The following is a 98,563-nucleotide window of genomic DNA, read 5'->3' as shown; positions in this document are numbered from 1 at the left end:
GTCAACATGCGCCTGGAAATCTCCGAACTGCACCAGACCCTTGCCACCACCATGATCTACGTCACCCATGACCAGGTTGAGGCCATGACCATGGCCGACAAGATCGTGGTGCTGCAGGCCGGTATCATCGAGCAGGTCGGCTCGCCCCTGGAGCTCTACCACACCCCGCGCAACCGGTTCGTCGCCGGCTTCATCGGATCGCCGAAGATGAACTTCATGATGGGCGCCTTTTCCTCAGAATATGACGCGGCCACCATCGGCATCCGACCGGAACACCTCACTGTCTCCCACACCGAGGGCAAGTGGACAGGAACCGTCGGCGTCTCCGAACACCTGGGATCAGACACCTTCCTTTATGTCGATGTCGAAGGGCTCAGCGAACCGGTCACCGTCAGATCCCCCGGCGACATCGCATTCCGGCACGGAGACACAATCCATCTCACGCCGGAAGCTGACAAAATACACCGCTTCGACAACCAGGGCCTGAGGATCGCATAATGCGGCTTGAAGGAAAATCGGCTCTCATAACGGGATCTGCGCGCGGCATCGGCAAGACCTTCGCCGAACGCTATGTACAAGAGGGTGCGACCGTTGCCATCGCCGACATTGACCTTGAAAGGGCAGAGGCGACCGCAGCTGAAATTGGCCCCTCGGCGTATGCCCTGGATCTCGATGTGACGAGCCAGAACTCGATCGATGCAGCCGTCGCAGCAGTCGAAAGCAGGACCGGTGGCATCGATATCCTGATCAACAACGCCGCCCTTTTCGACCTTGCCCCGATCGTTGAAATTACCCGGGACAGCTTCCAGCGTCTCTTCGACATCAACGTCGCCGGCTCTCTTTTCATGCTGCAGGCCGCGGCAAAATCCATGATCAGGCGCGGCAGCGGCGGCAAGATCATCAACATGGCAAGCCAGGCAGGGCGCAGGGGCGAAGCTCTGGTCGGTGTCTATTGTGCAACCAAGGCCGCCATTATCAGCCTGACCCAATCCGCGGGCCTCGACCTCATTCGGCACGGTATCAATGTCAATGCCATCGCACCGGGCGTCGTGGACGGCGAACACTGGGATGGGGTCGACGCACTCTTTGCCCGCTACGAGGGGCTTCAACCGGGTGAGAAGAAGGCTGCAGTTGGAAAAGCGGTGCCTTACGGACGCATGGGGACCGCGGAAGATCTCACCGGAATGGCCGTCTTCCTCGCGTCCGCTGATGCCGACTACGTCGTGGCCCAGACCTACAATGTCGACGGCGGTAACTGGATGAGCTGACCAATGCCACAAAAACTGGATATGACTGCGCTCTCTTCCCTCCCCGCTTCAATCGCGAGGCCGGCCTTTGACCGGGCAAAGCTGTCGCCCGGCATCCTTCACATCGGTGTCGGAAACTTTCATCGCGCACACCAGGCTGTTTACCTGAACAGACTGTTTGAAGCTGGCGAGGGGTATGATTGGGCGATCGTGGGCGCTGGCCTGATGCCCTACGACGAGGCCATGCGCGAACGCCTGAGCGAGCAGGACTGGCTCACCACGGTCGTTGAACTCGACCCGGATGGCCTGAATGCGCATATCTGCGGTTCAATGATCGACTTTGTCGAGATCGACCCGGGGATCTTGGTTAAGCGTCTGTGCCAGCCGGATATCAGGATCGTGTCGCTGACAATCACGGAAGGCGGTTACTTCGTCGACCCGAATTCCGGTGGTTTTGACGTATCGAATCCGGAGATCCTGGCGGATCTTGAAAACCCTGACTCTCCCAAAACAGTCTTCGGTGTGCTTGTTTCTGCACTTGTTAGAAGGAGGGCGCTCGGCTTGATGCCATTCACCGTCATGTCTTGTGACAATCTTCCTGAAAACGGCCACATCGCCAAACAGGCGGTTGTCGGCTACGCACGCGCTATGTCCGACGAGGCTGCCGACTGGATCGTTGCCAATGTTGCCTTTCCGAACGGCATGGTGGATTGCATTACACCGGCAACGGGTGATCGCGAACGCGCGCTTGTCGAAGAAACCTTCGGACTGGAAGACGCTGCCCCGGTTGTCTGCGAACCTTTCCGGCAATGGGTGCTTGAAGACAAGTTTCCCGCAGGCCGTCCCGCACTTGAAAAGGTCGGTGTTGAGTTCGTCGCCGACGTTGCCCCCTACGAACTAATGAAACTGCGCATCCTGAATGGCGGCCATGCCGCGATCGCCTATCCCGGAGCGTTGCTGGGCCACCATTTCGCACATGATGCCATGGCCGATCCGCTGATCCGCAATTACCTGGCAAAACTTGAAACCGAAGAGATTCTTCCAACCGTACCGGAAATCCCGGATGTCAGTTTCGAAGCTTATCTGGATACGGTTCTGAAGCGTTTCTCCAACGGAGCGGTCGGCGATACGATTTCACGCCTTTGTCTCGACGGGTCGAACCGCCAGCCAAAATTCATCCTGCCAACCATCCAGGATCGTCTCGATCGCGGCCTGCCGATCACCGGCCTTGCCCTGGAGACCGCGCTTTGGTGCCGTTTCTGTTTTGGCGAAGACGAAGACGGGCGCAAACTCGCACTGGAGGATGAGAAGGCCGAGGTCCTGAAAGCCTGGGCGGACAGCGTCTTTGCCCAAAAAGGAGATATGCACATTCCCGACCTGTTCGGCCCGCTCAGTTCCGATCCGGTTTTTGTCAGGGAATTCAGAACGGCGGCGCAAATGCTGCAAAAGTCTGGTGTAGCCAAGACTTTGGCAGTCTATGTCGGCGGCGTAGATGACGCCTCTGCAAGAGCCTCCAAAGGTTAGCGATTGTTGGAAACTCTGAAGGAAGGTCACGCACCCGTCTGCTCATCGCCTGAATTTGAAAATCCGTGTAGTTGAGATCGGTCCGGAACCGATTACCTGTGAAGCACCGGAGGCAATACGGCTTTGCGCCTTTCCGCCTCCCTTGTGACAGGATGACAGGTGCAGGGTGCTGACATGATCAAGTTGAGCCGTCGGGAAATGCTGGTAGGAAGCGCTGCTCTTGCGGCCTCAGCGACGCCCGCGTTTTCACAGGAAGTCGATTTCCGCAGTCTCGGTCTTGCCGAACCGGCCTTCAAGGTCAATGCCGAACTCAACATTCCGGACCTGGCCGGCAAGGTTCATCAACTGCAGGATTACCAGGGCAAGACGGTGGTCGTTTCCTTTTGGGCGACCTGGTGTCCACCTTGCCGCAAGGAAATGCCGACACTGGCCCGGCTCGGACGCGAACTTGGCACCGACGACTACGCGGTTCTTGCTGTCAATGTCGGCGACCGGCAGGACAAGATCCAGGCCTTCCTGGACGAAATCGAGCACGAAGGCATGTCGATTCTCCTCGACAACGACAAGGAGATGCCGGCCAAGTGGTTCCTGCACGGCCTGCCGGTGACATACATCGTCGACACCAATGGCAAGGTTGCCCTGGGTGCAATCGGCGAACGCGTCTGGGACGCGCCGGAAATGATCGCCGGCATCAGGTCGGTCGGCGGAACTTCCTGACGTTGGCTGAGACTTGCCGCGCAGGCGGTCCGTATCAGATCTCCGTGCGCATCCTGTAGCCGGGCGCGAAGATCAGACGGACGTGCGTGATTGGCAAATCGCCTGCCCAGGTGATGCGTTCCATTGCAAAGAGCGCCGTTCCGGTCGCTGCATCCAGTTTCCCTGACAGCTTGTCGTCGGCGTTGACTGCAAAGAAGGAAAGGTCGCCATGGCTGTAGGGCGCGTTGTGCACCAGCCATTCATTGGCACTGACCTCCTTGAATGACAGGTCTCGCGCAGCCGGCGCTGCTTCGAGATTGATATAACGCTCTTCAAATGCGTAGGGGCGCTCATTGGAAAAATGAAGCGTCTTCAGAAAGAGTACGTCTTCGCCGAGCGACACCTGAAAGGCGCCATGCAACATCGCCGGCAATGGCCGCAGGTCGCGTTCCAATACCGAATGCCGGTATGAGCCGCCAATCGACTCCACCTCTTCCCGGATGATCGGAATGGTGAGCGTCGCACGTTGGGGCGGGTTGACCGCAACCCGCGTCCCGGCCTTGCGCTTGCGGACGACAAGGCCGCTGTCGGCCAGATCCCGCAGCGCCCGGTTGACGGTTGTCCGCGCGCAGCCGAACTCTTCCGCCAGGTCCGCTTCGTGCGGAATCTGCTCTCCTGGCTGCCAGATCCGGTCATGGATCCGGCGCAGCAGCACTTCGCGGATACCCGTCCAGGAATTTGTGTCCGTCAGCGTCACGTGGTCCCCTTACAGTCTGGCGCGCAGCGATTTCATGGCAGCCCGGTAGCGTGCCCGGATTGCATCGCCTTTTACATGTTTTCCGTGCACGACAACATGCCGTCCGGCGGACCAGACGTCCCTCACCATCCGGTCATCGCCGGCAAAGATGTAGCTGTCCAGGATCTCGTCACCTTCCCGCCCCTCCAGATCGATGGCGGTTTCGTCGAGCGCAAGCAGATCGGCAAAGCAGCCTGCCGCTAACGCTCCGGACGACCGGCCCGCGGCTTGCGCGCCGCCGGCAACCGCACCCTCAAACAGAACCCGGCCCGTTGATTTCTCAGTCGTGGCAACACTTGCCCGGCTCCTGTCCCGAAGTCGCTGCGAATATTCCAGCGTTCTGAGCTCCTCCGACAGCGAAATACGAATGTTCGAATCCGAACCGACGCCGAACCGCCCGCCATGGTCGAGAAAACGCACACCGTCGAAGATCCCGTCACCGAGGCTTGATTCGGTGATCGGACACAGGCCGGCAACAGCGCCGGTTCGGGCCAGCCCGATTGTTTCTTCTGCGGTCATCTGCGTCGCGTGGATCAGGCACCAATTCTTGCCAACCGCCTGATTGTCGAGCAGCCACTCCACAGGCCGTAAGCCCTGTGCCGCCTGAACCTCCTCGACTTCCGCAACCTGTTCCGCCAGGTGCAGGTGCAGTGGTTTTTCGCCTGCCAGGGATACCGCCATTGAAAGCCCGTCCTCGTCGACGGCTCGAAGAGAATGCGGCGCCACCCCAAGAACCGCATCGTCCGGCAGGGCGTTTATCGCTTTCGCCGCCAACTCGTGCAGTTGTGCAAAGCGATCGAAATCATTGCCGAAGCGGATCTGTCCCGGTGCAAGCGGGCGCTTGTCGCATCCGCCGAACTGATAGAACACCGGAAGATGGGTCAATCCGATACCGGTCTCAAACGCTGCAGCAATGATCCGTTCCGACAGCTCGGCGAGGTTCCGGTATGGCGTTCCTTCTGGTTGGTGATGAAGGTAGTGGAATTCACCGACGGCCGCGTAACCGGCCTCCAGCATTTCCATTTGCACGAATGCGGCAATTGCTTCGACATCTTCCGGGCTCAGCGCATCCAGGAAGCGGAACATGATCTGGCGCCAGGTCCAGAAACTGTCACGCGCCTCGCTCCCCCGCTTTTCGCTCATACCTGCCATTGCGCGCTGAAACGCATGGCTGTGCAGGTTCACCGGAGCGGGCAAGAGAATGCCGACGCGGTTTCCGCTCGGTGTGCAATCGCGGTCGACGCTGGAAATTCGGCCATCTTCGGCAATAGTTACGGCGACGTTTTTAGCCCAGCCAGCGGGCAGAAGCGCCTGCTCTGCAAAAATCGTTGCTCCGGCGACCATCGACATGCCGTTTCCTTCATTGACACGTTAATATGTGCATGCATATTATCTTATAACGCAATCTAATCAAGCCGGAGATGGTCCTTGTCCCAGCACATTCTGACCAATGCCGACCTGGCAACCTTTGCCGGCGAACATGTGCCTTACGGCTTGGTTGAGGATGGCGCGCTGGCACTGGACGGCGACCGAATCGCGTGGGTCGGCAAGGGCGAAGATCTGCCGGCGCATTTCGCGAACTGGACCCGTGAAGACCTTGGCGGCCGCCTTGTGACGCCTGCGCTGATCGACTGTCATACCCATGTTGTTTTCGGTGGTGACCGGGCCCGAGAATTCGAGATGCGGCTTGAAGGCGCAACCTATGAAGAGGTCGCAAGGGCCGGTGGCGGCATCGTCTCTACAGTGAGGGCGACCCGCGCAGCCAGTGAAGAGGAACTCCTTGCTGCAGCGCTTTCCCGGGTTGACGCCCTGATCGCGGAAGGCGTCTCCACACTTGAAATCAAGTCAGGTTACGGTCTCGATCTGGAAACCGAGTTGCGCATGCTGCGCACCGCGCGAAAAATCGGGGACGTCCGTCCCGTTCAGGTCTGCACCAGTTTCCTCGGTGCGCATGCCGTCCCCCCGGAATATAAAGATCGCCCGGACGCTTATCTTCAAGACATCTGCTTGCCTGCACTGGAAGCGGCTCATGCGGAAGGCCTTGTCGATGCTGTCGATGGATTTTGCGAAGGAATTGCCTTTTCGCCCGAACAGATTGCACGTGTTTTCGACAAGGCAAATCAGCTGGGTCTTCCAGTGAAGCTTCATGCCGAGCAGCTGTCCAATCTTGGTGGCACGGCGCTGGCCGCTTCGTATGGCGCCTTGTCAGCCGACCATCTTGAATATCTGGACGAGACCGGTGTGAAAGCACTTGCGGAAAGCAGCAGCGTCGCTGTCCTGCTGCCCGGTGCGTTTTACACGCTGCGCGAGACACAACTCCCACCCGTCGATCTTCTGCGCCGGCATCGGGTCCCGATAGCTCTTGCCACTGATTGCAATCCCGGTTCCTCCCCCCTTGCCTCGCTGCTTCTCACTATGAACATGGGTTGCACGCTGTTCCGCATGACGCCCGAAGAAGCCCTGGCCGGCGTCACCAGGGAAGCTGCCAGAGCGCTGGGATTGGAAGACCGGGGTACGCTCGAGGAAGGAATGCGTGCGGACCTTGCCGTCTGGAACGTCAGGCACCCCGCCGAGCTCAGCTACCGAATCGGGTTCAATTCCCTGGAAAAACGCATTTTCGGAGGCTGCCAATGAGCGCCCTCACCCTGCAACCCGGTTCCGTTACCCTCGCTGACCTGGAACGTATCTACCGGGACGAACTCCCGGTCCGTATCGACAGGGCTTCAGAGACCGCGATTCGTCAGGCTTCCGAGCGTGTGGCAACTGCAGCGCGCGGTGCCGAAGCCGTTTACGGCGTGAACACCGGCTTTGGCAAACTCGCCAGCGTCAAGATCGCCGCCGAAGACACGGAGACACTCCAGCGCAACCTGATCCTGTCTCACTGCTGCGGTGTCGGCGAAGCTCTCGACCGCACAACGACGCGGCTGATGATGGTTCTGAAACTGTTATCTCTAGGTCGCGGCGCCTCCGGTGTTCGTTTCGACGTTCTCCAACTCATCGAGGACTGTCTTGAGCGTGGCGTTACGCCGGTCATCCCTTCGCAAGGTTCGGTCGGGGCCTCCGGTGATCTGGCCCCTCTTGCGCACATGACGGCCGTTCTGATCGGCGAAGGCGAAGCCGTCTTGAATGGCGAGCGGATGCCCGGTGGTACGGCCCTCTCAAAGGCAGGTCTTCACCCGGTCGTGCTAGGTCCGAAGGAAGGTCTCGGCCTCATCAACGGCACCCAGTTCTCAACCGCCTGCGCCCTTGTCGGCCTCTTCGATGCCTGGCGGCTGGCCGAAGCAACGCTTGTCACGGCAAGCCTGTCCACCGATGCCATCATGGGCTCGACGGCACCGCTTCTCGCAGGCATTCACGAACTGCGCGGTCACCGCGGCCAGATCGAGGTCGCACGGACCATGCGGGAAATTATGACCGGGTCCGAGATCAGGGAAAGTCACCGGGAGGGCGACACACGCGTTCAGGACCCCTACTGCATCAGGTGTCAGCCGCAAGTGGCCGGTGCCTGTGTCGACCTGATGCGCATGGCCGCAACCACTCTTGAAATCGAAGCAAATGCCGCGACCGACAATCCTCTCGTCCTGATTGATGCCGACAGGATCGTGTCGGGCGGCAACTTTCATGCAGAACCCGTTGCTTTTGCCGCCGACCAGATTGCACTCGCGGTGGCAGAACTTGGCGCGATCTCGCAGCGCCGGATCGCCCTGATGGTCGACCCGACCCTTTCTTTCGATCTGCCGCCGTTCCTCGCCAAGGATCCGGGACTGAATTCCGGCATGATGATCGCAGAGGTCACGACCGCCGCCCTGATGAGCGAGAACAAGCACCTCGCCAATCCCTGCTCGACCGACTCCACGCCGACCAGTGCCAACCAGGAGGATCATGTTTCCATGGCGGCCCATGGCGCACGGCGCCTCGGCCGCATGAACGCCAATCTTTCCCACATTCTGGGCGTGGAACTTCTGTGCGCGGTCGAGGGCATCGAACACAGGGCGCCGCTGACGACAAGTCCGGCCCTTCAGTCCGTTATCGACAGACTGCGTGCTGACGTCCCTGCCCTTGAGGAAGATCGTTATCTGGCGCCCGACCTGGACAAGGCGGCAGAACTCGTCCGCTCCAGGATTCTGGTGTCGGTTCTCTCCGGCGATCACATGATCAAGCTGGGAGCGGCGTATGCAGCCGGTTGACGTCATCAGGGGCAACGGCCCTGTCGTTCTCGGTGTGCCGCATTCGGGCACGTTTGTTCCTGATTCGATCTGGAGCAGCCTCAATGCGCGCGGGCAAAAACGCGCCGATACCGACTGGCATGTCGACAGGCTTTACACCGGCCTTCTGCCCGGTGCGACCATGGTCCGCGCAAACTTCCATCGCTACGTCATCGATGCGAACCGTGATCCGGAAGGCGTAAGCCTCTATCCCGGCCAGAACACCACCACCTTGTGCCCAACGACTGACTTCGACGGCAGGCCGATTTATCAGGACGGCGGCGAACCGGACAGCGCCGAAATCGAAGCAAGGCGTCTTGCCTGGCATGCACCCTATCATGCCGCTTTGGAGGCGGAATTGATGAGGGTCAGGGCAGAACACGGTGTCGCGATTCTGTATGACTGCCATTCAATCCGTTCAGTGGTTCCCTTCCTCTTTGACGGTGTCTTGCCGGATTTCAACACCGGTACGAACAATGGCGCCACCTGCGCCCCGGACGTGGAAGCAGCCGTTTTCGACCGGACGAAAAGAGCCAATGGCTATACCGCCGTTCTCAACGGCCGTTTCAAGGGTGGCTGGACAACGCGTCACTATGGCCGCCCTGGCGCGGGTTTTCATGCCGTTCAGATGGAACTCGCACAGCAGACACATCTCGCGAGCGAGGACCTGCCGTTCGACTACGACGAAGAAAAGGCGGAGCGCCTTCGCGTGCATCTAAGAGACATCCTGATCGCACTAGAGGCCCTTGCTCCGGCACTTGCCGAACAAAATCAGACTTTTGAGGGAGCGCATCATGACTGACCGCCGCCACAACGCCCGCGACGTCTATCCGCCAACCGGTACGGAGCTGAACGCAAAGTCGTGGCTGACCGAGGCACCGCTGCGCATGATGATGAACAATCTCCATCCGGACGTCGCGGAAAACCCGCATGAGCTTGTGGTTTATGGCGGGATCGGCCGGGCAGCTCGCACCTGGGACGATTTCGATCGCATCGTTTCCAGCCTCAAGCAGCTCGAGGAAGACGAAACTCTGCTCGTGCAATCCGGCAAACCGGTCGGGGTCTTCAGGACCCACAAGGATGCCCCGCGCGTTCTGATCGCCAATTCGAACCTCGTCCCGAACTGGGCGAATTGGGATCATTTCCACGAACTCGACAAGAAGGGCCTCGCCATGTACGGCCAGATGACGGCCGGGTCGTGGATCTATATCGGCACGCAGGGCATCGTCCAGGGCACCTATGAAACCTTCATGGAAGCCGGGCGCCAGCACTATGGTGGCGACCTGAAAGGCCGCTGGATCCTCACAGGTGGCCTTGGCGGCATGGGCGGTGCACAGCCGCTCGCCGCGGTCATGGCAGGTGCTTGTTGTCTCGCCGTTGAATGCGATGAGAAAAGCGCGGACTTCCGCTTGCGCACGCGCTATGTCGACGAAAAAACCGATTCCCTCGACGAAGCATTGGCTCTGATCGATCGCTGGACGAAGGCGGGAGAGGCAAAGTCCGTCGCCCTGATCGGCAATGCAGCGGATGTGTTTCCGGAAATCGTCCGGCGCGGTATCAAGCCCGACATCGTTACCGACCAGACGTCCGCACATGACCCGGTAAACGGCTATCTTCCGCAAGGCTGGACAGTGGCAGAGTGGCGGGCAAAGGCGGAAACCGATCCGAAAGAGGTTGAAAAGGCCGCCCGGGCGTCAATGAAAGTTCACGTCGCAGCGATGGTTGATTTCTGGAACCAGGGCGTGCCCACGCTGGACTACGGCAACAATATCCGCCAGGTGGCGCTTGAAGAAGGATTGGAAAACGCATTCGCGTTCCCAGGTTTCGTTCCGGCCTATATCCGTCCGCTGTTCTGCCGCGGGATCGGCCCCTTCCGCTGGTGTGCTCTCTCCGGAGACCCTGAGGACATCTACAGGACCGATGCCAAGGTGAAGGAACTGATCCCGGACGATACGCATCTTCACAACTGGCTCGACATGGCGCGGGAGCGCATTTCCTTCCAGGGCCTGCCGGCAAGGATCTGCTGGGTTGGTCTGGGACAACGTCACCGGCTCGGGCTCGCCTTCAATGAAATGGTCCGCAACGGGGAACTGAAGGCACCGATCGTGATCGGGCGCGATCATCTTGATTCCGGTTCCGTGGCCTCGCCTAATCGGGAAACCGAGGCCATGAAGGACGGATCGGACGCTGTGTCCGACTGGCCACTCTTGAACGCACTTCTAAATACCGCCTCTGGCGCAACCTGGGTGTCCCTGCACCATGGCGGCGGAGTCGGTATGGGCTTTTCGCAGCATTCCGGCATGGTCATTTGCTGCGACGGCACGGACGACGCCGAAAGGCGGATCGGGCGCGTGCTTTGGAACGACCCGGCAACCGGCGTGATGCGTCACGCGGATGCCGGATACGAGATCGCGCTGGACTGCGCGAAGGAACAGGGGCTCAACCTGCCGGGAGTACTGGGACGGCAATGACAACGGCAGGACACTCCGACCACCATTTGAAACGAGGGGAAGATCGATGAAAAGACGTGATTTTCTAAAGGCCGGTGCAGCTGGAACAGCCGCAGCGGCAGCAACGGCACTGGCAACACCGGCCATCGCCCAGGATATCCGCCAATGGCGCATGGTGACCGCCTGGCCAAAGAACCTTCCGGGGCCAGGCGTCGCAGCACAGATGCTGGCCGACCGCATCACGGCGCTCTCGGGCGGACGCATCGAGGTCCAGCTTTTCGCCGCCGGCGAGATCGTTCCAGGCAATGGTGTCTTCGACGCCGTCGGCCAGGGCACGGCTGAGCTTTACCACGCTGTACCGGCCTATTGGGGCTCGAAGTCCAAGGGCATCCTGCTGTTCGGATCCCAGCCCTTCGGCCTGACCGCGCCGGAACAGGCAGGCTGGTTGATCCATGGCGGCGGCCAGGCGCTCTACGATGAGATCTATGCCCGCTTTAACCTGAAACCGTTCCTGTGTGGCAATTCCGGTCCGCAATGGGCCGGCTGGTTCCGCACCGAGATCAACAGCGTCGATGACCTTAAGGGCCTGAAATTCCGGTCGACGGGTCTGGCCTCCGAAATGTGCTCCAAGCTCGGCATGGCAGTTCAGGCCATGAGCGGTCCGGCAATGTTCCAGGCGCTCCAGTCAGGCGCGCTCGACGCCGGTGAGTTCATCGGCCCCTGGACCGACAGCGCCCTCGGCTATTACCAGATCGCCAAGAACTACTACTGGCCTGGCGTCGGCGAGCCGTCTTCCGCCGAAGAATGCGCGGTCAATCTGGAGGCCTATAACGACTTGCCGGACGACTTGAAAGCGGCCGTCTCGCAGGCCTGCGCCAGCCTCTATAACGACGTCCTGACCGAGTACAACACAAAGCACGCCCAGGCCCTGACCCAGCTCGTCGATGAGCATGACGTCATGGTGCGCAAGCTACCCGATGAAGTTATCGTTGCCATGGGCAATGCAGCGGGTGAAGTCATCGCGGACCTTCGTGCCAGCGATGATGAACTGGTCAAGCGCATAACGGAAAGCTTCCTCGCCTACCGCACCTTGATGCATGAATACATGCCCTACGCGGACAACGGCCAGATGAATGCTCGCCTGCTCGATTACAAGTATCAGTGAGCTGTTGGTTTTCCGGCTAAGTTTTAGTGGTTGGAGAGACACATAGACGGTTCTTGTCAGAATTGATTGTCATCCCGGCTGGAGCGAAGCGCAAGGCCGGGATCCAGTGAACTCTTGTCTGACTGTCTTTTTCAGTCACCGGCCACACGGAATACTGGGTCCCGGTCTTGCTGCTTGCGCGGCAAACCGGGACGACAAATCCGAGAAACTATTCCGAGTCCCGACTTGGAGGCGCTGGTATTGTACCGTAATTTCAACGGCATGCTCTCAATAGTACATTCGGAACCGGACAACAGTGGGCTTGAACATGGGAACCATTCGGTTTCCCCACCGACCTCGAATCGCGGCAAGGTCAAGATATGGATTGCAGGGGCAGGTCCTGCAAGGACGAAACCAAACGGTCCGGCATCAGGGGCAGGATAAACCGCAATGGAACGACTCGCGGGCGTGCTGGAGCGCGTCAATTTCCTCATCGGCAACGTGCTGTGCTGGGCAGCGCTTGCCATGCTGCTCCTGCAATTCGTAATCGTGCTCCTGCGCTATGTGTTCGGTTACAGCTACATCTTCCTAGATGAAGGCGTTCTTTATTTCCACGCCTCCCTGTTCATGCTCGGCGCGGGCTACACGTTTTTGGTCAACGCCCATGTCCGCGTCGACATTTTCTACGCCAAATGTACCGAGAGAACGCAGGCATGGATCGATCTCTTCGGCCACCTGTTTTTGCTGACACCCGCACTTCTCGTGTTGCTCTGGTTTTCCTGGCCCTATGTGCGCGGCAGCTGGGCAATCCTGGAAGGGCCGATTTCCGTTGGAGGAATTCCGGCATCCTATCTGCTCAAAACCCTCATTCCCGCCTATTGTGTGCTTCTGCTGATACAGGGTGTTGCCGCCTTCCTCCGTGACATTCAGAAGCTGAGGGAGACCGGCGCATGAGCCTGCCGCTCGACCTCATCATGTTCGGTGCCCTGATCGCCTTCATCCTGCTTGGCTACCCGGTCGCCTTCACGATAGCCGGTGTTGCCACCGGATTTGCGCTTCTCGGCTGGATGCTGGGGGATTTCAATATCCAGCTCATGGGCGCAATGGGCCAGCGCTTCTTCGGCGTCCTCATCAATCCGGTTCTGACCGCCATACCACTTTTTGTTCTGATGGGCGTCATCCTGGAAAAGAGCCGGATTGCCGAAGAACTGCTTGAGACAATGGGGCGCCTCTTCGGACGCATGAACGGCGGTCTCGGTGTTTCGGTCGTGCTTGTGGGCGCGCTGCTGGCAGCTTCCACCGGGATTGTCGGCGCAACGGTGGTTGCAATGGGCCTGATCGCCCTGCCGACGATGCTGCGCAATGGCTACGATCCGAAGCTGGCTTCCGGCATGGTTTGCACCGCTGGAACGCTCGGCCAGATCATCCCGCCCTCGACGCTTCTGATCATTCTGGCCGATGTCATGTCCAACGCCTTTCAGCAGGCGCAGTATGCCCAGGGCAAGTTCACCATCGAGACCATCTCGGTCGGCCAGACATTCGCTGCCGCAATGGTGCCAGGCTTGCTGCTGGTGGCGGTCTATTGCGTTTACATTCTCGCCCGCGCCCGGTTGTTCCCGAGTGATGCCCCGGCGATGCATGAGGACGTCGACCATCCGTCGACAAAGGAAATAGCCGCCGCCATCGTCCCGCCTATTTTGCTGATCATAGCCGTTCTCGGATCGATCCTCGGCGGCATCGCGTCTCCCAACGAAGCCGCCTCTGTCGGTGCGATCGGCGCCATTCTGCTGGCCGGACGCCGCCTCGGCGTTTCCACAAGGCTGATTGTGCTGGCAACGCTCGCGCTGCTCGTTCTGGCCGTTGCCGCAACCGCGCTTCCTGTGCGCCTGCAGCGCTCCGACGTTACATTTGGCGGCTATCTGCTCGCGGCAAGCTACGCAAGCCTGGCAGTGTTCGCCCTTGCGGTCGTGCTGCGTATCCTGGTGGCCGCTTTCAAGGACGGCCTTTTAACAGCATCCCTGCTTTCCACACTCACCGTCACCTCGATGATCTTTGCAACCATCCTGATGGCGAGTTTCTTTTCCCTGGTTTTTGTTGGCCTCGGTGGTGAAGATCGGGTGCACGCAATCTTGAACGAAATGCCGGGCGGGCCGACCGGAGCGCTGATTTTCGCAATGCTGTTCGTGTTCGTACTCGGCTTCTTTCTCGACTTCGTGGAGATCTCCGTCATTTTGCTGCCGGTGCTGATCCCACCACTCATCCTGATGGGCATCGACCCGATCTGGCTAACGGTTCTGATCGCGATCAACCTTCAGACGTCGTTCCTGACCCCGCCTTTCGGCTTCTCGCTGTTTTACCTGCGCGGGGCCGCGCCGAAAGAGATCACCACGGGTCAGATTTACCGGGGCGTCGTGCCTTTCATCCTGCTTCAGATAGTTGCCGTCGCGATCCTGTGGCTGTTCCCGCTTCTTGCCACCTGGCTGCCGCGCTCGCTTTATTGAGCCGCGCCTTGGTGCGGAGCCACTGCTGTTCGGTTTCGCGGGAAATGGGTCGTGTCGGGGGATCGACGTTTTCCAGGCTTGTCATTCCGGCTGAAGCGCAGCGGAAGGCCGGAATCCAATAAACTCTTGGCTAATCATCCTCTTCTTTCGACAGCCACACGGCATACTGGATCCCGGTCTTGCCGCATGCGCGGCAAACCGGGATGACAAATCCGAGAAAGAATTCCGTAGCCCTGCGTGAAGATGCCGAATTTATCCGCCGCATTCGCATGATGAACAGTCGATCGCCCTTTCCAGGCCGGACAGCTGTGCATGCGGACCCTAGAGCGCAAGCCCTTCGGGCAACACGAGCCGGACGCTGCGAATGGAGGCGTCGACATCTTCCGGGGTCAGCACCTTTTGGTCCGGATCTGCTGTTGGCTCCGCAATCGTCTGCCCGGATGGCCGTGGGGCCGGTTTCGGGATTGGAGACACTTTCAACCGGCTCTTGAGCGCGCGTACCCTTTTATAGGCCGCTGCGATTTTCTGCCTGAGCGCCGGATCACTCTCCGCGGCTTTTACCAGAATGTCCGTGACCTTGGCCGGAACTTCGGGATCGGGACGTTTGTCATTCGCAAACACCAAAATGTCTGTACCCGCCTCGACAGCCATTACCACCGCGTCCCGGAACGAGTGGTTCTTCCGGATCGCGTCCATCTGCAGATCATCGGTTATGATAACCCCGTCATAGCCCAGATCCCCCCGCAAGACACCTGCAAGCGCTGTCTCGGAAAGCGAAACCGGTTTGCGCTCGCCCTTGTCCTGAAGACCTCTATTGTGGACATGCGCCGTCATGATCAGATCGGCCTTGTCTTTCGCGATAAGTTGCCGGAACGGTTCCAGTTCGTCTGGAGACCATGTCCTGGAAATGTCGACGGCACCCTTGTGGCTATCGGTATGACTGGACCCGTGCCCGGGGAAATGCTTCAGCGCGGTGAACACACCGTGTCGCCTGTGCGCGTCGATAAAGGCTTCGCTAAAAGCCACAACGATCTCCGGATCGCTCGAAAAGGACCGCCCAAGCCTGCCGATAATTGGGTTTCTGGGATTTTTGTCGAGGTCCACCACGGGACCAAGATTGAGATTGAACCCCCAGTCGGCGAGCGCTTCGGCCATAAGATCATAGGCGGTCGCTGCGTCGGCTGGTGACGCTCTTTGTGCCATGCGTTTCGCGGACACGGTCTGGGGAAACCGGTGCCACCCTTTAAGACGCTGGACAACGCCGCCCTCCTGATCGACCGCGATGAGCGGTGGAGCAGGCGCTGCTGCGTTGAGGCCTGCGTTCATTTTTCCAACGGTGTGCCGGTCGAGAATGTTCCTGCCAAGATAAAGCACACCTGTAATTTCGCCCGCCTGAAGCTGGGCTTTCACGCGCTCGTATCCACGTTTGTCGATTGAGTTTCCGACGAACCCGACCAGGATCATCTGACCGATTTGTGTCTTGATATCAGGAAGGGTGTCGCCCGGCGCTGAATCGGCTTGCCGAGCTGGCTTGGGCAACGGTTTGGCCTCGACCGCCTGGACACGCTCTGCCGCCGGCACGATCGCACCAGGACGTGCGTTCGGTGTTTCTGCGCGGCCGGGCAAGACCGTCAACAGGGCTAACAGAATTCCGGTGCTCAGGATTCGAATGGACCTCATCGCGGTCTCCGACGTTTCCACCGTCACTCACAAACTTGCGTTTTATTGGTTAACGTATGGTTAACCTAGATTAACAACTCGCTAATTTGCGCAAGAGCTTCACAACACACGCCCTTTTTGACACGATTCTCACCTTTGATTGCCCAAGCCCTGCCCCTATCTGGGGACAAGTTCCAGAACGAAGGTCGCCTAATCAACGGCGGTAACTGGATACACCCGGCCGGGCGTGACAACCCGGTCGATCCGCCGCGCCGAGATCAGGCCGCTGCGCGTGTTCGCCGACAGATAAGGTTGATTGGTAAATCCGCTCTTCAGCCAACACCGGTTGCGTTTCAAAAACCCCGCAAAGGTGAAACCACTGCAACTGGAATGTCTTGCGCAGGATTCCATGCAGCCCTTGAAGGTAAGGTCCCCGGTCGACCCGAGGTCCGAGCCGCTGAGATCCCTCCGGTTGAAGAGCTCCCACGTTGCCCGGACTGAAGGCGCATCGCGTTCGCTGCCACCACGGAAGTAATATCCGGCAACAGCGCCATCAAAAACCTGGGCAAAACTGTAGGAACTCTTCAGAAAACACCGACGTGCCTCCGCATTAAACGTGAAGGCCCGGCAAGCTGTTTCGTTGCCGCAACTTTGCGCACATTCCGACACGCTTTGCGCCCGAAGACCCTTGGGATGAATATCGCCACCGAATAGGTCGAGATTGGCATAGGTCGCCAGGAACCAGCTGTCTCTTTCAGTCTCGGACCCAAGCGGACCCTGACCGGGATCATCAGGAGAAACCGATGCCTGCAACTGCTTCTTGCGACCAATTGCCAGCTGCTCATAGATGGTTCCAGAATAGGCTGAAATGATGACGTCGAAGTCGCTGATGACGTTCGAATCCCGAACCGCTTCCCATGCCAGCCTGGCGTCCTCCGGGTTGCGGCCGGGCTGCTCCGTCGAAGTTCCGGACACGGCCGGCGTAACCCCGCTTGGGCTCGTTGCCACCTGGTCATCGCTCGGATGAAGCGACACGGTTCCGGCCGGCAGGGAACCATAAAGAAACGGCTCCTGCTCCCGCCCGGTCGACGTCAGAACCTCGTCCCGAATGATGCGGAACATCTGCCCCACATCGAGCCCACGTGTGGGAATATGTTTCAGCAAAGCCGTCGTGTACGGGCTGTTGCGTCCAACACCGTCGCTCGCCGTCGTCCCTTCCTTGGCTGCAAAACCAATAATGGTTCCGGTGTCCGGTTCGATCGAGGCAAGACCGCCCGGCAAGGAAGATCTTGATGCACCACTGGTGGAGCGCATGGCCCGCAGGAACGGGTTATCCCTGCAGGCATCCAGTATGATGACGTTCAACCGAGAGGCACCCGAAGCTGCCCGTTGCACCATGTCGAGAGAAATCGCCTGGAATTCGACGTCGTGACCCGTCTTGAGGTCCGCGTCCACCGGTATCAGATAGTTCTTCTTCTCAACTTCAATGCCATGTCCGGCGAAAAAGACCAGAGACACCTCGGCTCGACGGGCCTTGCCGGAAAATGTTTGCAGGGCGGCCCGCATTTCCTCGTAGCTCGCATCCTGAAGCAGGCTGACGTCATACCCCATTCCGGCGAGCGTTTCGGCAAGATCCGCAGAGTCGTTTCCGGGATTGGCCAGCGTGCTGGAGACTTCATAGCCGGAATTGCCGATAACAAGCGCAACGTGGGAGCTGTTCGCCGCAGTCAGAGCGCGAAGCGCTACGGGGTTCGCGAGGCTGAAAAGGCCGGCCAACAAAAGGATCAAACAAAGTCGCACGAGCGGTAGGAAAACTCTGCACATGCCGCAACCGCCGAAAATTGGCAAAAACTAAGAAAACTTTCGCTGCAGAAATTCTACGAGAGCCCAAACGGATAAGCAACCCGCATGGGCTCCGTGCAAGATCTAACGATCACTCGGTGACACCTGGAATGGCTGTGTGGGCCCTAGGAAACCAAGGCTCCAGCTGCCGCTTCCAGCGCCGCTTCGGTCTGTACAAGATCGGCTTCTGTCAGGGCCAGATGCGCATAGAGCTTGCTGTCCGGCTTCAGGATGCCGCTTGACCGAAGGCTCCGGTTGAAGCTCTTTGCCCGACCGCTGTCGGCATTGAACATGTCGCGATAGTTCTCGACCGGCTTGTCGGTAAAGGCTACGTCGAACAGAAACGGTTCGCCGACGATCTGATACGGAACGCCGGCAGCGTTCAGATGCGTTCTGAAGGCTGCCATCAGTCTTTCGCCGTTGGCGCGGATTGTTTGATAGCTGCCGGGCCGTTTCAGGATTTCCAGGGTCTTTAGTCCGGCAACGCTCGCGACCGGGTTTCCGCTGAGCGTTCCGACCTGGTAGGTGAAGCCTTTCTCGCCGACAATCGCCTTGTCGAAATGGTCCATGATCTCCTTCTTGCCCGCAATCGCGGCCAGAGGGAAACCGCCACCGATGATCTTTCCGAGCGTGCACAGGTCAGGTGTTACGCCGTAATATTCCTGCGCACCGCCATAGGCAAAGCGGAAGCCTGTGACGACTTCATCGAAGATCAGGATGATGCCATGTTTGCTGGTCAGATCCCGCAGGGCCTGCAGGAACCCGGGAGCTGGCGGGATCAGCCGCTGCAGCGGTTCGACAATGACACAGGCAATCTCGCCTGCATGTTCCTCGATCAGCGATGCAACGAAGTCCGCATCGTTGAACGGTGCGATCAGCATGTTGTCGCGCACAGCCTCCGGAATACCGGCGGAATCTGGCACGGCCTGCGGGAAGTTGATCAGCTTGCCGGGTGCCAGGCTCATCAGCGCCTCACCGGACATGCCATGGTAACCGCCTTCGAACTTCAGGATCTTGTCCCGCCCTGTGTAGGCGCGCGCGAGCCGCATGGCATACATGTCCGCTTCGCCGCCGGTTGAAACGTATCGCACCTGTTCCGCACACGGCACGGCGTCGACAAGCACTTCGGCAAGCTCAATGCCGCGCGCGTTGTTGGCAAAAAAGGTCATGCCGTCGGCGAGATGTTCCTGGACGGTTTCCAACACTTCCGGATCACCGTGGCCGAGGATCATGGGTCCCGATCCGATCAGGTAATCGATGAACTCGTTGCCGTCCTCGTCCCAGACCCGGGCGCCCTTGCCGTTGCGGATGATGACGCCGGGATCGAAATTTCCGAAACCGGCGGCCGGCAGAACCTGCGCTGCGCGTGCCTTCCAGTCTTCCTGGGAAATGGATGTTTTCATCTGACGGCCTCCTTCAGGCAGCAAGAGATAGAACAGGTTCACCCAGAGCCGCCGGATTTGGCGTGACGCCGAGACCAGGTCCGGCAGGCGGAGAAATCCGCCCTCCGGATCGGGTCGGTGCGTCCGGGTCCAACCTCGGATAAACATAGCCGGAAAGGTCGCAAACGTTGAGAACGGCCTGCGCCGGCGACGATGCGGCAAGATGAAGAGCCGCCGCCGTCGCTATATCAGTGCCCCATGTGTCTTCAACACACATCTTCGTGCCGAAGTGCAGACAAAGATCGCGTGCCCGCCGAAGCTCGGAAATGCCGCCGAATTTGGACAGTTTCAACGCAACCGCATCCATGCAGCCGAGCTCGTAGGCCTTCAAAAGGCTTGTCGTGTCGTGAGCGTTCTCATCCAGTTTCATCGGCAGACCGGTCGCGGACCTGACCGCTGCGCACTCCTCGAGCGTCGCACAGGGTTGTTCAAGCATAATGTCGAGATCGCGCACTGCCCGGCCGACACGTGTCGCGTCGAGCCGGCTTGATCCGCAATTCCAGTCTCCGTAAACAAGCGGTCCCTCACCGACTGCTTCCCGCACCAACCGGAGCCGCGCGACGTCCGCCTCCCAGTTATTGTCGGCACCGAGTTTGACCTGAATCTGGCGCATGCCCGCGGCAAGAGCATCCTTTGCGATGTCAGCCATGTCCTCAGGTGCGATGCAGGTGATCGAATGATAGAGCGGGAGGTCGGCTGACTGCAGCCCGCCAAGCAACGTATAGACCGGAAGCCCGCACGCCTTGCCGGTCAGATCCCACAGTGCGATGTCGACTGCCGATTGTGCGTAAGGATGGCCCAGAAGATGGGACCGGCAGGCCTTCATCAGCGCTTCGACACCAATCGGATTTCCGCCGAGGAGAACAGGTGCGAGCTCCTCAATCGCCGGCGCGACCCCTCTTGCATAGGACGGAAGATAATGCGGGATCGGACAAACTTCTCCCCAGCCGGAGACCCCGTGATCGGTGTCGACACGCAGGATCATGCTGTCGACCGTCGCGCAGGTCTTGCCTTCGGCCATATAGTAGGTTTCGTGGCTTGTCAGAGGCACTTTCCAGAGCGTCAGCCCCGTAATCCGGTAGTCGGGATAGTTGCTCATCCGGCATCTCCATAAGTCGCGACCGGCGCGCCAAGAATTGAAGGATCTGGCGTGACACCGATGCCCGGTGCGTCGCCGAATTGAACCAGACCACCGACGTTGCGGGCGCCTTGTCCCGGCACGGGGTCGACTGCCAGATGCGCGTGACACAGCCAGGCAGCAAGCCGGTTGGCGTCAGGTGTCGACGCAGCCAGATGCAGCGCAGCAGTGTCGGCAAAGGCGCTTCCGCCAGTATCCTCGATGTGCATTTGCCAACCGACGGAAACTCCGAAATCCCGGATTTGCCGCGCCTTGGTCAACCCGCCGACGCGATTGGGCTTCACTTTCACGCCCTGGCAGACAGTCCGTTTCCAGGCGTCCAGATGGTCCTGAAACGTATGCAGACATTCGTCGAGCATAATCGGCTGCGGTACCTTGCCGGCAACGAGAGCGCATTGGTCCAAGGTCTCGCAGGGTTGTTCGACCCAATCCCGCGCCGACACAGCATTCAGCACCTGAAGGGCGACGCCAGGTGTCCACGCCCGGTTGACGTCAAAGGTGACCTGTTCGCCCTTCGGCAAAGCTGCCGAGATTGCTTCGATCCGCTCGATATCGGCACTGAAGTCGCTTCCGCCGACCTTTGCCGAGTGTGTCCGGTATCCCATCGCGCTCGCCTCCCGAATCAGCGCGATCATCTCGTCCGGTGTCCCGGTCGAAATGGAAGAATTGACGGCAACAGCGGCGGGCTTTTCGGCACCAAGCATGCGCCAGAGCGGGTTGCCGCTTGCCTTGCCGCAAATGTCCCAGCAGGCGATGTCGAGCGGTGATTTTGCATAAAGGTGGCCTGGAAGCTGAAGATCCATCGCACGATTGATGTCATCGAGCGCGCGCGGATCGCGCCCCAGGAGGGCGGGCGCAAGAATCTTAAGGGCCGCACGAAGGCCATGACCGTGCGCCGGAAGATAAGTGTGACCCCAGGGGCAACCTTCGCCCCAGCCGGACACGCCCTCATCGGTATCGACCCGGACGAACGTGCTGTCGATTTTCTCAAACTTCAACCGACCGCCGGAGAGCCAATAGGGTTTCGTCAGCGGCAGATCGATCTGGAAGACGGTGATCCGCGAAATCCTCATGCAGTCTCTCCGTAAACGGCAATCGGAGGCCCGAGGCTTTCAAAATCCGGCTCCACGCCGAGTCCGGGCGTGTCGGAGGCGTAGAGTTTACCGTTCGCGGTTCCAGGACCCGGCATTCCGGTCGATCTGGTGTTGTAGTTATGTAGATCGGTCGTGTTCTGGAGATAGTCTTCCGGCGTCGATGCCGCAAAATGCGCAAGGGTAGCGGTTGCAATCTCCCCACCCCAGGTGTCTTCGGAAACGACAGGAATGCGGTTGTCGATGAAGAAGTCCCGCACGCGCCGTGCCTTCGAAAGACCACCGAGATTTGAAATCTTGAGACAGACGAGATCGGCTCCACGATCCGCAACGATGCGCTGCGCCGCCTGCATCCCGGTGACGCACTCATCCAGCTTCATCGGCAGGTCAATGCGCGCACGGACCTGCTGGCATTCCTCGTAGGTTCTGCAAGGTTGTTCGAAAATGAAATCAAGATCGCGTGTGGCCCGGGCAACCCTGAGGGCATTGTCGACGCGCCAACCCTGGTTGGCATCCGCCATTGCCTTTTCGCCCGGTTTGAGCAAGGGAACCGTCGCCCGGATCCTGTCGATGTCTTCTACCCAGTTCGCCCCGACCTTGATCTGGAACTGCCGGTACCCGTTGCTGCGGTGACGCTCAAGCTCGGCGACCGTTTCTTCGGTCGAGCGATGCGGCGCGACCCTGTACATCGGAGCACCGTCCGTCAGCTTGCCGCCCAGCAGCATCCAGACAGGTACGCCGAGCGCTTTGCCCGCCAGATCCCAACATGCAGCGTCGAAGGGCGCTTTGGCATAACCATGCCCCTGGATCAGATGATCGAGAAGCTGTTCGATCCGCGCCACCTGGCGGGGATCTTCTCCGATGAGCTGCGGCGCCACGATCCGGGCAAGCGCTTCGACCCCTTCGGAATGGGCAACCATGTAGTTCTCACCACAGGGTGTGAATTCGCCGCATCCCGACAAACCGGCATCGGTATCGATCACGACGACGGTTGCCTTGGCCGTGGTGATGGAATTGCCCGCCCCCCAGCCATAGGCCCCGTCGACATAAGGCAAATCAGTCTTGAAGATCCGGATGCGGGTGATCTTCATGGAACCACCACGATGTTTCCTATGTGGTTTTTCTCAATGAAGGCTGTTTGCGCGGTGTGGAATTCCTTCAGCGGATAAGTGGCTGCGAGCACCGGCCGGATTTCGCGGCGTTCGACATAACCGACGAGATCCTTGAAGATGTGAGGTTCGACGACAGTCGATCCGATCAGAGTGAGATCGTTGAGATAGAAGGTTCTGAGATCCAGACTGACGATCGGCCCCGCAATGGCGCCGGAACATGTATAGCGAGCGCCGCGTTCCATCACGTCGATCAGATGGCCCCAGTAAGGGCCCCCGACCACATCGGCAACAACGGAAACCTTGTCGCGTCCGATGGTTGATTTCAAGGCCGCGCCGAGGTTCGAAGGAGCACGTTCCAATACAACATCGGCTCCGAGCGCCTTGATGTCGGCGTGCTTTGCCGGCGAGGCCAGCGCAACGACAGTCGCGCCTCTCCTTTTTGCAAGCTGTATCGCGGCCGAGCCGACGCCGCCCGAAGCGCCGGTGACCAGAACCGTATCTTTTTCACCGACATCTGCACGGCTGAGCATGCCTTCGGCCGTTGTGTACGAACACGAGAATGTGGCCAGCTCCGCATCGCTCAGGTCAGATTGGACAACCCCTACGTTGTTGGCATCGGCGACCGTATATTCGGCGTAACCACCATCGCACTCGGATCCGAAGTAACCGGCCTTGTTCTTGTTGAATGGATCAGACCAGTCCCGAAGCCAGCCATCCACCATCACCCGTTTGCCCAGAAGCGCTTCCGGAGCACCGTCGCCAAGGGCGACAACCTCGCCAACCGCGTCCGCTCCCTGGATGCGTGGAAATGTGATCGGCGCCCCTCCCCAGGTCGGATCCTCCTGGCCGACTTCCTCGTACGCGCCTCCGGTCGTCGCGTCGGAAACCGTCTTGGAGTACCAGCCCGAGCGCGTGTTGACGTCGGTATTGTTCAGCCCGCACGCACCGACCTTGATCAGCACCTGACCTTGGCCAGGTTTTGGTGTCGGCCAGTCTTCGTGCCAGACGATTTTGTCCAGCCCGCCATGCCCTTCCAAGACCATTGCCTTCATTGTCGCCGGTATGGTCATTCGGCAGCCACTCCCACTGCAGCATCCGTCCTCGGCAGGAGGCTATCCGGATCATAGGCAGGCGCATCGAGCACCCTTGCCTTGCGGACACCGTTCATGATGACGACTTCCAGCTGCTGGCCCGGCTCGGCCGCTTCCGGTTTGACATAGGCAAATGCAAGGATTTTCCCGACCGTGTGGGCATAGGCAACGGAACTGGTTGCCCCGACCGGGTGCCCATTGAGAAGCACGGCTTCACCGCCATGACCGTCTTCGACCCCATCCGGCTCGATTTCGAGATAGACACAGATCCAGGGCAAGCACGAAGACGCGGCGCTTGTTTCCGTTGCTTCCTTGCCAAGGAACTCCGCCTTGTCGAGCTTCACAAAGCGCATGACGTCGGCTTCGGGCAATGTGACTTCGTTGGTCAACTCCCCGGCTCCCTTGAAGCCTTTTTCAAGACGGAGCGCGTTCATGGCAAAGGATCCGTAATCCGCAAGCCCGAGCGGCTGGCCGGTTTTCCAGAGCGCATCATAGACCTCCAGCATGTGCTCGCGCGGAATATGGAATTCCCAGCCGAGTTCCCCTGCATAGGACATACGGAAGGCCCAGACCGTATGTCCGGCCACTTCGATTTCCTGAGCTGTCAGCCAACGGAACGAACCGTTGTCGAGAGCTGCCGGTGTATTGGGGGCCAGAATATCGCGCGCCAGCGGACCGTTGAGCGTCATCGCTCCCCATTCGGTGGACAGGTTACGGACACTCACGTCTTCGCCGTTGCCATTTTGGGCCAGATGATCCAGCAGCCGTTGCTCGAAGAAAGCCGCACAGACCAGGTAAAAGCGGTCTTCCGCAAGCCGGACGACCGTCAGTTCCAGCTCGATCCGGCCACGCCGGTTGAGCATATGCGTCAGGGCAATGCCGCCATCCTTCTTGGGCAGACGATTGGCCACCAGCCGATCCAGATAACTCTCCGCATCCGGACCCGACAATTCGATTTTGGTGAAGGCCGAGATATCCATGATCCCCGCCGTTGTGCGCACGGCCTGCATTTCCTTGGCAACGGCCTCATGCCACGCGGCGCGGCGGAAGGAATAGTAGTCCCGCTGCTCCAGGTCACCAGTCGTGAACCAGCGCGGACGCTCGTGACCGTAGACTTCCTCGTGAACCGCCCCTTTCTCCTTAAGCCGGTCGTAGAGAGGGCTCGGTTTGATCGGGCGCCCTTCCAGCCGGTTGAAATGCGGGAACGGGATTTCGTGGCGCAGGCAGTAGTCTTCTTTCGCCTTGATCACCTGCCAGTCCTTGTCGGCATAGTCGCCGAAGCGGCGCGGATCGAATTCGCGCATGGAGATGTCGGCCGAACCGTGGACAATCCAACGGGCAAGCTCGCGGGTCAGACCGGGGCCCCATCCGATACCGATCTGGGTGCCGCAGCAGCACCAGTAGTTTTTCACGCCCGGCGCCGGGCCGATCAGCGGGTTGCCGTCCGGCGGATGCGAAATCGCTCCATGCACCTCGCGCTTGATGCCGAGTTCGGCAAAGATCGGCATCCGGTCCATGGCGTTTTCCAGCCAGGGCATGATCCGGTCGTAATCGGCATCAAACAACTCGTTCTCCGCTTCCCAGGGACAAAAGTCTTCCCAGACCGTGTTCGGGTTTTCCTTTTCGTAGATCCCGATCAGGCCCGACTTCTGTTCCATGCGGATGTAGCCGGAGACGAGTTTGTCGTCGCGGATGACGGGAAGCTCCTTGTCCAGCTCCTTGAATTCAGGAACCGTGTCGGTGACGATGTAGTGATGGGTCATCGACGTCATCGGCAGCTGCAAACCGCTCCATTCGCCCATCTGACGGGCGTAAGTACCACCGGCATTGACCACGTGCTCACAGGTGATGTCGCCAAGCTCGGTGGACACTTTCCACTCGCCATTCGGCTGCTGCTTGATATCCGTGGCCCGGCAACGGCGAATGATCTTCACGCCAAGCTTGCGCGCGCCGATCGCGAGCGCCTGGGTCACACCGGACGGATCCGCGTGGCCGTCGTCGGGCGTATGCAGGGCCCCAAGAACACCGTCGAGATTGTAGAAGGGATGCATTTCACGAATGCGCTCCGGCCCGACCAGTTCCATCGGAAACTGCAGGGCCCGGCCGACACTCATCGTGTGCCGCAGCCAGTCCATCTCGTCTTCGGTGTAAGCCAGACGGAAGGACCCGCAGCCATGCCAGGTCACTGATTGGCCGGTCTCTTCCTCCAGCAAGCCGGAATAGAGATCGATGTTGTAGCCGACACATTTTCCAAGGCCGAAACTGGACGTGGAATGGGTGATCTGACCGGCGGCGTGCCAGGTCGACCCGGAGGTCAGTTCCGCCTTCTCCAGAAGAACGACATCCGAGCAGCCTTCGTGGGCCAGATGGTAGGCGAGGCCGCAGCCCATGATGCCGCCGCCGACAATAACGACGCGAGCTGAAGACGGCAGTTTGGAGGTTCCAGTTTCCGACACGTGTGATCTCCCAGGCCGGTGATTTTTCGATGGACATCGTAATTGTACAAATGTACTCTCGTCAATCATGAATGATATGAATGTACCAAAAACCGGATTGAAGGCCCCCCAAGCGGTGCTCGACGACCTTGCGTCCGAGCTCGAGGAGCTGACGCCAGAGTTGCGCAAGGCTGCAAGCTATGTCCTTGAAAATCCGAACGATGTCGGCGTGAGCTCGATCCGTGAAATTGCCGACGCGGCAGGGGTCAAACCGAATACATTCGTGCGCATGGCACGCTCGGTCGGATTCGACGGATACGAGGATTTTCGCCATCCATTTCGCGAAGCAATCCGCAGCCGTGGTACAGATTTCCCAGACCGGGCTCGATGGCTGCAGTCGCTCGCCAAGGGTGGCCAGTTGGGTGCGCTGTTCGCGGAGATGGCCGCCTGCGCAATCTCGAATATCGAGAACACCTTCGCGACGACCAACGCAAACGCGATGAAATCGGCCGCCGACGCAATCGTGAATGCGCGTCACACCTATGTGCTGGGTGTCGGCGTCAACAATTCCAACGCCCGCAACTTCTCCTACCTCGCGGACATGGCAGTCGACACGATCTGGACCATTCCAAGGATGGGGTCGGTCGCGACCGATGACCTTGCCCGCGCGAACGAGCAGGATGTGCTCGTGGCCATGACCTGCAAGCCCTATAGGACGGATGTCATCGCTGCCGTGGAAACGGCGCGCGAACAGGGGCTGACCATTGTGGCGATTTCCGACAGCCCCGCCTCACCCATCGTCGTCGGCAGCGACCACGCCTTCGTCGTCGACGCGGAAACGCCCCAGTTCTTTCCCTCCTCGGTCTCGACAATCGCATTGCTTGAGACCCTGCTTGCATTCGTCATCGCCGATGCACCGGAAGACGTCATTTCAAGCATCGAACGCTTTCACACCCGCCGCCACAAGATGGGGCTCTATCAGGAAGAGTGGAAGGACCGCTCATGAACGTTCACAGCCAGCTCATTCATTCCCTTGAGGCCCGCTACTACACAGATCCCGAACATTTCGAACGGGAGAAAACGGGCTTGCTGGCACGAACGTGGCAGTTTGCCGGTCACGGCTCGCTCCTGGAAAAACCCGGCGATTATTTCACCATCGACATCTCCGGGGAAAGCATCATCTGTCTGCGCGACAGAGACGGCGACCTGAGGGCCTATTACAATGTCTGCCAGCACCGGGCCCACCAGCTCGTTCAGGGCGAAGGCAACACAAAGCTGCTGGTTTGCCCGTATCACAGCTGGACATACGAACTCACTGGCGGATTGCGTTCCGGGCCCAATGTCCGTGCCGTTCCGGGCTTCGACCGTTCTAAAATCTGCCTGACATCCGTCCGTATCGAAGACTTCTGCGGCTTCCTGTTCGTGAACCTTGATCCGGATGCCAAGCCGATGGACGAATGGTTCCCGAGAGTGCGCGAAGAGCTTTGCGCCTTCGTACCGAATATCGACCGCCTCAAGCCGCTGGAATGGGTCGAAATACCCGAAAACTGCAATTGGAAAGTCTCTGTCGAGAACTATTCCGAGTGTTATCACTGCCCCATCAACCACCCCACATTCGCAACCGGCGTTGTCAAGCCGGAGACCTACGACATCCAACCGCAAGGGTACTGCCTCCGGCACACGACAGAATGCCAGAACCTTGACCGGATGACCTATGATATCGATCTGGATTCAAACGAACACGCAGGCGATTATTCGTCCTGGTACCTTTGGCCGCTGTTCTCGTTTCAGGTCTATCCCGGCAATATACTGAACACCTATCACTGGCGCGCCGTCGATGCCGATCACGTGGTCGTCTGGCGGGGCTGGTACACGGTGGATGGCGTCGATTCCGAAGTGATCCGCAGGCTCGCGGTTCAAGACCGCTCAACAACGGTCGAAGAAGACATCTACCTTGTGGAATCGGTCCAGAAAGGTCTCCACAGCCGCGGCTACAAGCCTGGCCCGCTGGTGCTTGATCCGGCTTGTGGCGTCAATTCGGAGCACTCGGTACAAACCCTTCAAAGCTGGATGCGCGAGGCCTGATGTCCCGGCCGGGTTCAAGTGCGCAAGGCATGCCGCGGGAATGGACAGCGGCCCAGAAACTGTTTCCGCATCAGGTCGGTTTCACCTGTCCGCCCCACGACTGGGACGCCGCGCCGAGCGACTTTTTGCGCATTGCGCCTGAGAGTGTCGGCGTTCACGGCTGGATGCTGCACGTCCCCGACTATCGCCATCGCCTCGACCAGCGCGCGCAGAACTTCGACATGCTGGAGGACTTTGCCGCCGTCATGGCCAACAATGGCGCCGATGTCTGTGCCCAGGTCGGCTCCAACTGGGTCCATGCCTCAGGCCGCGGCGTCCAGGGCATCGCCGACTTCTGCAAAAGGCTCAGCGACACATACGGCCTCGCCTTTCACATGGCTGGGTATGCCATGGTCGAGGCACTACGTGCCATGAATGTTGAAAAGGTCGCCCTGAACGCCGTCTATCACTGGCCGGAGTGGTGGCAAGGGACGGTGCGTTTTCTGGAAGAAGCCGGTTTCGACGTGCTTTGGGCCGGCAATTTTGTCGACCAGGGCTGGTTTTCGAGCCAGGAAGACGTAAACGCCAGACGATGGATTTTTGATGGCGACCTTGCGCGCAAAAGCTTCGAATACGTCGCCGACAAAGCACCCCAGGCCGACGCGTATCTTGCCAACGGCATGGTCAACTTCCGCACAGGCGCGAATGGCCAGCCGCAACGAATGCTGCACTTGACACCCGCGCTGGAAGCACATCTCGGCAAACCCGTTATTGCCCACGACACCGCGCTTTACTGGCGCATTTTCCGCTCGCTTGGCCTCGCCCCGGAAGGACGGCACGGTCGGCTTTTGGAGTCCCTTGATGCATAAGATTGTTGCACTGTGGGCCGTGCCCCGCTCAACGTCCACGGCATTTGAATGGATGATGCGCCAGCGTGGTGATCTCGACTGTCTGCACGAGCCGTTTGGAGAAGCCTGGTATCAGGGGGAAGAGCCGCTTTGGCCGAGGTGGCAACCCGGCGAGAAGACGACGCCCGGGCTGACATTGGAAAGTGTCTGGGAAGACATCAGGGCAAGAGCCGAGAAAGGCCCGGTCTTTCTGAAGGACTTTCCCCACTATATCAGCCACATGTGGGATGCGGAGTTTCTGTCCAACTTCACACATGCCTTCCTGATCCGGGATCCAGCCCTCACGATCACGTCCATGTACGACAAGTGGCCCGATTTCGACACCGCCGAAGTCGGATTTCCGGAGCAGCGTGCGCTGTTCGATCTGTTGTCGGCCCTGAACGGCACCTCACCCCCGGTGATCGACAGTGGAGATCTCCTGGAACGGCCTGCCGAAACGGTTGAAGCTTTCTGTGCCGCCGTTGGCATCCCGTTCATTGAAGAGGCGCTGAGCTGGGAACCAGGTGCCGATACGGCACAGTACAGCTGGTGGGACGGCGGGTCTTTCCACGCCAATCTGAAAAACTCCACGGGACTTCGGCCTCAAAAACGAAAATATGTCGAGCTTGCCGACGCGCCCGAGCGTGTCCGCCACGTCTACCGGCGCATGAAGCCTCATTACGACCGATTGTACTCCAGCAGGATCAGACCACAGTGACCGAGATACCGGCCTATTGGCACAACTTCATCGACGGCGATTATTGTGAGGGTGGCGCTGGTCGGTACCCGGTTCTTGACCCCGCAACCGGTGACTGGCTCGCCGACCAGGCGATTGCGGACGAGGCCGATGTCGACCGGGCCGTCAAGGCGGCGCAAACGCTGAGTGACAGCGGAGCGTGGTCAGGACTTCGTCCCGTCGAACGCGGCCGTCTTGTGCGCAAGATGGGTGAATACATCCTCGATCGGATCGACGAGATTGCCCCCGTCCTGACGAGGGAGGCGGGCAAACCGCTTTGGGAAGCCAGGCTTGAGATCGAGGGTGCCGCCCGTTACTTCGAGTATTACGGCAACCAGGCCGAAACAATGGAAGGCCGGTCGATCCCGCTTGGGGATGGATATTTTGACTTTACGACCCACGAACCCTTCGGCGTCTCCGCACAGATCATTCCCTGGAACTACCCGATGGAAATGACAGCCCGTTCATTGTCGGCCGCCTTGGCCGTCGGATGCGCTGTCGTCGTGAAAACACCTGAACTCGATCCGCTGACCAACCGCTACTTCGCCGATGCCGCGATTGCCTGCGGGCTTCCAAAGGGCGCGTTGAACGTTCTCTGCGGCCTCGGCAAGGACGCCGGTGCTGCGCTTTCCAGTCATCCCGGCGTCAACCAGATCGTCTTTACCGGGTCCGTTGCGACAGGCATTTCGATCGCGAGCGCAGCTGCCCGGAACGTTGTTCCCTGCGTCCTCGAACTTGGCGGCAAGTCCGCAGCGATCGTCTACGACGATGCCGATCTGGACAGCTTCTTGTCGGACGTCCGCTGGGGCATCTATTTCAATGCCGGTCAGGTCTGTTCGGCCATGTCCCGCGTGATTGTACACGAGGCTGTCCACGACAAACTCGTTGACGGGATCGTTTCCGCGGCGGAGGGTCTTACCGTCGGCAGTGGTCTCGACTTCCCCGACTTCGGCCCGAATATGGGTGCAATGATATCCGAAGGACAATGCCAGCGGGCTGCCGGAATGGTGTCTGAAGCAGAGCGCCAGGGTGCCCGCATCGCAACCGGCGGTCACCGCATGAACCGGCCCGGGTTTTTCCTGGAACCGACAGTGATGACCGGCGTCTCCCCGGAAATGACGATTGCCCGGGACGAGGTTTTCGGGCCTGTCCTCTCGGTTCTGAAATTCGGCCAGGAAGACGAAGCAATTCAAATGGCAAACGGCACACCTTACGGACTTGTCGCCGGTGTCTTCACATCCGACATCGACCGGGCCATGCGTGCCTCGAAGAAGCTGCGCGCCGGGCAGGTCTTCGTCAACGAATGGTATGCAGGCGGTGTCGAAACACCCTTTGGCGGCTTCGGCAAATCCGGCTACGGTCGCGAAAAGGGACGCGAAGCGCTCTTGAATTACGTTCAAACCAAGAATGTCGCGATCAAGCTGAGGTAAGAGATGGATCAGGATCTGTTCGAAAAGGGTCTGGAACAGCGCAAGGCAACGCTCGGCGCGGAGTATGTCGAGAACAACCTGGCCAAGGCGGATGATTTTACGCTGCCATTCCAGGAAGCCATGACCGCCTGGTGCTGGGGCTTCGGTTGGGGCGACGAAACGATCGACGCCAAGACCAGGTCCATGATGAACCTTGCGATGATTGGCGCACTCGGCAAGATGACGGAATGGGAAATCCATTGCCGGGGAGCTCTCAACAACGGCGTCACCAAAAAAGAAATCCAGGCAATCATCCACGTGGTCGGGATCTATTGCGGCGTGCCGCAGGCGCTTGAATGCTTCCGCGTTGCCAGGAAGGTTCTTGAAGAGCGCGGCATTGAATAAGGCAGCAGCTTTACCGTCGGTCTCCCGCATTTCCTGACAGAATTTGCCCTTGAACCAGCCAATGCGTTCCTCACGCATCACTGGCAGTTTCACCGCTTTTGACCGGAGGTGAAAATCAGCGGCGAATTTTGTCGCAGGTTGCCCCGTCCACGATTTGGTTTTTTGTGCATTTTACGTTATTTTTTCCCAACACTGGGAGGAATGACAGGAATGGACAGTTTCTGGAGCGTGCTGGGCGGGGCGTTCGCCCTCGTTTTCGCACTCGATCCGGATCTCATGGAAATCATCGGGCTGTCGATGCGCGTCACCCTGACGGCTGTCTTCTTCGCGTGTCTGATCGGACTGCCGCTTGGCGCGGCAGTCGGCGTTTTCAAATTCCCGGGGCGCACTTTTCTGGCCGTCAGCCTGAACGCCCTTATGGGTTTGCCGCCCGTGGTGGTCGGTCTGGTTGTTTATCTGCTGCTGTCCGCGTCCGGTCCGCTCGGCCCGCTCCGTCTGCTCTATACGCCGACAGCCATGATCATTGCCCAGATGATTATCGTGACCCCCATCGTCGCGGCGCTGACGCGCCAGGTTGTTGACGATCTGAACCGGGAATACGCGGAGCAGTTTGCTTCGCTTGGCGTCGGTGCGATTGACCGGCTCGTGTCGTTGCTCTGGGATGCCCGATACAGCCTTCTGACGGTCGCGCTGGCGGGGTTCGGGCGCGCGGTTGCCGAGGTCGGGGCCGTTCTGATCGTCGGCGGCAATATCAACCACGTTACCCGGGTCATGACCACGACCATTGCTCTGGAAACATCCAAGGGGAACCTCCAGCTCGCGCTCGCTCTTGGCGTCATCCTACTCTTGATCGCCTTTGCCGTGAACGCCTGCGTCATGGCGATCCGGGCCACTGCCGTGAGGGCCGCCTATGCGTGATCTTGCTTTCGACATGCCGGCAGCCCCCTCCAGTTGTCACAGAACCGCAACTGGTGAACCGATCCTTGAAGCCCGTAACCTCGGTTTTGAAGCAGGCGGACAGAGACTTCTGCACGGGGTCGATGTGTCGGTCCGGCGCGGTGCCCGCACGTTGATCATGGGTCCGAACGGTGCCGGCAAGAGCCTGCTCCTGAGATTGATGCACGGCTTGATCAAGCCGAAAGAGGGCGAGGTCCTTTGGCAGGGCAGTCCCTTGACGAAGAAGACCATGCGGGCGCAGGCGATGGTGTTCCAGCGCCCGGTGCTGCTGCGCCGCTCCGTTTTGGCCAACCTCAAGTTTGCGCTGTCAGTCAGAGGGCTGCAGGGACGCCCACGCGCAGAAAAGATCGACCAAGCCCTCGCCTCCGCGGGTCTGTCTCATCTTGCGCATCGTCCGGCACGGGTCCTGTCCGGCGGTGAACAACAGCGTCTTGCCGTGGTGCGGGCACTTGCCTGCGAGCCCGACCTCCTGTTTCTGGATGAGCCGACGGCGAATCTCGATCCCGCATCGACCGCCGCCATCGAAAAGCTGGTTCTGGAAGCGAACGCTCAAGGGATCACGATCGTGCTTGTGACCCACGACGCCGGCCAGGCAAAACGCCTTGGTGAGGATGTGATTTTCCTTCAGGACGGTCGCATTGCTGAGACCGGGCCGGTCGATCAGGTTCTCAACAGGCCGCGCAGCGAGCCTGCACGCGCCTGGCGCGACGGTCGTCTTTACCTCGGACCTGATCTTCATTCCGTTTCAAGCTATCCCGGGAGCAACACTTGAACAGACGGACATTTCTGGCAACGCTTCTGCTCGCGTTCCTGTGCGCCACTTCAGCTCAAACTGCAAGGGCGGACGACAAGTTCATCATCGTTCAGTCGACGACCTCGACGCAGAATTCCGGGTTGTTCGAACACATCCTTCCGATCTTCCGCGACAAAACCGGTATCGAGGTCCGGGTCGTTGCCGTTGGCACCGGACAGGCGATCCGCAATGCCACCAACGGCGACGGCGATGTGCTATTCGTGCATTCCAAGCCGGCGGAAGAAAAATTCGTTGCTGACGGCTTTGGCGTCTCCCGATCCGATGTCATGTACAACGACTTTGTCATTGTTGGCCCGGCAGCAGATCCTGCAAGCGTCAGGGGTATGAGTGACGTTGTCGCCGCCTTGCAGAAAATAGCCGGCGCCAAGGCAACCTTCGCCTCGCGCGGAGACGACAGTGGCACGCACAAAGCCGAGCTGCGGCTTTGGCAGGCCGCGGATATCGACGCCCAGGCCGCCTCAGGCGAATGGTACCGCGAAACGGGTTCCGGCATGGGGGCCACGCTGAACACCGGGACCGGAATGGGTGCCTATGTTCTGACCGATCGCGCCACGTGGATTGCTTTCGGCAACAAGGGCAATCACGAGATCGTGGTTGAGGGCGACCCAAGAATGTTCAACCAGTACGGCGTCATTCTGGTGAACCCCAAGGCCCACCCGCATGTGAAGTCCGAAGAAGGGCAGGTCTTTGTCGACTGGCTCTTGTCGAATGAAGGCCAGAATGCGATCGCCGACTACAAGATCGACGGACAGCAGTTGTTCTTTCCGAACGGGAATGGCGGTCCGAGCTGATCTGGTATCGGCACTGCGCTTGCTGGGCGACTGGTGCCGCGGTTCACTCCAGGAAATCGCGGCAATTCAGGTCTTCGAACGCAAGAAACCATCGTTCCAGATGCGACCACCAGCTGGCGTGTTTGCTGCCGGCAGCATGCTGGAAGACCGGTATGATCGCATTGCAGATGTGGCCAAGCCGGTAGTCGTGCCAGAACGCATCCCAGGAGATGGCCTCGGAAGCACAGGCGTTATAGGCCCTAAGATAACTCTTGAGCAGATCCGCTTCGTGCAAGGCCCGGCGTTGGGGATACCAGTGCATGGCAATCATCAGGGCCAGATCCAGCCCTGCAAAATCGACCCGCCAGTCTTCCCAGTCGATCAGAATGGCTTTGCCGCCCGCCTCGTCCCTTGGATACAGGACGTTCCAGAAATGGGCGTCACCATGAATTCGGGTGACAGGCGCTCCGCTTTCGTACCGCGTTGCTTTCAGCGACGGTATCAAATCGCAGACTTTGACCAATAGCGCGGCTCGATCCTCGGAAAGCCTGTCTCCAAGTGCATCCAGAAATGCCGGCAACATCTCAGACACGTATTGGTCGAGAACGTCTTCGCGCTTGTTGAGCGCATCTGTTGCATCTTGAGCCCAATGCGCATGTATCACAGCTAGCGACTGCACCGCCGCATGGCAGCGTGCAAGCGTTGGCGGCAGGGGCCAGGGCGTCGCAACATGTGTCGTTGAAAGATCTTCAAGCACGATGCACGTGGCACCGCTGAATGGATCGACCAGCGAAGCCAGACAGGCCGCAAGCGGAAGACCTGAGCTCGGTGCGTCTTCGTAAAACGTCTGCTCGCCGGGAAAAATGGACGAAAGCGGATCCGGCTCCTGCCTGATCTTCAGGAAAAACCTCGATGGCAGGTCGGGGGGTGGATTGTCGAATACGGCTTCAACAAACGCGGTATCTGCAACATTCCACTTGGTGCAAGAGGTGACAGAAAGGGTTTCGACTGTCACCTGACCGTAGTGGCCGTGACTTGAGAGCACATCAGACAGCCATTTTACGTCGATGTCGAAGGGTGAGAGCGGTACGGCAATGGACACGGGCACGCCCCAGGAGATTGCTGATAAACACTGTGCCGTTCGGACGATAAAAAAATTGGACTCGATTTTAAGGTCCGTTGCCGGTCATCGCAGTGCGGATGCCAACAGGCCTACTCCCCCAGTCTCACGGAAGAACTGCTGGCTTGTTCGGCGCTGGAAAATCCAGCGCGATCCAAAAACTCGCTGGCACCAATCGAGATAACCACGATTGCAGCAAAGGCAGCAAGCATCGCTCTCATTGCGTTTCTCCACTCTTGTTCCCGGCGGTTGTTGCCGTTTTCAGGTAGTCGACCAGATCGCTCCGGTCTTCCGGACGGGCAATGACCTGCATCGGCATCTTCGACCCCGGAATAAAATGATCCGGACCGTCGAGAAACAATTGGTCAATCGTCTCCTCTGTCCAGATGATATCAGATCCGCTCAAGGTTTCCGAATAGGGATAATTCGGCAGCGTTCCCGCCTGTCTGCCGAAGACAGCATAGAGCGTCGGCCCCGCCTTGCGCCCTCCATCTGCCGTCAAGGCATGACAGATGGAGCACTTGCGGGCGAACTGCCGTTCACCATTGGACATGTCCTCGGGCTTGCGCAGAAACTGAGGCGTTTCCTGAGCCATCGGATCGAACGTTCCCAGATCCTCGACCGGCCAGGAATAGACGATGTTCTCGATGCCACCGGCATGAAGCACTTCCGCATCTTTCGAAAACGCAAGCGCCCAGATCGGGCCCTTCAGGGCAGCCTTGAAATCAGCCTCGATGGTCCAGCTCTGAGTGTTGAAGACGGTGATGTAGCCGTGACCATCCCCTGTCGCCAGCAACTCACCATCCGCGCTGAGCGCCATGGCAAGTATCGGCCGCCGTTCCAGCGTGAAGTCGTGGAGCCGTTCGCCACTTTCGATATCGACGATCCGGGTGACACCGTCCTGCGAACCGTAGGCCACCCAGGTTTCATTGCTGTTTGCGCCACCGAGCACCATGACGTTGATGCCGAACCCATTGCGTTCAATCACCCGCTTTTCAGACTTCTGAACAAGGTCCCAGAGTTTGATCGAGCCGTCGACCGAAGCGGAATAAAGCCAGGCGCCATCAGCGGAAAACGCGACCTTGTTCACACCCGCAGTGTGCCCGGAGAGAAAAACGGGCTCTCCGCCATCCACCGGCCAAAGCCCGATCCGGGTGTCCCAGCTCGCGCTTGCGATCGTCCTGCCATCCGGTGAGACCGCGAGCCCCGTCACCTTGGCAGTGTGCCCCTCCAGTCGCGTTCCCGATCCGTCGTCGAGGTTCCAGAGCATGATGGCATTGTCGTCGCCGGCGGAAACGACCCGGCTCTCGTCAACGAACCTGACCACCTTCACGGCTGCGTCGTGGCCATCGAGCCAGCGCGGCGTCCGTCCCGCCCAGATCCCGACGGCGTTGTCGAAACTTGCTGTGGCGACAAGCCCTGCTTCCGGCGAGACGGTAATGTCCATAACCGGGCCGCCATGCCCCTTGAGGGTTTGGAAGTCTGCAGCACCTGCGAGGCCGGCTGGTGAACAGGACAGAACAACGATCAACGCGAACCGAACAGGCAGCGACGGGATCCGGTTGTTGCTCGATCCCGTGCTCCTGAACACTGTCGCAAGCAGCTCCTGGCTCCAGGCTATGCCAGCCCGGAGTGACGCCGAAGCGAAATATAAGCCAATAGTCACCGGCCCGGTCCTACTCGGCAGGAACCGCGCTCTTGTCAGGCGCTTGGGTTTTTTGCTCGGCTTGTTCAACCTCCTTGACCCACAGGCCATGGTGTTCGCGCGCCCATTGCAGCTCAACCTCGCCGGACCCCATGGCGTCATAGGCACCCTCCATGCCAACGGAGCCGATGTAGATATGGGCAAGGATCATGGCGATCATGACAAAGGCAATGATCGTGTGCCAAAGCTGCGCGTACTGCATTTCCTCATGCGGTGCGAGTTCCGTCGGCAGTGTACCGAGTCCAACCAGTTGCGGCAGGCCGAGATTGTTCAGTGCTTCGAACGTTGCTGCGAACATCGGGAATTCGAACGGGAACAGAAGGGAGATGCCGGACGCCGAAATTGATGCTCCGAGAACGATGACCCCCCAGAAAATCATTTTCTGGCCGAAGTTGAATTTCTTGGCCGGTGGGTGCACGCCCTTCTTGAGCAAACCGCCCCCGACGGCAATCCACTTCAGGTCCGTCTTGTTCGGTATGTTGTGCACCACCCACATGACAAACACCATCACGAGGCCCAGCATAAACGCCCAGGACACGTTGTTGTGGACCCATTTCGACGCCAGTGCGACCGGTGCGTAGGCGTCTTTGCCGATCAGCGGAATGATTGCGATCCGGCCGAACAATACGATTAGGCCGGTCACCGCAAGCAGAATGAAACTGCCTGCGAGCAGCCAGTGCCCGAACCTTTCGACCGCCTTGAAGCGCGTAATCGTGCGGCCCGTTTTGTCCCCATCGATCCTGATCTTGCCGCGAAGCAGGTAGAACAGGACCAGGAAGGCGAGCGTGCCGGCGAGAAGATAAGCACCGTAAATCTTCAACGGCCCGTTGCGTATTTCAAGCCAGCGCATACCGCCGTCCTGCATCAGGACGGTGGCTTCCTTGCCGCCGGACGAGACCTTGATATCGGCGGATCCGAAGCGAAGCGCACGCCACAGTTCCGGATCTGAGACACCGCCGAGTGTGCCGAGTTGTGAGGAAATTCCAGCTGCCGAATCCGGATCACCGGTCGCGTTGCTGCGGAAGTCATTGTCGACTTTCTCTCCGCGCTGGCGCTTCATGATGTCTTCCAGCGTCTGCGCACCGCCCGTCGCCGAACGGTCTGCCTGCTGTGGTTCCTGTGTCTGATCCTGAGCAAGTCCTGGTGTCAGGAATGCCAAGAGGACAACAACAGCCAAAGCGAAGCGTTTCATTGCCGGTTCCTCATACTTGTTCGTCATTGCATGTGTGCGAAGGCGAACAGGGCGGCACTTTTGCCGCCCCGCACGAAGTTTTTGAGCATGCTGCCGGGAGGACCTGGCGGCGGAACCCCTCCAACGCCGCCAGGCTTGTCTCCCGGTCTACCCGCCCCTTTGGCCGTAGGCGGAACCCCAGCCCCATGCGCCGGAACCGAAGCCCCGGGCAACCACGCGCTCGCGGTAGATGGCGGAAACGACGTCGCCGTCGCCTGCCAGCAGAGCTTTGGTGGAGCACATTTCAGCACACAAGGGCAGTTTGCCCTGTGCGATACGGTTCGCGCCATACTTGGAAAACTCAATGGTTGAGTTGTTCTCTTCGGGTCCACCGGCACAGAAGGTGCACTTGTCCATCTTGCCGCGTGATCCGAAGTTCCCGGCCTGCGGGAACTGGGGCGCGCCAAACGGACAGGCGTAGAAGCAGTAGCCGCAGCCAATGCAAAGGTCCTTCGAGTGAAGAACCACACCTTCTTCGTTTTGGTAGAAACAATCGACCGGGCACACCGCCATGCAGGGTGCGTCCGAACAGTGCATGCAGGCCACGGAGATCGACCGTTCGCCCGGACTGCCATCATTGATGGTCACGACGCGGCGGCGGTTGATCCCCCAAGGCACTTCGTTTTCGTTTTTGCAAGCCGTGACGCAGGCATTGCATTCGATGCATCGCTCGGCGTCACAAAGGAATTTTGCTCTAGCAGCCATTGCGTCTCCTCCTTACGCGGCCGAGATCTTGCAGAGAGTCGCTTTGGTCTCCTGCATCTGTGTCACCGAGTCGTAGCCGTAGGTCTGAGCAGTGTTACAGCTCTCGCCAAGGACATACGGATCGGCGCCTTTCGGATACTTGGACCTGAGGTCTTCGCCCTGGTAATGGCCGCCAAAGTGGAACGGCATGAAGGCAACGCCCTCACCGACCCTTTGTGTCACCATTGCCATGACCTTGACCTTGCCGCCCTCCGGACCTTCAACCCAGACCTGCGAACCGTCGCGAATACCGAGATTGTTTGCATCTCTCGGATTGATCTCGACGAACATGTCCTGCTGCAGCTCTGCGAGCCACGGGTTGGAACGGGTCTCGTCACCGCCGCCCTCATATTCCACCAGGCGCCCGGACGTCAGGATGATTGGATAATCCTTCGAGAAGTCCTGCTTCTGGATGGACGCATAGAGCGTCGGCAGGCGGTAGAACTTCCGATCCTCGTAGGTCGGATAGTCTGCCACCAGATCCCTGCGGTTGGTGTAGAGCGGTTCACGGTGCAGCGGAACCGGATCCGGGAAGGTCCAGACGACTGCACGCGCCTTGGCGTTGCCGAATGGAGCACATCCATGCTTGATCGCAACCCGCTGGATACCGCCGGACAGGTCGGTTTTCCAGTTGGTCTTCGGTCCGGCAACTGCCTCGATGGAAGCGCGTTCCTCGTCGGTCAGATCGCCGTCCCAGCCGAGATCCATCAGCATCTGCATGGTGAACTCAGGATAACCGTCCTGGATTTCCGCGCCCGGGTTGGACACGCCATCCGCGAGAAGGTTGTCACCATCACGCTCGACGCCGAAACGTGCCCGGAAGCACAGGCCGCCTTCGGCGACAGGCTTGGACATGTCATAAAGGTTCGGCGTTCCGGGATGCTTCATATCCGCAGTGCCCCAGCACGGCCACGGCATGCCGTAGTATTCGCCGTCGTTCGGACCACCGATCGCCTGAAGCGTCGTCCGGTCGAACGTGTGCTGGTTTGCCATGTGCGATTTGATCCGCTCCGGCGACTGCCCGGTGTAGCCGATCGTCCACAAGCCGCTGTTGAACTCGCGGGTGATGCTTTCGACGTTCGGTGTTTCCGGATCGTCCATCTCAATGTTGCGGAAGAGCCTGTCGCCCCAACCGAACTTGTTCGCGAGCTTGGCCATGATGACTTCATCCGGCAAGCTTTCGAACAGAGGATCGACAACCTTGTCACGCCATTGCAACGACCGGTTCGAAGCGGTTACGGAACCGCGGGTTTCGAACTGTGTACAGGCCGGCAGCAGATAGACACCGTCTGTGCGGTCATGAAGGACAGCGGAGACAGTCGGATACGGGTCGATCACGACCAGCATATCCAGCTTTTCCATCGCCGTTTTCATTTCCGTCATACGGGTCTGCGAGTTCGGAGCGTGGCCCCAAAGAACCATTGCCCGGACCGCATTCGGCTGGTCGGTGTTTGCCGGATCTTCCAGCACACCATCGATCCAGCGGCTGACGGGAATACCGGTCAGGTTCTGAAGGTTCTTGTCCTTGCCGTCGGACCCTTTGACGGTCGCGAACTGGGCTTTCAGCCAGTCGGGATCCTCATCCCATACGCGGGCCCAGTGACCCCAGGCACCAGCACTCAGGCCGTAGTAACCCGGAAGCGTGTGGCTGAGAACGCCAAGATCCGTTGCGCCCTGAACGTTGTCATGGCCGCGGAAAATGTTGGTTCCGCCACCCGTGGTGCCCATGTTGCCCAGAGCAAGCTGAAGCACGCAGTACGCACGGGTGTTGTTGTTACCGTTAGTGTGCTGGGTTCCACCCATGCACCAGATCACGGTGCCTGGACGGTTGTTGGCAAGCGTCCGCGCGACGCGCTTCAGCTGGCTTTCCGGCGTACCGGTCACCCGCTCAACTTCGTCCGGTGTCCACTTGGCGACTTCTTCACGGATCTGGTCCATACCCCAAACGCGGGTGCGGATGAACTCTTTGTCTTCCCAGCCGTTGTCGAAGATGTGCCACAGGATACCCCAGATCAGGGCAACGTCCGTTCCGGGACGGAAGCGCACATATTCGTCCGCATGTGCAGCCGTGCGTGTGAAGCGCGGATCGCAGACGATGACCGGAGCGTTGTTCTGTTCCTTGGCGCGCAGTAGGTGCAGCAGGGAAACCGGGTGAGCTTCAGCCGGGTTGCCGCCGATAATGAAAATCGCCTTGGAATTGTGGATGTCGTTGTAGCTGTTGGTCATGGCGCCGTAGCCCCATGTGTTCGCCACGCCGGCAACCGTCGTTGAGTGACAGATACGCGCCTGGTGGTCGACGTTGTTCGTCCCCCAATAGGCCGCGAATTTGCGGAACAGGTAAGCCTGTTCGTTGTTGTGCTTGGCAGACCCGAGCCAGTAGACACTGTCCGGTCCACTTTCCTCGCGGATCGACATCATCTGGTCGCCGATCTCATTGATCGCCTCGTCCCAGCTGATCCGCGTCCACTCGCCGCCGACCTTTTTCATCGGGTATTTCAGACGGCGCTCACCATGTGCGTGCTCGCGCACGGCCGCACCCTTGGCGCAGTGCGCACCGAGGTTGAAGGGGCTGTCCCATCCCGGCTCCTGGCCGGTCCATACGCCATTCTTGACTTCGGCGATCACGGTACAGCCGACTGAACAGTGCGTGCAGACGGATTTTACCAGGTTTACGGCTTCGTCGGACGACTGGGCCTGAGCTTTTTGAACTGTTCCGCCTGTGGCGGCAATGGCGGCCAAACCGCCTGCGGCAACTCCGGATCCCTTCAGGAATGTCCGGCGGTCTACCGATTTATGTGCAGCGTCTCTAAGGATACTTGCACCCTGGGGGCGTCGCGCAACCCCATTGGTCTTTTTCCTAAGCATTTTGCCCTACCTTGCTTGTATCTCATTCGATACGGCTGGGTTGGATTTCAGCGAACCGGCCATCGGGCGTCACGCAACCATCGGCCGGGTAAAAGAACAGGGTCCGGTTAGAACCGGGCGCTGTCGAAATAAGCGCGGGTGTGCGCCGTGTCCTGCATTTTTTCGGACGTGGGATCAACTTCCGCAGCTTCGGCGGTTCCGGCGACCGTGGTCGCAGCCACAGCCACAGGTGCCGACAGGGCAGCCAGTTTAAGGAAATCCCGGCGGCCAGCCCCTCCCTCGGGCCCCGCTTGATCGGGCTTTTTCATCGTTGCAATCCTCCTCTCCTTGCGGCGGCAACAGGCCGCCTAAATTGCCAACGTGAAGTCAATTGGGCAGCATGTTGAAGGCTTCTGCTTCGATCTCCATATACTGCCGCCCCAAAGCGCCGACGGCTCCGTAGAAGACGGAACTGCTCGATGCTTCGAGATCTGAGAAAAAGTGAATGGCCCAAGGCTCGATATGCGTCTGGAAAAACTGCTTCTGTTCGGCAACCGACGTCACCGTACCGAAGCGGCCGACAATCATTCCGGCCATCATCTCCATAAGAGACGCGATATGGTCTTCCGGCTCGCGTTTGCCGTCTGCACGGCCAATGCCGCGCTTCGCCATGTCAGCGCGCAGATTGGCGAGCGGTTTTTCGTTGAGAAATCCGGTGAGGTAGTGGCTTGCGTAGGGAAGAAGCTCACCGCGTCCGAGACCAATGAAAAGCGCGTTGTACTCGCGTTCGGCAGTTTCCGGTGTTGTCACGCCCGCAACTTTTGAAAGCACAGTGAGCGCGCGGCCGAGCGTGGTGTCGTCACCATCAAGCCCAGCAACTTGCTGAAGCACGGTTGCGTCAACCGGCTTTACCAAGAGCAGTCCGAGAAAATCATACAGTTCTGATCGAGCCCGATCCTCCGGGTCGATTACATATTCCGTAACCGCTGCGGACATCCGCGGTATTCCTCCCTCAAGCGCGGAATCAGTTTCACTGTTTTACTGCGCCCCACATATTAGACTTTCGTACTATGAGTAGTCGAATCGAAGCCGTCTCCTGGTGACCTGAGTGTCGTATTCTACTTCAACCGAATCTGTTTCTTCTTGATTTGATGGGGCTTCGTGCTTTTTGTCAGGTTGCACGACATCGTCATCTTGCGTCAATTGCACAGGTGCTGATTTATTTTCAACTTTTGCATTGTGCGACGCAAAATCATCTTCCGAGACCGACATGTTCGTCTTTTCGGCCTGTGTGCCACCGGCGGCATCAAGCACCGTTTCGGCGCCGTCCGGTGCCGGGTCTTCCCCGTCGGCAAACTGCTCAAGCATTCCTTTGCCGATCTGATAGACGGTCTGAAGATTTTCAACGACGGTCGCCGCATCCGTGAAGTCGTCCGCGTAGTCGACCAGGCCATCCAGATTCGCCAGGACCGGGTTTATGCCCCACAGCCTTCGAAGTGCGCGCCTTCGCAGCCTTTCAGGCACGGCGGCGGACAGAAATTTCGAAAAATCGTCTTCCTGGGAAAGCGTATCCGGGTCGGGAAGCCCCAGTTCTTCGAGAATCTCCTCGTCAGACTTCTGTTCCAGCTCCGCCCGCATCTCGGCGTGCTCCAGGGCATCTTTTTCCGCGCGTTCGGCTTCTTCCGCCTTGCGCACAGCCGCCTTGCGCCTTGACCAGAAATCTCCGCCCGTTTCGTCAGGATCACTCATTGCAAGGTATCCTTGGGTTTACGGCCGGGGGCGCGGTAAACATCGCTGATCTGACGGATGCGGGCATCGCCGATGCCGTCTTCCTTTAGGTCGATTCGCTTCTTGTCGCGTTTGCGCTTGATGAAGATTTCGTCCTCGTGGTGCAATTCGACAAATTCCCGGATCCAGGCAATCAGGCCGGGGGGCATTGGAACCTTTTCGACCATGACATCGCTGGTATCGGCATAGTCCTGGCCTTCATAGGCGGACGCCGTCAGAAGCATCACGTCCATGGGGACGTCGCGTTCGGTTTCTTCAGCGGGACGCATGATCACATAGAGCGAAGGTACCTTGTCCGACAAAGCTGTCAGATAGGCCTCCGTGTCAGCCCGGTGAAGTTCCAGGTTCAAGGTCGCCGCGTGATACTCGACAGCGTCGCCTTCTTCACGCAGCACATTCCAGTCTGCCTGCTTGGCACCTGGAAGCAGCGACACTGGCCGCCAGCTCCACTTCTGCCACCTGGTCACGCCGGGCAGTCTTCGCACCACGACGCCGACAGGCATCGCCCGCATTCTTTCCTCTGTCACGGCGGATCATCCTCCCACACGTGGATAAATTTCCGCTTTTGCGGTTTTACATACATGCTGTAGCAAGTCAGATAAATTTCAAGCCCCGCGGAAGTCGAACTTGACCTGATGCAATATCCGCCCTTGTTATGGGGTTTGGGCATGCTCACCATCCGGCAGGGAGAGACCGGATTCGGCGGCCCGGGGAGAGGACGCCAATAAAAATGACAGACAGCAAGCTTCTGCTGTGTGATTGCCGGAAAAGCCAGGTGATCGACGCGGAACAGATCGGACAAGCAACCGGAATTTCCTGCTCAAAAATTCATACCGAACTCTGCCGTGCGGAAGCAGCGGTGGCGGAGGACGCCATTGGTGCCGGCAACGTGATGATTGCTTGTGGCCAGGAGCAGAGTTTCTTCGAGGAGATCGCTGCAGACCTGGAAGTTGAGGCCCCGCTGTTCGTCGACCTGCGTGACCGTGCGGGCTGGACGGACGACACCGGGACACTGACTCCAAAAATGGCTGCCCTTGTGGCAGACGCCATTTTGCCCACACCGGGTGAAAAGGTGGTCGATGTCGAATCAGGCGGGACCTGCATCATCTTGGGCGAACCAGACGATGCGCTCTCGGCCGCGGCCCTTCTTTGCGAAACGCTCAGCGTGACCGTTCTGCTTTCTGCCAACGCGGAATTGCCAATAGCAGATGACCGGCGGTTTGACATTGTCAGGGGAGCGATCAAGTCCGCTTCGGGTGCACTCGGACAATTCAAACTCGCATTCGATTCGCTTCAGGAACGTATTCCTGGAGGCCGTGGCGCCTTCAACTGGACAGAACCGCGCAGTGGCGGTCGCACGGAATGCGACATCGTTCTCGACCTGAGACGCGGTGTGCAACCGCTTTTTCCGGCACCGGAAAAGCGTGAAGGCTATCTTCGCGCCGATCCTGGAAACTCGGAAGCCCGCACAAAGGTCCTGCTGGAAGCTTCGCAACTGACCGGGACTTTTGAAAAGCCGATTTATGTGAAACTGAACGAGCAGCTGTGCGCGCACTCTCGCGCGCAAAAAAGCGGCTGCACGCGCTGCCTTGATCTGTGCCCGACGGGTGCCATCACGCCAAATGGCGATCATGTCTTAGTTGACGCGATGACCTGCGCGGGATGCGGCAGCTGCTCGGCCGTGTGCCCGTCCGGCGCCATTTCCTACGATGCTCCACCCGTCGATCATGTGTTCAAGCGCATCCACACGCTCGCCTCCACCTGGCGAAAGCTGAGTTCCGACGAGCCGCGCCTGCTGGTACATGATACCGGCTATGGTCTCGACTTGATCCGCCTGAGCGCGCGCTACGGCAAAGGCCTCCCGAGCAATGTTGTTCCGCTCGAGTCTCAGGCGCTTGCAGGTTTCGGACATGCGGAGATGCTCGGCGCCCTTGCCGCCGGTTTCAAATCCGTAGCGCTGCTGCTGTCGCCTGGTACGGAAAAGGACGGGCTCGCCTTCCAGGTGGAATTGGCGAACGCCATTGCCGGAAAAGACCTTGTGCAGCTTCTCGAACCGATGGACCCGGACCAGCTTGAAGCGGGTCTTGCCGAAGACCACGGAGGGGCGTTTGACCGTCAACCGATCCTGCCGATCGGCTCTCGCAGGCAGATCACACGATTGGCGGCAAAGACGCTCAACGATGCCGATGAACCCGTGTCACTTCCGGCGGGAGCCCCCTACGGTGCAGTTACTCTTGATCTGAACAGCTGCACGCTGTGCCTTTCCTGTGTGTCCCTCTGTCCTTCCGGCGCGTTGAAAGAAAACCCCGACATGCCGCAATTGCGGTTTCAGGAAGATGCCTGCCTTCAATGCGGGATCTGCACAACGATCTGCCCGGAAAGTGCATTGACACTGGATCCGCGGCTCAACCTTTCAGATGAAGCCCTGACGCCAATCGTCCTCAAGGAAGAAGAGCCTTTTCAATGCGTTGAGTGCGGCAAGCCGTTCGGCGTTCGCTCAATGGTCGAAAAAATGACCGAAAAACTCGCCGGAAAGCACGGCATGTTTCAGGACAACAAGGCGGCAAAGCTCATTCAGATGTGCGACGACTGCCGGGTCAATGCGGTCTACCACTCCGAGAACAATCCCTTCGCGATGGGGGAACGGCCGCGTGTGCGTACGACCGACGACTATATCAGCAAGCGGCGCGACCATTGAATAGACGCAACAACGATTACTGGTACTGGATCGGAGCCCCGAGATCCGCAGGTGGTATCCGGGAGACGAAGGCCAGAATGGCATCCAGCTCGTCGAGCGTGATTTCGACCGGTGCAATCGGTGACGGATGGCTGATGTCGAATGGTTCCGTTACACCCTCTACCTGGGTAAAGGACGGATGCGGACGGAGCGCAAAGAAAGCTTCGAAGCGCGCCCGCCAATCGGTGAAGCTGCGCATCACCGCGAAGGACGGAGACGAACCGATCGTCGTCAGCCGCGTCGCCTCGTTGACCATGTGGCACCGCCCACAATGGACAACAGCCAGTTTTTCGCCGGAAACAACGTCACCGGAAATCGCATCGGATATAGCTTCCTTCGGCTTTGCGACTGCCGCCGTGAAGAGCTGTGCACCCTCAGGTTTGAACGAGGCGATCGTGTTCTTGCCGACGTCACTGGTCAGCCAGTCTTCGAACCGCGCAACATGTTCGTTGCCGGCATCTGACACCGAAAAAAACCAGTCGCTGCCAATGCCGGAAAAGGCGGGCGCCCCACCGGGCGACGCACTGAAACCGGCTTCGGCGTCTGCGTCAGCCGAGACGATTTCGATCCGAACACCTGTCTTGAGCGAAAATCTGGGCAGCAGATGCTTCAGAAAACCGGATGCGACAAGCTCGTCCGGAGCACTCAGGCGAAACGATTTGGCGGCGGCTTTACCGGTAGGTGCAAGCCCGGCCGCAAACACCAGTCCGAACAGGACCACACAAAAAAAACGGCAGCACACGCGCTCCTCCTTCACGTTGCTGACAGACAGCGTAAGGTTAGGGGTCAAATCATCTTGCCGTCAATTCAAACACGGCTCACGGGGAGGATAAGATGAGCGACCAATTCAACATGTCCATGCGCAAATTCCTGAAACAGGTCGGCGTGACATCCCAGCAGGCCATTGAAGACGCAGTCAGAAATGCAGGTCCTTCGGATGGCAAAAAGTTCAAGATCAAGGCGGTCGTGACCATTGAAGAAATTGGTCTTGCGCATGAAGTGAATGGCGAAATCGAGGGGTAAGCAGCACGTGTCTCTGACGCGCGAAACCGTTCTGAACAGTCTGAAAACCGTCAAGGATCCCGCGACCGGCACGGACATCGTAGCCGCGGGCATGGTGCGTGCCCTTCAGCTCGGCGACGGCAAGGTCCGCTTCGTCATGGAGATCGATCCTGGCCGCATCAATGAAATGGAAGCTGTGAAGGCGGAGGCAGAACAGTGCCTGACTGCCCTCGACGGCTGCGAGAACGTACAGATCATTCTGACGGCACATTCCGAAACGGCTTCTGCTCCTGCGAAGCCAAGCGAACCCCAACCGATCAAGCCGCGTCCGGCTCCGCCGGGCACGTCCGGACCGCAAAAAGTCCCGGGGATTGATCGGATCGTGGCAGTTGCGTCGGGCAAGGGAGGCGTCGGCAAGTCCACCGTTGCCGCCAATCTCGCCTGCGCCCTTGCTGCTGAAGGCCGGCGGGTCGGGTTGCTCGACGCGGATGTCTACGGCCCGTCCCAACCCAAGATGCTGGGGATATCGGGCAGGCCGACATCGCCTGACGGGCAGATGATCCTGCCGCTGCGAAACCATGGCGTCACCATGATATCCATCGGGCTGATGACCTCCGGCGACCAGGCCGTCGTCTGGCGCGGTCCCATGCTTATGGGCGCACTCCAACAGATGATGAGCCAGGTGCAGTGGGGCGCACTGGATGTCTTGCTCGTCGACCTTCCCCCCGGGACCGGTGACGTTCAGATGACCCTGTCCCAGAAATTCATCGTCGACGGCGCGATCATTGTGTCGACACCGCAGGATGTCGCCCTTCTGGATGCACGCAAGGGCATCGACATGTTCAACCAGATGCAGGTTCCGCTCATCGGAATGATCGAGAACATGTCGACCCACATCTGCTCCAATTGCGGTCACGAGGAACACGTCTTCGGACATGGCGGTGTTGCCGCGGAAGCGGAGAAACTCGGTGTGCCGCTACTGGCCGAAATTCCGCTTCACCTCAACATCCGTCTTGCCGGTGACGGGGGAACACCCATCGCCATCAAGACGCCTGATGCTCCGGAGGCGAATGTGTTCTCAAAGCTCGCAAAAACGCTTGTGGCGGAGGGGCATGCATGAGCGATCTGCAGTTCCCGCCGCTGTTTCAGGGCGAGGCGCTCTCCGGGCAGGCCGATCCGTTCGGGCGTGCGCTCGCGCTCGCAGTTTCCGGAACGGACCCCGGGACCGTGGTTCACAATCTGTCCGGCGACGAATTGCGCGCGAGCATCATCTTCGCACCTGAAGTGCGCCTGGAAGAAGCGATGGCGATGCTCCCCGTCTGCGGTCTCGGCTTCCAGGCGGCCCTCGGCGCTCTGGCGCCACCTGAGGTGGCCGTTCATCTGGAATGGGACGGAACGATCCGCGTCAACGGAGCCGTCTGCGGCCGGATGCGCGTGAAAGCCTCGACCAGCGATCCGGACACGACACCCGACTGGCTCATCGTCGGCCTGGAACTCAACATGATAAGTTCGGACCCCAATCCCGGTGTCACAGCCGACCGGACCTGGCTGTCCGAGGAGGGCTGCGGCGAGATCACCCCTGAAGCGCTTCTTGAAGCCTGGGTGCGTCATAGTCTTTACTGGATCAATCGCTGGCTTGAAGATGGGCTCCGACCCGTCCATGCCGACTGGCGCGGACTTGTCCCGACACTCGGGGAACCGATCGAGATCGACGGACAATCCGGAACCTTTGTTGGTGTCGATGAGAATTTCGGAATGCTGCTCAGAACCGGAGAAGACACCGCCCTGATTCCGCTCTCAAGTCGACTGGAGACCTGACCTCATGAAACTCGCCCGCGCCGTTCACATGGATGACAGCGACCGCAACGTTTATTTCTCCCCGGCCCGCACCGGCGAATGGTGCCTGTCCGGCGGCTTCGAGTTTTCCAACTGGACCGACGCCGACCTCGTCGGCAAGGCACGGCAGGCCTTCGCCAACGGCTGGCTTGGCCTGGAGACCTTCGGCCGTGTCACGTTTGTCGCGGTCACCCCCATCGAAGAAACCGAATTCGCCAGCCTCGTCGACCGGCTCGCGCAACATTTCGTCGATGTCTATGGCGCCCCTTCCGTGGAGGCCGCGCGCGGTGTTGCGGAGGATGAGTTGCGCTACATGGCCGATCTTTGCTCCGAGCACGACGAGAACATGCTGCTGGCGGTCCAGCGTGAGCTGGCCGACGAAGGCGTGAAGGAAAGCTACAGCGCCATTGAGGCCCCCGCAGCCGAACTCGATCTTGTCGCGATGCATGGGGACATGGGTTAGCACCACGGCCCATCCTGTGTCGCACCCTTGCTCGACGCACCATGCCCCGTTAGTGTTGAGCTCAGGAGGCCAAGATGCCGTTTGAAATTCAAGTTGTCGTCGTGAGAAACAAGTGCATGGACCGCTAGCGGAAATCCATATCCGCTTGCCATGCGCCCCCGTCCAATCCCGGGGGCGTATTTTTTTGACAAAAGCTGTTCCGAGACATCCGTGACCCGCACACCGCCACAGCTCATCACACTCATCGTTCTGACAGCGTTTTCGCCGCTGACGCTGAACATGTTCCTGCCGTCCCTCGGCAACATCGCGCTTGATCTTCAAGCGGATTATGCGCTCGTGAGTGTCGCAATCGCCGGGTATCTCGCGGTGACCGCCGTCATACAACTGATCGCCGGCCCACTGTCCGACCGCTACGGGCGCCGCCCGGTCCTGCTGGTCGCCCTCGTGATTTTTTGCCTTTCCTCGCTGGTATGCGCGCTCGCAGAAAACATCTGGGTCTTTCTGGCGTTCCGCATGCTGCAGGGTGGCATCACCGCCGGTTACTCGCTGTCGCTGGCAATCGTCCGCGACACCAATTCGCCACAGAAGTCGGCCGGGGTGATTGGCTATATCAGCATGTGCATGGCTGTTGCCCCGATGCTGGGACCCGTCATCGGCGGACTTCTGGACACAGCCTTCGGCTGGCGCGCCAACTTCTATTTTTACGGCCTTTGCGGTGCCGCGCTGCTTGCCCTGGTGTGGTTCGATCTTGGAGAGACCAGGCCAGAACGTAACAAGGAGAAAGAGGCCAGACGTGGTTCGCTCTTCACCCTGATTGGCGATCCACGCTTTTGTGCCTATGCGCTGTGTTCTGCATTTTCTGTCGGTGGTTTTTACATTTTCCTCGCCGGCGCTCCGTTGGTGGCAACACAAACATTCGGTGTCACGCCAGCCGAACTCGGCATCCTCATCGGCACAATAACGGTCGGGTTCTCGGCAGGTGGCTTTCTGTCAGGCAAATTGGCCACGCGCGTATCGTTACCGACCCTGGTGCTGAGCGGCCGGATCGTTGCGACCACAGGTCTGGCCGCCGGACTGCTCGCCTTCTTGCTGGGTGCGATCACGCCGCTTGTTTTTTTCGGCAGCACCGTCTTTGTCGGTATCGGCAACGGTCTCACATTGCCGGGCAGCAACTCAAGTGCGATGTCCGTCCGGCCTGACCTCGCCGGAAGCGCTGCCGGGCTGGTTGCCGCCTTCAACCTTGCCTGTGGTTCGGTCCTGACAAGCCTGACCGGCTTTGCGATGGACTTCGGCAACAAGCCGGTGATTGTTCTGACGCTGATGTTCGTAACTGCTGCTTCCGGACTTTTGGCTGCGCTAGCTGCCTTGGGTTTGGAACGGAGTGGGCGCGTCAGTCCGTCTGATGCCGCATAACGCCCTCAAGGAATTGGATGAAGCAAGGCGGATTACCGCCTTGCCCCCTTCTTCTTTTTCCAGAACGGCTCGATATCACCGGCCATGATGCAGCCGAACGGATCGATATAGTCCTCGATCTCGGCCAGACCGTATTTCTTGATCTGGGCGACGACTGCGTCCGCCTTCTTGTAGCCGGACGGCAGTTCGGAGACATCGATCTTCTCCTCGAAGAACCGGATATCGAGGCCCTCGGTTTCTTCCTTGAGCATCGCTTCCGGCGTTTTTCCGAGCGAACGGCGCTTGTGCTCGGAACGCGAGAAGTTGCGTCCCGCACCATGCGGGGAGAACCCGAGCGCATGACCGGCGTCCTTGCCGCGCACGACCAGAACCGGTTCCGCCATGTTCAGCGGGATCAGGGTCAGACCAGTCGCGTCAGACGCATATCCGTCCCAGGCAGGCGTTGCCCCCTTGCCGTGGTAGAACAGACCATCGCGTTCAAACACGAAGTTATGCTCGTTCCAGAAACGGTCCGAGTGGCTCGCACCGCTCGCTTCGACGGTCGCCTGATGCAGCGCGTTGTGGTTGGCCTTGGTCCACTTGCGGATCAGCTGCAGAGCGTCCCAATAGGCTTTCCCTTCCTCGCTCTCGGACGGGATCCAGGCATTCTGCTTCAGCGTCTTCGGCGACAGTTTCCTGCGGTATTTTTCCGCAACATTCATGCCGATCTTGTAAAGCAGCGCGCCCGGTCCGCGCGATCCGTGATGGGTTACCATCGCGGTCTTGCCGGTTTTCCTGGAGACGCCGACAAACAGGAAATGGTTGCCGTCGCCCTGGGTTCCCAGATGTTCCTGCGCAGAACGCAGGATCTTCGGATTGTTCAGGAACCGGTTCTCGCGGAACTGGTCGTAAAGGCCCATGGACATGGTGAAACGCTTGCCGTTGGCACGCCCGCCGCCGCCGAAATGCGTCACCGAATGCGCCGCATCCAGAACCGCCTTCGGATCGGCATCCTCGAACTCGGTCATCATCACCGAGCAGCAGATATCGGCGCTGTGCATTCCCGGGTGGATCGCACCGCGCGCCGCCGCCACACCTCCGACCGGAATGGTCCCAAGCGGACCGGCCGGACAGGCATCCGGCATGATCGCCCCTGCCTCTACAGTCGGTGTGCGCATCAACTCGGTCATGTGATGCTTGACGGCCTTCAGGTTCGCCTCTTCGTCCTCGCCCTCCGCGTCCAGGTTGACGTGAAACGGCTTTGCTCCAGAGGCGGCCAGCGGCAGCACCGGGTCCGGCTTGTAGCTCTCCAGCATCTGACGCACGGCTTCCAGCGACGTGCCTTCATCCAATGCCGCCTGGCCGTCCCTGAGGGCCGCACCGAAGGCCTTTCCTTCTTCGTGACCCCACGCGGTCAGCATCGCGCTCGTCAGTGTCGTCGTTTCCGTTTCAATCGTCATCGTCTTCTTCCTTCATACTCGCCTGGCGGCAAACGGAGGCAGGACGTATTGCACTAAGCAACACTTCTGCCGGCATCCGCCAGGCTACGCGGGGCAAGGTCTGGCAAGATCTTCATTCCGCCACCGGATTGCTCCGGGCCAGACTTGAACTGGCACGGGAAGCGCCTTTCACGCCTCCCCTCCCGGCCGTGCCGGGAGGCGTCTACCTGTAATCCTGCCGGCATCCCCGATATCGCGGCTGAGCCGCATTCAGTTTACCGTTACAAAACCAGTTGCCGGTCAGGGCGACAAATGAGTGCAAAACGTTCCTGCTCTACCGATTGAGCTACGCTGCCTTAGGTGGTTGCAGCGGCGGGACTCGAACCCGCAACCTGGCGATTATGAGTCGATGTAGTTCTGCGGGCATTCGCCCTGACCGTATCTTTCGGGTGCGGCGGCAAGGAATGACAGGACACTCATGGTCAAGAATGTAGTCCTGCCGGCATCCGCCACGATTGATCGTCAATTCTTCTTCTCGTGTTTGCGCCGATCCGTGTCCGGCTGAAAAAGTCGGCCCGGTCAGGGCGACAAGGTGGGTGCAAAACACTCCTGCTCTATCCGTTGAGCTACGCTGCATCAGTTGGTTGCAGCGGCGGGATTCGAACCCGCAACCTGGCGATTCATAGTCGATGTAGTTCTGCAGGCATTCGCCCTGACCGGTTTAATTCCTTGCGGCGGCAAGTCTGTGATGAAATCCACCCCGTTGCCTTTCCTTGTTAGACGACATCGCGGTGTCGCGAAGGCGTGGCTCGACCCACGCATTCCCGGGGCTGACAGTGTAATTTCATCGGCATCCGCCAGATCTCTCTGCAAGTGCGGCGGGCAGTCACCCGCCGCGCGTTCAAGTCTCACTCAAGATCGATGGCATCGATCTCCCCGACCCACTGGTCGGCATTCATGGTGCCCCTGGCAAACGCCGCGACCTGGTCGAACACCGCATCGGAGAAGCCCCCGATGTTGAGGATATCCGGCCGCGACTTGGCCTGGGTTGAACCGTAAGGTGCGATATCGATGCACACCATCTTGGCATCCGGGTTACGCCTCTTCAGCGTTTCCCATTCACGCATCACGCCGGTCTGATGACCCGACTGGACCCCGGCCCAGGACTGGTTATCCGAAACCAGGATGACCAGATCCGGTGCACGGCGCTTGGCGTTCAGCCACGCCAGCGGTGCCGCACAGTTCGTTCCACCACCCCACTGCTCGGTGAGCTTTCGGGCATTGGTCATCACGGTGTCTCGCCCGGTCAGCTTGACCGGCCGCACCTTGACCTCGAACGGCAGGACCGTGGCCCCACGGTTTCGGCGCAGCACCGCCGCGGCGACCAGGGCCGCGACATCAACGCAGCGCGTTGCAGTCGTCGCACCCTTTCGATATCCGGTCACCGGCGAGACCATGGAACCGGAGACATCCGGACACACAACCACCTGGCCCTTCAGGGCCGGGACATTGGCGACCGAGATCTCCATGGCTTCATGCATCGCCTCGCGGATCTCCGCCGGCATGTCGTCCGATAGAGCCTGAAAACCCGTCAACAGCTGGTACGGGAAGGCACGCGCCTTCCTGATCCGCCTCGGATCCTTCAGGATATCCGCCACCAGACGCACAGCCGGCGTCTTTTCAAAGCGCGCACCTTCAAAGACGCCGTGGCGCAGGAAGGTGTTCAGGTTCATACGCACCATGTTCCAGGTTCCGCGTTCCGCCAGCTTCGTCCAGTCTTCCCTGGAAAGGGGCAGATGCGTCAGCATCTGGAACGGGACATCCGGCAACGCCTGGCCGTTCGGGTTCTCCTTGAACGCCACATAGGCACGGACCTGTTCCGGCAGCTTTTCAACGTCACACGGCTTTCCGATCAGCCAGGCGAACAGGGCATCTCGCTCTGCATCGCGCGGCTTCGGGTGCACCATCTTGATGACGTCCGCCAGCGACGGATCGTTGCCGATCGAGGCTTGCAGCAGCTGGTATTCCGTTGCCGCGTTCAGCCAACCGCGAACGAGCGCCTTCGGCCGTGTTCCGAGCGATTTACGTCCCGTCTGTCCGGAGCGCATGATCTGCACGAAGTTACGCAGCATCCTGCCGTCGGTGACCACATGCGGAAACGCCTTGGCGAACAGAACCGCATCACGCGATGCCAGAACCGCCAGCAACAGAGCCGGCAAATCCTTCATCCTGCCCTTCTGACGCGCATAGACTGCCGTCTTTGCCAGGAACGCATCCGGAACCATATCGGCCGCTTTCAGAACCGCCTCCAGTTCAAGCTCGGCTGACTGGTAGAACGTGTTGCCGATGGACCCGGTCGCCGCCAGCTGAGCCAGCTTGTGACGGTCCTCGTAGGTATAGGCCTTGCCACCCGCCAGGTTCCTGGCGTCGGCTTTGCCGGAAAACCGTCCACGCTGGGATGCAAACAGAGTTTTGTTCGCCATTTTCACTCTCCACAAATCCGCGCCCTTGAAGGCGTTGGGGTTGATGTCTGTGTTGAGACGGAGAATGCCTGCGCCGACCGGACCGCAAAACAAAAAACTGAATTCGGAATAAGTATATGTAAAATAATGGATTTTCGTGATATTGACATTTCTGTCAGAAAAATATCTTATATGTAGATATAGCAGATTATAATTTTGGATACATAGTTTGAAAAAGAACGTCGTCATCGGCTTTCTCGGCACCCAACTTGACGCCGGCAAGAAGCGTCGGTGGCGACCCTCGATTGCCGTGACCCAGCATGGCCGCTTTCCGGTTCACCGTCTGGAACTGCTTTACGACAGAGCCCATCATCGTCTGGCTCAGAACGTGAAACGCGAGATCGAGGACGCCAGCCCTGCGACCGAGGTGCTGCTGCAACAGGTTGATCTGCGCGATCCGTGGGACTTTCAGGAAGTCTATGGCGCCCTGTTCGACTTCGCGCGCGACTACGGGTTCGACGAGGATCGCGAGGACTATTTCGTCCATCTGACGACAGGGACGCACGTCGCCCAGATCTGCTGGTTCCTGCTGACCGAGTCCCGCCACGTTCCGGCCAAGCTCGTACAAACCTCGCCGCCACGCGGTGAGGACGGCGATCTCAACGGCCAGTACAACATTGTCGATCTCGACCTTTCCCGCTACGACGCCCTTCAGCAACGCTTCGATCTCGTTGCAGAAGAGTACAACGCACTTCTGAAGGCAGGCATAGAAACGCGGAACACAGCCTTCAACGGACTGATCGAGCGGATCGAGCTGGTCGCCACCAACACCGACGCCCCTCTCCTGCTGCTTGGAGATACGGGGACGGGAAAGAGCGAGCTGGCCGAACGCATCTACGAGCTGAAGCTTCAGCGGCGCAGGGTCAAGGGCCGACTGGTTCACGTGAATTGTGCGACCCTTAAAGGCGAGCGCGCCATGTCCAGCCTTTTCGGTCATCGACGGGGGTCGATGGGCACCGGGAGCCCGGACCGACGCGGATTGCTGCGCGAAGCCGATGGCGGCGTGCTGTTCCTGGACGAGATCAACGAACTCGGGCTCGACGAGCAGGCGATGATCCTGCACGCCGTCGAGACCGGCCGCTTCCTGCCGGTCGGCTCCGATCACGAGATCACCAGCCGCTTCCAGCTGATCGCAGGCACCAACCGCAACCTCGGGCAGCTCGTCTCGGAAGGACGGTTCCGGCCGGACCTTTATGCAAGACTAAATCTCTGGACGTTCCGGTTGCCGTCGCTCACCGAACGGCGCGAGGATATTGAACCCAATATCGAGTTTGAACTCGACAGGTCCGAAAAACTCCTCGGCAACCGGGTCGGCTTCAACGCGGACGCGCGCACCCGCTACCTGGATTTTGCCGTGTCTCCGGCGACGCCATGGCCCGGCAACTTCCGCGACCTTGGCGCATCGGTGCAGCGCCTGTGCACGCTGGCTCCGCGCGGACGCATCACCCTTTCCCTTGTGCAGCAGGAAGTCGAGGCGCTTGAGCGCCAGTGGACCAGCGCCGAAACCAACCCTGATGATGTTCTGCTGCAGGATCTCCTTGGCGACGGGGTTACGGAGATCGACGCCTTCGACAAGGTACAGCTGGCCTACGTGATCCGTATTTGCCGCAAGAGCCCCTCCTTGAGTGCGGCAGGCAGGACGCTGTTCGCGGCCTCACGCGCAACAAGGACAAGCCGAAACGACGCCGACCGGCTCAAGAAATACCTCGACCGGTTCAGCTTGAACTGGGCCGCCGTCACCGCGGAAGATAGCTAGTCATCTTTCCTATCCCCTCGCCGCTGCAACGCCCGCGAAGCTCATAACGGCGACATCGCGTCCGCGTGAAAACGCGCGAGCTGACGCTGAAATAAACGTCAGAACGAGGAACACCCAGTTGAATGCAAGTTACCGGCGGCCTTCCTAAATCAAGGGCGCAACAGGAATTCTAATCTGGAAGGCTAATCAACATGACCGTACTCACATCTGAACATCGCGAGGTCAGGGCGCTGCCCGCGATCAACTTCAACACGCTCGGGCTGATGTTCATCACGGGTTTCTTCGCCACGGTAGCATTCGACCTCTGGGGCCAGGTGATCAGCCCCGCGCTCGGATTTGCCAAACTGTCCCCGCATGGTCTGGCCCAAAGCCTGCTCGGCAGCCTCGGACTTCCCAACAATGCATTCGCAGGTTACTTCGTGCACTTCTATGTCGTCGGACTGATCGGCTATCCGATTGGTTGGATGTTCATCTTCGCACCGCTCTGGCAACGCGTTGTCGGCGACACCCACTGGTTTATCCCGTCCGCAATCTACGGCTTCGGTCTCTGGGTTTTCGCCATCGGTGGCATCACGTCCCTCGCCGGCCTGCCGTTCTTCCTGAACTTCACCGGCATCGTCTGGGTTGCCCTTGTTGGTCACGTCCTCTACGGGATCGTCATGGTCGCCATGCTGAAACTGGTCGAACGCCAGCAGCACACCTGAATAACAAGAAGAAGACGTCTAACTATAAGGGCGGCCAACGCCCATCTGAAAAGAACGCGCCACTTAGTGGCGCGCTTTTTCTTTTTGAGCCCTCAAAACCGCCATACCGGACGAAGCACAGCGGAGCCCCATGCAAGCCTCATCCTGAGGAGCTGCGCGAGCAGCGTCTCGAAGGATGGACACCTTGCTCCGAACTATGAGGCCTTTCCTTCGAGACGGACCTTACAGTCCTCCTCAGGATGAGGTTCTGTTTTTTTCAGACCCGAAGTTGGATCCATTTTCAACGTGGCCGGTCGGACAAAGCTCATAACCGTGATCCCGGAAGGAGCGCAACGGAAATACGGGATCAGAGAGCTGGCGCAATTTCAGCGACTCAAACCGTTCCGCTCTGCGCCTTGTCGAAAATCTCAAGGGCGCCGCCCTTGGTAAGCTCAACCGGGTTGCCACCGGCTGTCGGGTCCACGATGGCCATCTCCGCGATCAGCTCGCGTTTGCTGTCGTCCACGTTGAGACCGGAAAGCGTATGCGGGACGTCGAGGTCGTCGCGCAGCTTCAAAACGGCATCGAGCACGCCCTGATAACCTCCCGAGATGCCGAGGAAACCGGCAAGACGTTCGAATTTCTGTTCGATCGCTGACCGGTTGAACTGCATCACGTAAGGCATGAAAACCGCGTTGGTCATGCCGTGGTGCGTATCGTAGAGGGCACCGACGGGATGGGACAGGGAGTGTATCGCACCAAGGCCCTTCTGGAAGGCGACAGCGCCCATGGCCGCCGCGCTCATCAGGTGCCCGCGCGCTTCCAGATCAGACCCGTCGGCGGCAACCTTCGGCAGGTTCTCGAACACCAGCCGCATGCCTTCCAGAGCAATGCCCTCGGACATCGGGTGATACATCGGTGCCGAGTAGGCCTCCAGGCAATGAGCAAGTGCATCCATGCCTGTACCCACTGTGATGAAACGCGGCATGCCGACGGTCAGTTCCGGATCGCAGATCACGATTTCCGGCAGCATCTTCGGGTGGAAGATAACCTTCTTCGTGTGGGTTTCCTCGTTTGTGACGACCCCTGCACGGCCGACTTCAGATCCGGTACCCGCCGTGGTCGGCACGGCAACGATGGGCGCGATACCGCTCGCATCAGCGCGGGTCCACCAGTCGCCGATATCTTCAAAGTCCCAGATCGGGCGTGTCTGGCCGGACATGAAGGCGATCAGCTTGCCGGCATCAAGACCGGACCCGCCGCCAAAGGCGATGACACCGTCATGCCCACCCGCCTTGAACGCAGCAACCCCTGCGGAAATGTTGCTGTCGACCGGGTTCGGTTTGACGTCTGAAAAGACCGCCGCAGACAGGCCTGCCGATTCGAGGCTCGCGATCGCGTCCGCGACCATCGGAAGACTGGCAAGGCCCGGGTCGGTCACCAGCAAGGGATTGGACATGCCGGCCGCCTTGACCGCATCAGGAAGTTCCTTGATGCGGCCGACACCGAAACGGACGGAGGTCGGATAGGACCAGTTGACGGATGGAAGTGAGCTCATGGGTGTCTCGTGTTTGCGAATTGAAAGAGTTTATCGAACCGAATTCTTGGGCGGTTGCGCAGGACAGTTTTCCAATGCACCGATTTGTCACCCCGCCGTCCACTTCGTTTCAGCCGGAGTGACAATCCTGAACTTCTGAAAGAAGCCTGCTCCGTGTCTCCTGCCTCAATGCTCGACGCGGAAGTGGAAAGACTTCGGCCGGGTGAGGTTGTGGAAGCCGATCTCCGAAAGTGCCGCGCCCTTGCCCGTCTCCTTGACACCGGTCCAGACAAGGGCCGGATCGAGATAGTCGCAACGGTTCATGAAGACCGTCCCGGTTTCAATCCGGTCACCGATCTCAGCGGCTGCTTCGACATCCTCGGTCCAGATCGACGCGGTCAGGCCATAGGGGCTGTCATTCATGAACTGCAATGCTTCTTCATCGTCCTTGACCTTCATGATGCCGACCACCGGTCCGAAACTCTCCTCACGCATCACCGACATCTGGTGGTTGACGTTGGTCAGCACCTGTGGCGCGAGATAGGGTGTCCCGTCCTTGTTCTCGGTAAAGGCCGTCATGTCGATATGGGCCTTTGCGCCCTTGCGCAGAGCCTCATCCGTCTGCTCGCGCACCCAGGCGGCAAAGCGTGCCTGGGCCATCGGGCCGAGCGTTGTGGTTTCGTCCAGCGGATTACCGAGCCGATACATCTTGGTCAGGTCGACAAATCCGTCGACAAACCTGTCGAACTGGCTTTCATGGACATAGACGCGCTCGATGCCACAGCAGCACTGCCCGGCATTGTAGAACGCTCCGTCGACCAGATTGTCGATTGCGTAATCGAGATCGGCATCCGCGCGGACATAGGCCGGATCCTTGCCACCGAGCTCCAGTCCGAGCGTCGCAAATGTTCCGGCAAGCGCCTTTTCAATGGCGCGCCCGCCCCCGACGGAACCGGTGAAATTAACGTGGTCGATCAGCCCGGACCCCAGCAGTTTTTCAGTCCCTGCATGGGTCAGAACGATGTTCTGGAAAACACCTTTGGGAAGCCCCGCACTCTCGAAAGCCTGTGCCAGGCGCTCGCCGACAAGCAATGTCTGCGCGGCGTGCTTCAGAACGATCACATTACCGGCCATCAGCGCCGGCATGATCGTGTTGATTGCCGTCATGAACGGATAATTCCAGGGCGCGATCACCATGACGATGCCGAGCGGCACACGACGCAGGTACCGCTTGAAACCGGACTTGTCGGTGCGTTCGATGTCGGCGAGCGCTTCTTCGGCGATCTTGGCGCAATATTCGGTGCGCTCGATCGTGCCTCCGAGTTCGCCGCCGAAGCGCACCGGTCGGCCCATCTGCCAGGCAAGCTCCGGAACGACCTCGTCGTTCATCGCCTTCAACGCTTCGAGCGCCTTTTCGCAATAGGCGACGCGCTCTGCAATCGGCGTCGCCGCCCAAGCGGCCTGAGCGCTTTTCGCCGCTGACACGACCTTGTCGACACCCGCCTCATCCAGAGCGGGGCGTTCGACATAAACCGACCCGTCAACGGGGGAGATCAGCTTGATCACATCTGACATTTTTGCCTCACTACATCCTCTTTGCGAGGTTTCTTTGGTTAGAGTGGTTGCCAAGCCAAGCCCTCATCCTGAGGAGGACCGCAAGGTCCGTCTCGAAGGATGGACCACTTGCACGGAACTTGCCGCCCATCCTTCGAGACAGCGCTGCGCGCTTCCTCAGGATGAGGGGATAACCAAGGCAACCTTCATTTTCATCACGCCCGCTCAAATCCGCGGGCGACTTCATAGTCGGTGACGGCGCGGTCGAAATCCTCAATCTCCCATTCCGCCGCGCGGGCATAGTGGTCGATCACCACGTCGGAAAAGGCTTCGCGCAGGAATTTCGACTTGCGCAAGGTCTCGCGTGCATCACGCAAGGTGTGCGGAATCTCCTTAGCCTTCCTGTTCTCGTAAACATCGCCGGTTGTCGGCGGGTCGAGCGGCAGCTTTTCCTCAAGCCCCTTGACCCCTGCGGCAATCAGCGCTGCAAGCGCAAGATAAGGATTGAGGTCCGAGCCACCGATACGGCATTCCACGCGGAGCGCCTTGGTGCCTTCACCGCAAAGGCGGAAACCGGCCGTGCGGTTATCGACGGACCAGACGGTTTTGGTCGGAGCAAAGGTGCCCTTCTGGAACCGTTTGTAGCTGTTGATATAGGGCGCCAGGAAATAGGTGTATTCAGGCGCATACTTGATCATGCCGGCAAGATAGTGCCGCATCGTGTCCGACATGCCGTAGTCGCCGTTCGCATCGCAAAAGACATTGTTGCCGTCTTTGTCGAACAAGGAGTGATGCACGTGCGAGGAAGAGCCGACTTTGTCGCTGCGCCACTTGGAAAGGAACGAAACCGCCCGCCCTTTCGCCCAGGCAATCTCCTTGACCGCGTGTTTGGCAATGGTGTGGTACTCGGCCGTATCAAGCGCGGGTGCGTATTTGATGTTGAGTTCTTCCTGGCCGGTCTCCGCCTCGCCCTTGGTGTTCTCGACCGGGATGCCTGCACCATAAAGCCCGTTGCGCACGGGGCGCAGAACGTCCTCTTCCTTGGTGGTCTGCAGGATATGGTAGTCTTCGTTGTAACCGGAGATCGGCTCAAGATCGCGGAAGCCTTCCTTCCGGATCTCATCGAAACTCTTTTCGAACAGGAAAAATTCCAGCTCGGTTGCCATGATCGGCGTCAGACCCATTTCAGCCAGGCGCGCGACCTGGGCCTTCAGCATGGCCCGTGGTGAATGGGGAACGTCCTTGTGGGTGTGGTGATCCTGCACATCGCACAGGATCATCGCGGTGCCTTCAAGCCACGGAACCTTCCGTATGCTGGAAAGATCCGGCTTCATGACATAGTCGCCATAACCGCCCGACCAGCTTGTCGCAGCGTAACCCTCGACCGTGTACATTTCCAGGTCCGTTGCCAGCAGGTAGTTGCAGCAATGGGTCTCGTCATAGGCGGTGTCGACGAAATGCTGGGCATGGAACCGCTTGCCCATCAGCCGCCCCTGCATGTCAACGATACAGGCGAGCACCGTGTCGATCTCGCCGGACGCGACGAGCGTTTTGAGTGCATCAAAGGTCAGGTTGCCGGGCATGTTCTTGGTCCGCTCGTTCGTGGAGTTGGTTTCGCTGCCGATGGAACGAGCTCCGAAGACAGAAACTCCGGAGCTCGATTGTCGTTATGTCAACCGAAGTTGTAAGGAGGTCCTGCCTGATTGATGACAGAGTTGTATTCCTCGAAGATCGAGATGATCTTGGCCTGCAACTCGCCTTCCGCAGCAATCTCTTTCCAGAAATCCTTCGCTGCGTTTTCAACTTCGGCCCATTCGGCGGCCGGAACAGTGCGAAGCTGCAGCTTGTCACCGGTCGCGCGCAGCCGTGCCTCACCACCCCAGTACCACTGGTTCCGGTATGTGTGACCGGCTTCGGTTGCGGCCAGAACAAGCTGTTGAAGATGCGGCGGCAGATCTGCCCAGCGTTGCTGGTTGACAAACCACGAGCCGATCCAGGCGCCGGAGATGTTGTTGGTCAGGAAGTAGTCGGTGACGTCAGCCCAGCCAACCGTATAGTCCTCAGTGATACCGGACCAGGCCATGCCGTCGAGCTCACCGGTCTGGACTGCCACTTCGGCATCCTCGTAAGGGATCGACACCGGCACCACACCGAACTTGGACAGGAAGCGGCCAGCCGTCGGGAAGGTGTAAAGCTTCAGGCCTTCAAGGTCGGCAACCGACTTGATTTCCTTCTTGGTGTTGAAGTTGCACGGATCCTGGCCTGCGGCAGAAATCCAGGCGACGCCAACCTTCTCGTATTCGGACCGCCAGATGTCGGCGAGGCCATATTGATTGAACAGCACCGGCACATCGAGGATGTGCTTCGTTGCAAACGGGAAGTATCCGCCGAACTGGCGCAAGGGCGTCGGTGATGCCATGGAGTCATCGTCGGAATGCACCGCGTCGATTGTGCCGCGCTGCAGCGCCTGGAAGAGCTCACCCGTTGGCACGATCTGATCGGCGTAGAACAGCTCGATCTGCAGTTCGCCATTCGACGCATTGTTGACGTAGTCCACCATCGGCTTGGTGACGTGCTCACCAAGTGCACCACCGGCGTAAGTCTGCAAGCGCCATTTGATGGGCTCCTGTGCAAGCACAGCAGGTGCCGCCAGGGTTGTCGCGCCTGCAGCTGCGGCAGTGCCCAACCCGGCCTTCTTCAGAAAATCACGTCTATTTGTCATCGTAAGTTCCCCTATTTTCAGTGTACGGTCCGTGCGGCTTGACCGTCTCAAGGGTCTTCTTGCCGCTGTTCATAGTCCGTTTCCTCCAGACCTTATTGTTTTTGTTCAACGCCGAGCGGCTACTTGCCATAGATCAGGTTTGGCAGCCAAAGGGCGATTTCCGGAAAAATCATGATGATGACGAGCGCCAGAATCATCACAAGAACGAATGGCGTGATCGAGCCATAGATGTCGCGCATGCTGATGTTCTTTGGCGCCATCGCACGCATCAGGAAAAGGTTGTAGCCAAAGGGTGGCGTCATATAGGCGATCTGGGTGGTGATCGTATAAAGCACCCCGTACCAGATAAGGATGTCGCCACGCGGCATGCCCAGATCCAGCGTCGCGACCAGCGGGACGTAGAGCGGCGCCACAATCACCAGCATGGCCGTATCGTCCAGAAAGGTGCCCATCACCAGGAACGAAAGCTGCATCAGGATCAGGATCATCCACGGCGACAGGCCGAGCTGTTCGGTGAACAGGCTTTCAATCGCCTTCACGGCGCCGAGACCGTCGAAAACCGCGCCAAATCCGAGGGCCGCCAGGATGATCCACATGAACATGCAGGAAATCCCGAGCGTGTTCTTCAGGCACAAAATCAGGATATCGAAGGTCATCCGTCTTCTGAGGATAGACGCGACGAGCGCCGTCAGGGCACCGATCGCCGAGCTTTCCACCAGGCTCGTCCAGCCGTTGACGAACGGCACCATCATCATTGCGAAGATGATGAGCGGCAACAGGCCTGCCAGCAAAAGGCGGTATTTCTCGGCGCTTGAGACGTTTCGCTCATCCTTGTCGAGCGCAGGTCCGAGCTCGGGTTGGATACGGCACCGGATCGCAATATAGATAACGAACATCGCCGCCATCATCAGGCCCGGCACGGCGCCGGCCAGCCAGAGCTGACCAACGGGCGCCCGCGCGATCATCGCGTAGAGCACAAGCACGACCGAGGGCGGCACGAGAATCCCGAGCGACGACCCCGCCTGGATGACCCCCGTCACCATGCGCTTGTCATAGTTTCGTTTGAGAAGTTCCGGCAAGGCGATCGTCGCGCCGATCGCCATTCCGGCAACCGAAAGGCCGTTCATTGCCGAAATCAGCACCATCAAGAGGATCGTGCCGATGGCAAGTCCCCCGTTGATCGGACCCATCCACACATGGAACATCTTGTAGAGGTCGTCGGCGATCTTGGTTTCCGACAGAACATAGCCCATGAAGATGAACATGGGCAGGGTCAGCAGCGGGTACCATTTCATCAGCTTCATGGCAGCGGAGAAGGGAATATCACCGCCACCGGTTCCCCACAGCAAGATTGCCGCGATGGACGCTATGCCGCCGATGGCACCGAAGACGCGCTGCCCCGTGAGGAGCATCAGCATCATCGACGAGAACATGAGAAGAGCGATCATCTCATAGGACATCAGATCGTCTCTCCCTTGATCCGGGCGATATCTTTGAGGAATTCGGCAAACACCTGGAGCAGCATCAGGAAGAACCCGATGATCATGATCAGCTTGACGGGCCAGATATAGGGGCGCCATGCGGTCGGGCTTCGCTCCACAAAGCCCATAACTTCATTTGCTGCCGCCGGCCCGCCGGTCACAAAGGCGAGGAAGAGGTCCTTGTAGAAGGTGAAAGGCTGCTGCGTGAAGTGCCCCAGCGAATAGGCAAAGGAATTCAAGGCCCCATAGAGTAGGACACCCAGATAAAACAGCAGCAGGAGAACCGTAAAGGCGTCAAACCACGCCTTCTTCTTCACGCTCCAATCGGCGTAGAAGAGATCCATGCGCACGTTCGAACCGAGCTGGATCGAATAGGGACCGCCCAAAACGTAGTAGGCCACCATCGCAAACTGGGCGAGCTCCAGCGTCCAGAGCGACGGGTTGAAGAACGTCTTGGAAATGGACGACCAAAGCAATATGCCCGCCATCACGAACAGGCCCCACATCACGACCTTGCCGAGGCGGCGGTTAAAGCTGTCCACGGCACGGACGTAAATTCGCGCGGCCTTAAGCATCGGCACCTCCGGTCTTGGCCGCGCGCCCGGTCGGAACGGTTTCGGTCACCGCACTTGCCAGGAGCGGCGCCAGAAGATCAGCCCAGTGGGCTTCTTCTTCCTCCGTGGTTATTTCGTTGTTGCGGATTTCCACCATGAGGCATGGCAACTGCTGTTCCTCGCCATGCCTGCGGATGGTGTAATAGACGCCGTCGGAGGGCGCGTAAGGTTCGTTGTCACCGACGGTCAGGTCGCCGCGCTCCTGCAATTTTGCGATTATCGGATCGGCCAGCCTCCGGTCCCTGTCCGAGATCAGACCGATTTCCCATGGCCGGCTCTCACCTTTGTAGACAGGTGTGTAGGAGTGGATCGAAACGACCGCTGTTGGCAGCCCCCGCTCCTGCCGCTCTCCGATGACCTTGTCGATGGCCTTGTGAAAGGGCCGGTGCACAAGGTCAAGGCGGAAGGACCGTTCAGTCTCCGGCAGATCCCTGTTGCCCGCGATTTCCGTCGTTTCGCTGAGGCTCGGGATCAGGTCGATCCGGTCTTCCTCGCGATTGCAGTCGATGATCAGGCGCGAAATCGTGGCGAAAACCAACGGAGAATCGAGCCGCTCCGACAATCCTTTCGCCACTCCGAGCGCACCTGGATCCCAGGAAATATGCGCTGATTTTTCGGTTTCCGATACACCAAGCGAATGGTCGTAGGGCGGCGGAAAGTAATTGGAAGCATGGTCGCAGACGAACACAAAGGCGCCTGCCCCATCGGCATTTTCAACCGCGACGGCCCGAGCCAATTCGCCGTTTTGCGGGCTAGCTCCCATTCCCCGATCCCCTTGAAATCCCGAATTGCCAGCTTGTAATGTTTATTACAGGATTGCCGATGAAAATAAATTCTGTAATATTTGATACGCAGTTTGAAGCCGCTGTCAAATGAAAATAAGCCTTCGGGGACACAAGCAGGCCGCACTCATGGAACGCCCTCTTCTGGAAGACATTCGCGACCGCCTGGACGAGTTCACGGCGACGGAGAAAAAGGCGGCGCACGCACTCATGGCGAATTATCCGATGCAGGGCCTGGGCACCGTGGCGGAGTTCGCCGAAGCTGCGGGTGTCAGCTCTCCGACGATCCTGCGGTTTATCGGCAGGCTGGGTTTTCCCGGCTTCGCGGAGTTTCAGAAGAAGCTGCGCGGCGAGCTTGAAAGTCAGCTGAATTCACCGCTCGCACGCAGCGCGACGCTTTCCGACAATCAGAACGGCGATCCCCATGTCGGGCAACTCCTGGAAAATGTGCGTGAGACCTTCGCTCATTTGCCCAAGGGTGAACTGGAAGGTCTGATCAGGCTGCTTGCCGACGAAAAGAAAACCATCCACCTGATCGGCGGCCGCTTTACCGACGGCCTTGCCCGCTACATGGCCGCACATCTGCGGATCGTGCGTTCCGGGGTCAATCATGTCGCCGGCCAGCAGGGAAACTGGCTCGATCAGCTTCTCGGCATGGGCCCCAAGGATGTCGTCCTTGTCTTTGACATTCGGCGGTACCAGACCGAGGTGATCCAGTTTGCCGAAGGAGCGGCAAAACAGGGAGCAACCGTCGCGCTTGTCACCGACAGCTGGATGTCACCCGCCGGCCGCATCGCCGGCTTCGTGTTGCCGGCAAGGGTCGCCGTCCCCTCACCTTGGGATTCCTCCCTGGCGCTCATGGCAATCGCAGAAGTTCTGATCGCCGGTGTGACACGGGAAAACCAGCAGCGGGCGCAAGAACGCATGCGCGCCCTGGAATCTTTGCGCAACGAGATCGATCCGACGACGGACAGCAGAACCGTCGGGCCGGATATCTAGGCAGCAAAGCTCCCGCACCTGACATTTGCTTAGGCGGGGTCGGTTCGATCCATCTTGTATTTGCTTAGCCGTCTGATGAGACTCATCTATGCTTGTTTTGCGGCAGGAGCGGACAACAGGCTGAGAACCGCTAGGCGCGGTCGGTCTCCAAAAGTGCGACTGTCGATGTGAGCTGAATGTGGAGGGCGGAACCATTTCCAATCGATCCAACCCGAATCACCCGGCATTCCGACCCGTCATCCGCTCAACGCCGAGGGCCTTTATCCTGAGCGGGCAAAGTTTATTGGTGCAAGAAAAACAACACCCTGAGAAGGGTCACTATTTCACGCTGCCGGGTGGAAAACAGGATCCGGGCGAAACCCTCCTCGAGACGCTGAAACGCGAGTGCCTGGAAGAAATCGGCGCTGAAATTACTGCCGGCCGTTTGCTCCATGTTGCTGAAATTTATCGAAAAAAAGCCGACCATGGAGAGCGGCAGCATCAACTCGACTTCGTTTTCGAATGCAAGGTTCCGGATGACTATGAGCCTGTTCTGGGATCACACCCGGATCCTCATCAGATCGCGACCCGCTGGATAACAGCCGAAAACGCTCAACAGATACGTCCCGCCTATGTCACAAAACTGTTTTCACTTGGTTGTAGGCGGGACCACGAAGTCTATCTCGGGCCCTTTGATGACTAGTCTGCCAAAAACCATCCGGGAAAATCTCCATTTTCTGTGCGCGGAGATTGACGGCCAGCTGCTTCAGCTCGAAGCCTTTTTCAAGGAGCCGACGACAGCCCGTGCCAGAAGGATCATGGATCGGGCTGGCTATGCCCATAACCTGAAGACGCGCATTCACGCAGCTTGTGTCCGGCAACTGGCGAACACCAAGAAGGACAACCGCAGGCATCTGACCCTGCGCAGCCTTGAATTCATCGCAACCGACCTGCAACGGCTTGCCAACCTCGCACGCCAATCGCTTCGCCATGTGGAGTGTATCGACACGTTCGAAACACTTGTTCCTGGCCGATATCCGTCCATCGTGCGCTGCGTGCGCAGCGGGGTCGGCAAAATCGAGGAGGCTTTTTTCGGCAATGACAGCAAACAGGCCATAGAGATCGGAGAGCTGCAGAAAAAAATCGAAGCCGATTATCGGAAACTGTTCAAGACCTACACCAAGGAAATGAGCAACTCGAAACAACGGTCGGCTGACATCGCCAACAGTCTGCTGGTCGCGAGCGAGTTTCAGCGCATGGGCGACTCCCTGAAGGCGATCAGCGAAGCACTGATTTCCGCCAATATCGGCCAGGCCGTCAATCTGGAACGCTACTTCGCACTGCAGAGCCTGATGTCGGATCTTGAAGGAACAGGCGGTGCGCTGAAGATTGAAACCATTGCAGAGACACGATCAGGCAGCTCCATTTCGGCGATCAAGGACAAGAAAACCGAAGAAGTCGCCGCGGTCTTCAAGGACGGCGAAAAGAACAAGGTGAAGGACGAGCGCGAAGGCGTGAAAAGCTGGCATGCGATCTATCCGGGCCTCGCGCCAAAAATCCTGTCTTATGAAAAACGAAATCAGTCCGCCGCGCTGCTGATCGAGCATTTGCCGGGAATGACATTCGAGCACATCGTCCTGAACGAACCCGAAGAGCTCTGCGACCGCGCACTCGCTTGCCTTGCCCGGACACTCAAGGATGTCTGGAAGCAGACCAGGACCAACGAACCCGCTGAACTTGGAAGCATGCAGCAACTGGCCAAACGCCTCAGCAAAGTGCGCCGCGTGCATCCGGAATTCAGGGATACATCCATCCAGTTTTCGGGTGTGAAGCTTCCTTCATTCGACAAGCTCATGGATGAGGCAGCAGACCGTGAGGCAGCCGTATCGGCGCCGTTTTCCGTCTACATCCATGGCGACTTCAACGTCGACAACATCATTTACGACCCGGGCGAGAACAGGGTTCACTTCATCGACCTGCACCGCTCGCGCTACATGGACTATGTCCAGGATGTTTCCGTCTTCATGGTGTCGAACTACCGGCTTCAGATTCTCGACAGCGTGACCCGACACCGCATCATGCAGGCGTCCCTGGCGTTTTACAAAGCCACCAAGGCCTTCGCGCGCAAACAAGGTGACGAGACATTCGAGTTCCGTCTGGCGCTAGGCCTAGCCCGCTCGTTCGCAACTTCCACCCGCTTCATCTTCGACAAGCAACTCTCCCGGCGCATGTGGCTGCGGGCACGTTACCTGATCGAACAGGCTGTCGCTTGTCCTCCCGGAGAAGAAGCACGGCTCCGGCTGCCGATGAAGGAGATCTTTGTTGACTGACATAAAGATCGGCGTCATCGGCATTCCGGGAAAATGGTCCACCGAAACTCTGGCGGACGCGCTGGAAACTGAAACCGGGTTCCGTTGCGTAGTCGACATGGCCGATGTCGCCCTTGACCTGGAAAACCATGCTTTGATTGCAGGTAACCGGAACCTGTGTGAACTGGATGGTCTCGTTATCAAGAAGATCAGCCAGGAATACAGCCCGGCAACGCTCGACCGGCTTGAAATGTTGCGTGTCGCGGAAACCGCCGGTGTGAAGGTCTTTTCAAAGACAAGCTCGATCCTGGGTCTGGTCAACCGCCTGAGCTGCACCGTGACCCTATCGAATGCCGGCATCCCGATGCCGGCCACCTGCGTTACCGAAAGCGAAGCGGAAGCGCTTGCTGCCGTGATGCGGTTCGGCAGCACAGTCTTCAAACCGCTCTTCTCCACCAAGGCCCGCGGCATGACACTGATGGATGCAAGCATGGGCGTGGACGTTCTGAAGGACAGCATCGCAGCATTCAAGGCCGACAATCCTGTCATGTACCTGCAAAGAAAGGTCGACCTTGCAGGGCGTGATCTTGGCATGGTGTTCCTGGGCGGAAAGTATCTCGGGACCTATGCAAGGGTTGCCCAGACCGACAGCTGGAACACCACGATCCTGCACGGTGGAAAATACGAGCTCTATGAACCCGACGCCAACCTGATCGAGCTCGCACGCAGGGCGCAGGCGCCGTTCGATCTCGATTTTACGACCGTCGATGTCGGCCTGACCGACGACGGACCGATCATCTTCGAGGTTTCCGCATTCGGTGGTTTCAAGGGAGCGCTCGAAGGAGCCTCCGTCGATGCAGCCAAACTCTACTCCAGCTATGTGATTTCAAAGGTGCGTGGATGACCGGAGTTTCCGTTCAGGACGTCGTTGATGCGCTTGGACCTCGCAAGGCAACCAGGGATTCTGACCCGGTTTGCCTCTCGGTGGGTGGTTACGTCATCGAACTGCGCTGCACCTCGGCATCACTTCTGGCTGAACTCCTCAGGTATTTTCAGCACGTCATCACGGCACCGGCTGATCCGGACATGACCGTCTACGCGCTCGGACCGGTAGAACTTCCCTTCACGGTGACCTATCGGGACTGGGCACGCGAGGCGGGCAAGACCGGGCGCAAGGATGCAATCTCGGAACTGGACAATGGTCGGATGATCCTGAAGGTGCGCACCGGTGTCCAGTTTCTACAAGCGCCCGGCTGGGCAATTGCATTCGGCCCGACCGAAGACTACCCCAACCAGGTCATCAATTTCATCAACACCCAGATCCTCAACCACTTTCAGCGCAAAGGCTGGGTTGCCTGCCATGCAGCAGCGGTGAGAACCGCGACACGGGGTCTTGCGATTTCAGGCCTGTCCGGCGGCGGCAAATCCACCACGATGCTGCGTCTGATGGAGGTCGCTGGGACACAATACGTGACCAACGACCGGCTTCTCGTTCGGAGCAGCGAAAACGGCACGAAAGCCCTCGGCATTCCGAAACTGCCGCGCATCAACCCCGGCACGATCGTCACGAATGCGCGCCTCGCGGGCATTATCGACGAGGAAAGGGAAGACGAGTTGAGGACCATGGAGCCGGACGAACTCTGGCACCTTGAAGAAAAATACGACCTATTCATTGAGGATATCTACGGGCCCGGTCGCATTTCCCACGACGCATATCTGACCGATTTCTGGGTCCTGAATTGGTCGCGGGACAGCAACGCACCGACGAATGTCACAAAGATAGACCTCACCAACCGGCCGGACCTTCTCGCAGCCATCATGAAAAGCCCGGGGCCTTTTTTCCAATCGGTGGACGGTTCGTTCTGGACGGACCACACACCGCTGGACGGCGATGCCTATCTCACGGCACTTCAGGGCATTCAGGCCTGGGAAGTGACGGGTCAGATTGACTTCGACGCTCTGTTCGACGCCGGCACCGAACTCTTGGGACAATCTTGATGAGTGATCGTTTTGCCATCCTGCTTAGGCACGGCGCCTATCAGCAGAAACCTGGAACGCCCAGCGCGCTGCAACCCTTTGGCCTGACAGCCGGTGGCAAGCAACAGGCATCTGCAGCAGGCCGGGAACTGGCGGATCTTGCGAAGGCGCAGGGCTGGCATCTAGCGCCCGAAATCTTCTGCTCAAGGCAGCAGCGCGCCTGGCAGACCGCAACAGCGCTCGCCGCGTCCCTTGCTGATGCCACCGGCCAGGAGTTCCGGATAACGGAAGACGAAGCACTTGCAGAGCGCAGCGTCGGCGCACTTGCAAATCTGACCATTCCGGAGATCGAACAGGTTCTGGAAGACGACCCGCGCTTTAAGGCACCACCCGAGAACTGGAAGTCCGACAGCCACTACAAATTGCCTGTTCAGGGAGCGGAAAGCCTGATGGAAGCGGGTGAACGCGTTGCCGATTTCCTGAAAGCCCGGCTCACCGAGCTGCACGGACAAACGGATGCAAATGCCCAGATCTTCGTCGGCCACGGTGCCGCGCTGCGCCACGCTGCCCATCACCTCGGCGTCCTCGGTTTTGAGGACATCCGCCGCTTCAGCATGCATCACGCCAAGCCTGTCGTCCTGAAACTCGGACATGACGAAACCTGGCTTCACCACACTGGAGCCTGGAAAGAGCGCCAGCTCCTGGAATCCGCAATCGACTGACCCGGACGGTAAACCAAAACATGACCGACAGGCTCCTGACCCCGTTCCTTCCCCCGATAGCTCCCGGTGCGGCAGACGATCTCGGAATTCCAGAAAGTTTCGTCCCCTGGCCACTTGAGACGGGACCTGAAGAACGCAGTGCGCCGGACCTGGCAACAAGCCTGGCCCGGGTGAATGCGCTTGGGCCGTGGGACTGGCCGGAAAAGCCGGTTGTTTTCATTTCGGATTTGCACGCGGACGCAGAAAGCCTTCTAAGGTCGCTGGTGGCGGCCCGGGTGATCCTTCGAACTGAGCCCGGACTGGACGAATTCAGGCTCACCGCCTTCGGCAAAAGCTGCCAGATCATCATCGGGGGCGATTGCCTCGACAAGGGCCCGAGCAATCTTGATCTGCTCGAAAGCCTTGCGACGCTGATGAAGTCAGGGGCTGACATTGTCCTTCTGGCCGGTAATCACGATCTGCGTCTTTACCTTGGCCTCGAAGCCTTGACCGTAAAACGCGGGTCGCTCAATGCACACATGTTCGTGCGCATGGGCAAGAAGGTCATGCCGCTTTTGAAAGAAGTGTTCGATCGGTATGTCGAGACGGATGAGGTGCTCGCGGGTCTGCCGGACGAAAAGACCTGCCGCAACCTGATGATCCCCAGCAAGAAATGGACGAAGCAGTTTCCCAAGGCCGCGACCCGCTACCTCAACGACGCAGCAATCCGCAAGGAAATGCGCCGCTTGAAGAAGAAAACTGAAAAATTTGCAGATCACGCGAAAGAGGTCGGGCTGTCCATGCGCGAACTCTACGCTGCAGCACTGAAATGCCGGGATCTCTTCATCGAACCGCACGGTCGATACGCCTGGTTCTTCCAAAGCATGAAGGCAGTCCATCTGAGCGGGTCTCTCCTGTTCGTTCACGCAGGCATCGACGACAGCATGGCCCATCAGATTTCCACCAGGGGAATTGCCCATGTGAACCGTCGCTTCCGGAAAGAGAGCCGCAAAGATCCCTTCGTGTTTTATTCCGGTACCGTCGCCAATCTGATGCGCACAAAATACCGGGACATTGACCACCCCCTGACGCAAAAGGGCGTTGAAGACCTGCACCTTGCCGGCATCAAGATGCTGGTGCATGGGCACATTAACCGGCACAGCGGTCAGGAACTGACATCCAGGCACGGTCTGTTGCACCTGGAGGCGGATATCACTCTTGACCGGCATTCCAGAAGCACGGAAGGTTTGGAAGGGATCGGTACGGGAGCGACAATCATTCATCCGGACGGCAACATTATCGGCATCAGCCGCGACTATCCGCATGCCAAGCTGTTCAACCCGATTGAAGCCCTTGAGCAACACGGATGGACGCCATGATGGAACGCAAGGGCCGCTTCCGGCACCAATCCCTTCAGGACAAGAAATCGATCCAGAAAATGCTGGACGCGGTCAAGCGCGGCATTGCCAAGGGTGAGTTGCAGTTTGGCGATGATACCGGCGATATCACTCTGGAACCCAATGGCCTCATGAACCTGCGTGTCACCGCAACGATAGAAGACGACCAGTCCCGGCTGGACCTGCGCATCACCTGGACCCATGACAGCCAGGACAAGAAAGACAGTGGAAAGCTGAAGGTCAAAGGCGGGTAAGCGATCGGGCTGCCGAGCGTTCTAATTGCGACCTTGTCCCCACGGTTTGGCGATTTCCTGTCAATTGTACACTGGGTGTCACCCCGGACGGAGCAAAGCGAAGATCCGGGGCCTACTCAATCGCAGAGTGGTTCTCACGAAGAACACTGCACCGCTCAAGCGCTTCGACAAGGTGAAACGCGAGTGGCCCCCGGCTCAGCGCTATCGCTTGGCCGGGGTGACTAATCGTGCATGGCGAACGACAACACGGTAGCAATTTGGCATCTGCCCTCGTTACCCGATCTCGGGCGGTGCAGGCGAAATTGTCATCCCGGTTTGGCGCAGCCAAGACCGGGATCCAGTATCCACGGTTCCAATTGGTTCGGACGTGTTTGTGATTACTTGTTCCCGGCCTTCCGCTTCGCTGCAGCCGGGATGACAACGGTGTTAAATTGACAGCCAACTCGCCCTGCCAATCCGGATCTCCAGCAAATTGAAAGTGTCAGATTCTCTGCGCGCTCTGTCACGCGGTTGCAGCCGCAGACCTGGGCATCACCTGTTCCAGCCACTCAAGAAAGAATGTCTCTGCCACAGCAAGGTTTGCCCGCGCCGTTGCTGACAGGCCTTCTTTGACCTCGCCGAACTCCGTCCCGGTTATCCCGAGCACAAATGCTCTCGGCCTTGCCCCATAGAGCGTCTCACAAAGCGCCAAAACGGATTGCGGGCTGAGGCTGTGGCTTCCAAGAGCCTGGGGAACCCCAGGCTCGAGTTCCTGGAAGGAATAGGCGTCGACGCCGCCGATTTCGGCATCAACGAAAACAACAACATCATGCGTCGAGATTGCCAGCGCGTGTTCGGCGACAAGTTGATAGTCCGTGTCGACCGCCAGCCCGGACAGATTGCGTGCTGCCATGGCTTCGGAAAAGGCGGGCCCCAGTCCGTCGTCGCCGCGCCCCGGATTGCCATAACCGATCAAGAGCATTCTGCTTGCCCTGGTCACATGCACTGCGCCTTGCGGTCGACCAGATCCCCCTGCGCATCGAAGAGCTGAACCTGCAGCGGCATCTGGCCGAGGGCATGGGTCGCGCAGGAAAGGCAGGGGTCGTAGGCGCGGATTGCCACTTCGACATGATTAAGCATGCCTTCCGTAATCTGCTCCTGGCCGGACAGATGCTTGACCGCAACATCCTTGACTGCCCGGTTCATGCCTTCGTTGTTGTGGGTCGTCGACACAATCAGGTTGCAGTAAGTGACCTGGTCGTGCTCATCGACCTGGTAGTGATGAATGAGATTGCCACGCGGGGCTTCGATCACCCCGATGCCCTCTTCCCGCCGGTCCCCAGGCGCAAGGAGGTCCGTTCCCTGCAAGTCCGGGTCGTGCAACAACTCGCGGATCTTCTCGACACAGTGCAGAACCTCGATCATGCGCGCCCAGTGATTGGCGAGCGTCGAGTTGTTCGGCGAGCCGCCCGTGACTGCCTTGAGTTCCTTGTGGGCCGCCTCGGCAAGCGGCGTGTCGATAAAGCTTGCCGTGTTCATGCGCGCCAGCGGACCGACCCGGTACCAGCCGGCTTCAGGCCCGAGATCCGTGATGAAAGGAAATTTCATGTAGGACCAGGACCGGACATCCTCGACGAGAAGGTCGTGGTAGCGCGTATAGGGTTCCTGGTCGAAAATGATGCCGCCTTCTGCGTTCAACGCTCTCAGGTTTCCGTGATAGAGGTCCAGCGCACCATCACCCTCGCGGACGATGGACATGTAGTTGGACGGGAACGACCCGAAATCAGCGACGATCTCTTCATGTTCGAGCGTGTAATCCCGTGCGAGCCGGACCGAGTCCTCTGCCCAGCCAATCATCTCGTCGATGGTTGACAGAAAGTGGTCACGCCGCTCAATGGAAAGATTGGCGTTTATGCCGCCGGGAATGGCGCCGGTCCCGTGGATCTTCTTGCCGGCGGTGGCTTCGATGATTTCCTGGCCGTATTTGCGCATCAGCACGGCACGTTTGCCGAGCTCCGGCTGCTCCTTGATCACCTCGAAGATGTTACGCTTTTCCGCCGGCGCTCCGAAACCGAACAGAAGATCGGGTGCTGCCAGGTGAAAGAAATGCAGGACGTGGCTCTGCATCACCTGGCCGTAATGCATCAGACGCCGCATTTTTTCTGCAGTGGGCGTCAGCTGGTCGACACCCGCGATCATGTCCATCGCCTTGGCCGCGGCAAGGTGATGACTGACCGGGCAAATGCCGCAAAGCCTTTGCACGATGACGGGAACTTCCCACATCAATCGGCCCCGGATGAAGCGTTCGAATCCACGGAACTCGACAATGTGCAACCGGGCTTCCTCGACCCGGTTTTCGCCATCGAGATGGATCGTGACCTTGCCGTGTCCCTCCACGCGGGTAACAGGCGAAATTTCGATCATTCTGGGTTCGGTCATTTCAGAGCCTCGTCCCCTTAGTCAAACTTGATCATCTCGGGCTCAAACCCTCGGAACTTGCCGGTCAAAAGCTTGGTCAACGTATCGAAGATGATGTCGCCGCTCGGCGCACAGCCCGGTATCTGATAGTCGATCTCAACCACCTGGCTGCACGGATAGACTTCATCCAGAAGCAGCGGCAGCGCCGGATCATTTGGCACATTGTGCGTCGTGTTCCGAATGTAGCGGCCGGTGATATAGGCCTCGTCCAGACATTCGCGAAGCGGCGCGTCGGAATGCATGATCGCGTTCCGCATTGCCGGCAGCCCGCCCATGATTGCGCATTGCCCGAGCGCGATCAGAACGTCGCAATTGCGCCGGAAGTCCTGCAACACATGGACGTTTTCCTCGTTGCAACATCCGCCTTCGATGATGCCGATATCGCACCGCTCGGTGAAACGCTTCTTGTCGGTCAGCGGCGAGCGATCGACATCAACCAGTTTCATCAGTTCGATCAGCCGCTCGTCGATATCGAGGATCGCCATATGGCAGCCAAAGCAACCGGCGAGAGACGCTGTTGCGATCCGGGCCTTCGGGAGCTCGCTCATTTGCGCTTCTCCTCGATTTCGTGACCGATAAGGCCCTTGTCGAACTCACGTTCACCGATCGGCGTGACGAAGCCGACACGTTTGCGGATGATGCAGCCAACCGGGCAGACTTCGCTGGAGATGGCGTGATCGGTGACCTCGGCATCGGTATCGGCAAGATCCTCGCCATTGACGGCGACACGCCGGTGAATGCCGCGGCCGACATAGCCGAAGACGCCCTTGCCGTCGACATCCTGCGATGCACGGATGCAGCGTCCGCAACTGATGCAGCGGTTGGTGTCGAGCGCAATATCCGGATGAGAGGCATCAAGAGCCCGGCAAGGTTCCAGATAGGGGAACCTGGTCGTTTCCGTCATGTCGAGCCGGTAGGCCATTGCCTGCAATTCGCAATTGCCGCTGGCTTCGCAGATCGGGCACAGGTGATTGCCTTCGTGAAACAGCATCTCGACCAGATCCCGGCGCATCTTGTTCAGATGTGGCGTTTCGTTTTCCACCGACTGCCCCGGAGCTGCCGGCTGGGTGCAGGCTGCGACACTACGCCCACCGGCCTTGACCGTGCACACACGGCAGCTTCCCTGGTGGCGCAGTCCCTGATGGTCGCACAGGCGCGGAATGTAAACGCCCGCTTCGTCGGCGGCTTCCATGATCGTCTGGCCGGCATAGGCCGTCACTTCAACGCCGTCGATCGTGAAGGCAAAGCCCGTTTCCTTCTTCGTCCCGCTCATTGCGTGAAATCCTTGTCGAAGATGTAGGAGCGGCGCTTGGCGATCTTGCGGGCGCCATCGATGGCCGACTGAATGTCGAACGTGTCGCGGATGCGGTCCTTGTTCGGTTTCGTGACCACCGAGTAGACCAGCGGAAAGTTTTGCAGCGTTGTCAGGATCGGGTTCGGCGACGTCATGCCAAGACCGCACCGGCTGGTCTCGATGATCGTCGCCGACAGGTCCTTGAGATAGTCGACATCTTCCGGGTTCGCGAGACCCTTGCGGAACTTATGAATGGCCTTTTGCAGGAACACATTGCCGACCCTGCAAGGCGTGCAGTAGCCGCAGCTCTCATGCACGAAAAAGGACATATAGTATTCGACAATCTCCAGGATGTTGCGCTCACCATTGAAGACGATAATGGCACCCCCTGTTGCCAGGTCATCAAAAGTCAGTTTGCGGTGGAAGCTGTCGCGGGCAATCATCGTACCGCTTGGGCCCCCAACCTGAACCGCGGCAGCGTCACCGCCGCCGACCATCTCCAGAAGCTCCCAGACGCTGTGGCCGTAAGGCAGTTCATAGATACCCGGGTTCAGGCAATCGCCGCAGACCGAAAAGAGCTTGGTTCCGTGCGAGCCTTCGGTTCCCATATCGTGGAACCATTTGGCGCCCTTATCGAGAATACGCGCGGCATGGCAGAAGGTTTCGACGTTGTTGACCACTGTCGGATAGCCGAGATACCCCCGATTGACAGGGAACGGTGGGCGCGTCTTGGGTTCGCCCGGCAGGCCTTCGCAGGAACTGATGAGAGCTCCCTCCTCGCCGCAAATATAGGCGCCCGCGCCCAGTTGCAGGCGGATATCGAAGTCGAAGTTCTTGATCCCTAAAATCGCCTTGCCGAGAAGATTGCGCCGCCTTCGCTCTTCGAGCACCTGCTCCAGAAGTTCGCGCAGGTATACATATTCGCCGCGCAGGTAGAGGATGCCGTGACGAGCACCGACGGCTCTTGCGGCAATCGTCATGCCCTCGATCAAAAGATGAGGACGTTCCGTGAGCAGAACACGGTCCTTGAATGTGCCTGGCTCTCCTTCGTCCGCGTTGCAGATGACATAGTGCTTTTCAGCCCGCTCGCTGGCGGCGAAACGCCATTTGCGGCCCGTCGTGAAGCCCGCCCCGCCGCATCCGCGAAGACCGCTTTCCTCAACCGCTGTGATGATCTGGGTTGGTGTCATCGCGGCGGCCTTGTTCAGCCCGGCATCTTCGGGAACCGGGCCAAGCAGAACTTCTCCCGCATGGCGGATATTGTTTTCGACCATGCGCAATGCGCGCTCATGCGGCGTCAGATCCTTGAAGCGGTCGCTGACAAGCTGTTCCGGAGACGTTCCTTGCTTGAGCGCTTCGGCAGTCGACTGAGCTGTTTCAACAGTCAGACCGGTCACTATGACATCGTTGATCATGACGGCAGGCGCCTGGTCGCACATGCCGATACAGGGTGTGTATTCCAGCGAGAATTCACCGTCCGGACTTGTTTCTCCGGTCTTGATCCCGAGCACGTCCTCAAAGGCTTCAACCACATCTTTCAGGCCGCAATACCGGTCGACGATGTCGTCGCAAAAACGAATGGTGATCCTGCCCTTCGGTGTCAGTGACAAAAAGGAATAGAAGCTGGCAACGCCTTCCACTTCGATCCGGGTCAGCCCGGTTTCCGCTGCAATCATGTCCATGGTGGACGGCGCTATGCACCGGTAACGGTCCTGCACCTCCCGCAGAATATCGAGCATGCGGTGCTGATCGTTTCCGTGCGCGGCGCAGATCGCGGCAATCTCAGCTTCGGGTATGGGCGCCACATTGCAGACCGGACTGGCAACGCCGTTCGATCCGTTCTGACCATTATCCATGGCGCATCTCCTCTCCGATCTGTCTCGGCCGCAAGCGATGCACTAAATCGATTTGAGGCCTTCCTGAATTGCAGCACATGATGAAGAGGTTCCGCAACAAAGACGTGAAATTTCTTAGCTGCTACACGCTCCCAAAACTGACGCGGATCGTCTTTGAGCAATATCAACTATTCTGAAATCAGGCAGGTGGCCGACCATAAATCACAGCCGGACACTGTTTGCGGACGCGCAACGACATCGTTCGCCGAAACGGCGCGGCGAAGCAAGCTTGAGCTTGTGGATCGATGAGAGATAGTCCCAGCACACGCGCGCCGGGCGGCGACCGCCCGGCCTACCGGCTTGAAAGCCGCTGTCTGTTTCAGCGCAAGGGGCGCTGTCCGAATGTCGGTGTCGATCGGTCCATACGGTCGAGATTGATGATCGTCGACAGCATGATCCGGTCCTGGCTCCAGTCCGCCGGCTTCTGGATCGAAAGCGCAGACAAGAACACGATCGCGATCATCGGCAGGACGGCCAGACAGACAAAGCTCCAGTGCGGACGCAACCGGTCCTTTTCCAGAAGGGCTTCGACCCGTCGGCGCAGCTTCTGGGCAGGCGATCTGCGCAAGACCCGATCCTGAACTTCGATGAGCGCAACGGCTGCAACATTGCCGACGCGATCCTTGGCTTTGAGAAGCTCTCTTTTCCTGAAACCCGCTTGCGCAGCACGCAGGAGACACATGCAGTAGGACTTCAGGTCCACGCCGGCTTCTTCGGTCACCTTCTGGTCGCAGGCCAGCTCACGCAGCCGCTCCACCTCGGATTTCCAGACATAGAAAAACGGGTTCCAGAAGAACAGCGGCCGCAGAAACTCCAGCCCTATTTCCCAGGTCACATCACCCTGGCGCACGTGCTGCAACTCATGTTTGAGAACGAGCTTCAGATCTTCAGGACTGGCCAGAAGATCGGACGGAAGAACGACGTAGTGGCGGTAAAGACCTCGTGCTGAAAACGGAACGAGAGCCCTGTCCGACAGGAGCAGACTAACACGCCCCGACCTGCGCCATTTGTGGCACCCCGACAGCATGCGCCTCAGCCGCATGACACTGATCGCAAGCCGCGCCGAGAAATAGGCAAAGCCTGCGAGCAAGAACAGGTCGATTGCCATCCCGACGCCAGGAGCAAACGTAAGAATGCTCTCCGTCACCCGGCTTCGAAGCCCGAGTAGGGATTGGAAATCCTCCGCCGGGATTGCGATGCCGCCGCGCAGATATTGAGAGACGGCATAGTCGGCAAGGTTGACCGTCCCGGCGACCGGGACAACGTTCGCAACCTGCATATGTTGATAGACCGCCACCGCAAGCGGCGACAGCACCATGACCGCGAACAGTCCATTCAGAATGGCAAGCTGATAGTTGAAAGCCAGTTTTCTGCCGAACCGGTTCAAAGCCAACTTGGCGGCAAGCCAGATGATGGCCGTCAAGGCCAGCGTAATGTTGAGATCGACATAAATGTCGAAGATCTGGTTAAGTAGCGTCATCTGTCCTCCTCCTGTCCAGCAACGCTCTCATTTCCTCCAGGTCGTTCTCAGAGAGTTCGTATTCGTCAACGAGCCGGGCCACGAGTGACGTCGGCGTGCCGTCGAACAGTTTTTCAGACAGGTTTCTCAGAGAACGGGACTGGTAGGCATCTTTGGTCAGCCGGGGGGTATAGATGAATGTTTTGCCTTCTTTCCGGCTGTCCACGAAGCCTTTTTCATCCAGGATCCGCATGATGGTGGCGCACGAGGTATAGGCAAGCTGCCGATCGGACGGTAGCGATGCCAGGATATCCCGCACAGAGCCTTCGCCGAGTTTCCAGAGTTCGGTCATGAACTCAAGTTCGACTTCAGTCAGAAACTCGTTGCTTTTACGCTTTCTCATTACAGCCCTGTGCCGCCTGCGGTATGGATGTGGCTCAGGCCGTGCCCCCGAAAACTCCGGTGGAATTTATGATTGCACGCCCCTGACACCTATTCATGCACGATCGGGTGCCAAAATACTATTGTTTTAGTTGGTCCCGACGATTTTCAGTTCCTTGTCAACTTTGTCATTTGCTGCCCCGCACGGAACGCAGTGAAGATCCGGGGCCTTGTCACCCCATCTCCATTCCGGGTCCCGGATCAGGTCCGGGACGACACCGTTTTGCTATCGCGTCCCGTCCGCTTCACACCTTCCAGAAACAGAACGTCCCCCAGGCGATACTGAGCGCCAGTGGCCACCACAACGGTTCACCCATCAGCCCGAGCCAGGCCAGGAAGATGTAAGCGGTGCCCAGGAGGGTGATGAACAGCCGATCGCCGCGCGTTGTTTCCAGCCCGAGCACACCCTTGCGGGCATGTCCTCCCGGAAACTTGATTTCCAGCACTGTCAGGAAGCCTATCGCGGAGAAAATGCCGACGAACAACAGCGCCGTCGGCCAGGTCCATGCCATCCAACCCAGCATCATACCCTCCCCAGGGCAAAGCCCTTAGCAATGTAATTGCGCACGAAATAGATGACGATGGCGCCGGGAATGATAGTCAGGGTCCCGGCGGCCGCCAATAACCCGAGTTCATAACCCGCGGAGGAAGCGGTTCGGGTCATCACGGCGGCAATTGGTTTCGCCTCAACGGCTGTCAGCGTCTTGGAAAGCAGCATCTCCACCCATGAAAACATGAAGCAGAAAAAGGCGGCGACACCGACGCCTGACTTGATGGCAGGCAGAAAGATGGTCGCGAAGAAACGCGGGAAGGAATAGCCGTCCACATAAGCGGTTTCGTCCAGTTCCTTGGGCACCCCCGACATGAAACCTTCCAGGATCCAGACAGCCAGCGGAATGTTGAACAGGCAATGCGCGAGCGCGACGGCAATATGCGTGTCGAACAGTCCGACCGCCGAATAAAGCTGAAAGAACGGCAACGCGAACACGGCAGCAGGCGCCATCCGATTGGTCAAGAGCCAGAAGAACAGATGCTTGTCGCCGACAAAGGAATACCGGGAAAAGGCATAGGCCGCCGGGAGCGCCACCAGAACCGAGATCACCGTGTTCATGGTCACGTAGATGATCGAGTTGATATAGCCCCAGTACCAGGTCGGGTCGGTCAGGATCTCGATATAGTTGTCGAAGGTCCAGGTTTGCGGGAACAGGGAGAACCCGGCCAGGATCTCATTGGTGGTCTTGAAACTCATCGCGACGAGCCAGTAGATCGGCAGCATCAGGAAGAGAATGTAGAGCGCGGGAACCAGACTTTTGAATCTCATGACGGTTCTCCTCAGGACTTGTTATCGTTCATCGTCATCAGCGTGTAGAACAGCCAGGAGGCCAGCAGCGTGATGGCGAAGTAGATGAGGGACATGGCGGCCGCCGGGCCGAGGTCGAACTGACCGAGAGCAATCTTCACCAGGTCGATGGAAAGCAACGTGGTCGAATTGCCCGGCCCGCCACCGGTCAGGACGAATGGCTCGGTGTAGATGTTGAAGCTGTCCATGAACCTCAGCAGAATGGCGATGGTCAGCACCGTCTTCATCTTCGGCAGCTGGATGAAGCGGAACACCGCCCAGTTGGAGGCACCGTCGATTTCCGCAGCCTGGTAATAGGCATTCGGGATCGACACCAGCCCGGCATAGGCAAGCAGCACCACCAGCGACGTCCAGTGCCAGACATCCATGACGATGATCGTCACCCATGCGGCAACCGGATCCTGGGTCATGTCATAGGAAAGGCCCAGCGTATGGTTCATGAAGTAGCCGAGCAGGCCGATGTCCGGCAATGTGAAGATGTTCCACATCGCACCGACCACATTCCACGGGATCAGCATCGGCAGCGCCATCGTCACCAGACAGAACGGCACCCAGGGCCCCTTGCGCGGCATGGCCAGCGCGATCGCGATCCCGAGTGGAACCTCGATGATCAGGATCAGGAATGTGAACAGGAACTGGCGCCCGAGGGCATTGTGGAAGCGCTCCGACTTCAGCACCTGCGCGAACCAGTCGAGCCCCTGCCAGAAGAACAGGTTGTCGCCGAAGGTTTCCTGGACCGAATAGTTGACCACGGTCATCATCGGTATCAGCGCGTTGAACGCGACCAGGAGAAGCACTGGCGTTACGAACAGCCAGGCGCGTTGATTCTGGGTCTTCACTGGACACCCTCCCCTGGCGTGCTTGCCAGCCAGCCGTCTTTGTAAAGCCGAGTCTGCGATTGCTTGAATTCAAGGCTTACCTGGTCGCCGGCGTTCGGCGCCTCACCTTCCAGGATCGCGTGAATGCGCTTGTCGTGCGCGATCGCCTCGACCACCTTGTGGCGCCCGATGTCAGCGACCTTGCGGACGCGCGCGGAAAGGCCATGGCCGTTGGATGACACCCCGACGAATTCGGGTCTGATCCCGATCTCCGCCTTGCCGTTGCTGACGTTGTTCAGCGGCCCCTCAAGGTTGATCAGGTCACCGCCGAAGAACGCACCGCCATCCTTGACGTCGCAAGGCAGCACATTCATGCCGGGAGAGCCGATGAAATGCCCGACGAAGGTGTGTGCCGGACGCTCGAACAGTTCCACGGGCGTGCCGATCTGGACGATTTCCCCGTCCTGCATCACTACAACCTGGTCGGCAAATGTCAGCGCCTCGGTCTGATCGTGGGTCACGTAAATCATGGTGGCTTTCACCCGCTGATGAAGTTCCTTCAGCTTGGATCGCAGCTTCCATTTCAAATGAGGATCGATCACGGTAAGCGGCTCGTCGAACATGACGACGTTGACGTCCTGACGCACAAGCCCGCGTCCCATGGAGATCTTCTGCTTGTTGTCGGGAGACAGGTTCGCCGCCCGCGTCCGCAACATGTCGGTGACTTCGAGCATCTCGGCGATCGCCATCACCCGGTTTTTGACCGTCTCTTCGTCCCGGCCGCGATTTCGCAGCGGGAATGCCAGATTGTCGTAGACCGTCATCGTGTCGTAGATGACCGGGAACTGGAACACCTGCGCGATGTTGCGTTTTGCCGGAGGCAGATCCGTCACATCCTGATCATCGAACAGGATCCTGCCTTCGGAGGGAACCAGCAGCCCCGAGATGATGTTCAAGAGCGTGGACTTGCCGCAACCGGACGGGCCGAGAAGCGCATAGGCGCCTCCATCTTCCCAGGTCAGGTCGATTTTCTTGAGCGCATAGTCCGCGTCGTCCTTCGGGTCGGGACTGTAGCTGTGACGCAGGTTGGAAAGGGTTATTTGTGCCATGATGTCCCTCCTCAGGCGACCAACTCGCCGTCAGGCGCGAAGAAGAAACAATGGCTCGGGTCCAGATAAAACGCGTGGACCTCGCCAACGAAATAGGGATGAACACCGGGCGACAGCGACACCCAGGAATGCCCGTGCAGATCGAAATGGGCACTGCTTTCAGAACCGCTGAGCTCGGTGACCTGCACATGCCCTTCAAGACGGACCGAATGAGCGGCCGTTTCCACCGGCATCACGTGATTGGGACGGATCGCAAGCGTATAGGGCCCATCCTTGATACCGGCGACACTTTCGGAAGCCTGCCAGCGGATATCTTCGGTCAGGATCACCATGTCGCCCTGCTTCGTCACCGGTGCGACATTGATCGGCGGGTTTGAGAAGACCTTCGCAGCGTCCAGATCCTTCGGCTTGCGGTAGATCTCCGCAGTCGCGCCATACTGGACGACGTTGCCATCTGTCATCAGAGCCGTATGCCCACCTAGCAGAAGAGCTTCTTCGGGTTCGGACGTGGCATAAACAACGACTGCACCACGGCCTGCAAAGAGATCCGGCAACTGGTCACGCAACTCTTCGCGGAGCTTGTAGTCCAGGTTGGCGAGTGGTTCGTCGAGAAACACAGCGTCGCTTTCCTTGACAATTGCGCGCGCCAGTGCGGTGCGCTGCTGCTGGCCGCCGGAAAGTTCATGCGGCTTACGGCTGAGATAGGGTTTCAGCTTCATGAGGTCCGCTGCCTCTTCCACCCGTCCCGCAATTTCGGATTTCGCAATACCGGCGATCTTGAGCGGCGAGGCAATGTTGTCGAAGACCGACATGTGCGGGTAGTTGACGAAGAACTGGTGCACGAGGCTGATGTTGCGCTTTTGCGCAGACAGCTTTGAGACGTCCTTGCCATTCAGGATAATCTGGCCTGAAGCGAGGCTGTCGAGGCCGGCCATCAGCTTAATCAGCGAGGTTTTGCCTGCACCCGTTTCTCCAAGGAGAACGTTGAAGTGGCCCGGTTGCAGGGTCAGGGTCGTGTCCTTGACATGGGTTATGCCCTGCACACGTTTGCTGATGTTTTTAAGTTCAAGAGACATATGATCTGCCCGCGTCCGGACCGGGTTTAATCGGCGAACTCAAGGGGTCGCCGCCCGTCACTTTCGGATCGGAGATGGACCGGGGCAATGCCCCGGTCCGGTTCAGGATTGGTAGATACCAAACCTTAGTTTTGGGACCAGCGTTTCACCAACTCGTCGTAGTTGACGGTCTGGCCCTGCGGCTTCTCGTTTTCGAGCTTGGCCTTGGGTGCACCCGGCTTTTCCAGCCAGAACGCGGCGTCTTGCGGCTCGTTCAGGCGTGGGCCACAGCCACCATAGACATTGGCGCGCTCGTCAGCCTGCTGCATGCGGGCCATGACGATGTCCATTTCTTCCGCGAGGCGGTCCATGGCCTCTTGCGGCGTGAACGCACCGGAGTTCACGTCACCGATCTGCTGCCACCAGATCTGCGCCAGCTTCGGATAGTCCGGAACGTTGACGCCGGTCGGGGACCAGGCAACACGGTCCGGCGAGCGGTAGAACTCGACCAGGCCGCCGAGCTTGGGTGCGCGCTCGGTGAAGGACTCGTGGTTCACGGTACTGTCGCGGATGAAGGTCAGACCAACCTGGCTCTTCTTGGTATCGACAGTCTTGGAGACGACGAACTGGGCATAGAGCCAGGCAGCTTTGGCGCGGTCTTCCGGAGTGGACTTCAGGATGGTCCAGGAACCCACGTCCTGGTATCCGACCTTCTGGCCTTCTTCCCAGTAGGGACCGTGCGGGCTCGGTGCCATCCGCCACAGCGGATTGCCCTCATCATCGACCGTGTTGTTGCCTTCTGATTTCGGCTTCACCATGTCCGCGGTGAACGCCGTGTACCAGAAGATCTGCTGAGCAACGTTGCCCTGGCTAAGCGCCGGCAGCGACTGGTAGAAGTCGAAGCTGGCAGCGCCCGGAGGTGCATAGTTGCGCAGCCACTCGTCCCACTTACGGATCGCGTAGACTGCTGCCGGGCCGTTTGCAGCACCACCACGGGAGACGGACGCGCCCACCGGGTTACAGGTGCCTTCTTCCATGCGGATGCCCCACTCGTCGACCGGGATGCCGTTCGGCTCACCCTTGTCGCCGGCACCTGCCATGGACAGCCAAGCATCGGTCATGCGCCAGCCAAGGTCCGGAGCACGCTTGCCGTAGTCCATGTGGCCGTAGATGGTTACGCCGTCGATTTCCTTGACATCGTTGGAGAAGAACTCGGCAATGTCTTCGTAAGCCGACCAGTTGACCGGAACACCCAGGTCATAGCCGTACTTGTCCTTGAAGGCCTTTTGCAGGTCTTCGCGGTCGAACCAGTCCTTGCGGAACCAGTAGAGGTTCGCAAATTGCTGATCGGGCAACTGATAAAGGTCGCCGTCCGGACCGGTCGTGAACTGGGTGCCCATGAAGTCGTCAAGATCAAGACCCGGGTTGGTCACGTCCTTGCCTGCGCCTTCCATCCAGTCGGTCAAGTTGTAAGCCAGCTGGAGGCGGGAATGGGTGCCGATCAGGTCGGAATCGTTGACATATGCGTCATAGAGGTTCCGGCCGGTCTGCATCTGGGTCTGAACCGCCTGAACGACTTCACCTTCGCCCAGGATCTGGTGATTGACCTTGATACCCGTGATTTCTTCAAACGCCTTTGCCAGAACTTCCGACTCGTAGGAGTGCGTCGGAATGCCTTCGGACAGTACGTTGATTTCCATGCCGTCGAACGGCTGGGCCGCCTGGATGAACCATTGCATCTCTGCAAGCTGTTCGTCCTTGGTCAGCACGGATGGCTGGAATTCCTGGTCGATCCATTTCTTCGCCGCTGCTTCGTCGGCAAAAGCGGACCCTGCTCCCGCAAGTACAGCACCGGCTGCAACTGCGGAGAGTAGATACTTTCGCATCTGCATCTCCTCCCATGTGAGTATAAGCGCCGTGTTTAACCGGCTGAACATACATGGTCACAGCATCGCCACGATGTCAAACTAATTTTTTAGTAGATATGAGTTTCTTCGTCAGAGGTAATTAAATTATTGATTTTATTTATTTAAATTCAATACCACCAAACAACAAAGGCAACGGATTGATCGTAAACTTAGCGCCTGAGATCCACAGTGTGGCACAAATTTGACATTTCACATAGCGCAAAATTAGGTTTCGGGTCTTTCGATTTTATCGCCTTAATGCTTCATTTCAGCTTCGTTTTGCAGTGCAAACGAAATTTGGCGGACCAATGACGCACTGCAAAAAACACGGAAACCACATGATGCAGAGACGGATTGCCTGACCGGGGCAGTCCGGGAAATCAACCGATGGGGTCACACGAAAAGGGTCCGTTCGCTAGAGCACCGTCCTGACGCGCCAGAGCTCAGGAAACAATTCGACCTCAAGCATCCGTTTCAGGTACGACACGCCGCCTGTTCCGCCAGTGCCGCGCTTGAAGCCGATCACCCGCTCGACGGTGGTGACATGATTGAAGCGCCAGCGCCGGAAGTAATCCTCCAGATCGACCAGCTTTTCACCGACCTCATAAAGGGCCCAGTGGCTGCTAGGATCCTGATAGACCGTGTGCCACACGTCCCGAATTTCATCACTTGCCTGATGCGGGCGAGACGCCGGGACGGTCGTCACCTCTTCAGGAACGTGGAAGCCACGCCGCCGCGCGAACTCCAGCACGACCTGGTAAAGGCTCGGCTGTTCCAGTTCCGCTTCCAACAGCGCAGCGCTGTCGAGATCGTGTTCATGTGGCTTCGTCATCGCAAGATTGCGGTTGCCCAGCACATATTCGATCAGCCGATACTGCAGCGACTGGAACCCGGACGACTGTCCGAGCGCGTCCCGGAAACGGGTATAGTCGCTTGGTGTCATGGTGCGCAGCACGTCCCAGGCAGAATTAAGCTGCTCCATGATCCGGCTGACCCTGGCAAGCAGTTTCATGGCTTCAGGCAATTGATCGTTGGCAATTGCGTCGCGCGCCGCGTAGAGCTCGTGCAGCATCAGCTTCATCCACAACTCGGATGTCTGGTGCTGGATGATGAAGAGAAGCTCATCTGGGGCGTCGGACAGCGCCTTTTGCGCCGACAGGATCTGCGGCAATCCAAGATAGTCTCCGTAGGACATCTTGTCGGAGAAACCCATTTCCGCTCCTTCATCCTGCGGATTATAGGGTTTGTCACCGTCGCTGTTCCTGGTCATGACACGATCCTTCGAGGCATTGCCGGCGCGTTCAAACATGTTGAAGCCGCGCGATGCCGGAGATTGAACTTTCATCCGTTTATACGGAAATCCTACCGCTGCGCGCCAGCCGCATTCAAAATGGCTTCAGCAGAAAAGTCATAATTGCTGCGCCCGGTCCGGGTTTTGCAAAACTGGCTGTAGTCGATCTTGTCCCAGTTACCGTCCCCAAGGCTCTCCAGATAGAGCTCCACGTTTTCAAGCGTGATGGGCGACATCTTAAAGCGCACATCCACATGGACTTCACCCTTCGAGACCCGGAAAAAATGATCCCGCAACAACACGATCGCCCAGGCGCCGGCAAAAAAGTGACCACCGTGCGACATGATCATTTCCTTTCTCTGGACAGCGTCCATGGCGCGCTTTGACCAGTTAAGGCCTGCAAAAACAACGTCGTCGCCAACTGCCAGACCAGATTCCATCGCGGCTCTGCGGGCACCGAAGGCAATTGCATCGTTTGCGCCCCAGACCGCATGCACAGGCGTGCGCTCCAGAACATCTTTGGCTCGCCTATAGGCAAGATCTTCGTTCCAGTTCACAGGAATGGCATGGACCAGGTCCACATCCGGATTGTCCGCAACGGCCCGCTGCATCCCTGTCTCGCGCAACAGCGCGGCCGGTGTCGACGTGTCCCCGGTCAACGCCAGAAGTCGGATCTTGTCGTGATGAGGGTGCAAGGCACGAGCCGCTTCAAACAGCGACAGAGCCAACTGGTAGCCCGCAGTCTCGTTGTCCGGCACGATGGAAGCGACGATCTTTCGCAAGTCGATTCGGCGCATCTCCAGAATGTCTTGTTGTTTCCGCGTCAGATTGTTGAGGAGGAAAAGTACTTTGCTCGGTGTCCCATCAAGCAACTGCAGCAAACGGCCACCGGCCTGATATTCATTTACCAGCACGAAGTAATCCGGAAGATCGCCCCGATCCAGGCGCTGTTGAAGCTGCGTTTCCATCCCGTAGGGCTGCCGGTCAGCGTTCAGAATCTCAAGTTCGATGTTCAGATCGGCGGCAGCCGCAGACATTGTCTTGGAAACCTCGCCCCAAAACCCGTCGCTGCCCCCCGGATTTATGAATGTCACCCGGAAGTCTGCAGCATGAACAGTGTAGGCAAGTGTCCAGAAAAAACAGAAGCAGAGAAAACGAACCGCCATTATTTTCCTTCTTAGCACGTCCCGCTTCAAGACCGGGGTTCTGCCCCAACTCTAACGACAAAGTATCGATTCACCGGCGTCGGAAACGACTTACGCACACATATTCACGGACCTGGACACTTCGTCCAGCACAGTGTGTCGCAACGGTAAATACAACCTGAAACTCTACTTTAAAGAGCGCACTTGTTTTGCCCTTGCGTCACCCTTAAGCGGCGTAATGCGCACAAAGGCAAACCTTGCGGACCGGCCATCTGATTGCCTACAGATTGACGTGGTGCCTGGCTGCGTTTTGTGAAAACGTAGGCAAACGAAACCAATCGGAAGCAGGGTCACGGAATAATGTCTATCAGAGCAAGCATTTATCATCTGACCCACTACCAGTATGACAGGCCGGTCACGCTCAGCCCTCAGATCATCAGATTGCGTCCCGCCCCGCACAGCCGGACGCGCGTCTTATCACATTCCTTGAAGGTTTCGCCGACGGACCACTTCGTCAATCATCAGCAGGACCCTTACGGCAACTGGCTCGCACGCTTCGTCTTTCCCGAACCCGTTCGCGAATTCAAGATCGAAGTCGACCTGACCGCAGACATGACGGTCTATAATCCGTTCGATTTCTTCGTCGAGGAAAGTGCAGAGGAATGGCCGTTCGACTACCCGGAAGACCTTCGCGAGGATCTTCAGATCTACAGGCGGACAGACCCACCCGGAGAGCATCTCAAGGCTTTTCTTGCCTCCGTTCCAAAAGACAAACTCCGCACCATCGACTTCATCGTCGCGCTGAACAGCAAGGTATCGAAGGAAGTCGGTTATGTGATCCGCATGGAACCGGGCGTCCAGACGCCGGAAGAAACCTTTGAAAGGGGCACAGGGTCCTGCCGAGACTCCAGCTGGCTTCTTGTTCAAGCCCTGAGGCACCTGGGTTTTGCAGCGCGCTTCGTGTCCGGTTACTTAATCCAGCTCAAGCCCGATCTGGAGGCGCTGGATGGGCCCTCAGGGACGGACCACGACTTCACGGATCTTCATGCCTGGGCAGAGGTCTACCTCCCAGGAGCGGGCTGGATCGGCCTGGACCCGACATCCGGCCTCCTGACAGGGGAAAGCCATATACCTCTGGCAGCAACCCCGCATTATTCGAATGCCGCGCCGATTGTCGGCATGGCCAGCAAGGCGGAAGTCGATTTTGCGTTCGACATGCAGGTGTCGCGCATTGCGGAACACCCCAGGATCACGAAGCCGTTCTCCGAAGAATCCTGGGCCGCCTTGAACAGTCTCGGCCAGACTGTCGACCGGGTTCTTTCACAGGAAGATGTCAGGCTTACGATGGGCGGCGAGCCCACATTCGTGTCAATCGACGACTTTGAAGCCGACGAATGGAACACCGACGCGGTTGGGCCGACCAAGCGAACCCTGGCAGATACGCTTATCCGCCGCCTGCGCGAACGGTTCGCACCCGGCGGTTTTCTGCATTACGGCCAGGGCAAATGGTATCCCGGCGAAACGCTCCCGCGCTGGACATTTTCGCTTTACTGGCGGCGTGATGAAAAGCCGATCTGGCGCAATCCGGACCTGATCGCCGAAGAAGGGACCGATACCGGAACAGGCGCAGAAAACGCCAAGGCGCTCATGGAGCAGATCGCGAGCCGCCTCGAGCTCGATCCCGAATTTGTCGTCGCGGCTTACGAAGACCCGGCCGTCTGGATGGTCAAGGAAAGCAACCTTCCGGAAAACGTCACACCGGAGAATTCCAAGCTGGAAGACGCGGAAGCACGACATCGTATTGCCCGCGTTTTTGACCGGGGCCTGACGAAACCCGCGGGCTACGTTTTGCCAGTCCAGCGCTGGCAAGCGAAATCGACCGGCAAGCGTTGGCGTTCCGAGCAATGGAAATTGCGCCGGGACGCCATTTTCCTGGTCCCGGGGGACAGTCCGGTCGGATATCGTCTTCCGCTTGAATCTTTGCCCTATGTCCCGCCGGCACAATACCCCTACACGAACATTGAAGATCCAACGATCCCGAGAGAACCGCTTCCGGAATTTCCGATCGGACCACGCGCAGACCGGCCTCAGGACATTGCCCGGTTTACTGCAAACGGACCCAGCCAGGATCGCAGGGAACAGGAGCTCCCCGACGACGAACTCGGCGGTGCGTCGGTTCGAACGGCCATATCAGTGGAACCGAGAGACGGCAGACTGTGCGTCTTCATGCCCCCCGTCGAGCGGTTGGAAGACTATCTCGAACTGATCTCTGTCGCAGAAGCGGCAGCTGACGATCTCGGAATTCCTGTTCACATCGAAGGCTATCCGCCTCCAACCGATCCACGCATGAACGTCATCCGTGTTGCGCCTGATCCCGGCGTCATCGAGGTCAATATTCATCCGGCGGCAAGCTGGCAGGACTGCGTGTCGATCACAGAATGCGTCTACGAGGAAGCCCGGCAGTCCCGGCTCGGCGCCGACAAATTCATGATCGACGGCAAGCACACCGGCACCGGTGGCGGCAATCATGTCGTCGTCGGAGGCGCGACACCGCTGGACAGTCCCTTCCTGCGGCGCCCGGATCTGCTGCGCAGTCTGATCCTTCACTGGCAACGTCACCCGAGCCTCTCCTATCTTTTTTCTGGCCTCTTCATTGGCCCGACATCCCAGGCTCCCCGTGTCGACGAAGCACGCCACGATGGTCTTTATGAACTCGAAGTGGCGCTCTCTCAGATCAGCAGGCCAGGCGAAGGCCCGGCGCCATTCCCGTGGCTGGTGGACCGGCTTCTGCGCAACATCCTGGTCGACGTCACCGGCAACACTCACCGCGCCGAGATCTGCATCGACAAACTCTATTCGCCCGACGGCCCGACGGGACGGCTGGGTCTGGTTGAATTCAGGGGCTTCGAAATGCCGCCGGATCCGCGCATGAGCCTGGCGCAGCAGCTATTGTTGCGGGCGCTGATCGCCCGTCTCTGGCAGCATCCTCTTTCGGGGAACCTTACAAGGTGGGGCACCGCTCTCCATGACCGGTTCATGCTGCCGCATTTCGTGTGGACCGATTTCCTGGAGGTGCTCCGCGATCTGGAACATCACGGATTTCCAATGCGGCCGGAATGGTTTGAGGCCCAGGCAGAATTCCGCTTTCCGTTCTGCGGTGAAATCGAAGTCGAAGGTGTCCAGCTGGAGCTGCGTCAGGCTCTCGAACCCTGGCACGTCCTCGGCGAGACCGGGGCGATCGGCGGCACCGTCCGCTACACGGACAGTTCGACCGAGCGGCTCCAGGTCAAGCTCACGACCAGCGATCCGGACCGCTATACGGTCACGTGCAACCGCCGCATCATGCCGCTTCAGAAAACGGAGACCAACGGTGTTTCCGTCGCCGGTGTCCGGTACAAGGCCTGGCAGCCGGCAATGGCATTGCACCCTGTTCACCCGATCGACGCGCCGCTCACATTCGATATTTTCGACCGGTGGAGCGGGCGCGCGCTCGGTGGCTGCGTCTATCACGTGGCCCATCCCGGCGGGCGCAGTTACGACACCTTTCCCGTCAACGGCAACGAGGCGGAAGCCAGACGGCTGGCGCGCTTTGAGCCGCACGGGCACACGCCGGGCCTTTACGAGCCCCAGGCCGAAAGCCCGCATCCTGAGTTTCCGTTGACCTTGGACCTGCGTCGGCCTCAGAATATATAAGGTGCGTTCGGCGGCTGGAATAAATGGTTGGGACTGGTGTGAATGAGCTTGGATGAAACGGAATCGACGGGACGGGCAGGCTATGACCTGTTGAAATCCTACCGCCCGTTTCCGGGTGTTTCGGATGAACTTCTTGATCCCGACGGCAAGGTCCGCCCGGTCTGGCAGCCCTTCCTGGACCATCTTTCCTCCCTCGGCGCGGAAGACATCGCCGACCGCTTCGCCAGAGGCAACCAGTATCTGAACGACGCAGGCGTCTACTTCCGTCAATACGGGCAGAACGAAGCCCATGAGCGGGAATGGCCACTCAGCCATATTCCGGTCGTGATCAGTGAAGCCGACTGGCAGGTCATTGCGGAGGGTCTCGTCCAGAGGGCCGAACTCCTGGAAAAAGTCGTCGGTGACCTTTACGGTGAGAACCAGCTTGTCTCTGAAGGTTACCTTCCAGCGAGCCTGATAGCGCAAAGTCCCGAGTGGCAGCGGCCGTTGGTCGGCATCACGCCGAGCTCGGGATACTTCCTGCACTTCCTCGCCTTTGAAATCGGCCGGGGACCGGACGGAACCTGGTGGGTTCTGTCAGACCGCGCCCAGGCCCCGTCCGGTGCCGGTTTTGCCCTGGAAAACCGGGTCGCGACAGGCCGCGTTTTCAACGAGTTTTTCGCCAAGGCCAACGTGCACCGGCTTGCCGGCTTCTTCCGCCGGTTTCGCGATCATCTTCTTGAGCTTCGCGGCGAGCCGGACAGCCGGGTTTCGATCCTAACACCCGGCCCGCTCAACGACACCTATTTCGAACATGCCTATATCGCCCGCTATCTCGGTTTCATGCTGCTGGAAGGTGAAGACCTGACCGTTGAGAACGGACAGCTCATGGTGCGCACGGTCGCGGGTCTGAAACCGATCAGCGTGTTGTGGCGCCGGTTGGATGCGGCATGGACCGATCCGGTGGAGCTGAACGAGGAATCGCAGATCGGTACGCCCGGCATGGTTCAAGCCGTGCGCTCCGGCAACGTTGCCATGGTCAACGCCCTCGGCACGGGCATTCTCGAGACGCGCGCCTTGCTCGCTTTCCTGCCGCGCGTATGTGAGCATCTCCTCGGGCGCAGCCTCAAGCTCCCCAATGTGGCGACGTGGTGGTGCGGTGAAGAAACGACCCGCTCCTATGTGAAAGAGCACGCTGAAACCATGATGTTCAGCCCGGCCCTTTCGACGGCACTGCCCTTTACCTCGGCGCAGACGGATTTCATCGGAAAGGATTCCGACAAATTCCAGAAGGGCATTCTGGAAAGCTGGATCGACACGGAACAGGGTAGCCTCGTCGCGCAGGAAGCCGTCACCTTGTCGACAACACCCGCCTATCACGAAGGGGGCCTTGTTCCGCGCCCCATGAGCCTGCGCGTCTTTCTGGCACGCACGCAAAATGGCTGGGAGGTCATGTCCGGCGGGTTCGCGCGGATCGGCAAGGCCGAGAGCGCAAGCGCGATTGCGATGCAATCGGGAGGAACAGCAGCGGACGTCTGGATCATAGGCCAGCGCAAGCAGTTCAAGGAGACCCTGCTTCACCAGACCGAGTCGCCCTTCTTCAAATCACAGGCGGGGGCTTTGCCGTCTCGGGCAGCGGACAATCTCTTCTGGCTCGGGCGATACGTGGAGCGCGCGGAGGGCGCCGTTCGTCTGCTGCGCGCCTATCATGCCCGTCTCATGGAAACAGCGGACCCAAACTCGCCACTGGTGGCTGAAATCGCGGAATACCTGGACGAGATCGGCGTGGCACCGGAGATCCCCGTTCCCGACGGGCTGTGCGCCATGCTTCAATCGGCGGTGAACAGCGCCGGGAAGGTGCGCGACAGGTTTTCAGTTGATGGCTGGCTCGCCCTCAACGATCTTGCCCAGACGGCAAACGGTGCCCGGCAGGTCATGAAGGAGAATGCAGACGTCCCCCGGGCAATGAGCCTGCTTTTGCGCAAGATCACCGGGTTTTCGGGCCTGGTCCACGAAAACATGTACCGGTTCATGGGGTGGCGGTTCTTAAGTATCGGGCGCGCATTGGAACGGGCACACCGGATGGCCGATCTCCTGTCCGTTTTCACCGGTCCGAATGCCCCTGACGGTGCTCTGGAATTGCTGCTTGAAGTAGGTGACAGCGCCATGTCGATGAGCCGGCGCTACGCCGTCTCGCTCAGCCATGCGACAGTGCTTGACCTGCTTGCAATGGATCCGCAGAACCCGCGGGCCGTGATGTATCAGCTGACGGATATGAAGGACCACATCTCCGTGCTTCCCGGCGCGTCGCAGAACGGGTACCTGTCGGATCTTGCCCGTGCCGTGCTGCAGGTTCACACGAACCTCGCGGTCGCGACCCCTGAAACCCTGACACCGGAAGCCCTTGGCGATCTCAGGGATCAGATAGCCTTCCTCTCGGTGGAGCTCTCAGATGCCTATATCAGATAAAGACAAGCTCTTCCCCGTCGAGCCGGGATCGCGAGGCTGCCGTGCTTTATGATGTAAGCCTTGAAATTACATATGAATACGCCAGCCCGGCAAACTCGGGACGGCATGCGCTGCGGCTGGTCCCGGCAACGATAACGGGTGAACAACGGCTTCTGTCCTCCAGCATCCGGCTGTCGCCAGGCCCGACGGAACGCAGGGACAGGAAAGACTTTTTCGGCAACGCCGTCACGGACGTTGCCTATCGCAGATCGCACAGCGAGCTCGCCTTCCAGTTAACGGCCCGGATCGACCGCACGGCAACACCGGAGGAGCTGGACATCTCGCCGCCCGTCGGCGTCCTGGCCAGAGAACTGGCGGGCATCCAGTCGCTCGCTCCGGATGAGCCGGTGCACTTTCTGGCCACCTCGCCGCGGTTGCCCCTTGCGCCAGCATTTGCGGTTTATGCGCAGGAACACCTCAGTCCCGGCATCAGCGCGCTCGCCGCAGTCGAGACGATCGGCCGGGCATTGAACGAAGACATGGAGTTTGACGCGGACGCGACGACGGTCGACACGCCCGCGCTCGAAGCTTTCGAACGCCGCCACGGTGTCTGTCAGGATTTCACCCATATCATGATTGCCTGCCTCAGAAGCGTCGGCATCCCGGCAGGCTACGTCAGCGGGTTCCTGAGAACAATTCCACCCGAGGGCCAGCCGCGCCTTGAAGGCGCGGACGCAATGCACGCCTGGGTGCGCGCCTGGTGTGGCATCGAGGTCGGCTGGATCGAATACGACCCGACAAATGCCTTGCGCGTTGGCCAGGACCACATTGTCGTGGCGCGCGGCCGCGACTATGGGGACGTCGCCCCGGTAAAAGGCGTCCTGCGCACCTCGGGGACCCAGACCACGGACCACAAGGTCGACGTCGTCCCGCGATGAATTTGATCCAACGATTTACCGGATGGCACGGTCTTCGGCGTCGAAGAAGTGCATGCGGGTTTCGTCGAACTTGAGACCGATCCGGGCACCCTCCTCGATCGTGTCCGCACCGCTGATCCGAACCAGAATGGTCTCAAGTCCATCAAGGGCAACATAGAGGAACGTATCGGCCCCCAGATATTCGGCGACTTCCACAGTTCCGCTGCAATGCCCCTCGCCTTCCCCGACGATGGCCATGTGCTCCGGACGGATCCCGAGCTTGACCGGCTGCTGTGACGAACCTGCATGCGGATAGTGGCCGCCGCCATGTCCTTGCAGCGAGAACTGGTCACCCTCGATCGAACACGGCATGACGTTCATTTTCGGCGATCCGATAAACTGCGCGACGAACAGATTATCCGGCCGTTCGTAGAGTTCGCGCGGTGATCCGACCTGCTCGATCCTGCCCGCCTGGAGGACGACGATCTTGTCGGCGAGCGTCATCGCCTCGACCTGGTCGTGGGTCACGTAAATCATGGTCGTGCCGAGGCTCTTGTGAAGCCGGGCAACCTCGAAACGCATTTCAACGCGCAGTGCAGCGTCGAGGTTCGACAGCGGCTCATCGAACAGGAAGGCGCTCGGCTCGCGCACGATCGCCCGCCCGATGGCCACGCGCTGACGCTGCCCTCCGGAAAGCGCCTTCGGCCGCCGGTCGAGATAATCGTCGAGCTTCAGAACTTCCGCCGCCGCATTCACCTTGTTGTCGATCTCAGCCTTGGGAACGCCGGCAGTTTTCAGGCCAAAGCCGACATTTTCGCGAACGGACATATGCGGATAAAGCGCATAGGACTGAAACACCATCGACAACCCGCGCCCGGACGGTGGCAGCGCGGTTACGTCCTTGCTGTCGATCTCGATCGTTCCTCGGCTGGTTTCCTCCAGCCCCGAGATCAGGCGGAGCAGTGTCGATTTTCCGCAGCCGGAAGGCCCGACGAAAATAACGAATTCACCCTCGCGGATATCCAGATCAATGCCCTTGATGACCTGGAGATCGCCGAACCATTTTTCGACCTTGTTGAGCTGAATGGCGCCCATGTCCCTAGTCCTCCGGCTTCTTAAGCTGCTTGTTTCGCATGTGATGGCGATGCCCAGGTCAGCCAGATGGCTGCGGTCCAGGAGAATGTGCCGCCACCGGCACCTGCCCCCGTTTCCGGGCTGAAGTATTCTGCAAAGCCGCTCGTCTGAACGAGACCGGCCGTGTCGTTTCTGAGCTTTTCGGCGCGCGTGGCATCACCGGCTTCCGAAAGTCCTC

General features: G+C 59.0%; 86 protein-coding genes (1 of these 86 cut by a window edge). 39 read left to right on the top strand and 47 right to left on the bottom strand.

What is annotated here, in order from left to right; genetic code table 11:
- The 4 genes from RBB47_RS20820 to RBB47_RS20805 form a co-directional block, all read left to right on the top strand.
- Nucleotides 1-498, top strand: a 498-nt coding sequence (locus RBB47_RS20820; RefSeq protein ID WP_305987808.1) for an ABC transporter ATP-binding protein, incomplete at its 5' end; no start/stop codon positions are given.
- Nucleotides 495-1,268 carry an L-iditol 2-dehydrogenase gene (locus tag RBB47_RS20815; protein ID WP_305987811.1) on the top strand — a complete coding sequence of 258 codons (774 nt, stop codon included), beginning with the start codon at nt 495-497 and terminating at the stop codon, nt 1,266-1,268. The genes RBB47_RS20820 and RBB47_RS20815, both read left to right, overlap by 4 nt.
- 3 nt (nt 1,269-1,271) lie before the next feature.
- Nucleotides 1,272-2,771, top strand: coding sequence for a mannitol dehydrogenase family protein (locus tag RBB47_RS20810; RefSeq protein WP_305987807.1), 1,500 nt, complete (start codon nt 1,272-1,274; stop codon nt 2,769-2,771).
- A 174-nt stretch (nt 2,772-2,945) separates the two neighbouring features.
- Nucleotides 2,946-3,488 carry a TlpA disulfide reductase family protein gene (locus tag RBB47_RS20805; protein WP_305987806.1) on the top strand — a complete coding sequence of 181 codons (543 nt, stop codon included), beginning with the start codon at nt 2,946-2,948 and terminating at the stop codon, nt 3,486-3,488.
- Between the two features lie 34 nt (nt 3,489-3,522).
- Here the strand turns inward: RBB47_RS20805 and RBB47_RS20800 are convergent, their stop codons facing one another.
- Both RBB47_RS20800 and RBB47_RS20795 read right to left on the bottom strand, forming a co-directional pair.
- Nucleotides 3,523-4,224, bottom strand: a complete 702-nt coding sequence (locus tag RBB47_RS20800) for a GntR family transcriptional regulator (RefSeq protein ID WP_305987805.1) — start codon at nt 4,222-4,224, stop codon at nt 3,523-3,525.
- A gap of 9 nt (nt 4,225-4,233) precedes the next feature.
- A complete protein-coding gene (locus tag RBB47_RS20795; RefSeq protein WP_305987804.1) occupies nt 4,234-5,613 on the bottom strand; it encodes a formimidoylglutamate deiminase in 1,380 nt (459 codons plus the stop codon).
- A gap of 78 nt (nt 5,614-5,691) precedes the next feature.
- Here RBB47_RS20795 and hutI point away from each other — a divergent pair, with 78 nt between their 5' ends.
- The 7 genes from hutI to RBB47_RS20760 all read left to right on the top strand — a co-directional run bounded on the left by hutI (nt 5,692) and on the right by RBB47_RS20760 (nt 14,563).
- Nucleotides 5,692-6,897, top strand: a complete 1,206-nt coding sequence (hutI, locus tag RBB47_RS20790) for an imidazolonepropionase (protein ID WP_305987803.1) — start codon at nt 5,692-5,694, stop codon at nt 6,895-6,897.
- Complete coding sequence (hutH, locus tag RBB47_RS20785) at nt 6,894-8,450, top strand: histidine ammonia-lyase (RefSeq protein WP_305987802.1); 1,557 nt, start codon at nt 6,894-6,896, stop codon at nt 8,448-8,450. The genes hutI and hutH overlap by 4 nt, the downstream gene beginning before the upstream one ends.
- Nucleotides 8,437-9,270 carry an N-formylglutamate deformylase gene (gene hutG / locus RBB47_RS20780; RefSeq protein ID WP_305987801.1) on the top strand — a complete coding sequence of 278 codons (834 nt, stop codon included), beginning with the start codon at nt 8,437-8,439 and terminating at the stop codon, nt 9,268-9,270. Before hutH ends, hutG begins: the two co-directional genes overlap by 14 nt.
- Nucleotides 9,263-10,939, top strand: a complete 1,677-nt coding sequence (gene hutU / locus RBB47_RS20775) for a urocanate hydratase (protein ID WP_305987800.1) — start codon at nt 9,263-9,265, stop codon at nt 10,937-10,939. Before hutG ends, hutU begins: the two co-directional genes overlap by 8 nt.
- 46 nt (nt 10,940-10,985) lie before the next feature.
- Complete coding sequence (locus RBB47_RS20770) at nt 10,986-12,083, top strand: TRAP transporter substrate-binding protein (RefSeq protein WP_305987799.1); 1,098 nt, start codon at nt 10,986-10,988, stop codon at nt 12,081-12,083.
- Between the two features lie 429 nt (nt 12,084-12,512).
- Entirely contained in the window at nt 12,513-13,016 is a 504-nt protein-coding gene (locus tag RBB47_RS20765) for a TRAP transporter small permease subunit (RefSeq protein ID WP_305987798.1), read from the top strand.
- Nucleotides 13,013-14,563, top strand: a complete 1,551-nt coding sequence (locus RBB47_RS20760; protein WP_305987797.1) for a TRAP transporter large permease subunit — start codon at nt 13,013-13,015, stop codon at nt 14,561-14,563. The genes RBB47_RS20765 and RBB47_RS20760 overlap by 4 nt, the downstream gene beginning before the upstream one ends.
- A gap of 321 nt (nt 14,564-14,884) precedes the next feature.
- On the opposite strand, the gene RBB47_RS20755 is transcribed toward RBB47_RS20760, so the two are convergent.
- From RBB47_RS20755 to RBB47_RS20720, 8 genes are all read right to left on the bottom strand, one after another.
- Nucleotides 14,885-16,243 (bottom strand): glycoside hydrolase family 3 N-terminal domain-containing protein, encoded by a 1,359-nt coding sequence (locus tag RBB47_RS20755; RefSeq protein ID WP_305987796.1) that lies wholly within the window; start codon nt 16,241-16,243, stop codon nt 14,885-14,887.
- Nucleotides 16,244-16,432: 189 nt separating this feature from the next.
- Entirely contained in the window at nt 16,433-17,998 is a 1,566-nt protein-coding gene (locus tag RBB47_RS20750) for a caspase family protein (RefSeq protein ID WP_305987795.1), read from the bottom strand.
- Between the two features lie 191 nt (nt 17,999-18,189).
- Nucleotides 18,190-19,467, bottom strand: coding sequence for an aspartate aminotransferase family protein (locus tag RBB47_RS20745; protein ID WP_305987794.1), 1,278 nt, complete (start codon nt 19,465-19,467; stop codon nt 18,190-18,192).
- A 13-nt stretch (nt 19,468-19,480) separates the two neighbouring features.
- The gene (locus RBB47_RS20740; RefSeq protein WP_305987793.1) at nt 19,481-20,605 is read right to left on the bottom strand and encodes a mandelate racemase/muconate lactonizing enzyme family protein; all 1,125 of its coding nucleotides are present in this window, start codon (nt 20,603-20,605) and stop codon (nt 19,481-19,483) included.
- Nucleotides 20,602-21,717: a mandelate racemase/muconate lactonizing enzyme family protein gene (locus RBB47_RS20735; RefSeq protein WP_305987792.1), complete on the bottom strand. Its 1,116-nt coding sequence runs from the start codon at nt 21,715-21,717 to the stop codon at nt 20,602-20,604. Before RBB47_RS20735 ends, RBB47_RS20740 begins: the two co-directional genes overlap by 4 nt.
- Entirely contained in the window at nt 21,714-22,826 is a 1,113-nt protein-coding gene (locus tag RBB47_RS20730) for a mandelate racemase/muconate lactonizing enzyme family protein (RefSeq protein ID WP_305987791.1), read from the bottom strand. The genes RBB47_RS20735 and RBB47_RS20730 overlap by 4 nt, the downstream gene beginning before the upstream one ends.
- Nucleotides 22,823-23,917 (bottom strand): alcohol dehydrogenase family protein, encoded by a 1,095-nt coding sequence (locus RBB47_RS20725; protein WP_305987790.1) that lies wholly within the window; start codon nt 23,915-23,917, stop codon nt 22,823-22,825. The genes RBB47_RS20730 and RBB47_RS20725 overlap by 4 nt, the downstream gene beginning before the upstream one ends.
- Entirely contained in the window at nt 23,914-26,394 is a 2,481-nt protein-coding gene (locus tag RBB47_RS20720; RefSeq protein WP_305987789.1) for an FAD-dependent oxidoreductase, read from the bottom strand. Before RBB47_RS20720 ends, RBB47_RS20725 begins: the two co-directional genes overlap by 4 nt.
- A 76-nt stretch (nt 26,395-26,470) precedes the next feature.
- Here RBB47_RS20720 and RBB47_RS20715 point away from each other — a divergent pair, with 76 nt between their 5' ends.
- The 9 genes from RBB47_RS20715 (at nt 26,471) to RBB47_RS20675 (ending at nt 34,436) form a co-directional block, all read left to right on the top strand.
- A complete protein-coding gene (locus RBB47_RS20715) occupies nt 26,471-27,379 on the top strand; it encodes a MurR/RpiR family transcriptional regulator (RefSeq protein ID WP_305987788.1) in 909 nt (302 codons plus the stop codon).
- Nucleotides 27,376-28,458, top strand: a complete 1,083-nt coding sequence (locus tag RBB47_RS20710; protein WP_305987787.1) for an aromatic ring-hydroxylating dioxygenase subunit alpha — start codon at nt 27,376-27,378, stop codon at nt 28,456-28,458. The genes RBB47_RS20715 and RBB47_RS20710 overlap by 4 nt, the downstream gene beginning before the upstream one ends.
- On the top strand, nt 28,458-29,306 hold the full coding sequence (locus RBB47_RS20705; protein ID WP_305987786.1) for a hypothetical protein: 849 nt from the start codon (nt 28,458-28,460) through the stop codon (nt 29,304-29,306). Before RBB47_RS20710 ends, RBB47_RS20705 begins: the two co-directional genes overlap by 1 nt.
- Nucleotides 29,299-30,042: a hypothetical protein gene (locus RBB47_RS20700; protein ID WP_305987785.1), complete on the top strand. Its 744-nt coding sequence runs from the start codon at nt 29,299-29,301 to the stop codon at nt 30,040-30,042. The genes RBB47_RS20705 and RBB47_RS20700 overlap by 8 nt, the downstream gene beginning before the upstream one ends.
- Complete coding sequence (locus tag RBB47_RS20695) at nt 30,039-31,490, top strand: aldehyde dehydrogenase family protein (RefSeq protein ID WP_305987784.1); 1,452 nt, start codon at nt 30,039-30,041, stop codon at nt 31,488-31,490. The genes RBB47_RS20700 and RBB47_RS20695 overlap by 4 nt, the downstream gene beginning before the upstream one ends.
- Before the next feature lie 3 nt (nt 31,491-31,493).
- A complete protein-coding gene (locus RBB47_RS20690; RefSeq protein ID WP_305987783.1) occupies nt 31,494-31,874 on the top strand; it encodes a carboxymuconolactone decarboxylase family protein in 381 nt (126 codons plus the stop codon).
- A 210-nt stretch (nt 31,875-32,084) separates the two neighbouring features.
- Nucleotides 32,085-32,792 (top strand): ABC transporter permease, encoded by a 708-nt coding sequence (locus RBB47_RS20685; RefSeq protein ID WP_305987782.1) that lies wholly within the window; start codon nt 32,085-32,087, stop codon nt 32,790-32,792.
- The gene (locus RBB47_RS20680) at nt 32,785-33,603 is read left to right on the top strand and encodes a phosphate ABC transporter ATP-binding protein (RefSeq protein WP_305987781.1); all 819 of its coding nucleotides are present in this window, start codon (nt 32,785-32,787) and stop codon (nt 33,601-33,603) included. The genes RBB47_RS20685 and RBB47_RS20680 overlap by 8 nt, the downstream gene beginning before the upstream one ends.
- A complete protein-coding gene (locus RBB47_RS20675; RefSeq protein WP_371932822.1) occupies nt 33,600-34,436 on the top strand; it encodes a substrate-binding domain-containing protein in 837 nt (278 codons plus the stop codon). Before RBB47_RS20680 ends, RBB47_RS20675 begins: the two co-directional genes overlap by 4 nt.
- A 43-nt stretch (nt 34,437-34,479) precedes the next feature.
- Here RBB47_RS20675 and RBB47_RS20670 read toward each other — a convergent pair whose 3' ends face one another.
- The 10 genes from RBB47_RS20670 to RBB47_RS20625 all read right to left on the bottom strand — a co-directional run bounded on the left by RBB47_RS20670 (nt 34,480) and on the right by RBB47_RS20625 (nt 44,374).
- The gene (locus RBB47_RS20670; RefSeq protein ID WP_305987780.1) at nt 34,480-35,517 is read right to left on the bottom strand and encodes a phosphotransferase; all 1,038 of its coding nucleotides are present in this window, start codon (nt 35,515-35,517) and stop codon (nt 34,480-34,482) included.
- Between the two features lie 110 nt (nt 35,518-35,627).
- On the bottom strand, nt 35,628-35,756 hold the full coding sequence (locus tag RBB47_RS20665; protein ID WP_305987779.1) for a hypothetical protein: 129 nt from the start codon (nt 35,754-35,756) through the stop codon (nt 35,628-35,630).
- Nucleotides 35,753-37,201, bottom strand: a complete 1,449-nt coding sequence (locus RBB47_RS20660) for a c-type cytochrome (protein ID WP_305987778.1) — start codon at nt 37,199-37,201, stop codon at nt 35,753-35,755. The genes RBB47_RS20665 and RBB47_RS20660 overlap by 4 nt, the downstream gene beginning before the upstream one ends.
- A 10-nt stretch (nt 37,202-37,211) precedes the next feature.
- On the bottom strand, nt 37,212-38,432 hold the full coding sequence (locus RBB47_RS20655) for a formate dehydrogenase subunit gamma (RefSeq protein WP_305987777.1): 1,221 nt from the start codon (nt 38,430-38,432) through the stop codon (nt 37,212-37,214).
- A gap of 147 nt (nt 38,433-38,579) precedes the next feature.
- The gene (fdh3B, locus tag RBB47_RS20650; protein WP_305987776.1) at nt 38,580-39,176 is read right to left on the bottom strand and encodes a formate dehydrogenase FDH3 subunit beta; all 597 of its coding nucleotides are present in this window, start codon (nt 39,174-39,176) and stop codon (nt 38,580-38,582) included.
- A gap of 12 nt (nt 39,177-39,188) precedes the next feature.
- Entirely contained in the window at nt 39,189-42,080 is a 2,892-nt protein-coding gene (locus tag RBB47_RS20645) for a formate dehydrogenase subunit alpha (RefSeq protein ID WP_305987775.1), read from the bottom strand.
- 107 nt (nt 42,081-42,187) lie between these two features.
- Complete coding sequence (locus RBB47_RS20640; protein ID WP_305987774.1) at nt 42,188-42,388, bottom strand: twin-arginine translocation pathway signal protein; 201 nt, start codon at nt 42,386-42,388, stop codon at nt 42,188-42,190.
- 58 nt (nt 42,389-42,446) lie between these two features.
- Nucleotides 42,447-43,055, bottom strand: a complete 609-nt coding sequence (locus RBB47_RS20635; protein ID WP_305987773.1) for a molecular chaperone — start codon at nt 43,053-43,055, stop codon at nt 42,447-42,449.
- 72 nt (nt 43,056-43,127) lie between these two features.
- Nucleotides 43,128-43,808, bottom strand: coding sequence for a DUF3306 domain-containing protein (locus RBB47_RS20630; protein ID WP_305987772.1), 681 nt, complete (start codon nt 43,806-43,808; stop codon nt 43,128-43,130).
- Entirely contained in the window at nt 43,805-44,374 is a 570-nt protein-coding gene (locus RBB47_RS20625; protein ID WP_305987771.1) for a DUF3305 domain-containing protein, read from the bottom strand. The genes RBB47_RS20630 and RBB47_RS20625 overlap by 4 nt, the downstream gene beginning before the upstream one ends.
- A gap of 203 nt (nt 44,375-44,577) precedes the next feature.
- On the opposite strand from RBB47_RS20625, the gene RBB47_RS20620 reads away from it, so the two are divergent.
- Nucleotides 44,578-46,545 (top strand): 4Fe-4S binding protein, encoded by a 1,968-nt coding sequence (locus tag RBB47_RS20620; RefSeq protein ID WP_305987770.1) that lies wholly within the window; start codon nt 44,578-44,580, stop codon nt 46,543-46,545.
- Between the two features lie 16 nt (nt 46,546-46,561).
- Here the strand turns inward: RBB47_RS20620 and RBB47_RS20615 are convergent, their stop codons facing one another.
- On the bottom strand, nt 46,562-47,326 hold the full coding sequence (locus tag RBB47_RS20615; protein WP_305987769.1) for a hypothetical protein: 765 nt from the start codon (nt 47,324-47,326) through the stop codon (nt 46,562-46,564).
- A gap of 92 nt (nt 47,327-47,418) precedes the next feature.
- Here RBB47_RS20615 and RBB47_RS20610 point away from each other — a divergent pair, with 92 nt between their 5' ends.
- The 5 genes from RBB47_RS20610 to RBB47_RS20590 all read left to right on the top strand — a co-directional run bounded on the left by RBB47_RS20610 (nt 47,419) and on the right by RBB47_RS20590 (nt 51,298).
- On the top strand, nt 47,419-47,607 hold the full coding sequence (locus tag RBB47_RS20610; protein ID WP_305987768.1) for a DUF6494 family protein: 189 nt from the start codon (nt 47,419-47,421) through the stop codon (nt 47,605-47,607).
- A complete protein-coding gene (locus RBB47_RS20605) occupies nt 47,588-48,706 on the top strand; it encodes an Mrp/NBP35 family ATP-binding protein (protein ID WP_305987767.1) in 1,119 nt (372 codons plus the stop codon). The genes RBB47_RS20610 and RBB47_RS20605 overlap by 20 nt, the downstream gene beginning before the upstream one ends.
- Complete coding sequence (locus RBB47_RS20600) at nt 48,703-49,404, top strand: biotin/lipoate--protein ligase family protein (protein ID WP_305987766.1); 702 nt, start codon at nt 48,703-48,705, stop codon at nt 49,402-49,404. The genes RBB47_RS20605 and RBB47_RS20600 overlap by 4 nt, the downstream gene beginning before the upstream one ends.
- 4 nt (nt 49,405-49,408) lie before the next feature.
- On the top strand, nt 49,409-49,885 hold the full coding sequence (locus RBB47_RS20595) for a DUF6505 family protein (RefSeq protein ID WP_305987765.1): 477 nt from the start codon (nt 49,409-49,411) through the stop codon (nt 49,883-49,885).
- 210 nt (nt 49,886-50,095) lie between these two features.
- Entirely contained in the window at nt 50,096-51,298 is a 1,203-nt protein-coding gene (locus RBB47_RS20590) for a multidrug effflux MFS transporter (protein ID WP_305987764.1), read from the top strand.
- A gap of 32 nt (nt 51,299-51,330) precedes the next feature.
- Here RBB47_RS20590 and RBB47_RS20585 read toward each other — a convergent pair whose 3' ends face one another.
- Together RBB47_RS20585 and RBB47_RS20580 are read right to left on the bottom strand one after the other, a co-directional pair.
- Nucleotides 51,331-52,737 carry an RtcB family protein gene (locus RBB47_RS20585; protein WP_305987763.1) on the bottom strand — a complete coding sequence of 469 codons (1,407 nt, stop codon included), beginning with the start codon at nt 52,735-52,737 and terminating at the stop codon, nt 51,331-51,333.
- 887 nt (nt 52,738-53,624) lie between these two features.
- Nucleotides 53,625-55,199, bottom strand: a complete 1,575-nt coding sequence (locus RBB47_RS20580; protein WP_305987762.1) for an RNA-binding protein — start codon at nt 55,197-55,199, stop codon at nt 53,625-53,627.
- 208 nt (nt 55,200-55,407) lie between these two features.
- Here RBB47_RS20580 and rtcR point away from each other — a divergent pair, with 208 nt between their 5' ends.
- Together rtcR and RBB47_RS20570 are read left to right on the top strand one after the other, a co-directional pair.
- Nucleotides 55,408-56,994, top strand: coding sequence for an RNA repair transcriptional activator RtcR (gene rtcR, locus RBB47_RS20575; protein WP_305987761.1), 1,587 nt, complete (start codon nt 55,408-55,410; stop codon nt 56,992-56,994).
- A 191-nt stretch (nt 56,995-57,185) separates the two neighbouring features.
- A complete protein-coding gene (locus RBB47_RS20570; protein ID WP_305987760.1) occupies nt 57,186-57,698 on the top strand; it encodes a hypothetical protein in 513 nt (170 codons plus the stop codon).
- Nucleotides 57,699-58,071: 373 nt separating this feature from the next.
- Here RBB47_RS20570 and RBB47_RS20565 read toward each other — a convergent pair whose 3' ends face one another.
- From RBB47_RS20565 to RBB47_RS20535, 7 genes are all read right to left on the bottom strand, one after another.
- Complete coding sequence (locus RBB47_RS20565) at nt 58,072-59,235, bottom strand: iron-containing alcohol dehydrogenase (RefSeq protein ID WP_305987759.1); 1,164 nt, start codon at nt 59,233-59,235, stop codon at nt 58,072-58,074.
- Between the two features lie 165 nt (nt 59,236-59,400).
- Nucleotides 59,401-60,789: an aldehyde dehydrogenase family protein gene (locus RBB47_RS20560; RefSeq protein WP_305987758.1), complete on the bottom strand. Its 1,389-nt coding sequence runs from the start codon at nt 60,787-60,789 to the stop codon at nt 59,401-59,403.
- 194 nt (nt 60,790-60,983) lie between these two features.
- Nucleotides 60,984-62,351 (bottom strand): glutamine synthetase family protein, encoded by a 1,368-nt coding sequence (locus RBB47_RS20555; protein ID WP_305987757.1) that lies wholly within the window; start codon nt 62,349-62,351, stop codon nt 60,984-60,986.
- Between the two features lie 89 nt (nt 62,352-62,440).
- Nucleotides 62,441-63,490: a TRAP transporter substrate-binding protein gene (locus tag RBB47_RS20550; protein ID WP_305987756.1), complete on the bottom strand. Its 1,050-nt coding sequence runs from the start codon at nt 63,488-63,490 to the stop codon at nt 62,441-62,443.
- 119 nt (nt 63,491-63,609) lie between these two features.
- The gene (locus RBB47_RS20545) at nt 63,610-64,950 is read right to left on the bottom strand and encodes a TRAP transporter large permease subunit (RefSeq protein ID WP_305987755.1); all 1,341 of its coding nucleotides are present in this window, start codon (nt 64,948-64,950) and stop codon (nt 63,610-63,612) included.
- Nucleotides 64,950-65,546, bottom strand: a complete 597-nt coding sequence (locus tag RBB47_RS20540; protein ID WP_305987754.1) for a TRAP transporter small permease subunit — start codon at nt 65,544-65,546, stop codon at nt 64,950-64,952. Before RBB47_RS20540 ends, RBB47_RS20545 begins: the two co-directional genes overlap by 1 nt.
- Entirely contained in the window at nt 65,539-66,348 is an 810-nt protein-coding gene (locus RBB47_RS20535; protein WP_305987753.1) for an N-formylglutamate amidohydrolase, read from the bottom strand. The genes RBB47_RS20540 and RBB47_RS20535 overlap by 8 nt, the downstream gene beginning before the upstream one ends.
- Before the next feature lie 148 nt (nt 66,349-66,496).
- Between RBB47_RS20535 and RBB47_RS20530 the strand changes: the two genes are divergently transcribed.
- The 8 genes from RBB47_RS20530 (at nt 66,497) to RBB47_RS20495 (ending at nt 73,983) form a co-directional block, all read left to right on the top strand.
- The gene (locus RBB47_RS20530) at nt 66,497-67,366 is read left to right on the top strand and encodes a MurR/RpiR family transcriptional regulator (protein ID WP_305987809.1); all 870 of its coding nucleotides are present in this window, start codon (nt 66,497-66,499) and stop codon (nt 67,364-67,366) included.
- Nucleotides 67,367-67,544: 178 nt separating this feature from the next.
- Nucleotides 67,545-68,048 (top strand): NUDIX domain-containing protein, encoded by a 504-nt coding sequence (locus RBB47_RS20525; RefSeq protein ID WP_305987752.1) that lies wholly within the window; start codon nt 67,545-67,547, stop codon nt 68,046-68,048.
- A complete protein-coding gene (locus RBB47_RS20520; protein WP_305987751.1) occupies nt 68,041-69,675 on the top strand; it encodes a phosphotransferase in 1,635 nt (544 codons plus the stop codon). Before RBB47_RS20525 ends, RBB47_RS20520 begins: the two co-directional genes overlap by 8 nt.
- Entirely contained in the window at nt 69,668-70,558 is an 891-nt protein-coding gene (locus tag RBB47_RS20515) for a GAK system ATP-grasp enzyme (protein WP_305987750.1), read from the top strand. Before RBB47_RS20520 ends, RBB47_RS20515 begins: the two co-directional genes overlap by 8 nt.
- The gene (locus RBB47_RS20510) at nt 70,555-71,652 is read left to right on the top strand and encodes an HprK-related kinase B (RefSeq protein ID WP_305987749.1); all 1,098 of its coding nucleotides are present in this window, start codon (nt 70,555-70,557) and stop codon (nt 71,650-71,652) included. The genes RBB47_RS20515 and RBB47_RS20510 overlap by 4 nt, the downstream gene beginning before the upstream one ends.
- The gene (locus RBB47_RS20505) at nt 71,652-72,353 is read left to right on the top strand and encodes a histidine phosphatase family protein (protein WP_305987748.1); all 702 of its coding nucleotides are present in this window, start codon (nt 71,652-71,654) and stop codon (nt 72,351-72,353) included. Before RBB47_RS20510 ends, RBB47_RS20505 begins: the two co-directional genes overlap by 1 nt.
- A gap of 20 nt (nt 72,354-72,373) precedes the next feature.
- Nucleotides 72,374-73,711, top strand: a complete 1,338-nt coding sequence (locus RBB47_RS20500) for a metallophosphoesterase (RefSeq protein WP_305987747.1) — start codon at nt 72,374-72,376, stop codon at nt 73,709-73,711.
- Nucleotides 73,708-73,983: an amphi-Trp domain-containing protein gene (locus tag RBB47_RS20495; RefSeq protein WP_305987746.1), complete on the top strand. Its 276-nt coding sequence runs from the start codon at nt 73,708-73,710 to the stop codon at nt 73,981-73,983. Before RBB47_RS20500 ends, RBB47_RS20495 begins: the two co-directional genes overlap by 4 nt.
- A 502-nt stretch (nt 73,984-74,485) precedes the next feature.
- Here the strand turns inward: RBB47_RS20495 and RBB47_RS20490 are convergent.
- From RBB47_RS20490 to RBB47_RS20420, 15 genes are all read right to left on the bottom strand, one after another.
- Nucleotides 74,486-74,944 carry a hydrogenase maturation protease gene (locus tag RBB47_RS20490; RefSeq protein WP_305987745.1) on the bottom strand — a complete coding sequence of 153 codons (459 nt, stop codon included), beginning with the start codon at nt 74,942-74,944 and terminating at the stop codon, nt 74,486-74,488.
- A gap of 14 nt (nt 74,945-74,958) precedes the next feature.
- The gene (locus RBB47_RS20485; RefSeq protein WP_305987744.1) at nt 74,959-76,401 is read right to left on the bottom strand and encodes a Ni/Fe hydrogenase subunit alpha; all 1,443 of its coding nucleotides are present in this window, start codon (nt 76,399-76,401) and stop codon (nt 74,959-74,961) included.
- Nucleotides 76,402-76,418: 17 nt separating this feature from the next.
- Nucleotides 76,419-76,988: an NADP oxidoreductase gene (locus RBB47_RS20480; RefSeq protein WP_305987743.1), complete on the bottom strand. Its 570-nt coding sequence runs from the start codon at nt 76,986-76,988 to the stop codon at nt 76,419-76,421.
- Nucleotides 76,985-77,713 carry a 2Fe-2S iron-sulfur cluster-binding protein gene (locus RBB47_RS20475; protein WP_305987742.1) on the bottom strand — a complete coding sequence of 243 codons (729 nt, stop codon included), beginning with the start codon at nt 77,711-77,713 and terminating at the stop codon, nt 76,985-76,987. Before RBB47_RS20475 ends, RBB47_RS20480 begins: the two co-directional genes overlap by 4 nt.
- Nucleotides 77,710-79,590, bottom strand: a complete 1,881-nt coding sequence (locus tag RBB47_RS20470; protein WP_305987741.1) for an NAD(P)H-dependent oxidoreductase subunit E — start codon at nt 79,588-79,590, stop codon at nt 77,710-77,712. The genes RBB47_RS20475 and RBB47_RS20470 overlap by 4 nt, the downstream gene beginning before the upstream one ends.
- A gap of 358 nt (nt 79,591-79,948) precedes the next feature.
- Complete coding sequence (locus RBB47_RS20465; RefSeq protein WP_305987740.1) at nt 79,949-81,109, bottom strand: M56 family metallopeptidase; 1,161 nt, start codon at nt 81,107-81,109, stop codon at nt 79,949-79,951.
- The gene (locus tag RBB47_RS20460) at nt 81,096-81,491 is read right to left on the bottom strand and encodes a BlaI/MecI/CopY family transcriptional regulator (protein ID WP_305987739.1); all 396 of its coding nucleotides are present in this window, start codon (nt 81,489-81,491) and stop codon (nt 81,096-81,098) included. Before RBB47_RS20460 ends, RBB47_RS20465 begins: the two co-directional genes overlap by 14 nt.
- Nucleotides 81,492-81,774: 283 nt before the next feature.
- On the bottom strand, nt 81,775-82,053 hold the full coding sequence (locus tag RBB47_RS20455) for a DUF2160 domain-containing protein (protein WP_371932821.1): 279 nt from the start codon (nt 82,051-82,053) through the stop codon (nt 81,775-81,777).
- Nucleotides 82,053-82,850, bottom strand: coding sequence for a carbohydrate ABC transporter permease (locus RBB47_RS20450; protein ID WP_305987737.1), 798 nt, complete (start codon nt 82,848-82,850; stop codon nt 82,053-82,055). Before RBB47_RS20450 ends, RBB47_RS20455 begins: the two co-directional genes overlap by 1 nt.
- A gap of 11 nt (nt 82,851-82,861) precedes the next feature.
- The gene (locus tag RBB47_RS20445; protein ID WP_305987736.1) at nt 82,862-83,728 is read right to left on the bottom strand and encodes a carbohydrate ABC transporter permease; all 867 of its coding nucleotides are present in this window, start codon (nt 83,726-83,728) and stop codon (nt 82,862-82,864) included.
- Entirely contained in the window at nt 83,725-84,816 is a 1,092-nt protein-coding gene (locus RBB47_RS20440) for an ABC transporter ATP-binding protein (RefSeq protein WP_305987735.1), read from the bottom strand. The genes RBB47_RS20445 and RBB47_RS20440 overlap by 4 nt, the downstream gene beginning before the upstream one ends.
- An 11-nt stretch (nt 84,817-84,827) precedes the next feature.
- The gene (locus RBB47_RS20435) at nt 84,828-85,892 is read right to left on the bottom strand and encodes an ABC transporter ATP-binding protein (RefSeq protein ID WP_305987734.1); all 1,065 of its coding nucleotides are present in this window, start codon (nt 85,890-85,892) and stop codon (nt 84,828-84,830) included.
- 125 nt (nt 85,893-86,017) lie between these two features.
- The gene (locus RBB47_RS20430) at nt 86,018-87,757 is read right to left on the bottom strand and encodes an ABC transporter substrate-binding protein (RefSeq protein ID WP_305987733.1); all 1,740 of its coding nucleotides are present in this window, start codon (nt 87,755-87,757) and stop codon (nt 86,018-86,020) included.
- A gap of 436 nt (nt 87,758-88,193) precedes the next feature.
- On the bottom strand, nt 88,194-89,048 hold the full coding sequence (gene kynA / locus RBB47_RS20425) for a tryptophan 2,3-dioxygenase (RefSeq protein WP_305987732.1): 855 nt from the start codon (nt 89,046-89,048) through the stop codon (nt 88,194-88,196).
- Between the two features lie 92 nt (nt 89,049-89,140).
- Nucleotides 89,141-90,235 (bottom strand): ABC transporter substrate-binding protein, encoded by a 1,095-nt coding sequence (locus RBB47_RS20420; protein WP_305987731.1) that lies wholly within the window; start codon nt 90,233-90,235, stop codon nt 89,141-89,143.
- Nucleotides 90,236-90,574: 339 nt separating this feature from the next.
- Between RBB47_RS20420 and RBB47_RS20415 the strand changes: the two genes are divergently transcribed.
- From RBB47_RS20415 to RBB47_RS20405, 3 genes are read left to right on the top strand one after another with little or no spacing between them, the layout of a single operon-like run.
- A complete protein-coding gene (locus RBB47_RS20415) occupies nt 90,575-93,907 on the top strand; it encodes a DUF2126 domain-containing protein (RefSeq protein ID WP_305987730.1) in 3,333 nt (1,110 codons plus the stop codon).
- A gap of 42 nt (nt 93,908-93,949) precedes the next feature.
- Nucleotides 93,950-96,355: a circularly permuted type 2 ATP-grasp protein gene (locus RBB47_RS20410; RefSeq protein WP_305987729.1), complete on the top strand. Its 2,406-nt coding sequence runs from the start codon at nt 93,950-93,952 to the stop codon at nt 96,353-96,355.
- 41 nt (nt 96,356-96,396) lie between these two features.
- Nucleotides 96,397-97,272, top strand: a complete 876-nt coding sequence (locus RBB47_RS20405) for a transglutaminase family protein (RefSeq protein WP_305987728.1) — start codon at nt 96,397-96,399, stop codon at nt 97,270-97,272.
- Between the two features lie 15 nt (nt 97,273-97,287).
- On the opposite strand, the gene RBB47_RS20400 is transcribed toward RBB47_RS20405, so the two are convergent.
- Nucleotides 97,288-98,346, bottom strand: coding sequence for an ABC transporter ATP-binding protein (locus RBB47_RS20400; RefSeq protein ID WP_305987727.1), 1,059 nt, complete (start codon nt 98,344-98,346; stop codon nt 97,288-97,290).
- Nucleotides 98,347-98,366: 20 nt separating this feature from the next.
- A protein-coding gene (locus tag RBB47_RS20395; RefSeq protein ID WP_305987726.1) for a hypothetical protein crosses the window boundary here: on the bottom strand, nt 98,367-98,563 show its final stretch. The gene runs 1,093 nt beyond the window's last position; 197 of the gene's 1,290 nt are visible here — the last part of the coding sequence; its start codon lies beyond the right edge, outside the window; it ends in the stop codon at nt 98,367-98,369.

Source organism: Roseibium sp. MMSF_3544 (genome assembly GCF_030732845.1).
Lineage (GTDB): Bacteria > Pseudomonadota > Alphaproteobacteria > Rhizobiales > Stappiaceae > Roseibium.
The sequence above is the reverse complement of the archived record's forward strand: the minus strand, read 5'-3'. Positions and strand labels throughout refer to the sequence as shown.

Coding starts and splice junctions, on each gene's coding strand:
- RBB47_RS20810 (WP_305987807.1), top strand. CDS start 1,272: ATGCCACAAAAACTGGATATGACTGCGCTCTCTTCCCTCCCCGCTTCA.
- RBB47_RS20805 (WP_305987806.1), top strand. CDS start 2,946: ATGATCAAGTTGAGCCGTCGGGAAATGCTGGTAGGAAGCGCTGCTCTT.
- RBB47_RS20795 (WP_305987804.1), bottom strand. CDS start 5,613: ATGTCGATGGTCGCCGGAGCAACGATTTTTGCAGAGCAGGCGCTTCTG.
- hutH (WP_305987802.1), top strand. CDS start 6,894: ATGAGCGCCCTCACCCTGCAACCCGGTTCCGTTACCCTCGCTGACCTG.
- hutG (WP_305987801.1), top strand. CDS start 8,437: ATGCAGCCGGTTGACGTCATCAGGGGCAACGGCCCTGTCGTTCTCGGT.
- hutU (WP_305987800.1), top strand. CDS start 9,263: ATGACTGACCGCCGCCACAACGCCCGCGACGTCTATCCGCCAACCGGT.
- RBB47_RS20770 (WP_305987799.1), top strand. CDS start 10,986: ATGAAAAGACGTGATTTTCTAAAGGCCGGTGCAGCTGGAACAGCCGCA.
- RBB47_RS20765 (WP_305987798.1), top strand. CDS start 12,513: ATGGAACGACTCGCGGGCGTGCTGGAGCGCGTCAATTTCCTCATCGGC.
- RBB47_RS20760 (WP_305987797.1), top strand. CDS start 13,013: ATGAGCCTGCCGCTCGACCTCATCATGTTCGGTGCCCTGATCGCCTTC.
- RBB47_RS20755 (WP_305987796.1), bottom strand. CDS start 16,243: ATGAGGTCCATTCGAATCCTGAGCACCGGAATTCTGTTAGCCCTGTTG.
- RBB47_RS20745 (WP_305987794.1), bottom strand. CDS start 19,467: ATGAAAACATCCATTTCCCAGGAAGACTGGAAGGCACGCGCAGCGCAG.
- RBB47_RS20740 (WP_305987793.1), bottom strand. CDS start 20,605: ATGAGCAACTATCCCGACTACCGGATTACGGGGCTGACGCTCTGGAAA.
- RBB47_RS20735 (WP_305987792.1), bottom strand. CDS start 21,717: ATGAGGATTTCGCGGATCACCGTCTTCCAGATCGATCTGCCGCTGACG.
- RBB47_RS20730 (WP_305987791.1), bottom strand. CDS start 22,826: ATGAAGATCACCCGCATCCGGATCTTCAAGACTGATTTGCCTTATGTC.
- RBB47_RS20725 (WP_305987790.1), bottom strand. CDS start 23,917: ATGACCATACCGGCGACAATGAAGGCAATGGTCTTGGAAGGGCATGGC.
- RBB47_RS20715 (WP_305987788.1), top strand. CDS start 26,471: ATGAATGTACCAAAAACCGGATTGAAGGCCCCCCAAGCGGTGCTCGAC.
- RBB47_RS20710 (WP_305987787.1), top strand. CDS start 27,376: ATGAACGTTCACAGCCAGCTCATTCATTCCCTTGAGGCCCGCTACTAC.
- RBB47_RS20705 (WP_305987786.1), top strand. CDS start 28,458: ATGTCCCGGCCGGGTTCAAGTGCGCAAGGCATGCCGCGGGAATGGACA.
- RBB47_RS20700 (WP_305987785.1), top strand. CDS start 29,299: ATGCATAAGATTGTTGCACTGTGGGCCGTGCCCCGCTCAACGTCCACG.
- RBB47_RS20690 (WP_305987783.1), top strand. CDS start 31,494: ATGGATCAGGATCTGTTCGAAAAGGGTCTGGAACAGCGCAAGGCAACG.
- RBB47_RS20685 (WP_305987782.1), top strand. CDS start 32,085: ATGGACAGTTTCTGGAGCGTGCTGGGCGGGGCGTTCGCCCTCGTTTTC.
- RBB47_RS20680 (WP_305987781.1), top strand. CDS start 32,785: ATGCGTGATCTTGCTTTCGACATGCCGGCAGCCCCCTCCAGTTGTCAC.
- RBB47_RS20665 (WP_305987779.1), bottom strand. CDS start 35,756: ATGAGAGCGATGCTTGCTGCCTTTGCTGCAATCGTGGTTATCTCGATT.
- RBB47_RS20655 (WP_305987777.1), bottom strand. CDS start 38,432: ATGAAACGCTTCGCTTTGGCTGTTGTTGTCCTCTTGGCATTCCTGACA.
- fdh3B (WP_305987776.1), bottom strand. CDS start 39,176: ATGGCTGCTAGAGCAAAATTCCTTTGTGACGCCGAGCGATGCATCGAA.
- RBB47_RS20645 (WP_305987775.1), bottom strand. CDS start 42,080: ATGCTTAGGAAAAAGACCAATGGGGTTGCGCGACGCCCCCAGGGTGCA.
- RBB47_RS20640 (WP_305987774.1), bottom strand. CDS start 42,388: ATGAAAAAGCCCGATCAAGCGGGGCCCGAGGGAGGGGCTGGCCGCCGG.
- RBB47_RS20635 (WP_305987773.1), bottom strand. CDS start 43,055: ATGTCCGCAGCGGTTACGGAATATGTAATCGACCCGGAGGATCGGGCT.
- RBB47_RS20630 (WP_305987772.1), bottom strand. CDS start 43,808: ATGAGTGATCCTGACGAAACGGGCGGAGATTTCTGGTCAAGGCGCAAG.
- RBB47_RS20620 (WP_305987770.1), top strand. CDS start 44,578: ATGACAGACAGCAAGCTTCTGCTGTGTGATTGCCGGAAAAGCCAGGTG.
- RBB47_RS20610 (WP_305987768.1), top strand. CDS start 47,419: ATGAGCGACCAATTCAACATGTCCATGCGCAAATTCCTGAAACAGGTC.
- RBB47_RS20605 (WP_305987767.1), top strand. CDS start 47,588: ATGGCGAAATCGAGGGGTAAGCAGCACGTGTCTCTGACGCGCGAAACC.
- RBB47_RS20600 (WP_305987766.1), top strand. CDS start 48,703: ATGAGCGATCTGCAGTTCCCGCCGCTGTTTCAGGGCGAGGCGCTCTCC.
- RBB47_RS20595 (WP_305987765.1), top strand. CDS start 49,409: ATGAAACTCGCCCGCGCCGTTCACATGGATGACAGCGACCGCAACGTT.
- RBB47_RS20585 (WP_305987763.1), bottom strand. CDS start 52,737: ATGACGATTGAAACGGAAACGACGACACTGACGAGCGCGATGCTGACC.
- RBB47_RS20580 (WP_305987762.1), bottom strand. CDS start 55,199: ATGGCGAACAAAACTCTGTTTGCATCCCAGCGTGGACGGTTTTCCGGC.
- RBB47_RS20570 (WP_305987760.1), top strand. CDS start 57,186: ATGACCGTACTCACATCTGAACATCGCGAGGTCAGGGCGCTGCCCGCG.
- RBB47_RS20565 (WP_305987759.1), bottom strand. CDS start 59,235: ATGAGCTCACTTCCATCCGTCAACTGGTCCTATCCGACCTCCGTCCGT.
- RBB47_RS20560 (WP_305987758.1), bottom strand. CDS start 60,789: ATGTCAGATGTGATCAAGCTGATCTCCCCCGTTGACGGGTCGGTTTAT.
- RBB47_RS20555 (WP_305987757.1), bottom strand. CDS start 62,351: ATGCCCGGCAACCTGACCTTTGATGCACTCAAAACGCTCGTCGCGTCC.
- RBB47_RS20550 (WP_305987756.1), bottom strand. CDS start 63,490: ATGACAAATAGACGTGATTTTCTGAAGAAGGCCGGGTTGGGCACTGCC.
- RBB47_RS20545 (WP_305987755.1), bottom strand. CDS start 64,950: ATGTCCTATGAGATGATCGCTCTTCTCATGTTCTCGTCGATGATGCTG.
- RBB47_RS20540 (WP_305987754.1), bottom strand. CDS start 65,546: ATGCTTAAGGCCGCGCGAATTTACGTCCGTGCCGTGGACAGCTTTAAC.
- RBB47_RS20535 (WP_305987753.1), bottom strand. CDS start 66,348: ATGGGAGCTAGCCCGCAAAACGGCGAATTGGCTCGGGCCGTCGCGGTT.
- RBB47_RS20530 (WP_305987809.1), top strand. CDS start 66,497: ATGGAACGCCCTCTTCTGGAAGACATTCGCGACCGCCTGGACGAGTTC.
- RBB47_RS20520 (WP_305987751.1), top strand. CDS start 68,041: ATGACTAGTCTGCCAAAAACCATCCGGGAAAATCTCCATTTTCTGTGC.
- RBB47_RS20510 (WP_305987749.1), top strand. CDS start 70,555: ATGACCGGAGTTTCCGTTCAGGACGTCGTTGATGCGCTTGGACCTCGC.
- RBB47_RS20505 (WP_305987748.1), top strand. CDS start 71,652: ATGAGTGATCGTTTTGCCATCCTGCTTAGGCACGGCGCCTATCAGCAG.
- RBB47_RS20500 (WP_305987747.1), top strand. CDS start 72,374: ATGACCGACAGGCTCCTGACCCCGTTCCTTCCCCCGATAGCTCCCGGT.
- RBB47_RS20495 (WP_305987746.1), top strand. CDS start 73,708: ATGATGGAACGCAAGGGCCGCTTCCGGCACCAATCCCTTCAGGACAAG.
- RBB47_RS20490 (WP_305987745.1), bottom strand. CDS start 74,944: ATGCTCTTGATCGGTTATGGCAATCCGGGGCGCGGCGACGACGGACTG.
- RBB47_RS20485 (WP_305987744.1), bottom strand. CDS start 76,401: ATGACCGAACCCAGAATGATCGAAATTTCGCCTGTTACCCGCGTGGAG.
- RBB47_RS20480 (WP_305987743.1), bottom strand. CDS start 76,988: ATGAGCGAGCTCCCGAAGGCCCGGATCGCAACAGCGTCTCTCGCCGGT.
- RBB47_RS20475 (WP_305987742.1), bottom strand. CDS start 77,713: ATGAGCGGGACGAAGAAGGAAACGGGCTTTGCCTTCACGATCGACGGC.
- RBB47_RS20470 (WP_305987741.1), bottom strand. CDS start 79,590: ATGGATAATGGTCAGAACGGATCGAACGGCGTTGCCAGTCCGGTCTGC.
- RBB47_RS20465 (WP_305987740.1), bottom strand. CDS start 81,109: ATGACGCTACTTAACCAGATCTTCGACATTTATGTCGATCTCAACATT.
- RBB47_RS20460 (WP_305987739.1), bottom strand. CDS start 81,491: ATGAGAAAGCGTAAAAGCAACGAGTTTCTGACTGAAGTCGAACTTGAG.
- RBB47_RS20455 (WP_371932821.1), bottom strand. CDS start 82,053: ATGCTGGGTTGGATGGCATGGACCTGGCCGACGGCGCTGTTGTTCGTC.
- RBB47_RS20450 (WP_305987737.1), bottom strand. CDS start 82,850: ATGAGATTCAAAAGTCTGGTTCCCGCGCTCTACATTCTCTTCCTGATG.
- RBB47_RS20440 (WP_305987735.1), bottom strand. CDS start 84,816: ATGGCACAAATAACCCTTTCCAACCTGCGTCACAGCTACAGTCCCGAC.
- RBB47_RS20435 (WP_305987734.1), bottom strand. CDS start 85,892: ATGTCTCTTGAACTTAAAAACATCAGCAAACGTGTGCAGGGCATAACC.
- RBB47_RS20430 (WP_305987733.1), bottom strand. CDS start 87,757: ATGCGAAAGTATCTACTCTCCGCAGTTGCAGCCGGTGCTGTACTTGCG.
- kynA (WP_305987732.1), bottom strand. CDS start 89,048: ATGACCAGGAACAGCGACGGTGACAAACCCTATAATCCGCAGGATGAA.
- RBB47_RS20420 (WP_305987731.1), bottom strand. CDS start 90,235: ATGGCGGTTCGTTTTCTCTGCTTCTGTTTTTTCTGGACACTTGCCTAC.
- RBB47_RS20415 (WP_305987730.1), top strand. CDS start 90,575: ATGTCTATCAGAGCAAGCATTTATCATCTGACCCACTACCAGTATGAC.
- RBB47_RS20410 (WP_305987729.1), top strand. CDS start 93,950: ATGAGCTTGGATGAAACGGAATCGACGGGACGGGCAGGCTATGACCTG.
- RBB47_RS20400 (WP_305987727.1), bottom strand. CDS start 98,346: ATGGGCGCCATTCAGCTCAACAAGGTCGAAAAATGGTTCGGCGATCTC.